Source organism: Salinicola sp. MIT1003, assembly GCF_001858555.1.
In the GTDB taxonomy this organism is placed as follows: Bacteria; Pseudomonadota; Gammaproteobacteria; order Pseudomonadales; family Halomonadaceae; genus Salinicola; species Salinicola salarius.
In genome coordinates, this window is the sequence record NZ_MCAP01000002.1 from 1 (window position 1) to 114,607 (window position 114,607).

Genomic DNA, 114,607 nt, shown 5'->3' on the forward strand with positions numbered 1-114,607 from the left:
TGCTTGAGCGACTGGGTCTTCATGATGTCGGTGTACTTGGCGCTGCCGTGGTCGAACGGGTTGATGCCGGCGGCGCGACCTTCCTCGTTGATGTGCTCGATCAGCTCCATCCCGACGTCCGCGGCCATCCGGTCGCGGAACTCGATCATTTCCTTGAACTTCCAGGTGGTGTTGACGTGCATCAGCGGGAACGGCGGCGGCCCGGGATAGAACGCCTTGCGTGCGAGGTGCAGCATCACCGAGGAGTCCTTGCCGATGGAGTAAAGCATCACCGGATTGCCGAACTCGGCGGCAACCTCGCGGATGATATGGATGGACTCGGCTTCGAGCTGCTTGAGATGGGTCTGGCGCTGAGCGCTGACGATAGGAGCTGTCATGGTCGATGTCTCACGGTCGCCCTCTGAAATCAGATGGCAAAACAGAATATGGGCTTCTCTGGGAGTCAACCCTAGCGAGACTTCGGTAATAACGTCAAAGAATCAAAGATGATCCAAAAAGCGTTTTTGGTTATAAACAGCTAGAGATCGACGCGTTCGATCCAGGTCGACAACGACTCGCCGCGCAGATCGACGACACGTAAACCGGGCCGCGCCGCCTCGTCGATCGCGAACTCGTGGCTCTTCGGCAGGAACTGATCCGAGGTCGACGGACACCCATAGACGGCCACGACGCCCTGCCAGGCGGCAAACGCCTGATGGATATGACCACAGATCAAGGCCTTGACCTGCGAATAGGGCGAGAGCGTTTGCCACAGCGCGTCCCGGTCCTTCAGACCGATGGCGTCCATCCACACCGAACCGATATCCAGCGGCGGATGATGCAGCGCGACCAGCGTCGGGCGATCGTCCGCCTCGAGCTGCCACGCCAGCCGCTGCAGCTGGTCCTGCCCCAATTCTCCGCCGGGTTGACCGCTGATCCGAGAGTTCAGCAACAACACCCGCCAACCGTCGAGATCGAGCTCTTCGTGAAAAGGCTGGCACTCTTCCATCAGCTCCGGCTGATCGTGGTTGCCGGGGATCCAGAACCACGGGCACCCCACGGCCGCGAAGGCCTGGCTGGCGTGGCGATAGGCAGCAGGTGTCTCATCCTCGGCAATATCGCCGGTGACCAGCAGAATATCGGGCCGCAGCGCCCTGGCGCGCTCGACGACCGCCTGCAACTGGCGCAGCGGAAACCCCTTGCGCGACGTGCCTCGAGGGTCGGCCAACAGGTGACAATCGGTGATCTGGATCAGGCGCATCAAGGCGTTTCCGGTACGTCGACGGCGTGACCGTGCGCCAGCCCATGCTGCAGCCACTCCCCCAGAAAGCGGTTGAGCTGCAATTTTTCATCGGGCTGATGCATCTGCGGGTTGGGATAGCGATAGCGACCCTGGAAATGGCGTTGACGCTGAAAGTCGGTCACTTCCGCCATGTCCGCATCGTGGTAGAGATGCACCGTCATCCGCGGCGAATCGACGAAGCTGTCCAGCACGCCGGTCTGGGAAACCCGCGCAACCGTGGTGTACGGCGCCTGCTCGAGCACCTCGAACCACAGAGTACCGAAGCGTGCGTGTTCGCCCGCCAGCGGCACTTCCTTGATGTCACCCGGCTCCATATCCATGACGAGACGGCACAGCCGCAGATAATTGCTGCTGCACTCCGCCTGAAGCGTCTTGAGATCGGTGACGTAAGCGGTCTTTCTCATGGTGTTCTCCTGGCGCATGACGGCCTCCAGTCAGCTCGAGTGTCCGGCGCAGCCGCAGGTGATCGTCGACGACTTGCCGCCACTGCTGTGCTACCGACTCTCGCTTCAGGCCTTGGCTCTCAGTGTGGCGCGCTCGCGTGCCAGCCAGTGAAAGCCAATCAACGCCATGGCATTGTCCAATTGTCCCGCCATCAGTCGATCCCATGCCTCGGGAAACGACATGACGTGAACCAGAATGTCTTCGTGTTCGTTTTCGACGCCGTGTATGCCGCCGAGCCCCGTGCTGTCGATCAGGCCACAGAACAGCGTGACCTGCTCGGTGCAGGCGCCAGGACTCGGATAATAGCGATGGAGCTCGATCAGTTCACCGATATCGCAACCCGCTTCTTCCTGCGCTTCGCGGCGCGCGACATCCGCCGGTGTCTCGCCGGGCTCCACCAGTCCGGCGACCGGCTCCAGCTTCCACGGCGAGATCGGATCGTCCAAAGCGCCGGCGCGGATCTGCTCGACCAGCACGACATGGTCATGAATCGGATCGTAGAGTAGTACGCCGACCGCATCCCGGCGAACGTGAACTTCTCGATCGATGGCCTCGCCCCACTCGCCATTGAACCGACGATGACGCAGGCGACGCTTCTCCAGGCCAAAGAAGCCCGAGTACAGCGATTGATCTTCGAGTCGCTCGATATCCTTGGCATCGAAACGATTGACCCGGTCGATCTCACGATCCATGTCGCGGCTCCTTGCCTGGGAACAGGAGCCTCATTATTGCGGCACCGCGAACCGATTCCAACCGCTGCCGTCCTGTTTCGCCGGCAGTTGGCATTTCCGGCAGCCATGATGGGGGCTTCAACACTTCCGTGCGATGCGGCAGGTTTCACGCGGAAGCCAGGCTAGCACCTGCTTCAATCAGAACTCACGGAAGTTCGCGCCAATCAGGCGGATCGGCGACGACACCATCGAACAGGAGACGCCACCAGACAGGATCGCTCGGATGACAGGATCGCTCGGATGAATAGATCAACGAAAGCGCGCGCTGGACTATCGGCCTGGGCCGCTTCTCAAGGCCGCTCTGCACTGGGTAGCGCTTACTGATGCTCGGCCAGCCAGCGCCCGGCCTCTTGCCGCAGCGCCTCGTCGGAGGGACGGCCGGCCCGAGGTTGGCCATCGACGGCGCGTTTGGCGTACGTCAACGCCTCGGCAGCCTCACCCTGCTCCTCGAGGAACTGGGCGTAATAGAAGTTGGTATCGATTCCATCGGGACGAATGCTGACCGCCTTGTGCAGGAGCTCCCGGGCCTTGTCCGAGTCTCCGAAAGCGATCGGCCAGCCCGGGGCATGCTGGTAGAGCGCGCCCAGCGTCACGTAAGCCGAGCCACTTTCCCCCTGTGGGTCGAGGGAGATCGCCTTTTCCAGCACCGTGCGAGCCCGCTTGGCCAGATCCAGCGCCCCCAGCCCGCCCTTCGCCTTGGCGAAAGAGGCCAGGACGACGCCCTGAGCCGTCAAGACATGGGGATTCTCAGGCTGGCTGCGGGCCAACGCATCGGCTTCGTCGGCAAGGTCCTCGAACGCCTTCAACTGCGCATCGCCCTGCATCTGATATTCGACGTTGCCCCACCGCTGCATCAGCGAAAACAGCGTTGAATCCGGCATTTGCGCGACCGCCACCGTTACCCAGATCAAACCGAGCAGCGGTGTCATGACCAGCCATCTCGAAAGCTTCGGGAAATGTCTCCATCGATAACGAGGAAATAAGGATTGAGGGCCCTGCCGCCACGGCTGTCGCATCGACATCGCTCCATAAAGATCCGTAGCCGCAATCTAACGAGCGTTTGAATTTATCTCTATAAGGTTTTAGTCGCAGAACGAAAGGTATGACTGGCACTTGGTTAGGGTTCCATTACAAACCGATGAAACCAAACCCGTGAAAAATCACCAGCGCTATGGATATCGAGACGATCGCCAGGAGAGCTGCCAATATGCTGCTGTGAAATGCGATATCCGAATCTCCATGCACCTGGCTGCTGACGCCATAGGTAATGAAGCCGACCGCCAAAGCAGGTAGGGTAATCGAACCAAGAATCATGGGGTACGAGAGTATCACCCTGTAATCTCCGTAGCCTGACTCTTGATAACCTACCACACCGCGTTATCGATTGGCGCTGCGCCATTCGTCATGGATCGGGTCTTATGAGGCATCAACAAAACATCGCCGAATTGCCGATGCTGGGATATTAGCCATCATGCCTCATAGCTAGTCGCGAGGAAGTTCCGAACCGTCGTAGTCCTGAGTATCGTCCGGCTGTGATCCAGGCTCGCTGGAAGTCTCGCGTTCGTAATTGCGAGCGGCTTCAATAGCTTGCGGCTCGGTCTCATGCCGAGAAATCTCGCGCTTCCCATTGGGATCCGTGACGTCTACCACGCGCCAGCCAGACACGATAATGCTCTCTTGTGTTTCTTCCTTGATGGGTTCGATACGTGCTGTACGAGTCATATGGCCTCCTGCCTGATAAGCAATCTGCCACTCTGTATAGCTCAATAGCTCACAAACTTCCTGGTTGCGATCTTACTTTCCGCGAGGATGGCTATTTCAATATAACCAGGGCAGCCAAGTAGCTCAGGAGGACTTTGGCAACTTCATGCGCGCGCTGAAGATGCTCAGCTCTTGCACAGAGATATGAAAAGAGCGGTTGAAGCCGGGTTCGGGAAAAGTCATCGGATGGGAAGAGAGAAATCTGAATGTGTCACAGTCGCGGCGAAGGAAGGCGAGCGTCACGATATGTGTCACTTCAGCCTACAGGTTCGAGTGCTCATATCGCTCTCATGAGGAAAGGATAAATAGAGAGCAATTGAAGGGTTGGAATGGTGCCGGCGGTCGGACTCGAACCGACACACTGTCTCCAGCGGCGGATTTTGAATCCGCTGCGTCTACCAATTCCGCCACGCCGGCAGCGGGGAGGCATTATACGGACGCTTGGCCCGGCGTCAATCACCACGCTGACTTAATCGGTCGGGTGCTTTATGATGGCGCCCTTTCGAACGCTACCCGACCATCCTGATTCGAGCCGATACGCGACCTACGCCATGCAGCGCGCCGATTTTCATTTTGATCTGCCCGACGAGCTGATCGCTCGTTACCCTTCCGAACAGCGAACCGACTGTCGCCTGCTGTGCGTCGACGGTGAATCCGGTGCGCTGGAACATGCTCGCTTCCCCGATCTGTTGTCGAGGCTCGAACCCGGCGATGTGGTGGTATTCAATGATACCCGCGTGATTCCAGCACGCCTGTTCGGCCAGAAGGCGAGCGGCGGCAAGGTCGAGATGCTGCTGGAACGCCCGCTGGACGCCCATCGCGGGCTGGCTCATCTGCGTTCGAGCAAATCGCCCAAGCCAGGCACGGAGCTGATCTTCGAGGGCGATATACATGCCGTCGTCGAGGGCCGCCGAGACGCCTTGTTCGAACTGCGTTTCCTGGGCGAGACACCATTGATCGCCCTACTCGAGCAGCACGGCCACATGCCGTTGCCGCCATACATCACCCGCGAGGACGAACTGACGGACCGCGAGCGCTACCAGACCGTCTATGCCCGCCGCGAAGGCGCCGTGGCCGCCCCCACCGCCGGGCTGCACTTCGACGAGACGATGATGGAAGCCCTGCGCGCCAAAGGTGTCGAGACGGCCTTCGTCACGCTTCATGTCGGCGCCGGCACCTTTCAGCCGGTGCGCGTCGACGACATTCGCGAACATCACATGCACAGCGAGTGGCTGGAAGTCGATGAATCGGTCTGCGAGCAGGTCAACCGCGCTCACGCGGCCGGCAACAAGGTGGTCGCCGTCGGCACGACAAGCGTGCGCTGCCTGGAAACCGCCAGCCAGAGCGAAAGCGGTGAACTGGTACCCTACCGCGGCGAGACCGATATCTTCATCTACCCCGGCTATCGCTGGCGCTGCGTGGATGCGCTCGTGACCAATTTTCATCTGCCGGAGTCGACCCTGTTGATGCTGGTCTCCTCGTTCGCCGGCTACGAGACCGTGATGCGTGCCTATCAGGAAGCCGTCGCCGAGCAGTACCGCTTCTTCAGCTATGGCGATGCGATGTTTTTGACTCGCCAGCCCAACTGATCCACAAACGCTTTGCACGCGGCTTCGGGCGCGTTGTCATAAGACGCAACTGAACCATACACGTTTTGCGCGCGATGTCAGGCGCGCCGATGTCACAGGCTTTGCGCGCGGCCTCGGGCGCGTCCATATCACAGGCTTTGCGCGCGGCTTCGGGCGCGTTAAATCGCGCGGATTCGGGCGCGTTAAATCAAGAGAGACACCATGCGAGACGAATGCTTCATGAAATTCGAGCGACTGGGCCAGGAAGGTCGCGCCCGTCGCGGCCGGCTGACCTTCCCGCGCGGCACGGTGGAAACGCCGGCCTTCATGCCGGTAGGTACCTACGGCACGGTCAAGGGCATGACGCCTAAGGATGTCGAGGCGATCGGCGCCGAGATCATCCTCGGCAACACTTTCCACCTGTGGCTACGGCCGGGCACCGAGGTGATCGAGGCCCACGGCGACCTGCATGACTTCTCCCAGTGGCAAAAGCCGATCCTGACCGACTCCGGCGGCTTCCAGGTGTTCTCGCTCGGGGCAATGCGCAAGATCACCGAGCAGGGCGTGCATTTTCGCTCGCCGGTGGACGGCGCCAAGGTCTTCATGGGGCCGGAAGAGTCGATGGCAGTGCAGCGCTCGCTGGGTTCCGACGTGGTGATGATCTTCGACGAGTGCACTCCCTACCCCGCCACCGAAGACGAGGCGCGGAAATCGATGGAACTGTCGCTGCGCTGGGCGGCCCGCTCTCGCGCCGCGCACGGAGATTCCCCGTCGGCGCTGTTCGGCATCGTTCAGGGCGGGATGTACCCCGACCTGCGCAAGCGCTCGCTCGAAGGGCTGCTGGAGATCGGCTTCGATGGCCTGGCGATCGGCGGCCTCTCGGTGGGCGAGCCGAAGGAAGAGATGATCGGCGTACTGGATTATCTGCCGACCTGGATGCCGGAAGACAAGCCGCGCTACCTGATGGGCGTCGGCAAGCCGGAGGATCTGGTCGAAGGCGTACGTCGCGGTATCGACATGTTCGACTGCGTCATGCCGACCCGCAACGCCCGCAACGGCCACCTGTTCACCGCCGACGGCACCGTCAAGATTCGTAACGCGACCCATCGCCACGACACCAACCCGCTGGAAGCCGACTGCGACTGTTACACCTGCCAGCACTTTTCTCGCGGCTATCTACACCACCTGGATCGGTGCGGCGAAATGCTCGGCTCGATGCTCAATACGGTTCACAATCTCCGCTACTATCAGCGCCTGATGGCGGGTTTGCGCGGGGCTATCGAAGCGGGTACATTGGCCGACTTCGTAGCACAATTCTACCGGCGACGCGGACTGCCCGTGCCGCCCGGGGTCGATTGACAGGATTCAAACCGGCCGTCGGCCGGCATGTCGTTTCGTCAGTCTCATCCAGGTAACGGTTTCATTACACGACCATTTCCCTACACAACCTTCGGAGATACATCCATGCTGGACTTTTTCATCCCTGCGGCTCACGCCCAGGAGGCGGGCGGCCCTGCCGGCGGTGGTATTGCCCAGATCATCATGCTGGTCGGCTTCGTGCTGATCTTCTACTTCCTGCTGTGGCGCCCGCAGTCCAAGCGCGCCAAGGAACACAAGAAGTTGATCACCAACCTGTCCAAGGGTGACGAAATCGTGATCGGTGGCGGGCTGCTCGGCCGCATCACCAACGTGACCGACGATTTCATCAGCATGGAGATTGCCGAGGGCACCATCGTCAGCGTTCAGAAGAGCGCCGTGGCCTCCGTTCTCCCTAAAGGCACGTTGAAGTCGCTGTAACGCTCCTGGCTGCCGATGCTTCCCATCGGCAGCCATCTCTTTTTGCGACACTCTTCGCACGACGATCGTCGCCAGATCGTCATTGATTGAAAGGACAGGGCTTCCATGCTCAATCGTTACCCCCTGTGGAAGTATCTGCTGATACTCATCGTCTGTGTTGTCGGCGTCATCTACGCGTTACCCAATCTTTACCCACAGGACCCCGCCGTCCAGATCAGCACGACCAACGGTTCTCTCGGCGATCAGCAGCTCGACCGTGTTACCCGGGCGCTGGCCGAGGAAGATATCCAGGTCAAATCGGCAGCGATGACCGGTAACAACACCGCCCTGATTCGGCTCGCCGACGCCGAACAGCAGCTTCCCGCCCGCGATGTGGTCGACGAAACGCTCGACGACGACTACACCGTGGCGCTCAACCTCGCCGATTCCACGCCGTCCTGGCTGACCAGCCTCTCCGCGGCACCGATGAAACTCGGTCTCGATCTTCGTGGCGGGGTGCACTTCCTGCTCGAAGTCGACATGGATGCCGCCGTCGAACAGCGACTCGAGGCAACGGCAAGCGCCATCCGTGCCGATCTTCGCGACGAGCGCATCCGCTATCGGTCTACCGACATCGACGACAACGCCCTGCATCTCGAATTCGCCAACAGCGAAGACCGTGATGCCGCCCGCGAGCAGATCAGCCAGACGTTCAACGAGTTCCAGCTGGAGAATCGTGAAGAGGGCCGCCGCGCGTTCCTCGACATGACGCTGACCGAGCAGTCGATCCAGGACATTCAGGATTACGCGGTCCAGCAGAACCTGACCACGATCCGCAACCGCGTCAACGAACTCGGGGTTTCCGAGCCGCTGGTCCAGCGCCAGGGCCCGAGCCGCATCGTAGTGGAACTGCCCGGCGTGCAGGACACCGCCGAGGCCAAGCGCATCGTCGGCGCCACCGCCAACCTGGAGTTCCGCCTCGAGGCACGCCCGGACACGCCGGATGCCGAAACCGAGACGTTCCCGTTCCGCAACAGCCCGCAGCGCACCGCGGTACTGTCGCGTGACGTGATCATCACCGGCGACCGCGTATCCAGCGCCAGCCAGGGCTTCGACCAGAACGGCCGCCCGCAGGTCAACATCAACCTCGACGGCACCGGCGGCTCGTTGATGAACCAGGCGACCCGCACCAACATCGGCCGCAACATGGCGGTGCTGTATATCGATCACAGCACCGAAATGCGCACCGTTACCAAGGATGGGCAGCAGGTCCAGGAGCGTATTCCGACGACGAGCCGCAGCATCATCAGCCTGGCGACGGTACAGAGTGCGCTCAGCAACCGGTTCCGCATCACCGGCCTGGACTCGCCGACCGAAGCCAGCGAACTGGCGCTGTTGCTGCGCTCCGGCTCGCTCGCCGCCCCGATCTACTTCGTTCAGGAACGCACCATCGGACCTAGCCTTGGCGCCCAGAACATCGAGCGCGGCATCTTCTCGGTGATCGTCGGCGGCCTGCTGGTCGTGGCGTTCATGTTGATCCGCTACAAGGCCTTCGGCGTCATCGCCAACGCCGCGCTGGCGGTCAACCTGGTGCTGCTGATCGCGGCCATGTCGCTGCTGGGCGCCACGCTGACGCTACCCGGCATTGCCGGCATCGTGCTGACGCTCGGCATGGCGGTGGATGCCAACGTGCTGATCTACGAGCGCATAAGAGAAGAACTCAGGCGCAAGACACCGGCGCAGCAGGCGATTCATGCCGGTTACGGCCGCGCCTTCACCTCGATCGTCGACGCCAACCTGACCACGCTGCTGGTCGCGGTGGTGCTGTTCTCGATCGGCACCGGCCCGGTGAAAGGCTTCGCCGTGACGCTGTCGCTCGGCATCCTGACCTCGATGTTCACCGGCATCCTGGTGTCGCGTGCCCTCGTCAACCTCTCCATCGGCGGCAAGCCGGTGAAGAAACTGTGGATCTAGGAGACGCGAGCAATGCGCCAATTCGATTTCATGGGCAAGCGCCGCATCGCTTTCATCGTCTCGATCGTGCTGACGATCGTATCGATAGCGGCCCTGGCCCTGCTGAACCTCAATCTCGGTCTCGACTTCACCGGCGGTACGGTCGTCGAGCTCCACTATGCCGCGGTACCGTCGCTCGACGACATCCGTACGCTGCTGGCCAACAGCGGCTTCGAAAACTTCTCGGTACAGACGTTTGGTGCCGCCGACGAGATTCTGGTACGCCTGCAACAGACCTTCAGCAATGACGTCGGCAATCAGGTCGTTTCGGCACTGAGCAGCAGCGGCGCCCAGATCGATCTGGTTCGCGCCGAGTTCGTCGGCGCCCAGGTCGGCGACCAGCTACGCGACCAGAGTGGCCTGGGCATGCTGGTGGCGCTGGCCGGCGTGGCGGTCTACGTCGCCTTCCGCTTCCAGTACAAGTTCGCCCTGTGCGCGATCATCTCGCTGGGCCACGACGTGCTGATCGTGCTGGGACTGTTCGCGCTGTTCCAGTGGGAGTTCGATCTCACGGTGCTCGCGGGGATCATGGCGGTCATCGGCTACTCGCTGAACGACACCATCATCGTCTACGACCGGATTCGCGAGAACATCCGCCTGTCCCGTAGCGACAATCTGGCCCAGATCTTCAACGAAGCCATCAACCAGACGCTGTCGCGCACCCTGGCGACCTCCGGCACCACCTTGCTGGTGCTGTTCGCGCTGTTCTTCCTCGGCGGCGACATGATCCACAACTTCGCGATCTCGCTGATCCTGGGGATCGTGGCCGGCACCTTCTCCTCGGTCTATGTCGCCGCGGCGCTGCTGATCGTGTTCAAGCTGGAACGCCAGGACCTGATCCCGGTGAAGAAGGAAGAGGTCGAAGAAGAGCTGCCCTGAGCCGGAAGGCCCGCAAAGCGCCTCATCGGCAACTCGGCAACAGCCTCGCAAACCCCTCTTCGGAGGGGTTTTTTACGCCCACCCTATTGAAACCCTTCCTGAAACCTTGCCGGTCGAGGCGTTTAGTCAACTGCACCCATGGCTTCCCGGCACGCCGATAAGTGCGAATCGAATCCCGTGAGGTATGATGATTCGCTGCCGACTGGCATGCTGTTCGATTTCGCCCGGATAACCGGTTTCCTTCGTCACGTTCACGAGTCTTTCATGGCCCCCATCTTTGCCGACAGCAGCGTCGCCCGCTGGCTTCTCGTGCTGGTGATGATCGCCGGCGTCTACTTCTTCATCGACTTCCTGATTCCCGTGCTGGCCGCGCTGATCATCTGCGTCGCCAGTTGGCCGCTCTATCAGCGGCTGTTGGCGAGTTGCGGCCAGCGCCGGGCCCTGGCCGCCAGCATCGCGCTGGGCCTGATCATTCTCTGCCTGGTGATCCCCCTGGTGCTCGCCTGCTCCTACGCCTTCCAGGAACTGAAGGGCTGGGTCGGCTGGCTGATGGTCGCCAACGAGCGCGGCATTCCGACGCCCTCCTGGGTTGCATCTCTTCCGGGCATCGGAACCTGGCTGGCCGAGCAGTGGCAAGCGTCCCTGGCCGAACCCCACGCGCCGGAGTCTCTGATTCAACTGGTAGGCGGCGAGCATATCGGCAACATTTCCCGCTGGGTGCTCGCTCTTGGCAGCAATGCGCTGCATCTGGCGCTGACCCTGCTGTTCATGCTGATCACGCTGTTCTTTCTCTACCGGGATGGCGCCGGCATGGCGCGCCAGCTGGACATCGTCGGCGAACGGGTACTGCCGGCGCGCTGGCAGCGCTTCTCGCGCGTGGTGCCGGCGACGATCAGTTCGACCGTGATGGGCATGGGCCTGATTGCCCTCGGCGAAGGCCTGGTGCTCGGTACCGCCTACTGGATCGCCGGCATTCAGTCCCCGGTCGTGCTCGGCGTCATCACCGCGTTCATGGCGCTGGTGCCCGGTGGCGCGCCGCTGACGTTCACGCTGGTCTCGCTCTATCTGCTGGCAACCGGACACATGGCCAACGGCATCGGACTGTTCATCTGGGGCGCTTTCGAACTCTTCGTCGTCGACAAGACATTGCGCCCGCGTTTGGTAGGCGGCCCGATCAAGCTCCCGTTTCTGCCGACCTTCTTCGGTCTCGTGGGGGGCGTGAAAACCATGGGGATCGTCGGCCTGTTCGTCGGCCCGGTGCTGATGGCGCTGCTGGTCGCCAGCTGGCGGGAATGGCTGCATGACGACAGCGCCCCGGATGCCCCGTCGGAAGCCGAGCGCTGGGGCTACGGCAAGCGCAGACCGGCCGCCACGAGCCGCTCCTCCGCCACACGCCGAGACGATTCGAGGGGCATGCGAGCGGCGGCGAGCACGAACGCCGACGCCAATGCGGATATCAGCCGCTAGCCTCGTCACGGGCTCATTGCGCCGGTTCATCGTTGCGAGAACGACCGGGGCGCTACCGTTCGAGCCGAAGACCGTGACGTCTCAACTTGCGCACCACGCTCGGCTGACTGATACCCAGCCGTTCGGCGAGCATGCGATCGGCTTCATGCTCAAGGATGGGTTGCTCGCCAACTCGCCGATCTATGCCGGGCTCGCCTTCGGCATGATCGCGTTCGTCGTGGGCAGTCTGCTTACCCGCCCCCATTCGATGGTGGCATTGACGCCCTGATTCGATCGGACCGGAACTCGCGACTCAACCCCAACGCAAAAGCGCCCTGCCGGGATAACCCGACAGGGCGCTTTCTGGTGATTCGCCTGGTGACGAAGCTTGCCGACCGAGACCGCTAGCCTAGACGCTGGCCTTGAGCTGCTGCGCCAGTGCCTTGTAGAGGCGCGGGCCGGCGGCCATCAGGCTGCCGCCGTCTTCGACGCTGGGCGAGCCGTCGATGGCGCCGGTCAACGCACCGGCTTCCTTCAGCAGCAGCGAGCCGACCAGGCGGTCCTGCTCTTCCAGCCCGAGAACGAAGATCGCGTCGGCACGGCCGGAGGCGAATTCGATCATGTCGAGCAGCGCGCAGCCCGTGCCCGTCAGGGTATCGATCTGGGGGCCGAGGCGTTCGACCACGGTGAGATATTGCGGCAGCCACTGGGAGCGTGCCTCGAGCGTCGGCCATGCCAGTGCCACTCGGGCACCATTGACGCTGACGGTCTTGGAGACACGCATACGCTTGCCGTTGCCCTGGGCGCCACGACCGCGGCTGATCAGGAACTCGTCGTCGCTGAACGGCGAGACGACCACCGCGTGTTCCGGACGCCCCTTGACCAGGCATACCATCGAGATCGCGAACTGGCGGCTCGCCACTCCGAGATTGGATTCACCGTGGATCGGCTCGATGTGCCAGACGGTGTCCTTGTCGGTACCCTTGCCTTCGCGGTAAGGCGTATAGCGACCGGAAATGCCGTGCTGCGGATAACCACGGGAGAGCTGATGCACGATCAGCGTTTCGGCGTTGCGTGCCGTATCCTCGAGCAGACCGGCAGTTACCTGCTCGTCATGGTTGACCTCGAGACGGTCACGGATACGTACGAATTGCTCAGCGGCACTGCGAGCGGCACGCAGCGCATATTGAACCATCGGATGCATGGATCTGGCCTTGGGGAAATCGAGAGCGGAGTCGAGAGCTGTTAAAGAACGCCGCGCAGTCTAACAGAAGCAGGCTTGCCGAGTCATGCTAGACTGCGCGCTTTCCCGATTGCCACAGCCCTGATAGCCGCCTTTATGCTCGACCGTATCCGTATCGTCCTCATCGGCACCAGCCATCCCGGAAACATCGGCGCCACTGCCCGCGCCATGCGCAACATGGGTCTCGAGGATCTCGCCCTGGTCACGCCCCGCTGCGATCCCAGGGACCAGGACGCCTATTCGCGCGCCTCCGGGGCCAACACGCTCGTCGACGCTGCGCGTCAATTCGACGCACTCGAAGAGGCCGTTGCCGACTGCACGCTGGTGGTCGGCGCCAGCGCGCGCTCGCGCCATCTGCCGTGGCCGATGGTCACTCCTCGAGCCCTGGCGGAGAGCCTGCCGGCGGCGCTGGCACCCGAAGGCACCCGGGTCGCACTGGTATTCGGCCGAGAGGATACCGGCCTGACCAATGCCGAACTGCAACGCTGCCATCAGCACGTGCATATTCCGACCAACCCGGACTTCAGCTCGCTGAATCTGGCCGCGGCCGTGCAAGTGCTCGCCTACGAATGTCGCCAGGCATTCCTCGCCCTGGACGACGCTTCGGCGACTCCTGCTGCCGAGCCGGACCGCGAGGCCGACCTGCCCTTCGGCGTGACGTGGGACAACCCGCCTGCCACCCATGCCGACCTGGAGCGCTTTTTCGCTCATCTCGAGAGTACGCTCACGGCGATCGAATTCCACGATCCGGACAACCCGCGCCAGTTGATGGCCCGCCTGCGCCGGCTCTTCATGCGCGCCCATCTCGATTCGATGGAGATGAATATCCTGCGCGGCATTCTCGGCACGATCGACAAGCGGCTGCGGGAGAAGCCCTGACTGTCGCGGGGCACCATCCACAACGTCAAGACGTCGACGTGGCGGCTCCGGCGTAACGCCGCTCGCCCCCCGCAGACGCCAGTGGCCGAAACAGCGAGCGTCGATCGCCGGCAGAATGGTTGACCGTGTTACTGGGTTTTTCCATAATGCCGCTACCGATGCAGCGACAGCCGATACCCGCCGATGCGTTTGACTACCAAAGGGCGCTACGCCGTCACCGCGATGCTCGATCTGGCTCTCAACGCCGATCAGGGACCGGTCTGTCTGGCGGATATTTCCAAGCGTCAGGATATTTCGCTGTCCTATCTGGAACAGCTGTTCGCACGACTGCGGCGCGCCAAGCTCGTCAGTAGCGTGCGCGGCCCGGGCGGGGGTTACCTGCTGGGGAGAGCACCCGCCGATATTTCGGTAGCGGGCGTGATCGATGCGGTCAACGAGTCGGTGGATGCCACCCGCTGCCATGGCCAGGCGGACTGTCATCAGGGCAGCAAGTGCATCACGCATCACCTGTGGTGCGACCTCTCCGACGAAATCCAGCGCTTCCTGAGCGATATCAGCCTGCAGGAGCTGGTACGCCGGGAACAGGCCCGCGCCGCCGCCCGGCCCGAACCCGACGTACGTTCGTTCGCTGACGACGCCGCCACGATCACGGTGTCGTCGCACTGATCACGATGTCGGTGCACGGATCACCGAATCGCTACACATTCATCGTGTCGTTGCACCAGTCATCGTGTCGTTGCTCCGGGCGAGCTCGTAAACGACTACGCTTCGAGCTGACGCCGCCGAATCCATTTCGATCGATTGCCAGAGATCCACCGTGCCATGAGCGCTCCGATTTATCTCGATTACGCCGCCACCACCCCGACCGATCCACGTGTGGCCGAGCAGATGATGCGACACCTGACTCTGGATGGGGTCTACGCCAACCCGGCATCGCGCAGCCACATGCCCGGCTGGCTGGCCGAACAGGCGGTGGAAAACGCCCGCCGTCAGGTCGCCGATCTGATCGCGGCCGATCCGCGCGAAATCGTGTGGACCTCCGGCGCCACCGAGGCGGACAATCTGGCGCTGACCGGCTTCATGCGCGCCAATCGTGCCCGCGGGCGCCATCTAGTGACGTCGATCATCGAGCACAAGGCCATCGTCGATACCGCGCTGGCGCTGGAGACGGAAGGTTTCGAAGTGACCTGGCTGACCCCAGGGTCGGACGGCCGCATCTCGCCCGAGCAACTGCGCGGAGCGATGCGCCAGGACACCGTGCTGGTCTCGCTGATGGCGGTCAACAACGAGCTGGGCAGTGTCAACGATCTCACCGCGCTCTCTGCCGTGGCCCATGAATTCGGCGCGCGCTTTCACGTCGACGCCGCCCAGGCCTCGGGCCGGCTGGCGCTGGATGTCGAGGCCATGGGAATCGATTTGATGTCCCTTTCCGCCCACAAGGCCTACGGCCCCAAGGGTATCGGCGCCTTGTACGTGCGCCGCGACCCGGACCTGCGTATCGAGGCCTTGATCCACGGCGGCGGTCACGAACGCGGCATGCGGTCAGGGACGCTCCCGACGCACCAGATCGTCGGCATGGGCGAAGCGTTCGCGCTGGCACGCGACGAGTGCGAAGCCGACGGCGAGCGTGTTCGTGCGCTGCGCCAGCGTTTTCTCGACGGCCTGGCCGACTGCGGCGGCATACACAACCATTCGCCGCTGGAACAGTCGGTGCCCAATATCGTCAACCTCGCCTTCGATGGCGTGGATGGCGAGTCGCTGTTGATGGCGCTGCGTGGCCTGGCCGTCTCCACCGGCTCCGCCTGCAATTCGGCCAGCGTGGAACCCTCCTACGTTCTCAAGGGTATCGGCGTGCCTCATTTGCAGGCGCTCGCCTCGATACGCTTTAGTTTTGGCCGCTTCACCACCATAGAAGAGATCGATGCGGCCGTGGCCGACATCCGCCGCGCCCTTGGCGGACTGCGTCAGCCATCGACAGCCGCCATGAATCATCGCTAGGTCGATGGCCCCGGCGCCATCGATTTTCGGCAAGGAGAAATGCCATGCAAAACATCACGATCAGTGAATCCGCCGCGACCCAGATTCGCCATGTCCTCGAGGAGCGCGGCGGCGGCCTGGGGCTGCGCGTGGCGGTCAAGCCGAGCGGCTGCTCCGGCTACAGCTATGTTCTGGACATCGCCGATGACCTGCGGGACGAAGACATCGCGTTCGAGGAGCGCGGCGTCAAGGTGCTGGTCGACCGGGAAGCCCTGGCCATTCTCGACGGCACCGAGGTCGACTACGTCAGCGAAGGACTCAATCGATTCTTCCGCTTCAACAACCCCAACGTGACCGACGAGTGCGGCTGCGGCGAAAGCTTCAACGTCTGAACGCCGCTTCGAAGCGCCCCGTCCGCGCCATGGCCGGGCGCCCCTTGCTGGTGCCGCCCAGGGTGCGCCGGCCGCGGGCTTGCGCTACAATGGCGCGATTTTGCGGCTGGCACGACGGTGATCGAAACCGCTCATCGTGCCAGCCAACGAGAATTCCGGGCGACGCGCCACCTGCCGATGCGATCGACCTCGAAGCCAGGCTTCGAGACGAGGCGTCGGGGGCGCGTCGTCTCGTATCTCAGTCATTCATTTTCCGCTCGCGACAACCGCGATCGATTCACTAAAGCCAGGAGACCGAAGTCATGGCCACCGAGCGCACGCTTTCCATCATCAAGCCCGATGCCGTTGCCAAGAACGCAATCGGCGATATCTACAGCCGCTTCGAAAAAGCCGGCCTGCAGATCGTTGGCGCCAAGATGCTCCACCTCTCCAAGGAGCAGGCAGAAGGCTTCTACGCCGAGCACAAGGAGCGCGGTTTCTTCGCCGATCTGGTCGGTTTCATGACCTCCGGTCCGGTCATGGTCCAGGTGCTCGAAGGGGAAGGCGCGATCGCCAAGAACCGCGAGCTGATGGGCGCGACCAACCCGAAGGAAGCCGCACCGGGCACCATTCGCGCCGACTTTGCGTCTTCCATCGACGCCAACGCCGTGCACGGTTCCGATGCACCGGAATCCGCCGCCCGCGAAATCAGCTACTTCTTCAACGACGACGAACTCTGCTCGCGCAGCTGATTCGTCGACCGGCCGGCCATTCGTGCCGGCCGGTCATCCTCGTCTTCGGACGCCCTGCCACCCTCGAGCCGATTCCGTTGCTATGAGCGCTGCTACCGCTACTCCGCGCACCAATCTACTGGGGCTCTCTCGCGAACAGATGGAGGCGTTCTTCGTCTCTCTGGGCGAGAAGAAATTCCGCGCCGCCCAGGTCATGAAGTGGATCCATCAGGAAGGTTGCGACGACTTCGAGTCGATGACCAACCTCTCCAAGCCGCTGCGTGCCCGCCTGGCGGAACATGCCGAGATCCGTGGCCCGAGCGTGGTCTACGAAGGCACCTCCAGCGACGGCACTCGCAAGTGGGTACTGGAAGTCGAGGACGGCAGCTATGTCGAGACGGTACTGATCCCGGCCGACAGCGGCAGCCGGCGTACCCTGTGCGTCTCGTCCCAGGTGGGCTGTTCGCTGGATTGCAGCTTCTGCTCCACCGGCAAGCAGGGCTTTCAGCGCAACCTGACCAGCGCCGAGATCATCGGCCAGGTCTGGGTGGCCCAGCAGCGCGCCGGCGGCCGCATGAGCGCACCGGATGGGCGCCGCGCGATCACCAACGTGGTAATGATGGGCATGGGCGAACCCCTGCTCAACTACGACAACGTGGTGCCGTCGATGAAGCTGATGCTCGACGACAACGCCTACGGCCTTTCCAAGCGCCGCGTGACGCTTTCCACGTCCGGCGTGGTGCCGATGATCGACAAGCTGGGCGACGATATCGACGTGAGCCTGGCGATCTCGCTGCATGCGGCGAACGATGAACTGCGCAACGAGCTGGTGCCGCTCAATCGCAAGTACAACATCGAGAAGCTGCTCGATGCCTGCAAGCGCTATCTTGCCAAGTGCGGCGACGCGCGCCATATCACCATCGAGTACACCCTGATCAAGGACGTCAACGACCAGCAGGCGCATGCGCAGGAGCTCATCGCGCTGCTCGACGACTTGCCCTGCAAGATCAACCTGATTCCCTTCAATCCGTTCCCCCATTCGGGATACGAGAAGCCGTCGCGCAACCAGGTCATGCGCTTCCAGAGCTGGCTCTACGAACTCGGCCACACGGCCATGGTGCGCACCACGCGTGGCGACGATATCGACGCCGCCTGCGGCCAGCTGGTCGGCCGGGTAAAGGATCGAACGCGCCGCCACGAGCGCTACATCCAGTCGATTCAACTGGATGCCGATTGAGACCTGGCTGCCGGGCCTCGCATCGGGCCGCCGAAATCGACGAGTCGAACCGCTATCGACGTCGAATCGGCCCGCTGTCGCCTTGACTTCGACTCGACGCGGCGCTTTGATGGGAACCCCAAAACCGCTTTGTTTTCAGCTGTTCGGGACGCGACCCGACTGTCGTCTTCTCGTAACGTGGGAGAGCCGCGCATGACCCACCAAACTCGCCCTGATTCGATACGGTCGTTCTGTATCGCCATGGGTGTGGTGTGTCTGTTGAGCGGCTGCGCCACGGCGGTCTCGACCAACGGGCCGAAGCAGGACAGCCCCGAAGATGCAGCGGCGGCCTACACGCGGCTGGGCAAGGCCTATCTCGCCGAGAACAACCTGCCCCGCGCGCAGCAGGCTCTGGAACATGCGCTCGACCTCGACGCCAACGATAGTGGCGCACTGGAAGGTCTGGCGCTGCTCTACCAACGTCAGCAGGAGTTCGAGCTGGCTGACCGTTTCTTCCAGCAGGCCTTGAAAGCCGATTCCGAGGCGACACGCATCCGCAACAACTATGCGGCGCTGCTATATCAGCGCGGTGAGTATGCCAAAGCATGCGAACAGCTGCGTATCGCCAGCCAGGACATTACCTATACCAACAGGGCCCAGCTTTTCGCGAACCTGGGCCAGTGCGAGATGACCCATGGCGATGCGACTGCCGCTCGCCAATATTACGAACGCGCACTCGACATCGATGCGCGCAATGGGCGTAGCCTGCTGGCATTGGCTCGCATCGATCACACGCAGGGTAACAACGAACGCGCCTGGGAACGCTTGCAGCGTTATTTCACCGTGGCCGGCACCAATGCCGAGAGCCTGAAGCTGGCAAGCGATATCGCCAGTGCCCAGGGCGACTCGACGCGTGCCGCCTTTTATCGTCAGCAGCTTGGCGGCTCCTGAGGCGAACAGACCCCGTACTCGAGTCCCGGCTCGAGAAGAGATCAGAAGGATTTTCGCCCATGAGCGAAATGAACGAATCATCGAACAAGCAACATGATGCTCTCAGCCCCTCCCGCGAGATGGCGGGAAACATGCTCCAGCGCGAGCGCGAGCGCCAGGGACTTAGCATCGAGGATGTCGCGCTGCAGTTGAACTTGCGTCCGATCGTCGTGACCGGCATCGAAGAGGATCAATTCGACCAGGTCCCGATCGCCGCCTATCGGCGAGGCTATGTGCGTGCCTACGCGCGCCTGCTGGGAATGGACGCGTCACGGGTCGTCGGCGCCTACGATGCCACCCACGGACGCGGCGACATGGAGCGCAAGCTATCGCCGGTCCATACCTCTCGCCCGCCCTCTCGCGTCGGGGCCTGGATATTCCGCCTGTTCACTCTGCTGGTGATCGTCGGCCTGATCGCGCTGACGCTGCTCTGGTGGCAGAGCCGGGAAGGCAACGAGATCTTCGGTGGCGGCAGCGACGACAGTCCGATTGCCGTCGATCGCCTGAACGGCAACGACGCCAATGCGGATGCCGCTGGTTCCGATAGCACCGTGATGACACCCAACACCGATACCCAGCTACCGCCGACGCCCACTCGGCAGGACACGCCTTCGTTCGACGCCGATGGTTCGATGTCATCGGACGCCAGCCTCGCGAGTGGCGACACCGAACCGACCGACTCCGGCGTCTCCGCATCCGCGGAGACGACGCCCCCGGATGCCGACGCTCGTCAGGCCGAGCAGGTCGGCTCGGTGGCGGACGACGTGACTTCGGCACCGTCCGAAGACGCCGCAGCGACAGATACAGCGACTCCGGTTGCGACTAACGACGACACGCTCTCCCTGACTTTCAACCAAGAGTCATGGACCGAGATCTATGATGCCAACGACGACCGGATCTTCAGCGGCCTGCAGTCCGCCGGCAGCCAGGCCAGCGCCGAGGGTGAACCGCCCTTCCGCCTGACCATCGGCAATGCCAGTGGCGTGACGCTGGAATACCGCGGAGAATCGGTCGACCTGAGTCAATACACGGGCGGCAACAACGTTGCCCGCTTCACCCTGGGAGACTGAGAAGCGCCATGCATACGCCATCTCCGATCACCCGCCGTCTTTCTCGACAAATCCATGTCGGCCATGTGCCTGTCGGCGGCGGCGCCCCTATCGCCGTACAGAGCATGACCAACACCGACACCAATGATGTCGCCGCCACCGTGGCGCAGATCCAGCGTCTGCAGCAGGCCGGTGCCGACATCGTGCGTGTCTCGGTGCCGGACATGGACGCCGCCGAAGCGTTCGGCAAGATCAAGCGTCAGGTCAGCGTTCCGCTGGTGGCCGACATTCACTTCGACTACAAGATCGCCCTGCGGGTGGCCGAGCTCGGTGTCGACTGTCTGCGCATCAACCCCGGCAACATCGGCCGCGAAGATCGCGTTCGAGCCGTGGTCGACGCCGCTCGCCATCACGGCATCCCGATCCGCATCGGCGTCAACGCCGGTTCGCTGGAAAAGGATCTGCAGAAGAAATACGGCGAACCGACCCCGGAAGCGCTGGTCGAGTCGGCCATGCGCCACATCGACCATCTCGACCGGCTCGATTTCCCCGACTTCAAGGTCAGCGTCAAGGCCAGCGACGTGTTCATGGCCGTGTCGGCCTACCGGCTGCTGGCCAAGCAGATCGAACAGCCGCTGCATCTGGGCATCACCGAAGCCGGCGGCCTGCGTTCCGGTACGGTGAAGTCCTCCATCGGTCTGGGAATGCTGCTGATGGATGGCATCGGCGATACGATTCGCGTCTCGCTGGCCGCCGATCCGGTCGAGGAGATCAAGGTCGGCTTCGATATGTTGAAGAGCCTGAAGCTGCGCGCCAAGGGCATCAACTTCATTGCCTGCCCCAGCTGCTCGCGCCAGAATTTCGACGTCATCGCGACCATGAACGCGCTCGAGGAGCGTCTCGAAGACATCATGACGCCGCTCGACGTCTCGGTCATCGGCTGCGTGGTCAACGGCCCCGGTGAAGCCAAGGAAACCGACATCGGCCTCACCGGCGGCAGCCCGGCCAATCTGGTCTACATCGATGGCAAGCCGGCCAGCAAGCTGCGCAACGATCATCTGGTCGACGATCTCGAAGCGTTGATCCGCGCCAAGGCCCAAGAGAAAGAGAACCGCGCCGGCGACCTGATTGCACGAGAAGCCTAGCAAGTGCGCGCGAAGCTTGAGTGTACGTGGAGCAAGAAAGCGCGCGCAGGCGAAGCGTGACGGAATTCCCGTGAGGCTTGGCACCTCGCGATCCACAAACAGAGAGTCACCGACGAGCGCCCAGGCAGGCTGCCTGCGGCGTTCTGTTATAGGCAGGAGTATCAGTTGAGCAACAAAATACAAGCCATTCGCGGCATGAACGATCTGCTGCCGGATCAATCCCCCGCATGGCAGTACGTCGAGCGGCAGCTACGCTCGCTGGTGGACCGTTACGATTATCGCGAGATCCGCACGCCGATCGTCGAGCAGACCGCGCTCTTCGCCCGCTCCATCGGCGAAGCGACCGACGTGGTCGAGAAGGAGATGTACACCTTCGACGACCGCAACGGCGAAAGCCTGACACTGCGCCCGGAAAACACTGCCGCCGTCGTGCGCGCCGCCATGGAGCACGGCCTGCTGCACAACCAGACGCAGCGGCTGTGGTACATGGGGCCGATGTTCCGCTACGAGCGCCCGCAGAAAGGCCGCTATCGCCAGTTCCACCAGATCGGTATCGAGGCTTACGGCATGACCGGGCCCGATATCGACGCCGAGATCATTCTGCTGTCCGCCCGCCTGTGGCGTCAGCTCGGCATGTCCGAGCACGTGACGCTCGAGCTCAATTCGCTGGGCTCGCCGGAAGCCCGGGCGGACTATCGAGACTCCCTGGTCGCCTACTTCGAGTCCCATCGCGAGATTCTCGACGAAGATTCGCAACGGCGGCTGAAGACCAACCCGCTGCGGATCCTGGACTCCAAGAATCCGGACATGGCGGACATGCTCGCCGGGGCACCGCAACTGCTGGATCACCTCGACGAGGAGTCCCGGGTGCATTTCGAGCAGCTGAAGTCGACGCTGGATGCCGCCGGTATCGGCTACCGCATCAACCCTCGACTGGTACGCGGTCTCGACTACTACTCGCGTACCGTATTCGAGTGGACCACCACTGCACTTGGCAGCCAGGGCACGGTCTGCGGTGGCGGGCGCTACGACGGCCTGGTCGAACAGCTCGGCGGCAAGCCGACACCGGGCGTCGGCTTCGCCATCGGTCTCGAGCGCCTCATGCTGCTGCTGGAAACCCTCGATCTGATCCCCGAAGATGCCAAGGGCGGTGCCGATGCCTACCTGCTGGCGATGGGCGATGCCGCCGAGCGCGAGGCGCTGCTGCTGGGCGAGCGCCTGCGTGACGCTCTGCCCGCGCTGCGGCTTCAGGTACACTGCGGCGGCGGTAGCTTCAAGAGCCAGATCCGGCGTGCCGATCGCAGCGGCGCCCGGGTAGCGCTGATTCTCGGCGAGGACGAAATCGCCAAGGGCCGGCTGACGCTGAAGCCACTGCGTGACGACAGCGAACAACAGACACTCGAGCTGGACGACGCCATCGCCTGGCTCGCACGGCTTTCATAGCGCCCCGACGCTGGCGCTAACCGTAGCTCGTAGCTCGTAGCTCGTAGCTCGTAGCTCGTAGCTCGTAGCTCGTAGCTCGTAGTCAATAGTGTAAGGAGACCGCCCGTGGCGGAGCTTAGGACCGAAGAAGAGCAGCTGGACGCGATCAAACAGTGGTGGAAGTCCAACGGAAGCGCCCTGCTGGTGGGCATCGTCATCGCCGCGGCCGGCGTGTTCGGCTGGCAGGCGTGGCAGCGTTACCAGGAAGGCCAATCCGCCGAGGCCTCCAATGCCTACCAGCAGCTGATCGCGATCGCCAGCAGCGACACCCTCGACGACAACGCCCGCACCCAGGCGTTCGACCTGGCCGACGGCCTGCAGAGCGACCACGGCGATACGCTCTATGCCGATCTGGCCGGCCTACTGGAAGCCAAGATCGCGATCAATGCCGAAGACAACGAACGCGCCCGCCAGGCGCTGAACGATGTCGTCGCCAACAGTGACCGCCCCTACATGCAGAGCCTGGCGCGCATCGATCTCGCACGCCTGCAGATTGCCGGCGACGATGCAAAAACCGCCCTGACGACCCTCGAGGAGAGCGTGCCGAGCGCACTGGAAGCGCAGCGCCAGAATGTGCTCGGTGATGCCTACGTCGCGCTCGAACGCCCCGAGGATGCGCGTAACGCCTACCAGCAGGCGCAGAGTCTGGCGCAGGATGCCGACCAGACCCTTTACGGCCTGCAGCTCAAGCTAGACGATCTCGGTGCGGAGGACGCCACCTGATGAAATTGACTCACCTACTTCTGCCGCTGGGGTTGACCGCGACACTGCTGGCCGGCTGCGCCGGCAGCGTCGAGCCGCAGTATCCGCCCAAGGAACTCCAGGACTTCACGCCCAAGGTCAGCCTCGACGAGCGCTGGGACCAGGGAATCGGCGAAGGCCTGGGCCGCGCCCGCTATCCGCTCACCCCCCTCGTCGATAGCGGCACCCTTTACGCCGTCGACCAAACCGGTGACCTGCACGCCATCGACACCGACAGTGGCGAAACCCAGTGGGAGGTCGAGCTGGGCACGCCTATCTCCAGCGGCATCGGCGCCGACAGCAGCCGTCTCTATATCGGCACCCGCAACGGCGAAGTGCTGGCCATCGATCGCGGGGACGGCAGCATCGACTGGAAATCACGGGTCTCCAGCGAAGTGCTGGCCGCTCCCCAGGTCAACAGCGAACTGGTCGTGGTGCAGAGCGTCGATGGCGCCGTCACCGCGCTCGACCGCCTGAATGGCAACGAGCAGTGGGTCTACTCCAGCTCCCAGCCGGCATTGACCCTGCGCGGCACCGGCGCGCCCCGTGTCATCGAGCCGGTCTCCTTTGCCGGGTTCGCCAACGGCCGCCTGGTGACGCTGGACAACCGTAGCGGTCAGCCGCTGTGGGACATGCGCGTCGCCGTTCCCAAGGGCCGTACCGAAGTCGACCAGCTCGTCGATCTCGACGGCCAGCCGGTGCTGACCCAGGACGGGCGCCTGTTCGTGACCAGCTACAACGGCCGCCTGCTGGCGCTGGAAGCCACTTCCGGCAAGGTGCTGTGGGAGCATGAAGAGTCCAGCTATCTGACCCCGCTGGTGGTCGGCAACTACCTGTTCACGGTCAACGAAGCGAGCCACGTCATCGCGATCGAGGCCGACACCGGCCGGGTAATGTGGGATTCCGACACCCTCGAAGGCCGCTCGCTGACCGCGCCCTCGTTCGTCGACGGCAACATCGTGGTGGGCGACTACGATGGCTATATCCATCTCATCGACGCCTCGACCGGCGAAATGAATGGACGGGTAGAGATCGGCGGTGATGGGCTGACGCTGCCGCTGTTGACCGGCAATCAGCGCATCTACGCGCTGAGCAACGACGGCACCCTCGTCGCCTACGACCTCGAGACGCTTTCCGACCGGAATTGATCGGCATCGGGTGATGGCTCATCGGCCCCGCCTCGGCGGGGCCGATGGCGTTATGGAAGGCGATATCGAGAGGTTCGGACTTCGCGCTTCTCGCATGCTAGAATGCCGGGCTATTAGCATCGATCGTACCGGGTCACCCGACCCCTCCCTCCGATCGTCCACCTTGTCACCGCCCTTTTGCGAATCGCCATGAATCCCGTTATCGCCCTGGTTGGCCGACCCAACGTCGGCAAGTCGACGCTTTTCAACCGCCTGACACGCACCCGCGATGCACTGGTGGCCGATTTCCCCGGTCTGACCCGCGACCGCAAGTACGGCAGCGGCCAGCTCGGCGACAAGACCTACACCGTCATCGATACCGGCGGCATCAGCGGTGACGAACAAGGCATCGACGCGGCCATGGCGGAGCAGTCCCTGACCGCTATCGACGAGGCGGATATCGTGCTGTTCATGGTCGACGGGCGTGCGGGCTTGATGCCGGCCGATCAGGCGATCGCCAACCACCTGCGCGTAAACCAGAAGAAAACCTGGCTGGTAGTCAACAAGACCGACGGGCTCGAAGAGCAGACCGCAATGGCCGACTTCTGGGCGCTGGGTCTGGGCGACCCGCACCCGATCGCCGCAGCGCATGGACGTAACGTCACCACGCTGATCGACGAAGTGCTGGCGCCCTTCCCGGAGCGTGACCCGGACGCCGGCCCCGCCGGCAATCATCCCGGCATTCATATCGGCGTCATCGGTCGCCCCAATGTCGGCAAGTCGACACTGGTCAACCGGATGCTGGGAGAGGACCGCGTGGTCGTGTTCGACGAAGCCGGCACCACCCGCGACGCCATCGAGATTCCCTTCGAACGCCGCGGCAAGCCCTACGTGCTGGTCGATACCGCCGGCGTAAGGCGTCGCAAGAACGTCAGCCTGATCGCCGAGAAGTTCTCGATCATCAAGACGCTGGAAGCGATCAAGGAGTGCCATGTCGCGATCATGGTGCTGGATGCGCGTACCGGCCTGGTGGAGCAGGATCTGCACCTGCTGGACTACGTCCTCAGCAGCGGCCGCGCGCTGGTGCTGGCGGTCAACAAGTGGGACGGCCTGGAAAGCGAAGCGCGAGACAAGATGCGCTCCGACATCAAGCGCCGCCTGGGATTCGCCGACTATGCCGAGCTGCACTTCATCTCGGCGCTGCACGGCACCGGCGTGGGCGATCTCTACAAGTCGGTCGACAAGGCGTTCGACAGTGCCAACAGCCACTGGTCGACCAACCGCCTGACCTCGATCCTGCAGGATGCGGTCAGCGAGCATCAGCCGCCGATGATCCATGGCCGTCGCCCCAAGCTGCGCATGGCGCACCAGGGCGGCAGCAACCCGCCGATCATCGTCGTTCATGGCAACCAGACATCGTCCCTGCCGGAAGCCTACAGGCGCTATCTGACCAATACCTTCCGCAAGGTATTGAAGGTGCGTGGCACGCCGATTCGCTTCGAATTCCGTTCCGGCAACAACCCCTACGACAATCAGGCCGGCGCCAGCGATCGCGAAAAGGCGCGTGGACGGCAGCTGAGCCGGACCCGCGAGGCGCGCAAGAACCGCCGCGGGCGCTGACGAGGGTGCCCGACGGGGGCACCGTATTCCGTCGCACGGCGGCCAGCCGCGCAGGGTGTCAAGGCGTGGCTATCCGGGTCTGATTGCGTCCGGCCTGCTTGGCTTCGTACATCGCCTTGTCGGCAGCCTCGAGCAGCGCCTCGGCGTTCGGCCACTCCCGGGTGCTGGCAACGCCAGCGCTGAACGTCGCGTGAAAGACCTCGTCCGCCGCCACGCATTCGAGCTGGGAAAAGCTGATTCGAATGCGTTCGATAGTTTCGCGCGCGTTCTCCAATTGACAGGATGGCAGCACGGCAACGAACTCCTCGCCGCCGTAGCGTCCGACATGGTCTACCCGGCGCAGGCGCTGGCGTAGCAGGTTGGCCAGCAGGCGAATGACATAGTCGCCGGTGCCATGGCCATAGGTATCATTGATCGACTTGAAGCGATCGATATCGATCATCACGACACAGGCGCTCGCCTGCGTCCTCTGGCTGCGTGCCACCTCGAGTTCGATCAACTCCTTGATTGCCAGATGCTTGATCAGGCCGGTGAGCCCGTCGCGAGCCAACGCCATGCTGAGCTGACGGGATCGCTGTGCTCGCGCTGTGACCGCGGAAACCAGCGCCATGTCCCCAATGGGCTTGACCAGGAAATCGTCTCCCGCCTGGGCCAGTGCCTGGGCCTGGCGATGGACGTTCGACTCGGCCGAAAGGTAGATGAGCGGGATCTTCAGCCAGTCGTCATCGAAGCGAATGATACGAGCCAGTTCCGGCCCGGAGCAGCCCGGCATGTTGATATCGATCAGCACCAGATCCGGCACGATGTCCCGCAGCCCGATCAAGACATCGCGGGGATCGCTGATCACCCGGGACTCGATGCCGGCCTGTTTCAGCGTCAGCCGGAAATGCTCGGCCAGCTCGATGTCGTCGTCGACGATCAGGACCCGATAGGGATCCTGCTGGGGCAGGTTGATCAAATACCGCAAGCGGTGCTCCAGCGAGGGCACGTCCACTGGATGCATGAAGAATCCCTGCGCGCCATTGCGAACGGCGTCCAGGCGTGTCTCGAAGTCGCCGGCGGCGCTCAGCACGATCAACGCCGCCTCGGGAATCGCTCCAACGGCCGGCTTCCAGACGTCGTCTTCCACCTTGGCGGTGTCGACGATAGCGATATCCGGCCGCCAATCGGCGCCGATCTCCCGAGCGTCGAGATCGCGACACTCGTAACCGAACCCGCTCAACGAGCGCATCAGCTCACCGGTATCGCCATCGGCCAGCACGGCAACCCGTATCGCTCGCTCGCCGCTGGCCAGCGGATGGCTGTCGTCGGGCTCGGTCACACCCGCTATCTGCATGCGCTCCAGGTTTCGGTAGCTGTTCGACACACGGTCGTGGAGCGCCGTCAACATCTGGAGCGTCGGCTGGCTACTGCCCTCGATCAACGTCTGCAGCCATACCTCCATCTCGCGAGCGTCCTGGCTCAAAGCCGCATAGCCGAAGGTACCGGCGGAACCCGCCATACGATGCAGCCCCTGGCGCAGCGTTTCGAGAGAGTCGGCCTTGACCGCAGTCTGGTGTTCGCTCAGCTCCCGGGTCTGCGCCATCATCGTCTGCAGATCGTCCCGTAGCCGGCGGCCGTATTGCTCGCGCAGTGCCGCCAGCCGTGCCTGGACGTCGACATCAGTCATGCGAATGCTCCCAGATCTTGCGCAACTGTTCCGCCAGCGTCATTGGATCGAAGGGCTTGATCAAGACATCCAGCGCACCGATGGAAAGATAGTGCTCGATCTCGCTGGGCTGGACCTTGGCAGTCATGAACACTACCGGGATCGACTGCGTGGAGGGCTGTTCGCGGAGTTTTGCCAGGGTCGTGGGTCCGTCGATCCCCGGCATCATGACATCGAGCAGAACCAGATCCGGCTGCCACTCGTGGGCGCGGGCGATTGCCGTCTGACCATCGTCGCAGCTCGTGACTTCGAGTCCGCCGACGACCTCTAGCGCCAGCTTGGTCACTTCCTGAATCGAGATATCGTCCTCGACGTGCAGGATACGTTGTAGGGGTTTCATTTCAGCGAGCTTCCTCCTGATTCTCGTCCGGCGACGCTCCAGCGCCATGAAGCTGGCGCTCGAACGCTTCCCTCAATGCCTCGGCCGAAAGCCCCGGCTTGGCAATCGCCGTCTTCACGCGCCCCAGCAAGGTCGGCGCCAACGCTTCTTCGGACAGAATGACGACGGCCGGCTGCTGGACCAATTGACTCAACAGCGGAATGACCTCCCAACCCGGGCCCCGCGAGGCCGTCAGATCCAGCGAAATCAATCCGTACTCATTGCTGTCGAGCAGATAGCGGGCTTCCTGCAGTGAACGGGCCACATCCAGGGTCATGCTCGACGCGACCTGCCCGGCGACACGATGGGACAGTTCGGGGTCGCTTTCGATGTGCAGGATGCGTTCGCGTGGCGGTCGCAGACTCAGCGAACTGCGAAGCACGCTCGACAGGCGCTGCTCATCGAAAGGCTTGACCAGCCAGTTCACCGCTTCCAGCCGACCGCCAATCTCCAGTTGCCCCTCCTCCGCGGTCGCCGATACCACCAGCACGGGAATGTCCCGGGTCTGCGGCTGCTCCCGCAACTGGCGCAGCAGCGTCAAGCCGTTACCGTCGGGCAGCATCAGGTCGAGGGTGATGGCGTCGAAGCTACGGCGCTCGAGCCATTTCATCGCATCGTTCATCGTATGCGCAACCTCGGCCCGATATCCCCAGTGCCGCACCAGCGTGGCCAGCAGCGCCGCCGTGTCCGGGTCGTCTTCCACGATCAGCAGCCTTGAACCGGAGAAACTGGCTTCGGCCACTTCGTCGACCTCGGGGGTCGATACCTGATCCATGGCCTCTTGGGGCAGATCGAAACACGGCAGCTCGACGAAGAAGCAGGCGCCGTGTCCGGGCTCCGAGAAGAAGTTGATCGATCCACGCATGCGCTCGACGAGTTCGCGGGTAATCGCGAGCCCGAGCCCGGTACCGCCCTGCTTTCGCGTGCTCGAGGCGTCCGCCTGGGAAAATTTCTGGAAAATGCGCTCGTGGAACTCTTCGGGTATTCCCGGCCCGCTGTCGATCACGCTGATGCGAACGCGATCGGCGATTGACTCGACACGGACCTCGACCTGCATATCCGGCGGAGAGAATTTGGCAGCGTTGGAAAGCAGGTTGCTCATCACCTGCTGGAGACGCATGGCGTCGACATTGACCCCGGCGTCATCCAGCCGCTCGGTGATCACGAGCTGCGCGCGGAACTGAGCGGCGTACGCCTGATTGGATTCGATGGCCTGATCGATCAGCGGCATCAGCGGCTGCTCCTGCATCTGGAACGCCATCTTGCCCGCTACCAGCTTCTCCATGTCGAGCAGATCGTTGATCAGCAGAATCAGACGCTGCGCATTGTTGTGGGCCGTGGCGAGCATGCCTCGCATGGTTTCCGGCGGCGTTCCGAGGGCTCCGCCCTGGATCAGACCCAGCGCGCCGGAAATCGAGGTCAAGGGCGTGCGCAGCTCGTGGCTGACGGTGGAGATAAACTCTGTCTTCAACCGCTCGTCACGCTTGCGCTCGGAAATATCGTGCAGGAAGCCATGCCATATGGTGCCGCCATCCGCCTCGCGCTCGGGGATCGACTGGCCGGCCAGCCAGGTGATACGACCATCCGAATGCTGGACGCGATATTCACAATGCCAGGGGGTGAGTTCCTCCTTGGACTTGGCGATCGATTCGAGAACTCTGGGTCGATCTTCCTCGAGGATCATATCGATTGCCGCCAACGAGTCCTCGGCCGCCTGCTCGGGCGTCATCTCGTAAAATGTCTTGATGGCATCGCTGGCATAGGGAAACGAGGCCCGCCCTTCAGCGTCGATCCGGTACTGATAAATCATTCCCGGCGTCTGCGACGCAATCTTGCGTAACCGCTGGCTGAGCTCTTCACGCGACTGCGCTTCACGCCAGCGCATCAGGGTGGCGCCGATCCAGCGGGCCAGCAAACGCACGAACTCCTCGTCGACCTCATCGAACGGCCGCGAACGTGCCTGGTCGCTGCTGAAGGCCAGCGCACCATAGCGCTTTCCATGCACCCAGATGGGCGTCCCAATATAGCTCTTCAGGGCGTAACAGCGGCGGCTTGGATGATCGTCAAACCCCTCGGCGTCGGCATCGGCGATAGCCAGGATGTCATCCTTGGCCATCGTCAACTCGCAAAACGTCTCGCCGGTTATCAATTGTTGTCCCGATACGAAACGCCGATCCGAGGCGTAGGCGGCCTCGAGCAGGCAGTCGTTGCCTTCGATACGGTTGGCAATGGCAAAAGGCATGGAAAGGTGTTTGGCGGCGACCTCCAGCGCCTTTTCCACCAGATCGAGAAAGGAGGATTCCTGCAACGCCGCGATGTCGTTGAGCGTTTCCAGCGTCTCCTTCTGAGCCTCGAGCCGCTGATTCAGCGACTCCAGGGTCTTCTTCTGGCTCTCCAGGCGCTGCTGATGTCGCAGCATCGTGTCCCGCGTGGCGCGCCGCGTTCCCCACAGCAACAACACCAGGCAGGACTCGGCAATCAGCCACGCCACGCCCCAGCGCATCCAGGTATTGGCGATCAGGTCACGGCGATGTTCAAGCTGAGTGGTGACATCTTTCCAGATCGCGACGGCTGCTACCGGAGCTTCGCTCTCGCGCCCCGTCTGACTCAAAGGTAGCAGCGTCAGCAGGTAATGCCGGCCGTTGCCGCCTTCCAGCAGCGTATGATCGCCTTCCATCACTGGCAACCGCCGCTGCTGCAGCCAGCCCTTGAGCAGCGCCTGGGAACTCTGGTTCACCCACCAGCCTGGGTCCTCATCCGCGCCGCGAAAGAGAATGGCAACGTCGCTGTTTAGTTGCTGCGCCAGCCCGTCGACATTGGGCACGACCCCGAACTCCAGCTCAAGCAGGCCGACCACGCGAGGCATCGCGCCGTCGGCGACCGGCGCCAGTACGGGAGAGACGCCCACGGTGGTCGCCCGCTCGCCATTGTATTCGATGCCCACAGTAGGCCGCTGAAGAGTCAGGCTCTGTTGCCGCAGGTAGCCGCTGTCATCCTGCCCCGCTCCCGGCACGTTCGACGGCGCCATGCTCAGCAGCAGCTGAAGCTCGTCACCGGTCATCGAGAAGACTTTCAGCTCCAGGGCGCTTCCCGCTTCGAGCGCCTGCCAGTAGGGCTTGATATCCTCACTTAGACGACGCCGCAGTGGCTCGAGCTCTTCTTCAGAATCGGCCTCGGCGACTCTTGCCAGCCTGGAACGAATCGCCGGGCTGGCGGCGAGCGTCGAAACCAGCGTTTCTACGCGCCGCTCCAGCCCGCCGCGCGCCGCACTGACTGTAATGCCCTGTTCCTGAGACTGAAATTCGAGATCCCGCTCGAACGCGACACGGTCGTTGTGCAGCGCCTGGAACAGCATCCAGCCAAAGAACAGCGTCAACAGGGCACTGCCCAACAGAATCAGCAATATCGGCAAGCGCGAGAGTTTCACTGCTTCCTCCCCTCATGAAAGTCGGCATGGGTCGAGGAACTCATGCTTTTTCATGAAGGTAACCCATTCGACTATTCCGTGGTTAGCCGAATAGACTGCGAACCGACCCACTGACAGGCGAATTGCCACGCCGCCCGGCCGCTGCGCACGCCGCGCAGGGTGGCGTAGCGAACGGCTTCGGCGCGGGCCTCCTCGCTCCACGCGCCCTCGCCGGCCAGATGAGCGACCCAGTGCTGGCAGGTCTCGAGATAGGCCTGCTGACTGAACGGATGAAAGGCGAGCCACAGGCCGAAGCGATCCGACAGCGAGATCTTCTCTTCCACGGCATCGCCATGGTGGAGTTCGCCATCGACCAGGTGGGTTTCCTGGTTGTCGGCCATGGATTCCGGCAGCAGATGCCGACGGTTGGAGGTCGCGTACAGCAGCACGTTTTCCGGCGGCCCGGTCAGCGTGCCATCGAGCACGCTCTTCAATGCCTTGTAGGCATCGTCGCTGCCTTCGAAAGAGAGATCGTCGCAATAGACGACAAAGCGCTCTGGCCGGTCGCGCAGGCGCTGCACCAGGATCGGCAACGCCACCAGGTCGTGGCGATCGACCTGAATCAAGCGCAGCCCTTCACCGGCCAGCGTGTTGAGCAAGGCACGAACCATCGAGGACTTGCCGCTGCCGCGCGCGCCCCACAGCAAGGCGTGGTTGGCAGGATAGCCCTTGAGAAAGGCGCGGGTGTTGTCGAGCAGGGCACGTTTCTGACGCTCGACGCCGATCAGATCATCGAGCCGAACCCCGTCGCGGGGCGATACCGCCACCAGTTGCCCACCGAGCGGGTGAGACTGCCATAGCGCTGCGATATCGCGACTCCAGTCGACCGCTGGCGACTGCTCCGGCAACCACCCCTCGACACGGTCCAGCAGGCGGCTCAAACGTAGCGCCAGATCACCATCCATCTTCCACTCTCCTCATTGACATTCACGATCGAGACCATACCGGCAACCTCATGAAACAGCGCTGAAGATCGTCATTCGTGACGATTGCGGATTGCCGGAAACAGCGTATCTTGTGCCGGTTGGTTCCGTGGGTCCAGTCGCGGGGGCTCTTGCAGCACCCCGGACTCGACGCAGGATGTTTCCATGCACCGCCGCTTCACCACCCTTTCCCGACCGCCGCTAATTTCAAGGAGAGAGGCGATGCCGTCTCGTTCCCGCCCGTTCATCGCGCTGATGTTGGTGTCCTTGCTGGGCGGTTGCCTGGCGCTGCCGCAGGTCGGCTTCATGCTGGGGCGGATCGCCCTTTCCTCGATGGGTGTTGAAAACGTCCGTATCGGGAACTACCACTTTTCGCCCGGCCTGGAAGATATCGACGAACTCACGCTCTTGAGCTCCGGACTCGCGCTGGCCGGCCTGCCGGTCAATATTGATCTTCCCCTCGCCATGACATTGCCCGCCAGCGCGCCGCCGATCGAGCTGCAGGGCTTCGATTGGCAGTTGCAGGTGCCGGGCGCCGAACCCGCCAGCGGCGAAGTCGACGAGCCGATCCAGTTGCAGGGCGGTGAACCGGCCACCGTCACGCTTCCCGTGGCACTCGAACCGGCCGGTATCGATGCCCTGGCTTCCCGCGCCGAGCGCGTCTCGTCGCTGCTTTCGCTCGCCCGCCAGCTCAGTCGTCGCGGCGAACTGCCGGCAGGCAGCCAGCTGTCGCTGACACCGACCTTGCCCGCAGCGCTCGACGGCATCGTCACCGCACCGACACTGATCCTCGACATCGGCGAGCAGACCACGTCCGCACCAGATACCGTGCCGGTGGACGGTTGACCGCCCCGACAGGCCGGGTATCTTGTGCCAATCGATGCCCCGTCTCGGCCAACCACCCCGACAACATACGATTCAGGCAGATCTTGGAGACCATCATGGAAGATTCGAAGCCTCTCATGTCAGGAAAACCTTCGCGCCGGGTGATCGGCGCCCTCGGCCTTGCCGCGCTGCTCAGCGCCTGCAGCACGTCGCCGCTGGGGCGCAACCAGCTGGCGTTCTACTCCGACGATGAGTTGGCCCAGATGGGCGAGCAGAGTTTCGCGCAGTACGAGCAGGAGCTGCCCACGGTCAGCGGTGCCCAGGCAACCTACGTGCAGTGCGTGGCCAAGGCGATCACCGCCGAAGTGCCCGCCAGCGCCGGCATCTCCGAGTGGGAAGTGAAGGTGTTCAAGGACGATACCGCCAACGCCTTCGCCTTGCCCGGCGGCTACATCGGTGTCAACACTGGCCTGCTCGATGTCGCCACCAACCAGGATCAACTCGCCGCGGTCATCGGCCATGAAGTCGGCCACGTGCTGGCACACCACGCCAACGAGCGGGTCTCCACCCAGGCTGCGACGCAGAGCGGGCTTTCGATACTGCAGACCGTTGCCGGCCTCGAAGGCGCCGGGGGCGAGCAGGTCATGGGGCTGTTGGGTGCCGGCGCACAGTACGGCGTCATCCTGCCCTTCTCGCGCCAGCAGGAGTCGGAAGCGGATCTGGTCGGGCTGGACCTGATGGCCGATGCCGGCTTCGACCCCAGCGCCAGCCTGCAGCTGTGGCAGAACATGTCTGCCAACAGCCAGGGCGAACCGCCGGCCTGGATGTCCACCCACCCCAGCAACAGCCAACGCATGGAAGGTCTGCGCAGTCGCCTCGATGAAGCCCAGCCACGCTATGAGCAGGCCAAGGCCGAAGGCAAGCGGCCCAGCTGCAAGGTTTAACGCCCCTCCTGTCAGCATCTGCGGGACAGGTTGCTGGCAGGTAGAACCGATAGGCTTGAATCCGCCACCCAATGACGCCTTCCAGACGGCGCTGGACGACGGTCGCTCGTGCCGGGTCTTGCGTCATGGATGACGCAAGAGGCGCGTTGGGCAGGATGCCCTTTCGCGCCGACCCGAGCACGGGCGATTGGCGTTCAGGGTTTCGCCGTCTGTGGCGTTAAAAAAGGGGAGCGCGAGGGGCTTGCCCCTCGCAATCACGAGCAAGAGGATCGTTGAGACTCGGACAGTGGTAAGCTGACTCTGCTGGAATTCGTTGCTTTACCGAAACCCAAGTTACAATTCCCGCCGCAGCATCTCCCGCAGCGGTGCGGTATCCGGGCGCACCTGACGCCACAGCCAGAAGGATTCAGCGGCCTGCTCGATCAGCATGCCGAGCCCGTCGACCGACCGCGCGCCCTGCTCTGCCGCCCAGCGCAGAAACACGGTCGGCTCGACGGCATACATCATGTCGTAGGCCAGCCCGTCGGCCGCGAAAATCCCCGTTGGCAGTGGCGGCAGATCGCCGGCCAGGCTGGCGCTGGTGGCGTTGATCACCAGGTCGAACGGCCCCGCCACGTCCTCGAAGCCGCATCCGGACACCTGGCCTTTATCGGCAAACAGGGCCGCCAGTGCCTCGGCCTTGGCCACGGTGCGGTTGGCGGCCGTCAGCGATGCGACACCCGCTTCCAGCAGCGGCTCGATCACGCCGCGTGAAGCGCCTCCGGCACCGAGCAGCAGCACGCGAGCGCCCGCCAGGGGCGCGGCATGAGCCTCGAGATCCCGAACCAATCCCACGCCGTCGGTGGTATCGCCGTAGACCTTGCCATCATGACCCAGCATCAACGTATTCACCGCCCCGGCCTGTCTGGCCCGTGGCGAGAGCACTTCCGCCAGCGCGAAGGCTTCCTGCTTGAACGGCACCGTCACGTTGGCGCCCCGGCCGTCGGCCTCGACGAAGGCACGCCAAGCCCCCGCGAAATCCGCGACCGGCGCTTCGATCGCGGTGTAGTCGATGGCTTCGCCGGTCTGCTCGGCGAACGCGGCATGGATCCGCGGTGATCTGGAGTGCCCGATGGGGTTGCCGAAAACGGCGTAGCGGTCGGTCATGTCGACAGTTGTTCCTCCGGCGTATTCAGCCAGTCATGGGGCTGGAGATAGGCGAGCAGCCGAGCCTCTTCGGAACCGGGCTGCGGCGCCCACTGGTACTGCCAGCGGGCCAGCGGCGGCATCGACATCAGAATCGACTCGGTGCGCCCGCCGCTCTGCAGGCCGAACAGGGTACCTCGGTCCCACACCAGATTGAACTCGACGTAGCGACCGCGTCGATAGGACTGGAATTCCCGCTCGCGCTCGCCGAACGGCGTATCGCGCCGGCGCTGGGCAATCGGCCCGAAGGCATCGACGAAACTGTCGCCGACCGAGCGCTGGAAAGCGAAGCACTCCTCGAACGACCATTCGTTGAGATCATCGAAGAACAGCCCGCCGACCCCACGGGTCTCGTCGCGATGCTTGAGGAAGAAATAGTCGTCGCACCAGGCCTTGAAGCGGGGATAGACCGCTTCGCCGAAAGGATCGCAGGCCGCCTTGGCAACCCGATGCCAATGCTGGACATCCTCAAGATAGGGATAGTAGGGCGTCAGGTCGTAGCCGCCGCCGAACCACCATACCGGCTCCTCGCCCGGCTTGTCGGCAATGAAGAAACGCACGTTGCCGTGGACGGTCGGCACGTGCGGATTGCGGGGATGCAGCACCCAGGAGACGCCGACCGCATGGAAGCTGCGGCCTGCCAGCTCGGGGCGCGCCGCGGTTGCCGAGGGCGGCAGTTTCTCGCCGTAGACGTGGGAGAAATTGACGCCCCCTTTCTCGAACAGCGCGCCCTCTTCGATCACCCGCGACCGCCCGCCACCGCCTTCGGGGCGGTCCCAGGTCTCCTCGCGGAAGCGTTCCCCGCCATCGAGCTCGGCCAGCGAGTCGCAGAGTGAGTCCTGCAGGGTAAGCAGATAGCCCTTGACGCGTTCGAGATGCGGATGTGCCACGGTCGTCGTTCCTTCAGGTCGGGAGAGTGAGCGTCCAGAGTCGTGAAAATCCGGAGCATGAAGCGAGAAAATGTCGCTGCGTAAAGGCGAGCGCTCAGGCGCGCAGCACCTCGTTGGTCATGAGGTCGCGAATGGTGCTGGGCCGATCGCGCCCGCCAAGCTGACCGTCCACCACCGCGTCCAGCGCCTCGCCGAACGTCTCGCGCACCTGTGACGCGCTCATTGCCGGCGGTTCGCCGGCCCGGTTGGCCGAGGTCGACACCAGCGGGCCGCCCCAGGCCGCGCACAGCGCCTGGACCAGCGGATGGTCGCTGACGCGAACCGCCAGCGTGGAATGGCTTCCTCGCAGCAGCGGCGCGGCCCGGCCATTGTCGGGAATCAACCAGGTATTGGGGCCGGGCCAGCTGGCGGCGAGACGCGCCATCGCGTCGTCGTCGACCCCTTCGAGCCACGCCGCGAGCTGCCGGATGTCTCCGGCGATCAGGATCAGCCCCTTCTCGCTGGCACGGCCCTTGAGCGCGATCAACGCGCTCAGCGCCCGTTCGTCATCCGGATCGCACCCCAGCCCCCACACCCCTTCGGTGGGATAGGCAATGATGCCGCCGCGCCGGAGCGCCGCAACGGCTGCTGTAAAGTCCTGCATGATCTTGATCCTTCTTTCCGCGAGCCGACCTGTCGCTGGATATGGGTTAAATTCTACCATGCCCGAACGACGACCCGCCGTGCCTCAACGTCGCACCCCGCCCCGTATCCGGCGTGGCAAGTGCGACTATCGCCCGCCCTGTCGGGCCGTCCGGAACACACGCCAACAAGACGAAGCCAACAAGACGAAGAGGAACCGACCATGCCCCGTTCATCACTCTCCTTATCGCTGCTCTCGCTGGCACTGGCCGGCGGTCTCACCGCCTGCGCCCAGCAGCCCGCCCAACCGCCAGCCCCGCAGGTGTCCCTCTCCGACGAACTGGTGATGGCAACGGTGTGGATGCAGTCCTCCGGCGAATACGCCGCGCTCAGCCATCAGGCCTTCAACCTGGCCCGCATGAATCTGGATCGCGCCCTTTCCGCCCCCGGAACGAGCGGGCAGCGCCCACCGGCGATCGTCGTCGATGTCGATGAAACCGTGCTCGACAACTCTCCCTACGAAGCGTGGCTGATTGCCAACGACGAGAACTACGCCAGCGACAGCTGGCACCAGTGGGTGGAGAAGGCCAGCGCAGTACCGATGCCGGGCGCCAAGCCGTTCCTGGACTACGCGGCATCGCGCGGGGTCGAGATTTTCTACGTCACCAACCGCCGCGACAGCGAAGCCGATGCGACGCTGCGCAACCTGCAGCGGGTCGGCTTCCCCGATGCCGACGGCGAGCATCTGCTGCCGCGCAGCGACTCCAGCGACAAGACACCGCGGCGTCAGCGCGTATCGCAGTCGCACTGGGTCGTGCTGCTGATGGGCGACAACCTCGGCGATTTCTCCGCCGGTTTCGACCGCGATACCGCCGCCGCCCGCCGGGCCGCGGTCAACGCCCAGGCCGACGCCTTCGGCAGCCGCTACATCATGCTGCCCAATCCGGCCTATGGTGCCTGGGAAGAAGCGATCTACGGCGGCGACTGGAGCCTGAGCGACGAAGAGAAATCGCGGGCTCGCCGCAACCATCTGGAAGTGTGGGGAGGGCCGGCCGGCGAGTAGGTGCATCCGCCGCGCTGCGTGGCGGCCCCGATCCCGGTAGCGATGACGCGGGGGCGTCAGCCCCCTCTCCTGACCCAACCGCCGGTGATCTGGGCCGCCCAGCCGTCAAGCTCGAGTTCGAGCAGCCCCAGCTGTATGTCGGCCACCGACTGCCCGGTCAGTTCGACCAGCAGATCCACCGGCGTCGGCGCGTCGCTGAGCGCCGCCAGCAAGGGCGAGTCGGAGGCGGCAGACGCGACGACAGGCGATGGCGGGTTCGCCGCGATCCGTGGCGATGACGGCGAGAATTGGCTCGACTCGGTATGCGCTGTCGGGAGAACGCCGGACGCCGGCACCTGCCAGGCGGCAAGATCGTCGAGAATGTCGTCGACATGGCGAACCAGCGCCGCCTCGCCCTGGCGGATCAAGCGCAGACAGCCCGTCGACTGCGGGTTGTGAATCGATCCCGGTATCGCGAAGACCTCCCGGTCCTGCTCCAGCGCCAGCCGCGCGCTGACCAGGGAACCGCTCTTCTCCGCGGCTTCCACCACCAGCACGCCCTGAGATAGCCCCGTGATCAGACGATTGCGCCGCGGGAAGAAGCGGGGATGGGCTCGGGTCGTGGGCGGATGTTCGGACAGCAGCAAGCCCTGCCCCGCCAGCAGCTCCCGATACAGCGAAGCATGGCGCGGCGGGTAGATCACGTCCACGCCACAGCCAAGCACGCCGATGGTGGCGCCGCCGGCCTGCAACGCCGCTCGCTGGGCGGCGCCATCGATGCCCAGGGCCATGCCGCTGGCGATGCAGAATCCTTTCGCGACGAGATCCCGGGCGAAACGCACGGCGTTGTCCTGGCCTTCCCGCGTGGGTCGCCGGGTGCCGACGACCGCCATGGCAGGGCGATTCAGCACCTCGAGATCGCCCTTGGCCCACAGCACGGTCGGCGGGTCCGGCAGCTGGGTCAGCAGGTCGGGCCATGCCGGATGTCCGGGGTGGAGAAGATGATGGCGGGCATCGGCTCGTTCCCACTCGAGCGCAGCGTCGATCGCAGGCGCAAGCGGGCTGCGCGCGGGATGATCCAGCCACAGGCGCAGCGGCTGGGCCAGATTCGCCGGTAGCGCCGCCAGCCATCCCTGGGGCCAGGGCAGATCGTCGCCCTCGCGCCAGCGGCGCAGCAGCGGTGCCAGTCTGGCCGGCCCCAGCCCCGGCAGGGCATCTAGTGCCAGCCAGTCGCGCAGCTCCGGGCTCATGACCGCCCCTCATCCACGGCGTGACCGACCGTTCGCCAGACGGCTTCCATCCACGACGCCCCGATCCACGACGCCCCGATCGGCGCGGTGCCGATCACGGCGCACCTCCGCTGGCTACGACTTCTCGGAGATCGCTCGGCACCACGAGTCGATCGCCCACCGCCAGCGCCTGCGAGGCGCGCATCACCAGGGCGTAGCTGAGATGCTCGAAGACCCGGAACACCATCACGGCGCCGGCCTCGGTATCCGGCAATGTCACCCACTCGTCGCGAACATCGTCGCGCACGCGCTCGCCCTGACGCATCACCTGCAGCACATGGCCCGTCTCGAGCCCGTCGGCACGGCCGCGATCGATCGCCACGACATCATGGCGGCCGATGAAGCGCACACCGTCCGGCACGGAAAGAATGGTTGCCATGATCGGTGTTTCAGGCGCCCTCGGCTGGAACTGCGTCGCGATGCCGCCTTCGTCCAGCGCCAGCAGATAGTCGCCATTGCGAATCTCCTGTACTGCATCCAGCACCTTCAGCTCGCCGACACCATCGACGTTCCGCCGCACCCGCGCATGGCCGAGGCGATGCAGCTCCAGCCCCAGCGACCTCGTCTCCGAGACCTGCCCTTCCGACTCGGACGACATGGGCGCACGGTAATCGCTGCCCGGCCGATAGATGCCCAGCGTGGTGCCCGCCGCCGGCAGCCGGCCATGGGCATAGAGCGTATCGCCAGCGCCGCTCAACAATCGCTGGGCCTGGCCGGCGACCACCGTTGGCGCATCGGCCAGCACGCCGGGGTCGACGATCTGATAGGACTCGAGGAAGACCCGGATGCGATCCAGCGGCAGGCTGGGCACCGCCTCCCGGGCCGGGGCGCGGCGTACGCTGGGAGAGAGCCGAACCGTCTCGCCACGCCCGCGCTCCAGGGCAAGATGCGGCGCGCCATCGGTCGCCACCAGCCGGATCACGTCCCCCGGATAAAGCTGCCGTGGCGAGGCCACCTGCGGGTTGCGCTGCCATAGCGCCTGCCACTGCCACGGCGAATCGAGAAAGCGCGCCGCGATGCTCCACAGCGTATCCCCCTCGCGAACCGTGTAGCTGGCCGGCGCATCCGCTTTCAGCGACAACGGCTCCTGAGCCGACAGCGCCCACACCGGGGTCGGCGAAGCGGCCAGCAGACCCAGGCCACCAACCAACAGCAGCCGTCCCGCCACAGCGCGACAACGGGAGCGGCACGCTCGCCAACCATCCAGACTGATCATTGCAGTTATCATCCCCAAGGGTGGGTCATCGACATCTTCCACTATAGATCGGCGCCGGCAGGACGGACTTGAGGGCCAGCCCCGACCATGGATCACGGCATGGCCTCGGCACAGCGGTTTCCCCGTCGGCGCTGGCGCTCTACAATAGGCAGATCACGTCACTCATGCCGATAGGCACGCAAACGAATATGGCCATCAGAACCATTCTCCAATATCCCGATCCGCGCCTTCGCACCAAGGCAGCGCCGGTCGCCCAGGTCGACGACGAGATCCGCACGCTGGTCGACGACATGCTGGAAACCATGTACGACGCTTCCGGTATCGGCCTGGCCGCCACGCAGATCGATGTCCACCAGCGCGTGATCGTCATGGATGTCAGCGACGATCGCAACAACCCGCTGGTGCTGATCAACCCGACCTACGAGCCGCTGGACGACGAACGCGAGCCGCTGCAGGAAGGCTGCCTGTCGATCCCCGACTACTACGCCGAGGTACCGCGGGCACTGCGCGTCCATCTCAAGGCGACCGATCGCGACGGCAACGCCTACGAACTGGATGCGGACGGCCTGCTGGCGCACTGCATCCAGCACGAGTGCGATCATCTCGAGGGCGTACTGTTCGTCGACTACCTGTCGCCGCTGAAGCGCGACCGGGTTCTCAAGAAGATGCAGAAGCGCCAGAAACAGGACGCCTGATCGCCCGTCGCGTCATCCTCAGGCTTTCGAAGGCCGGCCGTCCTCGCGACGCCGGCCTTTCGTCATTGCTCTTCAGGGTTTATCCACTGCAGGCATCACTCATCCTCAGGCATTCACTCGTCAGGAACGTATCGAATGAGTCACCGTGTTGAAGGGCAGCCGCTGCGTATCGTCTTTGCCGGCACGCCGGATTTCGCGGCCGAGAGCCTCAAGGCCCTGCTCGCCTCCCGCCATCAGGTCGTCGGGGTCTACACGCAGCCGGACCGCCCCGCCGGCCGTGGCCGCAAGCTCACGCCCGGCCCGGTCAAGCGCCTTGCGCTCGAGCACGAACTGCCGGTGGAACAGCCGCTCAGCCTCAAGGACGAAGCGGCCCAGCGACGGCTGGCCGAATTCGAGGCCGACATCATGATCGTCGTCGCCTACGGCCTGCTGCTGCCGCAGGCGGTGCTCGACACTCCCCGGCTGGGCTGCCTCAACGTGCACGCCTCGCTGCTGCCGCGCTGGCGCGGCGCGGCGCCGATCCAGCGCGCCATCGAGGCGGGCGACAGCGAAAGCGGCATCACCCTGATGCAGATGGATGCCGGTCTCGATACCGGCGACATGCTGCTGATCAAGCGCACCCCGATCGACGACACCACCACCGGCGGCGACCTGCATGACCGCCTCGCCGCGCTGGGCGGTGAAACCCTGGTCGAGGGCCTCGACGCGCTGGCCGCACAAGGCCTGACCGCCACGCCGCAACCGCAGGACGGCGTGACCTACGCCAGCAAGCTCTCCAAGCCCGAAGCGGAGCTGGACTTCCGCCAGCCGGCGGCGACGCTGTCACGTCGCATTCGCGCCTTCAACCCCTGGCCGGTGGCCTGGACGCGCCTCGACGGCGAGCCGCTGCGACTGTGGTTCGCGATGGCGGAAGCCGAAGCCAGCGACAGAGACATCGAGCCAGGCACGCTGCTCGAACCCGCCGCGGACGCCCTGCGGATCGCCTGTGGCGAGAATGGCCGCGAGGTCCTGCGGGTGACGAAGCTGCAACTGCCCGGCGGCAAGCCGCTCGCGGCGCGCGACCTGCTCAACGCCAACCATCCCCGTCTCGGCCCTGGCCAATGTTTCGGCCGAAGTTCCGACCAGCGCCTCGGCCGCGCCGCCGACCAGCCCTCCAAGGAAACCGACCAATGAATCCTGGCGATACCCGCGCCTTTGCCGCGCAACGGCTGGTGCCGGTCCTGAACGGCAAGGGCTCGCTGTCGAGCCTGGACGCCGAGCTGGCCTCCAGCGCGATCAAGGAGCGCGACCGTGGCTTCGTCAAGGCGCTCTGCTTCGGTGTCTGCCGCGCGCATCCGCGCCTGGACGCGCTCGCCAGCCAACTGCTGCGCCAACCGATGAAACAGCGCGATACCGACATCCAGGCGCTGCTGCTCATCGGCCTGTACCAGATTCTGCACATGCGCGTGCCGCCTCATGCCGCCGTCAGCGAGACGGCGGGCGCCGCCCGCGCCCTCGGCAAGCCGTGGGCGACTCGCGTGCTCAACGGCTGCCTGCGCCGGTTCCAGCGCGAATCGGTGGCACTGCAGGCCAAGGTCGATCGGGATGCGCCGGTGGCGCTGTGGCACCCAGACTGGCTGCTGCTCGAATTCCGCGATGCCTGGCCGGACGCCTGGCGGGCGATCTGCGAGGCCAACAACGAAGCCGGACCGATGACCCTGCGCGTCAATCGCCGCCACGCTTCCCGCGAGGCGTATCTGCAGCGTCTCGAAACGGCGGGGCTCGACGCCGCGCCCTGCCGCTTCGCCGAGGACGGCATTCAACTGGAAACGCCCTGCGACGTGACCCAACTGCCCGGCTTCGCCGAGGGTGACGTCAGCGTTCAGGACGAGTCCGCCCAGCTCTGCGCCGACCTGCTGACGCCGGCGCTGGCGGGCAAGGATCGCCAGCGGGTCCTCGACGCCTGCGCTGCCCCCGGCGGCAAGACGGCGCATCTGCTCGAACGTTTCGACGTGAACCTCACCGCGCTGGACGTCGATCCGACGCGCCTGCAGCGTGTCTCGTCGACTCTCCAGCGCCTCGGACTGGAAGCCACGCTCCAGGCGGCCGACGCCAGCGATCCGGCCGCCGACGAAAGCTGGTGGGACGGCCAGCCGTTCGATGCCATTCTGCTCGACGCGCCCTGCTCCGGTACCGGGGTCATCCGGCGTCACCCGGACATCAAGCTCGCCCGCCGCCATAGCGACGTCGCCGAACTGGCCGCACTCCAGGCACGCCTGCTCGATGCCTTGTGGTCCAAGCTCGCGCCGGGCGGCACCCTGCTCTACGCTACCTGCTCGGTACTGCCGGTGGAGAACGCCGCCCAGATCGAGGCGTTTCTCTCGCGCACGCCGGATGCCGTCGCCGACATGCCCGACGATCTCGACTGGGGCCAGGCGGCGGGCCACGGCCGGCAGTTGCTGCCCACCCCGGCCGGCCACGACGGCTTCTTTTACGCCCGCCTCCGCAAGCGCGCCTGAGCCGTTCTCTCGCATCGGCACCGTTCCGTTCCACCCGCCCTCCGGCCGTTCCGATGGCCGGGCCAGGCGGATGACCAGCCATACCGGGGCTACGCAACGCCCCGGTGTGCGGTCCGGACAGCCCGATGCCGGGCCGGCTTGCGACATTCCCGCCAGCCTTCGATACTGAGAGAGAATTCGCCATGCAGGAAGCGCCAGCCGTGCCTGACAACGACGTTCTCGATAACCCTGCCAGCCCCGAGACCCAGCCCGCCGGACTCGCCGTCGGCGGCGTCGCCCCGCATAGCGCCCTGATCGTCGTCGATGTCCAGCCGGACTTCATGCCGGGCGGTGCGCTGGCCTGTGCCAAGGGTGACGAGATCCTGCTGGGGCTCGAATGGCTGCTGGCGCAACATGCCTTCGCTCATGTCGTGGCGACGCAGGACTGGCATCCGCCGGGGCACGTCTCGTTCGCCTCCCGGCATCCGCCCCATCAGCCATTCGAGTCGATCGAGCTCTATGGCCACGCCCAGACGCTATGGCCCGATCACTGCATCCAGCGCACCGAGGGCGCGGCGCTGCATCCGGCGATCGACTGGTCCGCCTGCGACGCGATCATTCGCAAGGGCACCGATCCCGGCATCGATTCCTACAGCGCCTTTCGCAACAACATCGGCCCCGACGGCCATCGCCCTGCCACCGGGCTCGCGGGCTGGCTGCGCGATCGCCGCGTCACCGATGTCTACGTCTGCGGGCTGGCGCGGGATGTCTGCGTACTGTGGACTGCCGAAGACGCCGTCGCCGCCGGCTTCAACACCTATTTCCTCTGGCCGCTGACGCGGCCGGTCACGTTCGAGACGGACGACGATACCCGCCAGCGCCTTTCGTCGCTGGGCATCGCCATCGTCGATGCCTGAGCCGACGGCGCGCCTGAATCGTCTTTCTTTTCCAGGCCCCAGGGAGCCCAGGGGCTTTCAGTCGTCGGCAACCGCCGGCGCTTTCAACCAAGGAGCTTTACCATGAGCGACCACGTCTACAAGCAGATCGAACTCACCGGCTCCTCGACCACCAGCATCGAGGATGCCGTCCAGAATGCGCTGACCAAGGCCAGCAAGACCCTGCACGGCATGCGCTGGTTCGAGGTCACCGAAACCCGCGGCCATCTGGAAGACAACAAGCTTTCCCACTGGCAGGTGACCATCAAGGTCGGCGTCACGCTGGATTGAATGACGCTGCCCTGGATACGACTCGGGGCCGCCGGCGAGATGTCGCCCGCGGCCCTGTCATTCGGTCGTCCACCTCGTTATGCTACGCGCTGATTTCGGCGCCCGGCGGGCTTCGCCCCGGTTTTCCGGCGCCGGGTAAACTGGCAGGCGGTACGCCGTATTTCCGTGATGGTTTGGCATGAAAATTATTATTCTGGGTGCCGGTCAGGTCGGCGGCACGTTGGCCGAACATCTGGCCAATGAAGAGAACGACATCACGGTCGTGGATATCAACGAGGAGCGGCTGCGCGAATTGCAGAACCGTCTCGACATCCGGACGGTGATCGGTACCGCGTCCTACCCCAATATTCTGCGTCAGGCCGGCGGCGAAGACGCCGACATGCTGATCGCGGTGACCAGTTCCGACGAGATCAACATGGTCGCCTGCCAGGTCGCGCATACGCTGTTCCGCACGCCGACCAAGATCGGCCGCGTGCGCTCGACGGCTTACCTGACGCGCAAGAGCCTGTTCTCCAACGACGCCATTCCGGTGGACGTGCTGATCAGCCCGGAGCAGGTGGTGACAGACCATATCCGCCGTCTGATCGAATACCCCGGCGCGCTGCAGGTGCTCGACTTCGCCGGCGGCCTGGCCCAGCTGGTGGCGGTCAAGGCCTACTACGGCGGCCCGCTGGTGGGGCAGGAGCTCGGCTTTCTGCGGCGCCACATGCCCGACATCGATACCCGCGTGGCGGCAATCTACCGCCGCGACCGGCCGATCATTCCCACCGGCGACACCGTCATCGAAGCGGACGACGAGGTCTTCTTCATCGCCGCGCGGCGCGATATCCGCACCGTGATGGGCGAGCTGCGCAAGGTCGACCGCGACTTCCGTCGCGTGCTGATCGCCGGGGGCGGCAACATCGGCGAGCGCCTGGCGGAAACGCTGGAACACAAGCACCAGGTCAAGATCATCGAGCACGATCTCGGCCGCTGCGGCACCCTCTCCGAAAAGCTCGACCGCACCGTGGTCCTGCACGGCAGCGCCACCAGCAAGCGGCTGATGCTCGAGGAGAACATCGAGGATTGCGACATCTACTGCGCGCTGACCAACGACGACGAGGTCAACATCATGTCGTCGATGCTGGCCAAACGCCTCGGTGCGAAGAAGGTGCTGACGCTGATCAACAATGCCGCCTACGTGGATCTGGTCCAGGGCGGCGAGATCGATATCGCCATCTCGCCGCAGCAGACCACCATCGGCAGCCTGCTCACCCACGTGCGCCGAGGCGATATCGTCAACGTGCATTCGCTGCGTCGCGGCGCGGCGGAGGCGATCGAAGCCATCGCCCACGGTGACAAGCGCTCCTCTCGCGTGGTCGGCCGCACCATCGGCGAAGTCGACCTGCCCAGCGGGACCAGTATCGGCGCCATCGTACGGGGCAAGGAGGTCCTGATCGCTCATGACGACGTCATGATCGAGACCGGCGACCACCTGATCCTGTTCGTGATCGACAAGCGCCGCATTCGCGATGTCGAGCGGCTATTCCAAGTCGGCCTGACCTTTTTCTGATGTTCGACACCTTCGGCACAGCCCGCCCGCGTTGGCCGGTAGGGAGCGAGTTTCCGTGAGCCTGCTGGTCATTCTTCGCATCGTCGGCCTGCTGCTGATGCTGTTCAGCCTGACCATGGTACCGCCCATGGTCATTGCCCGGATCTACCACGATGGCAACTGGTATGCCTTCGGCGCCGGCATGGCAATCTCGATCGTCACTGGCGCGCTGCTCTACTGGCCCAACCGGAAGGCCAAGCGCGAGCTGCGCACCCGCGACGGTTTCCTCATCACGGTGCTGTTCTGGAGCGTTCTCGGACTGTTCGGGACGATTCCCTTCATGGTCTCCGAAGCGCCGTCGATGTCGTTCACCGATGCGGTATTCGAGTCGTTTTCCGGGCTCACCACGACCGGGGCGACCGTTCTCAGCGGCATCGATCACCTGCCGGCGTCGATTCGCTTCTACCGCCAGCAGCTCCAGTGGCTGGGCGGGATGGGGATCGTCGTGCTCGCGGTGGCGATTCTGCCGACGCTGGGCATCGGCGGCATGCAGCTCTACCGGACCGAGATCCCCGGCCCGCTGAAGGACTCCAAGCTGACGCCGCGAATCACCGAGACGGCCAAGGCGCTATGGTACATCTACGTGATCCTGACCGTGGGGTGCGCGCTGGCCTACTGGGCGGCCGGCATGAACTGGTTCGATGCCATCGGCCACAGCTTCGCCACCGTGGCCGTCGGCGGGTTCTCCACCTACGACGCCAGCATCGGCCACTTCGACAGCACCACCATCGAGATGATCTGCGTATTCTTCATGATCGTCTCCTCGGTCAGCTTCGGCCTGCACTTCGCGGTGTGGCGCGAGCGGCGCCTGCTGCAGTACATCCGCGATCCGGAATTTCGCTTCTTCGTCACCTTCCTGGGCCTACTGATCGCCATCACCGTCATCACGTTGTTCGCCACCGGCACCTATCACGACGCCACCGGCATCCGCCACGGGCTGTTCGAGGCGGTCTCGGTGGCGACCACCTCGGGCTTCAGCGTGGCCGACTTCACGCTGTGGCCCGGCGTGTTGCCGATCTTGCTGTTCATGGCGGCTTTCGTCGGCGCCTGTTCGGGGTCCGCGGGCGGTGGCATGAAGGTGATTCGTATCCTGCTGATCCTGAAACAGGGTATCCGCGAGATTCACCGCCTGATCCACCCCAACGCCGTGTTCGCCGTCAAGGTCGGCAAGATGCGCATTTCCGAGGGGGTCGCCGAAGCCGTGTGGGGATTCTTCTCCGTCTACATGATGCTGTTCGTGGTGATGCTGCTGGCCCTGCTCGCCACCGGGCTCGATCAGGTGACGGCGTGGTCGGCGATCGGCTCGGCACTCAACAACCTGGGCCCGGGGCTCGGTGATGTCTCGACCGATTACGGCGACATCCCCAGTGCCGCCAAATGGATCCTGGTGCTGGCGATGATGCTGGGGCGCCTCGAGATCTTCACCATTCTGGTACTGTTCACGCCGGCCTTCTGGCGTCGCTGAGCGGCCGGCGCTCACTCCCCTCTTCTCGAATCCATTCCCCGCTTCTCGAATCCATCGTTTCCCCGAACTCCATCGTTTTTCACCACCAATCCGCTGCCGCGCTGGTCGATGCCACCAGGGATCGCGCGCCGGGCAGGGTTTCCGGCGAGTTTCGCGCCGGCAGCGATGATAGAATGCCGCCCTTCGTGGCTACGCTGCCATCCATCTCGGTATCCTCAAGCAAGAGTCATAAGAGAGAGTCATGTCCGCCAGTTCCGACACCCGAACCGCTTCCTCGCGCCTGCCTCGCATCGGGCTCATTCCCCAGATCCTGATCGGCATCGTGGCGGGCCTGATCCTGGCCTCGCTGGCGCCGTCGACCGCCGCGTCGTTCGCCATTCTGGGCGATCTCTTCATCGGCGCGCTCAAGGCGGTCGCGCCGATTCTGGTGTTCGTGCTGGTAATGGCGGCCATCGCCAGCCATCAGCGCGGCCAGCCGACCCAGGTGCGCGGGGTGTTGATGCTCTATCTGATCGGCACGCTGGTTGCCGCACTGGTCGCCGTGACGGCGAGTTTTCTCTTTCCGACCTCGCTGATCATCGACGCCCCCAGAGCCGATGGCACGCCGCCGACCGGCATTGCCGAGATCCTGCGCAACCTGGCCATGAGCGCGGTGGACAATCCGGTCCACGCGTTGATCGAGGCCAATTTCATCGGCATCCTGGCCTGGGCGGTAGGGCTCGGGCTGCTGCTGCGTAACGCCAGCGACACCACGCGCCGGGCGCTGGCCGACGTGTCGGATGCGGTCTCCGGGCTGGTGCGCTGGGTGATTCGCCTCGCCCCGCTGGGCATCTTCGGGCTGGTCGCCAACACCTTCGCCTCGACCGGCATGAGCGCCCTGGCGGATTACGCCCAACTGCTGGCAGTGCTGCTCGGCTGCATGGTCTTCGTGGCGCTGGTGACCAACCCCCTGATCGTGTTCCTCTACACGCGCCGCAACCCCTATCCGCTGGTCTTCGCCTGCCTGCGCGGCAGTGCCATCACCGCGTTTTTCACCCGCAGCAGCGCGGCGAACATTCCGGTCAACATGGCGCTGTGCGAACGGCTCGACCTGCATCCGGACACCTACTCCGTCTCGATCCCGCTGGGCGCCACGATCAACATGTCCGGCGCGGCGATCACCATCACGGTGATGACGCTGGCTGCCGCCAACACCCTGGGCATCGGCGTGGACTTCGCCACGGCGTTCCTGCTGTGCATCGTCTCGGCACTGGCGGCGTGCGGCGTTTCCGGCGTGGCCGGCGGTTCCCTGCTGCTGATCCCGATGGCCGCCAGCCTGTTCGGCATCTCGGCGGACGTCGCCATGCAGGTCGTCGCGATCGGCTTCGTCATCAGCGTGATTCAGGACTCCACCGAGACCGCGCTCAACTCCTCCACCGACGTGCTGTTTACCGCCGCGGCCTGCCGTTCGCCCCGCGCCCGGGCACGCCTCGCCGGGAGCGATTGACCGGCAACCGGGCCAGCGCCGCCATCACCGAGCCGTTTTCGGTGTCCGCGATGGGTTTTCCGTGCCCACGGCTTGGAATTGGCGGCGTGACGTGCAATATGGGACGACTATCCTTCAGTCCTTTCAGTCTTGGAACGCCCCTAGATGTCTGACACCGCCGCCGGACCTCGCGAGACCGCCGAGCTCGCCGATCACCACCTGACGCTTCTGGGCACCGCCCACGTTTCCCAGGCCAGCGCCGACGAGGTTCGCGAACTGATTCGCTCCGGCGAATTCGACGCCGTCGCGATCGAACTCTGCACCTCCCGCTACCAGAGCCTGGTCCAGCCCAACGCCATGGCCAAGCTCGATCTGTTCCAGGTGCTCAAGCAGGGCAAGGCGGGCATGGTCGCCGCCAGCCTCGCGCTGGGCGCCTTCCAGCAGCGCGTGGCCGAACAGTCCGGGATCGAACCCGGCGCGGAAATGCGCACGGCGGTCAAGGAGACCCAGCGGGCGGGGCTGCCGCTCTACCTGATCGACCGCGAGATCGGCGTCACCCTCAAGCGCATCTACCAGAACGTACCCTGGTACAAGCGCTTCAGCCTGATCTCCGGACTGCTGGGCAGCGTGCTGTCGCGGCAGAAGGTCTCCAGCGAGGAGATCGAGAAACTCAAGCAGGGCGACGTGCTCGAATCCACCTTCGCCGAGTTCGCCGAACAGTCCCAGACGCTTTACGAACCCTTGATTACCGAGCGCGACCGCTACATGGCGCTCAAGCTGATCGAGGAACTGCCCGACGGCGAATCGAAGCGCGTGCTGGTGGTGATCGGCGCCGGCCATCTCAAGGGCATGAAGGATCACCTCGAGACCCTGAATCGCCATCCGCCGGCGCTGGATGCCGTGATCCAGGAACGCGCCAATCTGGAGTCGACCGCGCCCCGTTCGCGCTGGTGGAAAGCGATTCCCTGGGTGATCGTCGCGCTGGTGCTGACCGGCTTCGCCATCGGCTTCAGCCGCGATACCTCCCTCGGCTGGTCGCTGGTGGGCGAATGGGTGCTGATCAACGGCAGCTTCTCCGCCCTGGGCGCGCTGATCGCGCTGGGCCACCCGCTGACGATCGCCGCAGCCTTCGTCGGCGCGCCGCTGACCTCGCTCAACCCGACGATCGGCGTCGGCTTCGTGACCGCCGGGGTCGAGCTCTACCTGCGCCGCCCCACCGTCGGCGACTTCTCGCGGCTACGCAGCGACGTCAGCCACTGGCGCGGCTGGTGGCGCAACCGGGTCGCCCGTACGCTGCTGGTCTTCCTGCTCTCGAGCCTCGGCTCCGCCATCGCGACCTGGGTCGCCGGGCTGCGCATCGCCGGGCAGCTGTTCGGCTAGATCGAGTCGATCTCCCACCGACAGCGGACACTTGAAACCCGCTCCGGCATCTCCATATAGCGCTCGAGACCGGCAACCACGCCGGTTTCGGGCCTTATCGGTTTTTTGGCGGATTCGCTTTCACGAATTTTTGCATCGACCGCTTGAAAACGGATTCGACGGCCCTATTTAACATAATGTCGAGCGGGAAACTCAGGACGGCATCGTCGATGCGCCACTCCCCTCGACGGCAGATGCCGCCAAGCGGGTCTGCGTAGACCACGGAAATATCGCCATACATCGCCGAGCGGGATACCGCGCAAGGCGCACGCATCGATGACGTATTTCCGGACTTCGCTGTCAATCAGGAGGTTAGTACCATGAACACACTGTCACTCTCTCCGCTGTTCCGTCGCTCCGTGGGCTTCGACCGTCTCAATGATCTGTTCGAGTCCGCGATGCAGAACGACGTGCCCAGCTACCCGCCGTACAACGTCGAGAAACATGGCGAGAACGACTACCGTATCGCCGTGGCCACGGCGGGCTTCGCCGAGCAGGAGCTCGATGTCAACGTCGAGAAGCGCGTGCTGACGATCACCGCCGGCAAGGGCGAGCGCCAGGAGGACGACAAGGTGCAGTATCTGCATCAGGGCATCGCCCAGCGCGCCTTCAAGCTGTCGTTCCGGCTCGACGAGAATATCGAGGTCCAGGGCGCCCGGCTCGAGAACGGCCTGCTGATCGTCGATCTGCTCCGCGTCGTGCCCGAAGAGCAGCGCCCGCGGCAGATCCCGATCAACGGCAGCCAGCGCCGCCTGACCGAGACGTCATCGACCGCCGAGACGGTCACGGCCTGAACCGTGTGATCGTATAAGGCCGGCCGCCGAGCCAATGGCGGCCGAGTAGACCGCAACGCCCCCGACGGAGGCTCTCCGTCGGGGGCGTCGTCTTTTCCGGCAGCGGAGACAGCGTCAGTGCGGCGCCGGCGCGCTGCGTGAGTCGTCCAGCACGCCCTGCGCTCTCGCCATCGCGTAGGCCGCCTTTGGCCCGTGCCACAGAGTCGGTATCAGCACCAACGCCACCGGCACGGCGGGGATCACCACGAACTGCTGCAGCACGCTGACCTGCCCTTCGCCCATCCCCAGCAGAATCGCCGCCATCAGCGCGAAGACGATGCCCCAGAACGCCCGCAGCGCGGAGCCCGGATTGTCGTTACCGGCACACACCACGGAGACGGCGTAGCTCATCGAATCCCCGGTCGTGGCGACGAAGATCGTCGTCAGCACCAGGATCGCCAGCGCCATCCACGCGCCGCCCGGCAGCGCCTGGGCCACCGTCAGGGTCGCCACGTCGAACTCGAAGTTCTGCAGCGGCTGGCTGAGATCGATCGCGCCCTGGAGCTCGTAGAAGATGCCCGAGCCGCCCAGCAGGGTGAACCAGACCGTGGTGACGATCGGCGCCAGCACGGCGGTGGCGATGATCATCTCGCGGATCGTGCGGCCTCGCGAGATCCGCGTGACGAAGATCGCCATGGGCGGCGCGAAGCCGATGAACCAGGCGAAGAAGAACACCGTCCACCACTTCATCCAGTCCGGCGACGCCGTCACCGTGGTCATCGCCGACATCTCGAAGAAACTGCCGAGATAGGTGCCGAATCCCTGGAACCAGCTGTCGACCAGGAACTGCGTCGGGCCGAACAGCAGGATGGCCGCACCGATCACCATGGCCAGAATCACGTTCAGGCGGCTCAGGAACTGAATGCCGCGATCGATCCCGGTCACCGCAGAGGTCACGTAGATCGCCCCCAGCCCGGCCAGGATGGCCAGTTGAACCTCGTAGCCGCCCGGAAAGCCGAACAGATCGTGCAGGCCGAAGCTGACCTGGGTCGCCAGAAAGCCTAGCGGCCCCACCGTGCCGGCGGTCACGGCGATGGCGCAGATCGCATCGACCACGCCCCCCAGAACACCGCGCGCCAGCCGGTCGCCCAGCATCGGCGCCAGCAGGGTTCTCGGCTGCAGCGGCATGCCGCGCTGGTAGTGCTGATGCGACAGGATCGCCACCGGCAGCGTGCCGAGAATCGCCCAGCCGGTGAAGCCCCAGTGAAAGAACGCCTGCGCCAGCGCATCCGGCACGGCATCGGCGGTGCCGGGCTGGGAATCGAACGCCGGCGGCGTGACCACGAAATGATAGATCGGCTCGCCCGCGGCAAAGAACACCCCGCCACCGGCCAGCAGCGTACACAGGATGATCGACACCCACCGGAAGGTGCTCATGTCGGGCCGGTCCAGAGAGCCGATCCGCGCCCGCCCGGCCGGAGAGATCGCCACGCCGATGGCGATGAAAAACGTCAGCAACATCAGAAGCTGGATAAGACTGCCGAAGGTTCTCGCGGACCAGGTAAAGGCGACATCGATCACCTGAGCAACGGACTCGGGGGCGATCGCCGATGCCGACAGAAAGATCAGAATGAAACCGATGGTCAGAACAAGTACGACAGGATCGCCAAAACGGCCACCCTGCGTCGATGGCACGTTGGTGTCAGAGGTCATATCAAAGGGAGGGTTCTTTAGGCATGAAGCGCGCCACACTACAGATACACGAGTGCGGCGGCAAATCGAATCGATCGATCGTCAGCGGCGAAAACACTTTCACGCAAACGAGAAACGCCCCCGGCAAACGGACTGCCGGGGGCGATGCATCGATCGAACCGGGGTCGCGGTCAGCCCCGAACGGCGCTCACCGTATCGCCCAGCAGGCCCTGCTCCCGCGCCATCGCGTAGGCGGATTTCGGCCCGTGCCACAGGGTCGGCAGCAGCACCAGGGAAACGGGAATCGCCGAGATGACGATGAACTGCTGGAGCACGCTGATCTGGCCGGCGCCCATCTTCAGCAGGATCGCCGCCATCAACGCCATCGCCACGCCCCAGAAGGCGCGCAATGCCGGCTTGGGCTCATCGTGCCCCGCGCACACCACGGAAATGGCATAGCTCATCGAATCGCCCGTGGTCGCCACGAAGATCGTGGTCAACAGCAGGATTGCCAGCGCCATGAACACCCCACCCGGCAGCGCCTGGGCCACCGTCAGCGTGGCGACATCGAAACGGAAATTCTGCAGCGGCTCGCTGAGATCGATGAGCCCCTGAAGCTGATAGAAGATGCCCGAACCCCCGAGCAGCGTGAACCACACCGTGGTCGCCAGCGGCGCGAGGATCGCCACCGCGACGATCATCTCGCGAATGGTGCGGCCCTTGGAGATCCGCGCCACGAAGATCGCCATCAGCGGCGCATAACCGATGAACCAGGCAAAGAAGAACACCGTCCACCACTTCATCCACCAGCCCGGCGCGGTCTGGGCGGTCATCGACGCCATCTCGAAGAACGAGCCCAGATAGGAGCCGAATCCCTGGAACCAGGCATCGACCAGAAACTGGGTCGGCCCGAACAGCAGGATGACCGCGGCGATAGCCATCGCCAGAATCACGTTGAAGCGGCTGAGGATCTGGATGCCGCGATCGATGCCCGTGACCGCCGAGGTCACGTAGACGGCGCCCAGCACGGCCATGATGATCAGTTGGGTGCCGTAGCCGTCCGCCAGGCCGAAGAGCTCGTGAAAGCCGAAGCTCACCTGAGTGGCGAGAAAGCCGATCGGCCCGACCGTGCCCGCCACCAGCGCGATGACGCAGACCGCATCGACCACGCTGCCCAGCACGCCGCGAACACGACGCTCGCCAAGAACCGGCGCCAGCAGCGTGCGCGGCTGCAGCGGCAGGCCGCGATGATAATGCTGGTGCGCCAGCACGATGGCCGGCAGCGTGCCGAGCACGGCCCAGGCCAAAAAGCCCCAGTGCATGAACGACTGCGCCAGGGCATGGGGTACGGCAGCCGCGGAGTTGGGCTCGCTATCGAAGGCGGGCGGCGTGACCACGAAGTGGTAGACCGGCTCGCCCGCGGCGAAGAACACGCCGCCACCGGCCAGCAGCGTACACAGAATGATCGAGATCCACTTGAACGTGCTCATCTCGGGGCGATCCGTACCGCCGACTCGCGCCCGGCCGGCTGGCGAGAGCGCCACGCCGATGGCAATGAAGAACGTCAACAGCAGCAGCAACTGGAAAAAGCTGCCGAAGGTACTCGCTGTCCAGGTGAAGCCCGCTCCGATGGCATCGGTCACGGCACCCGGCGAAATGGCTGAAAGCAGCACGAAGGCGACGATGAAACCGATGGTCAGCACCAGCACGACGGGATCGCCAAACCGGCCACGCGGCGTCGGCATGTTGTTATCGGGGGTCATATTCAGATCGGTTCGTTAGGCATGAAGGGCGAAACCCTACCGACCTTGGTCGAAGACCGCAAATTCGTTAACGCTAAAATCGACCCGCCAGCCCTTCTCTTTCACCGCCGGGAAAAGCCATGGCGCTGCCGTTGCCGCCCGCAAGACGGCATCGCATCTACACCAAAATGGCAATGGTGACGCTCTTCGAATCGGTTCTACTCTCAGGAGGAATTTCGCCGCCGAGGGGGTACGGTTCATGAAAAGCACACCATTCATCACCGAGAGTCTGCTGCAGCGCTGTCGTCGAGAACAGGCCAACCAGTTCCAGCGTGCGCGCCAGGGCTACGATCCGGCCTCGCTGCATGATCGCAAGGAACTTTCGCTACTGGTCGAAGAAGCCATTCGCGAAGGGGAAAACTACACCTCGATTGCTCGAGGCCACCAGGACATCGGGCTGACCGAAGCCGATCTTCAGAATCTCATCGGCCCCGAGAACGCGATTCGCGAACGCATCGACCGATTCCAGCAGATTTGAAAATCCTTCCTCAGTCACCGCAGTGACGCCGATACCGCTCGGATTCGGCGTCCAGCGTCACGCGCTCGTTGACCTTGCTATAGTAGAAAGGCGCGAAGGATTGGTCCTGATCGGCGATCTGGTAAAGGCCGCACACGCCATAGCCCTTCTGAACCTCTTTCATTGCCTGCAACTCGATCTCGCTGTCGACGCCAAGTTGCTTTGAAATCAATGATTTGATGTCATCGTCGACGTGGCTATCCGAGATGGCCTGGCCCCCGAAGATAATGGCAAAAGCCGCCAGAATCGCAATGACGGGAATGTAGAGGTTATGCATGAACGATGGCTGTCTGGCTGCTGGGAGGAGACGCGATGATAGCGGATCACGCCCCGTTTCGCACAAATGCGCCCGACCGTGCCTACTGGTGAAACCGCCAATTTGCTCTAACGAATGCTATGTAATAACATTACATAATCGATCGAAAGGAGAATTCCATGAAAGCCGGTATCCATCCTGATTATCGCCAGGTCATCTTCCACGACACCAGCGTCAATCAATACTTCAAGATTGGCTCGACCATGACATCGACGGAAACCATCGAGTGGGAAGATGGCAACACTTACCCTCTCGTTCACCTCGATATCTCCTCTGCCTCTCACCCGTTCTATACCGGCAAGCAGCGCGAAGTCGGCACCGAAGGCCGCGCCGCGCAGTTCAAGCGCCGGTTCGGCAGCATCGCATCGCGCCGCCAGAGCTGAGCCGAGCCTTCCCCAACGACAACGAGCCAGCCGAGTGATCGGCTGGCTCGCTTCATGTGAATGCCACATTCACGCACGCGAAAACACCAAGGCCCGCGTTAGCGGGCCTTGGTGCTGGAAGCTCTATCGCCCTAGGGCGAAGGATCTACCGGAAGTCTTAGAGCGGCTTGATGTTAGCAGCCTGAAGACCTTTCTTGCCCTGAGTGACGTCGAAAGAAACTTCCTGACCGTCCTGCAGAGACTTGAAGCCGTCAGCCTGGATCTCGGAGAAGTGTGCGAACAGATCGTCGCCACCGTCTGCCGGAGAAATGAAGCCAAAGCCTTTAGTGTCGTTGAACCACTTAACTGTGCCAGTTGCCATGTTCCGAATTCCTTATGCGCTTAGCGCGTAATTACGATTGCCGGGTGCTACCCGAGATAGTGGGTAAAACAAGGGGATATAACCAGGCTACCGAATGATTCGAGTGCAACTGACAATATGCGACTTGCTAACCAACTGATCGCCAGTCTGCGCTCTCGTCCGGTGTTAGTCAACAGCTATGTTCATCGAAAACCAAAAAGATGCTATCGCAGCCTTTCGCCTAAGCCCGAATAAGCCCGGAGCCGGGGCGCGACGCTGAACCACAAGCGCCATACGGGCGCCGTTCGCCGCCATGGCCGGGCATCGAGAAGGCCGCAGGAGGCGATTTCAGCCAGCTGGCCGCTTCATCGCCAGCAAGCCGATGCTGAAGACGACCATCAGCGCACCACTGACACGGTTGAACCACTGCATCGCCTTGCCATTGCGCAGATAGCGGCCGATCTTGCTGCCCAGCACGGCATAGATCGCGATCGCCACGACTTCCATGACCAGAAACAGCGCACCTGTAATGATGAAGCTCAAGGCATAGTGTTCGGGCACCACGAACTGCGGCAGGAACGCAGTAAAGATCAGGATCGCCTTGGGATTGCCGGCCGCCACCAGAAATTCCTGACGCATCAACGAACGCATCGACTGGGGCTGCCCGCCTTCGATGATCGCCGACTGCGGCTTGCTCATCAGCAGCTTGAGCCCGAGCCATGCCAGGTACAGCGCCCCCGCCCACTTCACGACGATGAAAAACCACATGGAAGTCGTCAGCAACGTGCCCAGCCCGACGCCCGCGATGGCAATCATGGGAGTGAACGCAGCGATCCGCCCGGACGACGCGATGATCGCCTTCAGCGGCCCGACACGTGCCGCGTTCGTCGTCGCCAGCAGATTGTTGGGGCCGAACGCCATGTTCAGCGCGAAGCAGGCTGGCAGGAACACCAGCAGGAAATCCCACTCCATGTCGTTTCCTCGTAGGCGGTTATCGGAGGTAGATGGTCATTTGTTCGGCGTCATGTGATTGCCGGGCCGAAGCAGGATTATAATAAGCGCATAACAATATGAAAAAATTATCTTTTTTCCAAAAAGCCAAGAGAAAATATACCTATCGATATACCATAAGCGCCGCATGATTGTAGCGCTTGCCCCTCTCCTCAATGCTGCGAGACGTCCTTCTGGCAAAGTAGCACTGTTTCCGCGTTGTATTGCAACACTCACCAGTAAGCGCTCCTCTGCCCTTAGCACATTGATCATTTCAATCAATAAAACGAACTTCCGGGAGGGGGTCATTTTCAAGTTCTAATTTCAGCTTCTCCAGCTCTGGACAATAGTCAAGGAGAAATTTGGAAAGTCGGTGGATCTCTTTGCGAACAGTAGGTAATTCAGCCTTCGAAGGAACCTCCAAATTTGTTTGATCATATCGATACTCTTTGAGCACATGGGGCAAAGCGCTTGAGAGCCGGTCTAACTCTTCCCCAGTGAGCAGGTTTTTCTTGACCATCTTCTCAAGCAATTCAAGAGTAGAACTCAAGCCAGGCTGAGTTCGCTGTTCGCAAGCATGTAGTAAAAGCTCTTTAACTTCTCGCGGAAGTTCAGATTCCGTCGAAGCGTTTTCGATAAATTGATTAACAGCTACATAGGCGAAGTAAACACTATTCGGATCTCGACTGGCTATCGCCGAACGAATTTGTGCGAAGACTCTAGGACGATGGTCCGGCCATAGACGCAACACTTGAAATGCGGTTGCAGCTAGAGAAGGGATGTGTGTCATTTCTTCGAAATACCGCAGTTGCTCAGCGACTGCTTCTGGTAAATCTTCAGTAGATAGACGTGGCAAAAGACTTCGCGCCAAGACCTCACCAATTTCGTGCCCAGTCGCTTTGTCGCGCTCTGCTATTCCTGACAGGACGTAAGAGATCGAGTTTTTGTCCTCTGCAACCGGCATCCATGCTAGACATTTTGTCACACAGGAAACGAGAAGTTTTTGTGAAACATTGAGGGTAATTTTATTCAAACCAATGCGGAGGTTTGCTAATAATTCAGGCTCGACTAGACCACCCGCTACTCCACCGACAATTTTTTCAAGAAATAGTGCCTCTGCACGACTACTCCCAGGCAGTTCCAGAAAAACCCATGGTTGTAGTAGAGTATCTATTGGCCAACCATCCTTACCACAACGCGTCCATACTGCCGTATCAAGTGCATTGACCTGATCTACAGTCAATTGGTCAGCGTTATAGAGCACATGAAGCCGCCTTAGAGCGCGGCTTCGGTCAATTCCACCTCCATCTTTCACTAGAGAAATCAATAAATTTATTTGAATCACATCATTTGCAGAGAGGTTCACTCTGCGCATATCTGCATCGGAGAAATCGTCAAATATTTCAGGCCAGTAACGCTCAGCTACATCTGAATCGGGGCCCACTGAAGTTTTGAAATGCAAAGCCAGCATCATAGCTTTCTGACGATCATCGGTCCTTAAAGCTTCAACTGCACTCTCCATAACCATGCCACAGGCTGAGTAACTTGCCCACCAAAGCGCCTGAGAATCCAACAGACTCATAACCCATTCAAAGATATCCATAGCCTGTTTTGATGTTGTGCGAACTACAACTCTAGCCAAGAGCTCCAGCAGGAAAACGAGGTAGTTTTTGCTCCCAAGATTCTCCCTATATTTAGCAAGCCTATCTATACGCTTTGGAATTACAGAGACAAGATGCTGGACGAAAAAATCACTCAGACGCGCAACTTCCATGCGCGACATCATCCATTCGAGTATTTTTTTATCCGCCCCTCTATATCGAGAAAAAAAAGTTAAAATATCATTTTCATCATGTTTTTCAATTGCGCGATATGCCGCCTCCATACGAGTCGAAAATAAATTACTAGTTCCAATGGAATCAGGAGACCCAGTCGTTTCCATTAGATCAAGAAGGCCATAAAATGGGCACTCCCCATCATTTGAAATTCGTGTCGTTCTGCCCGAAAGATACCTACCGGATTTGAAAGAAAGCCGCCACTTTTCAGCATCCTTTTTGTTTCTATCAATTCTTTCAGACACCAGCCTTTCAATATATGAAATCGTATCCCAAGGATCAGCCTTGGCCAGAAAGTAGCGCATCCGAGTTTCGTCACTTTCATTTTCTGGAAATGATGCAAACTCACCTTTCAAGATCGAGTAAGAAGCTTGATAAAAAAGGTCTGCCCACCCTTCCAAAGAAATAAGCCAAGCAGATTTTGGAGAAAGCAGCAGTTTCTGGCGAATACTTAGAAGCGCCGCTTGGTAAAGCTCCGCGGCTTCTCGGTACCGACATAATATCGCTAACAACCCGGCGCGCCGCATGATCCAAATTGGTTCATTGCTCGTAAGTGCTTTCGCAGCGTCTGAAACAGCCTCATCATCCCAATCCAATAAAGCGCGCAATGCCTTTTCGTACGTATAGGAAAGAGTAGCTTCATTGCTTACAACTTTTCCCAGCCTAGCCATCCAACGCGACCATTCATCCCATTTTTGATACCGCCGCCATTCAGCTGCGATTGAGACACACAGCTCACTCTTTTCTTTTTTTGTCAAACATTGCTCCGCGGATTCATAATGGGCATCTGCCTCTTGCATGTCTTGATAGTTGAGCCAGATTCTAGCCGTTCTATGACGCCAAACACTCTCTAACGCAAATCGCAGGCGAGCCTCCGCAGACCCACTGTTTTCCTTCACGGTCACGAAGCGGCCGCGAAGTCGATGCCTTTCTGCAGATGGGCAAATAATCCAACCAGGATATCTGCTTTTCTCTTTTGCCCACTCTTCCGCCACTTCCATAAGTGACGGTCGATCTTCTTCCTTTGCTACAGATGATTGAGCAAGCCTACCTGAATTCAAGTTCCATGCATAAGGTGAAGGTGGTTTTGAAGCCAACAGTGCATCAAAGAAAAGCTTAAGCGCTTTCTCATGCTGTTCTTCGCGATGTAGATTTTTAACGAGGGGCGCGAGATCAATGGGAGTTATATTTCGCTTTTGAAGAAGCGCCCTTGAAACCGGAGACAGATTTAATACTCCAACAAGCCGAATTCGCCGAGCGGAGACGTTTAGTGTGTCGCGAACCCAGCCACTCCAAGCCAAGAAGTTCGGATCACTACCAGAAAAGCCAATCAAGCAAAGGTCATGCTCAAGCATGATTTGTTGAGCAAGATTTACAAACGGTGCAAATTGAACCGGGTAAGCACGATAATCATCTTCAGTGAATACGAAGGGCTTATGGGATGGTAACGAACCATGTAGCTTTACTATTCTAGGCTGGGCTCGGTGGGCAATGTCCTGAATGGTTCTCACACAGCTGTAAATTCTATCTGGCGTTTGAGGCTTAGTACGCTCCAGTAAAGTGTCCCAGTTGGTCGTGAGCACGTCCCGCCATGGAAGCTCCATAAACTGCTTGTGAAGTGGTCCCGGCTCCCACTGATCATCTGCAACCAGCCGGCCAATCAATTGATCTAGGCCACTGTCACCATGGAGCGTTTGGTATTCTTGAGCCAGTCTTAAATTATCCGGCTCTTCCCCTTTTCCGTAGCCTAGGGCAGCGGCCATCTCTATTCTGAAATCTCTCCAAAGCGGTGGAATCGGACTGCTCCTATCGCGGGTGCAAACACGACTGAATCCCGCCCCGACCATAACAGCGGCTTCATTCCGCCATAGAGAACTAGCAAATGCCTCAAACGACGGGAAATCAGGAAGGCCGCGAAAGCGATCCAAAATCGCAAGAGCAGAATGATTGCTCATTTTAATCCACACGTTTTAAAGAGTTACGTTTCTAGCGGTGTCATCAGCGCTGGAGCCAGCCGGATACCCTGAGACTTGCTGGGAATACCTTTCGTATCAATCTGCCACATTCCGTTTCATTTCTCTATCCAACGTTCCCCACCTTTCGTCGGGTAGGTTGCAAAATACGACATTCCGCATGATTTTTTGGGGCTACGAAACCGCCCGCGGCCCCAGCAACGGCGCGGGTTGGAGCTATATGCAACGCTGCATCAAAACCGACGCATTTAGCGCGCAGGCGGGGCGGGGAGTCGACAGCGCGCCGGTGGTGAAGGGCGCAGCCGGGGGCATCCAGCGCCCTGGAGTGGCCACAACCGCCTAACCTGTGATGTTCTTGGAACATTCCGGCTTCCTCGGGTCGACTCGGGAACCTTTCTTTCTCTATCGGCTTACGGATGGCCATGCTTGAGCGCTTCCCGCCCTCCCCCGGCTTGGCCGATAGCGTCGAGCGTAGCGGGAATGAGATAGGCGTTTGCCTGTGCGCAGATGGGGAGCCTATGGCCGTCGGGGGCTATCGAGTCGATGTCGGCCCTTCTAGAGCCAAGCGCTAGGCCAGGGCGGTCTTGCTGACCAGCACCACGCCGAAGACGATCAGCATCATCAGGACCACTTGGCGGAACGTGGCGGCGTCCATTCGCTGGCGCACGATGCCGCCGATCCTGGTGCCGGCATAGACGGGTATCAGCCCCAGCAGCGAGATCCAGATCGACTCGACCGTCATGAGCCCGAGTTTCGCCAGGCCCACCGCCATGATGACGCTCGACAGGCTGAAGGAGATGTTGATCGCCTGGATGAACCGCTTGGGATCGAGCCGGAGCGCGAGCAGGAACGGCAACACCGGCATCACTTGGGATCCGGTCATGCCATTGACCAGCCCAGTGAGAAAGCCCGAGACCGGCGCGAGCTTTCGACCCAGGGCATCCGACATCGGCCGCCCTGGGCGAAACAGCGTGAAAGCCCCGTAGCCGATCAGGACCACGCCCAGTACCGCCCCGGCAATCAGGCTGTCGATAAGATCCAGCACGGCGAGGCCCAGCAGCAAGCCGGGAATAGTAGCGAGGAACATCGGCCAGAAGCGCCGGATCGTCTCGCCGAAGAGCCCCGCCTGCCTCATGACGAGGGCATTGCTGACCAGCGAGGGAATGATGACCAGCGGCATGGCGGATTTGAGGCCCAGGCCAAGCGCGAGGATGGGCAATGCGGATGTCGAGAACCCGAGGCCCGTCGCCCCTTTGACGAAGGCGGCCACGAAATAGGCGCAGGCGATGATGACAATCGTCTCGACACTCACACGGCCACCAGACTCGAAAAGGGATCGGTGAGAGTGTGCGTCGCCCCCATCGGGCTGGCAAGGTGACGAACGGCCACCCGAAGCGCTGCTTTACCGCATCGGACGTGCAGGCTTGCTATCCTCTTCAGCAATGCCAGCCCGAAGGAAGCCCCCGTGGAATTGAAAGAGATCGTCCGAGATCAGATGAAAGAAGCCGCCGACGTGCTTTCCCGCTTCAGTCAGGATGAAGCCCAGTTGGAAGCGGTCGCTCAGGCGGCGGAGCTGTTGGCGGCACGCTTCAAAGCCGGTGGCAAGGTTCTCGCCTGCGGCAATGGCGGTTCTCACTGCGACGCCATGCATTTCGCCGAAGAGCTCACCGGGCGCTTCCGTGATAACCGCCGGGGCCTGCCCGCCATCGCCATTTCCGATCCCAGCCACCTCTCCTGCGTCGCCAATGACTTCGGCTACGAATATGTGTTCTCACGCTATGTCGAAGCCGTGGGCAGGCAAGGAGACGTGCTGTTCGGCCTTTCCACCTCGGGCAACTCCGAGACCATCGTCAAGGCTGTCGAAGCCGCCCGAGTCCAGAACATGAACGTCATACTGCTGACCGGCAAGGATGGCGGCAAATTGGCGGGTCTCGCCGACGTGGAAATTCGGGTTCCTCACTTCGGCTACGCCGACCGTATCCAGGAGATACATATCAAGGTGATTCACTCGATCATCTTGATGGTCGAGAAACTGGTAGCGTGAGTCGGGGAACCGATGACGTGCGGAATTGGCTCTATAGGCCGAGCCGCAAGGATCAGTAGCGATGCGCGGTTGAGTAAGGCGGGATATTCGAAATCAATCGAAATGGCGCCCGAAGCAGGACTCGAACCTGCAACCCACGGCTTCGAAGGCCGGTACTCTATCCAATTGAGCTATTCGGGCGCACGGCGCAGACGATAACATTACCGGGGCCGTTTATGCGAGGCCGTCGGCGCTGGGAATGCACCGGCGCTGGAAATGCGCCGGTGCCGGAAATGCGGGGCGCCAGACGGAAGAGATCGGCCCTTCATCGCCCCTACCCTGCCAGAAGCGGCCTCGCCGATGGGCGAGGCGTATCGGAAAGCGGCGATGGCAGCCGGCTTCAGGAGAAAGCGGTACCGAAGGCGCGACGTTCGAGCAGGCGCTGCATGGCGGCGTTGGGCTTCTCGATCTTGTGATAGAAGCGGCTCGCGGCGTAGCTCTCGTTGAAGGCGTCGAAGTAGTCGTCGAGCACGTTGGCGGCGGAGACGTCGCCGGTATTGCGCAGCAGCTCGGCCGCGACCTCGGCGGTACAGAGATGCGAGGCGGAGGCCGGCTTGCGCAGCCGGTAGCGCGTCAGCCGGTCCGTGTGGAGCGGCAGCACCGGCAGGTTTTCCAGGTACGGGCTCTTGCGGAAGATCCGCCGCGCCTGACGCCAGGTGCCGTCGATCAGAATGAAGACAGGAATAAAGCCATCCTGCTTGGCGACGACCACGGCACGCTCGTCGACCACGCGATGCTGATAGTCCGGCTGGTCGTCGGGGAAGACCACGAACGGCACGTAGCGTCGATCCGCCAGCAGTTCGAGCAGGCGGGCCTCCGGCGCGGTGCGATACCAGGTGAAGGTCTGGGTCTGCGGCAGCACATCGGCGATCAGGCGCCCGGTATTGGTGGGCTTGTTGTGCTCGTAGGGGTGCGTCAGCAGCCAGACTCGGGCGTCGCTCGTCGCCGTCACACGGTACGGGCAGAGGCAGTTGAGCACCGGCAGGCGGCACCCGTCGCAGCGTTCGACGAAGCTGCCCCGCGCCTTGAATTCACGGCGCGGCGGGGTCGCGTCTCCGCCGGCCATGTCGCGCCGGGCGTCAGCATTCGGAAATTCGGTCTCGCTCGGCGACCAGGCTCTGGTCGTCAGTTCGGCATCATCACGCATGGATCGGCCCTCTCCGGCCTACGAAAAAGCGGGGCGCGCGCATTCTAGCACTCCGCCCCGCTTTCCTAGCCCCGGAATTAAGACAATATCTGTAGCAATCTCAGCGGCTGATGCTTTCGCTCGTTTCCGATGTGGCGCCACGCTCAGCGATGCCGCGCTGTTTCCAGTAACCCGCCAGCACGGAGCCGGAGACGTTGTGCCAGACCGAGAACAGCGCACCCGGCAGCGCGGCGCCGGCAGTGAAGAACTGGTTGGCGAGCGTGACCGCCAGGCCGGAATTCTGCAGGCCAACTTCGAAGGCGATGGTGCGCGCGGTGCGAATATCGAAGCCCAGCGCTCGGCTCAGCCAGTAGCCGGCGGCAAGGCCGATACCGTTGTGGGCGATGACGGCGATCGCCACGATCGGCCCCAGCGTTGCCAGGTTGCCGGCGTTGAGCGCGACCACGATGGCGATGATCAGCACGATGGCAGCCATGGCGAGCGTCGCCAGTGCCGGTTCGATCTTGCGGATGCGCGCGCCCAGCAGATGATGGACGATGACACCCAGCGCGATCGGCGCGATGACCAGCTGCGCGATGCTCATCAGCATGCCGAGAACCGGCACGTCGATGCTCTGGCCGACCAGCAGCCAAGTGATGAACGGCGTGGCGACGACCGAGATCACGGTGGAAACCATGGTCATCGAGACCGACAGCGCGACGTGGCCGCCGGCAAGCCAGGTCATGACGTTGGAAGAGGTGCCGCCCGCCGTGGCGCCGACCAGGATCATCCCGGTGGTCAGCTCCGGGCTCAGCCCCAGCACGCGCGAAACCAGCAGCGCGGCGACCGGCATGATCAGAAATTGCAGGATGACACCGACGGCGATCGGCTTGGGCGCCTTGATCACGCGGGCGAAGTCTTCGCGGGTCAATGTCAGGCCCATGGCGAACATGATCACCACGAGCAGTGTCTTGATATCCCCCTTCAGCCCGACGAACAGCTGCGGCTCGAAGGCGGCGATAACGGCCAGCAAGACGGCCCAGACCGGGAACAACCGGTTGATGCGTTCAAACATGATGATGTGTCCTAGCGAGATAGTCTGGCTCGCCCAATGGCGAACCGGGGCCGCTCGAGCGGCTCTGTTGGGGTCGATCCGGAAACGGCAGCGGATCCGGCATCGACCGGGCGCGCTATTTTGCCGCAGTGCGTGCCGCGACTAAATAGGCAAAAGGAGGCAAAACGCAGAAAGCGACGCGGCGTCACAGAACATGGACGCCACGGAACATGAGCGTCACGGAACATGGACGTCACGGGAAGATCAATCGGCAAAGCCGCCCTGCTCTCGCCAGCGCGCCACCAGATCCGGCACGCCACGGCTGGCCGGTTCGGCAATCGGGCTGACGCCCGGCGGCGCCAGATCGCGGGCGTGCGGGTCGACCAGCCAGCACGGCGCCTCGAACGGCGCCTGATCCAGCAGCAAGGCAGCAGGCATCACCGCCAGCGAGGTGCCGACGACCAGCAGCGCGTCGGCCCCGGCGACGATATCGCACGCCTCGGCATAGCGCGGCACGGCTTCGCCGAACCAGACCACGTCCGGGCGCAGCTGGCTGCCCTTGTCGCACAGATCGCCCAGGGCAATCCGGCCCCCGGTCGCGGGATCGCTCAACGGGTAGCGCAGGTTGGCATCGACCGAGGAGCGCGCCAGCAGGATCTCGCCATGCAGATGCAGCACGTGACGCGAGCCGGCGCGTTCGTGCAGGTCGTCGATGTTCTGGGTGACCACGCTGACCCGAAACCCGGCAGCCTCGAGTTCGGCCAGCGCCAGATGCGCGGCGTTAGGCCGTGCCCGGCGGGTCTGCTCGCGGCGCTCGTCGTAGAAGCGCAGCACGGTTTCGGGGTCGCGCGCCCAGGCTTCCGGGGTGGCGACATCCTCGAGGCGGTGGTTTTCCCACAGGCCATCGCCATCGCGAAAGGTCTTGAGGCCGCTTTCGGCGCTGATGCCAGCGCCGGTCAGCACGACCAGATGCGGGGAACGGGTATCACTCATGGCGACAGGCTTCCTGATGTTCGCTGCTTCACTGTTTCCGAGGCTAGCATGCGTCGGACATCCGGGCACTCGGTCAGCCCCTTGAGATCGCCTTCGCCAGCCCCGACAATAGCGCCCTGTTCGTTTACCCAGGCCAGTGCCATGACCGTGCCGCTCACCCCAACCGAGCGCCTTGGGCCGCTGCCGGTGATCTACCGCGATGCGCGCCTGATCGCCGTCGCCAAGCCGCCCGGCATGCTGGTGCATCGCACGGCACTGGCCCGCGGGGAAACCCGGTTCGTGATGCAGACGTTGCGCGATCAGATCGGCCAGCATGTCTTTCCGGTACATCGCCTGGATCGCCCCACCGGCGGCGTGCTGCTGTTCGCGCTGGACAGCGACGCCGCCGCCGCGCTGACGCGGGCGTTCACCGAGCATCAAGTGAGCAAGCGCTATCTGGCCGTGGTTCGCGGCTGGGGGCCGGAGACGATCAGCGTCGATGCGCCCCTGCGCGAGGAAGATGGCATCCGGCCCAAGGCGGAGATGCCCGCACACCCGGCGCTGACTCACTTCCGGCGGCTGGCGACGGTGGAGATTCCGGTGGCGATCGATCGCTATCCGCAGTCGCGCTATTCGCTGATGGAAGCACGGCCGGAGACGGGCCGGCGCCATCAGATCCGGCGTCATCTGGCGCGCTGCGGCCATCCGATCATCGGTGATGCCAAGCACGGCAAGGGCGTTCACAATCGCTACTTCCGCGATCATCTGGACTGCCCGCACCTGCTGCTGTCGGCGGTGGCGCTGGAATTTCGCCACCCGTTCGAGGGCCGCCAGCTAAGACTGGAAGCGGCGTCCGACGATCACTTTTCCGCCCTGCTGGCCCGGTTCGGCTGGCAGGCGCATCTGACGCAGAATGGCGCCCACTGGATGACGCCCGCCACGAGCGCGGCCCGGGCCGAATCCGAATCGGTCGACGCTATTCCTTGACCGAAAACCGGTGATCGAAAATCGGTGATCGAAACTCCATGAGCGAGGATTCCATGATCCACGACAGCTCTCCCGGCGCTGGCAGCGTTGACGCCGGCAGCGACGACTACGATTTCCGCTTTGGCGGTATCCGGCGTCTCTACGGCGCCCGGGCGGCCAATGCGTTCCGCCGCGCGCACGTCGTGGTGATCGGCGTGGGCGGCGTCGGCAGCTGGAGCGCCGAGGCGCTGGCGCGCTCCGGGATCGGCAAGCTGACCCTGATCGACCTGGACGATGTCTGCGTTTCCAACGTCAACCGTCAGCTTCACGCGCTGGACGGCCAGATCGGCAAGCCCAAGGTCGAGGTGCTGGCCGAACGCTGCCGCGCGATCTGGCCGGGGATCGAGATTCATGCCGACGCCGCTTTCATCACCCCGACCAATCTGGCCGAGCGGATTCCGGCCGATGCCGATCACGTAATCGATGCCATCGACCACGTCGGCGCCAAGGCGGCGCTGATTCACTACGGCAACCGGCGCAAGCTGCCGATCACGGTGACCGGCGGTGCCGGCGGCCAGAGCGACCCGACCCGCGTGCGCGTGGCCGATCTCAGCCGCACCGAGCACGATCCGCTGCTGGCCAAGGTGCGCTCGAAGCTGCGCCGGGATCACGGCTTCTCGCGCAATCCCAAACGCCGCTTCGGCGTCGAGTGCGTCTACTCCGACGAGCAACTGGTCTACCCCGGCGACGATGGCGAGGTCTGCCTGCAGAAGCCGGCACCGGGCCAGGCCACGCGGCTCGACTGCGCTGCCGGTTTCGGTGCGGTGAGCGTGGTCACCGGCACCTTCGGTTTCGTCGCGGCCGGCCGTGTGCTGACCCGGCTCGCCGATAAAGCCAGACGCGCGGCAGACGAGGCACGGACATCGGCTGCCGTCTCGGCAACGACGTCAAAGGCATCGAACACAGCGACGACGACCTCAACGACGTCAACGCCAACGCCAACGCCAACAACATCAACGACAGCGCCGGCCGCTACCCGGGAGACCTCCTCATGAGTGAACAGCACAAGCCCGTGCCGGGCATCTATCGCCACTACAAGGGCCAGCTCTACGAGGTGCTGGACGTGGCCCAGCACAGCGAAACCGAGGAGTGGCTGGTGGTCTACCGGGCGCTCTACGGCGACTATGGCCTGTGGGTGCGCCCGCTCGCCATGTTCTGCGAGCAGGTCAGCGTCAGCGATGAGCCGGTGGCCCGGTTTGCCCTGGAAAAGGCGTTCCGCTGAACGTCGTCTGCAAGATTACCGTTTCCTGCAAGAAAGATTTTACGGCTGATCGATTAACCGTATTCCCGTACAATTCGCTGCTTTCCAAACGACGGTCCGATAACCCCCTACCAAGGACCGGCGAACCATTTCCCACGGGAGGAAGCATGAGCGTACGCGTCGGCGTGATCATGGGCTCGAAGTCGGACTGGTCGACTCTCTGCCATACCGTCGAGACCCTGGAAAAGCTGGGTATCGAGCATGAAACCAGGGTGGTCTCCGCCCACCGCACGCCGGATCTGCTGTTCGAGTACGCCGAAACCTCCGCCGACCGGGGCCTGGAAGTGATCATCGCCGGTGCCGGCGGCGCCGCCCATCTGCCGGGCATGTGCGCCGCCAAGACGCGGCTGCCGGTGCTCGGCGTGCCGGTGAAGTCGAGCACCCTTTCCGGGGTCGATTCGCTGCTTTCCATCGTGCAGATGCCGGCCGGCATTCCCACCGCGACGCTGGCGATCGGCCGTGCCGGCGCGATCAACGCCGCCCTGCTCGCCGCCGCCATGCTGGCCAACCACGACGAGCGCATCCGCGAGGCGTTGGAAGCCTTCCGCGCCGAGCAGACGCAGCAGGTGCTCGACAATCCCGACCCTCGACCCGAAGACCAGGAGTGACTATGCGTATCGGAATCGTCGGTGGCGGCCAACTGGGGCGCATGCTTGCCCAGGCGGGCGCGCCGCTGGATCTGCGTTTCACCTTTCTCGATCCCGGCGCCGAGCCGTGTGCTGCTGCGCATGGAGAGCACCTGCAGGCCGACTGGCAGGATGCCCAGGCGCTGAGCACGCTGACCGCGACCTGCGACGCGATCACTTTCGAATTCGAGAACGTCCCGGCCGAAGCCGTCGAGCGTCTGGCCGAACAACGCCCGGCCTATCCGCCCGCCTCGGCGCTGGCGACGGCGCGGGATCGCTGGCTCGAGAAGTCGCTGTTCCGCTCGCTGGATATCGACGTGCCGCCGATCGCCCGGATCGACAGCCAGGCCGATATCGACACCGCGGTGGACGAGATCGGCCTGCCGGTGGTGATCAAGACCCGCACGATGGGCTACGACGGCAAGGGCCAGAAGGTGCTGCGCGCGCCGGAAGATGTCGCCGGGACGTTCGACGAGCTGGGCGGCGTGCCGCTGATTCTCGAGGGCTTCATCGATTTCGATCACGAGATCTCGGTGATCGCCGTGCGCGGCCGTGACGGCGAGATCCGCCACTGGCCGGTGGTGCGCAACGAGCATCGCCAGGGCATCCTGCACTGCTCGGTGCCGCAGGTTTCCCATCCGCTGCAGGCACAGGCGGAAGACTACGCCAGCCGGGTGATGAACGAGCTCGACTATGTCGGCGTGATGGCGTTCGAGTTCTTCGTCACCGCGGCGGGGCTGCTCGCCAACGAGATCGCCCCGCGAGTGCATAACTCCGGCCACTGGAGCATCGAAGGCGCGGTGACCAGCCAGTTCGAGAACCACGTCCGCGCGATCGCCGGGCTGCCACTGGGCGAGACCGCACGCCTGGCGCCGTGTGCGATGCTCAACGTGATCGGCGCCTTCCCCGAGCGCGACGCCGTGCTCGCTCTGCCCGGCACCCGCTGGCACGATTACGGCAAGGCGCCCCGCCCCGGCCGCAAGATCGGTCACATCACGGTGCTCGCGGCCGACGACGAGACGCTGACCCAGCGCATCGAGGCCGTCGAGGCACTGCTGGTCAACGAGCTGGGCTGAGCCGGAAAAATCGGCGGTCCACAGCAAAAAAGCCCCGATGTCGATGACATCGGGGCTTTTGCGTATGCGTAAAGTGCGTGCCTGATCAGGCGTCGCGCCTCACTCCTTGTCCGTCGTGAACATGTGCTTCTGCAGATAGTTCTGGATGCCGACCTTGTCGATCAGGCCCAGTTCCGCTTCGAGCTTGTCGATGTGCTCTTCTTCGTCGTCGAGGATCTTGATGAACAGATCGCGGCTGACGTAGTCGCGGACGGATTCGCAGTAGGGAATCGCTTCCTGCAGGTCGGCGCGAGCCTTGTGCTCGATCTTGAGATCGCTCTCGAGCATCTCCTGGCAGTTCTCGCCGATGTTCAGCTTGCCCAGATCCTGCAGGTTGGGAATGCCTTCCAAGAACAGGATGCGCTCGATCAGCCTGTCGGCGTGCTGCATCTCTTCGATGGATTCTTCGTACTCCCACTTGGCCAGCACGCTCAAGCCCCAGTCCTTGTACATCTTGCTGTGCAGAAAGTACTGGTTGATCGCGACCAGCTCGTTGCCGAGCACGGTGTTGAGATAGGAAATGACCTTGGCGTCGCCTTTCATTGTCGTATTCTCCTCATTGCCTCGAGCGATTCGCATCGAGTGATTGGTCTCTGGCGATGGGGAGGCACGTTCCGGCCACGCTCTCCCGTCTGGACCACGCTACCACAATCGGCAGCGTCGATCCGATAGAGGCAGTATCGCTCAGCGAGAGAATAAATGACAACTATTACAGTAGGTTACGACAAGATCTCATCTGCAAGCCGTTGGCAGATGAAAACGCGGCTGATAATGACTTGCGTCCTGAAGTTACGAGTTACGAGCTGCGAAGACAAATATCGACCAACGCTCGACGTTCACAGCTATTTAGTTCGATGCCCGAAGCCAGGCTTAGGAAAGCATTCCGTAATCCAGCTCATACCGCGTAGGCGAGATCCGGATCCATCGTCAGTTCCTGGCTGATCGCCTCGCGCATGATGCTCTTGCCCGTACAGGCGCACTTGCCGCACTGGCCGGCACAGCCGGTCGTCTCGCGGACTTCGCGCCAGCTGCGGGCACCGTCCGAAACGGCATTTTCGATATCGCGGTCGGTGACCCCTACACAGAGACAGACGTACATAAACACCTCGCTTGGCATTACGAAGTGAAATGTAAATTATTCTCATAATGAATCGCAAGACCGAACCGCGAAAAAAACATGGTCAACTTCGCCATCGTTCAGGAGATCCGTGACGCATCCCCCGGCACCCGCACGGCAACTGGCACCAGCACGGCAACTGGCACCAGCACGGCAACTGGCACCAGCACGGCAACTGGCACCAGCACGGCAACTGGCACCAGCACACCGCAGATCATGGCAGCCATCATGATATAGCCAAAGGAATCTCAAAGCCCGGCGGGCCAGATCTCGCCAAGAGCGATCAATTCGTCAAGACGGTCGATAAAGCGCAGTCCGGCCGATACCCTCCCAGGTACCGTCAAGCATGGCATAGGCTAGCGCTGCGACCAGCGCTGCTGGTTCCTGCGCGCGCGCTGCACGTAGGGCGACAAGCGAATCAGATTGAAGACCAAGCGGTTGACCAGTGCGCCCGGGAAGCGCATAGGCCGCATGACATCCAGAAACAGCACCACCCTGACGCCGTCGGTGTCGTTCCACACCTCGTGCTCGTAGGTATCGTCGAACAGCAGACTGCCGCCTTCCCGCCAGTAGCCGGTGTCGTCGCCGACGCGGATGCGGCAACGCTCGCGCGGTTCCGGTACCCGCAGCCCCAGATGGTAACGCATCACGCCCTTGTAGGGGCCGCGATGCGGCGGGATGTGCTTGCCGGGTGCGAGGATCGAGAAGAACGCGGTCGTCATTCCCGGCACGCTTTCGATCAGGCGGGTCGTTTGGGGACAACGCGCGCAGTTGTCATCCATGCGATAACCGTAGCCGTAGAAGAAGAAGGTCTTCCAGCGATCATCCTGGCTGATGCGTGCCTGGTCCTGCGAAATGTCCTGGAAATTTGGCAGCGCATCACGCTCGCGCAGGATGTCATCGAGTTCCGTACGAATGGCCTGCCATTCGGCTTCCAGCGGACTGACCCAGGCAAACTCGGCAGGATCGAAGAAGGTGGGATCGCCTACCCGGGAATGACGGGCGATAAAGCGATCTACCGAGACCAGCAACCTGCGCCCGGTCTTGATGTACCAGGGCTTCCTGCGCTTGGCAGGAGGCCCTGCTTCAGTTGGAGGGGGTGAGGACTCTTTCATGATGCTCGTCTCCTCGTATATCAGCGCAGCACACGCTCGCGCAGCAACCGCCACAGTAGCGGCCAGCCGAACAGCAACGGATAGCGGCGCAAGCGGTCATTGACGGAAATTTGCCGGCCACTGTGGCGTTCCAGCTTCCAGGCTATGTAATCGACACCGTTTTCAAAGGTCAGAACCGCCTTCATCAGTCTGGCGATGTGCAGGATATGTCCCTGTCGGCGTCGCCAGCGCCAGACGCGTCGTCCCCGGCGGCGCTGTGCCGCTTCCAGTACATTGCGATAGTGGTCGTTGCCGGTCGCCGACAGCCCGGGCAGCGCCTCGGCTGCCGCTGCCAGCCGCCCGCGGTATTCCGCCTCCTGTCCAGCCAGCAGCGAGGCCGGGCGCGATGCGCCTTCGGGTCGCAGCTCGACACCGTAACTCAGCGCGAGGGCCTGCTGCCAGCCCTCGGCGGCCTCGAAGGTGTCCGGCAGACAGGGCAGCGCGGCACGCCACAACGCGAGCACCGCCCCGGCCAAGGCGTCGTTCACCCGCATCCGGGTGACTTCATCGCGGCAATAGGCCAGGCGACAGGGCTGGGCGAAGCGCCCCCACAGATAGCTTTCGAACCAGCGTGTCGCTCCCTGTGCGAAGTCATCGAGGGTGATGACCGCGCACTTGGCGCGCAGGCGCCGCCCCTGGGCATCCTGTGCCTCGAGATAGAACACGTTGGGTGGCAGCCAGGCGTTGACCAGCCGCAGCAGACGGCGATCGTAGACGGCGGCGTAGCGGTCGACCAGCGCATAGAGATCGACCACGCCATCACCCGGATCGTGGCTACGCAGGCAGGAGCCGTAGAAGAGCACCGCGCAGGTAGCCTGACCAAAACGCTCCTGCACGCGGGCCACCAGCGGTGCCACCCCCTCAGGCTGCGGACGGGCGGCCTGTTCGGCCACCTGAGCGACCAGCGCCGCGGGCGGAGATAAATGGAGGGTTCGCATGGGGCCTCGGAGGATGGACGAGAAAATCATGGGAAGACGAGAAAATCGATCGCCAGCGTCGCCGATAGCTCGATGGCCTCGCCAGGTTCGGCGCGGAAGCGTTCACCGTCGAGGATGCCGCCTGCATCGAGCTCCAGACGCAGCGACGTCAGGTTGCGGCTGGCATAGCCTTCCCCGTCGCGTACGGCGCGGCCGCCACGCCCGCGCAGAATGGCCGGCAGGCGCCGCCACAGAGCGCGCGGTGGGTAGCGTACGGCGGTAAAATGCAGCGGCGCGGACTGTTCTCCCCAGAACGGTCGCGAGCCCAGCAGCAGCCGCTCGAGGGTCGATACCAGTACCAGCAGGTAACGGCCTTCCAGCACCTCGTCGCGATCCAGCACCAGCCGGCACGACGCAGCAGGCAGCAGCGGATGGGGCCGGCCACGCAGCATCGACACCATTACCCGCAGGAAGGCCAGGCGTGGCCCCCATGCGCCCGCTACCGGACCGCAACGTACCCGGCTGTTGAAGTAGTCGACGCCGGTCTGGATCGCGCCGCTACCGAAGAACAGACCATACTGCGCCGCCTCCGGGCGCCCCAGCGCCAGGCGCACGAGGGGGCGGGAACAGGAGTGCGGCTCCGGGCCCCTGCGTTCGAGCCAAGCCGCCAGCCTGGTCAGCGCGACAGGCGGCTGGCAGCGCGTGCCGAGATCGGCGGCGCTCATGTTGGTCGTGCCACCGCCAATTACCAGCAGCTTCGGCAAGGTCTCGGCCGGTAGTGCCAGGTCGCGCAGCAGGCCGGTCAGGGCCGCCTGCAGCGTGCCGTCACCCCCCACCACCGCTATCAGTTCGACACGTTCGGCATGAAACGCACGCAACGTCTCGACAATCGCCTCCGGCGTCGTGGCCTCGTGATAGACGAACAACGCCGCCTGCTGCTCGGCAATGCGGCGGATCGCCTCCAGATGGCGGCGGTTGCGCCCGCTGTGCGGATTGCACAATACGCCAACCCGGCGCGGGAGATCAGCGGGATGAAGCATCGGAGGTACCCTACCCGCCCGAGCGGATGGCGGGAAAGGTGAACCAGCGTACCATCAGCGGATGGCGTCCGGCGCGCGGGTCGTCGCTGTATAGCCAGGCCCGAGGCGGCTCGCCCTTGGCGCGGGCCAGCAGCCCTTGCGCGAGGCGCACCGCCAGGACCAGTGTCGAGAGCAGTGTCCAGAGCGTGACCAGGACCAGGCCGATATAGGGCAAGCCTGCCCACCAGGCCAGCGTCAACAGGATCAGATTGGGGTTGCGGCGCGCGGTGACCAGGCGGTTGACCGAGTCGAAGGGGCGCCAGGTGAACATCGAGAATGGCGCCGCGAACTTGAACCCTCCCTCGCACAAGCGTCCGCCGACATAGCCGATCACGGTCAGCCACAACAGCATCGTCACATCCGCAGTGCCGGCGGCCAGACCAACGCCCCAGGCGATGTACCACAACGGCGGGTGGACCAGGTCCAAGGCGTGATCGAAAACGTTGCCGAAGCGGCTCGACGTCAACGTCACGCGGGCCAGCTTGCCGTCCACCGTATCGAGGAAGGTCATGATCCAGCCGGCGAGCAGGCCGGCGCCGAACTCGCCGTACCCGAACAGCACCCCGGCCAAGATCGCCAGCACGTAGCTCAGCGACGTCACGTGATTGGGCCGCAGCCCCCAGCGCACGCATAGCCGGGTGACGGCGCGTGCCGGCAGCGGCCAGGCCCATTTGGTGACGAGATCGGTCACGCCCTTGTAGGCGGCACTGAACAGGGCGTTTTCGAGACGTCGGCGTGCCGACGCCGACACCCGGGCCACCCAGGGCGTATCGAACTTGCGCAGTTTCGACTGCTCGCTGCTGGCCACGGCGGGAGGCGCCAAGCGTTTCAACGCCGACAATGGCCCATTGGCCAGGGAGGGGCGCGTATTCGGCGGCCACTGATCGGCGCATGCCCGTACGGCGACTACGCTGTCATCGCTGGGGTCAGTGAGCGCGAGTTGCCCGGTTTGGCTATCCAGCAGGCCATTCAGCACGCGTTGATCGTAAATGTAGTCGGCGCGCAGAACGAGGATATCGGTGCCGGGCTGATCGCTGCCGGACCCGGGGGACGTGGCGTCATCCGCGAGGATCACGTTGGACAGCGGTGCCAGCGATTTCACCAGCCGCTGACGAGGCGTCAGACCCCATAACTGGACAGGCGAATCCTCTTCGAAATACACGCGTATCGTCATCATGCCACCAATGATCCTTTTCCTTTCAAAATCCTGCGATTATATTATGCCGATGACGACGAAGGCACCCCCGATTTTCGCTGGGCAAGATATGTCGCTGTGCCTGGCGCATCTCTCCGACCCCCATCTGACCTCTTTCGACATGCCGCCATGGAAAGAGTTGTTCAACAAGCGTGCCTTAGGATACTGGGCTTGGCGACGCAAGCGCCGGCACGTGCATCGGGCGGAGGTACTGGCGGCGCTTGTCGACGACCTGCGCGGTGCGGCACCCGACCACATTGCCGTGACCGGCGACCTGACGCATCTTGGCACGCCTGCCGAATGTCGCCAGGCGCTGACGTGGCTGCAAGCGCTGGGCGCACCGCATGCCGTCTCCGTCGTCCCCGGCAATCATGACGCCTATGCGCCGGCGCCATGGGCCGGCACCGTCGGGCTGTGGCGTGACTACATGCATGATGAAATGCGTGAAACGATGGGCGACGCAACGGCGCCGAGTGATGCACCGCTTGTGCCGCGCTTCCCCTTCGTTCGCTATCGTGGACCGGTCGCGTTGATCGGCGTCTCTACGGCAATACCCACGCACTGGCCCTTGGCTACCGGCGCGCTTGGTGATGCACAGCTCGTCCGTCTGGAGCGCTGTCTGCACCGGGCGGGGCGCGAGGGTCGCTTTCGTATCCTGTTGATCCATCATCCGTTACAGCACAACGCCGTGAACTGGCGCAAACGCCTCACCGATGCGCCGGCGCTGCGTCGCGTACTGGCACGCGCGGGCGTCGAGCTAGTCCTGCACGGTCACGCCCATTGCCGCATGGACGCCTGCCTGCCCACGCCGCACGGGCAGGCAGCGGTGTTCGGCGCGCCCTCGGCCTCGCTGCTGCCGAACGACGACGTGACGAAGGCGGCCGGGTACACGCTGTTCCGCATCGCGCGCCAGGTGGATCGCTGGACCCTGACGGCCACGCACCGCTCCCTGAGTGAAGCCGGGCGCTTGCACGTCTGTTCGAGCGCGACTTGGCACTGGGCTTCAGTCCCGTAATGCGCCAAGAATTCGGATAGCGGCAGGCCGGGTTGAAACGGGATTCGACTCAATAACCGCGTTGCATTCAGAAACTGCATCCACCGGGTAAGCCTTTGTTCAGGTCAAGATGATACATTCAAAAGTGAATGAGCAGGGTAAAATTGCTAAAGTCGAGTGCCGTAACGAAAGGCAGGTAATGCTCGGCTCTCAGACACTCGGCTCTCAGTACCATGGAGCCTGCGCCCGCCTCCCTGGTCTTCATGTACACCATCACATCATGCACACCACCATACAGACGAGACATCGACCCACCATGCAGCAATCGAATCCTTCGCGGCCACGCCAAGCCATCCTTCTCAGCGCCGGCCAGGGCAAACGTCTATTGCCTTATACCGAACATTGTCCCAAGTGCCTCATTCGCCTTGGCGACAAGACCGTCATCGAACATCAGATCGATCATCTGCTCGCCGCCGGTTTCGAGCGGATCACCGTCGTACTCGGCTATGGCATCGAACAAGTGACGCAATGCCTGCATGATCGCTATGCAGATGATCTGGTCGATATCGTCTTCAACCCCTTCTATGAGGTCGCCGATAACTTGGCCAGCTGCTGGATGGCGCGCGAGGCGATGCGGGAAGACTTCCTGCTGCTCAATGGCGATACCCTGTTCGACCAGCCGGTGGTGGAACGCTTGCTGGAGGCGCCGCAGCATCCGGTCACCCTGGCCATCGACCGCAAGGCGCGCTATGACGCCGACGACATGAAGGTCAGCCTGCACGGCGATCGCCTGGTGCGGGTCGGCAAGACGCTCGATCTGGATACGGTAAACGGCGAGTCGATCGGCATGATGACCTTCCGCGGCGCAGGCGCGGCGCTGTTCCGCGACACGCTGGAACGTATCATGCACGACCCTGAGGCGCTCAAGCGCTGGTATCTGAGCGTGATTGACGAACTCGCGGCAAGCGGCAACATCTTCGTCCAGTCCATCGAGGGGTTGCGCTGGGCGGAACTCGACTTTCCCAAGGATCTCGAACAGGCGCGCGATCTGGTGACTCGCTGGCAGACCCGCGACGCGGCGGTGGAGGCCGCGCGCGGCTGAACGTCTTCTCTCCTTCTCGGACCCGTCGGCTTCTGCGAGCGCCGCCAGACTCCTAGCCGATCAGCGTTCGCCGGCGAGAATCGCTTCGACCAGTTGCCGGTCGGCAGGCGTGTCCACGTCGACGGCCGCCTCGGCGTGATCCAGCACTACGGCCCGGATGCGTATACCGAGCCGGCGGGATAGCCTGTCCAGGGCCTGCTCGAGCGTCAGACGTCCGAGCAGGTAACGCAGCACCGCCCCCCAGCCCAGCGCTCCGCCGATGACCCGCCAGGGCCGCTTGCGTTGCTGCTCGACCTGGCGCCAGAAGTCGGCGAGCGCGCGGCCTTGCGGTGTGGTGAAGACAAACAGGTTGCAGCCGCAGTAGGGACCGTCGGACAGCCGTATCGCCGTGCGTCGCGTATCGGGGAAGCGCCTCGTCACTGTCTCCAGGCGTGCCACGCCCACCACGAAATCGCCATCGCTGGCCAGGGCGCGACCGACAAACGCGGTGACGATGGTCGGCGTCAACAGGGCATGATCGGCGGTGGTCACCATGACCGGCACGTCATCGGGCAGCGACCGCAGGGCGGCGCCGACGCTGGCGCTGGGCGTCGCGGCATTCTCCACCCAGCTCACATCGTCGCGGCCAAGCAGCTCGCCAAGCACCGGATCGTGTTCGATGATCGCCGCCGACGGTCCGGCCAGACAGATACGCGCGATACGCGCACTGCCGTCGAGCGCGCCGAACACGCGACGCAGCATCGGTACACCGGCGACCGGTGTCAACGCCTTGCAGGCGACACCGGCCTCCCGCGTGACCGGATCGTCGGCGCCGCGATCCGCCGCCAGCACCACGGCCGCAATCTGCCCTTCAGAGATGCTTTTCATAGAGACGGTAACGTTTGTAGAGGTCGGTTCCGATATGCTCGAGGATATTTCGCATGCCAGCGTTGTCCTCGAGTATCCAGGACATTTCCACGGCTTCGATGCCATGGCGGATGAGCGACGCCTGGATCGACTCGATCAACACCAGGGCAAGCGTCGGCCCGAGGCGACTGAACTGGTATTCACTGCGTACCCCCATCAGCGGCACGCGTCCGGTCTTTGGCCTGCGCACCTTGAGTCGCCATAGCAGACGCAGCCAACCCACCGGCCACAAGCGTCCGTGCAGTGGCGCGATCGCCTCGTTGAGGTTGGGCAAGCCGACAATGAACGCGACGGGCTTGGCGTCGATCTCGGCGATCTGGATCAACTCCGGCGGCACCAGCATCTTCAGGCTGGTGCCCAACTCGTTAAATTCGGCTTCGGTGAACGGTACGAATCCCCAGTTCTTTGCCCAGGCGTCGTTGAAAATGTCGCGTAGAATATCGAGTTCTTCGTCGAAGCGGTCGCGACGCAGGGGGCGTAGGTGAATTCGTTCGCGCCGACGATCGATCATGCGCCTCATCGTTGGCGTAAAATTCACGCCACGTGTCGACATCCAATAGGCGAGCAGATCCTTGGCGGGCGTATAGCCTTGCGCCTCGACGTGGGAGGCATAGTAGCGCCCGGCATGTCCCATCATCATCGAAGGCGGCCACTCGAAACCGTCAACCAGCAATCCGCACTCCTCGTTGATGGTCAAGTTGTAGGGACCGGTTATGTGCCGCGCGCCACGCTCGCGCAGCCAGGTCTCCGCAGCGGTGAACAGCGCCGCGAATACGGCGGGGTCGTCGATGGCGTCGAGCATGCCGAAATGGCCGCTATCAGCGCCGTGATACTGGCGGTGGAGGCTGTCAGTCTGGGCACTGATCCGCCCTACCGGTCTATCGCCAGACCAGGCGATGAACCCCTGCCAGGTGACATGGTCGAAGGCCGGGTTCTTGGTCAGATGCAGGCGTCGCTCCAGGTGCAGCGGTTCAACCCATTGCGGATCATCCCGCAGCAGGTCGCCCGGCAAACGCACGAAGGTAGCCAGATCCCGGCGCCCTTTGACCGGCCTGACGTCAATCTCGGCAGGCGAGTGACGGGGGGCGGCGTGATGATGAGTGTCGGAAGAGACACGCACTTCGGAAGGAGCGTTACTATTCACGTGAAGCCTTAAGCATGCCATCGCCTCACACCGAGCAGCATGATGCAGCGCGACAACGGAATTCGGCGGGATGGGAGGCGATCGAAAGCCGTAGCCAGACAAGCGGATCGCTTCAGGAATTTTGCATCGGATGCCGCATCATAGGTATCTTCACGCATCACTGCAACGCGAAGGCGTCTGCGGTTACCATGAAAGGCGTCTGCGACTACCATGAAAAAGGAAGAAAGGTTGCCTGGTGATTCTCGATAGATGGCTAGATATATTAAGCCGTCATTAAGGTTTTATTCGTTATACTCGGTATACGGCAAGCAAAGGTGAGACAAGGATCGTGCATACGCAACCACAAGCCGAGCCGAACTCGACGATGGTGAAGTTCGGTGCTCCCGACAATATCGTGCATGACTATCGCCACTGGAGCGTGCTGTTTCGCGAGGCCCAAGTGACCGTGGGCGCGCTGGTGCTGATTGCCAAGGGACCGGAAACTGCCTTTCCCGACCTGCCCCGCGAGGCATTCACCGAGCTGGCCGAGGTGACTGCCGACATCGAAGCCGCTCTGGGCCAGGCTTTTGCCTACGACAAGATCAATTACCTGATGCTGATGATGGTTGATCCTCACGTCCATTTTCATGTGGTCCCTCGCTACGCGACGCCACGCACGTTCGATGGCCATGATTTCGCCGATGCCGGCTGGCCCGGCCCCCCCAGGCTGGATGTCGTCAATGCCAGCGACGCTGCGCTCAATGCACGGATACAGTCAACGATCATGCAGTATTGGGCATGACCATTGTATGACATGCCGCAGCCTCCAGGATCGCCGCCGGCAGATCGAAGGTCTGTGTCACACCGCGCGCAGAAACAAAGGTATATCGAGCCGGTCAAGGCCATCCGGGACACTACCACTGACTATGGTGTGTCCAACGGCTACGCATTGTCTTTATAACAACCCCCTCTGCTTCGATGATCGAGACTCTCCTCAATAATGACCGAACTCTATATCACCAAAACGTCAACACGGAACCCGCTTCCCCAGCGGCTGGCCGATTTCACCACTCTGGCCGAAGCGCTCGACTATGCCGCGCAGGGTGTGACGGGCTACAACTTCCACGATGGCCGCGGACGCCTCACCGCTCCCTTGCGCTACGCCGAGCTGCGTCAGCGCGCCCTGGCGGCGGCTTACCGTCTATGTCGCCTGGGGTTGAAACGGGGCGACAAGGTGGCCATTATCGCCGACACCAGCCCACTGTTCATGGAGATCTTCTACGGTTGCCAGTATGCGGGCTTCGTTCCCGTACCGCTGCCGATCAACATGAGCCTTGGCAACCATGCCAGTTATGTCGAACGCCTCGCGCGCCTGCTGCGCAGCTGCGAGGCTCGCGTTGCGGTTGCGCCCGCCGAGATGCAGTCTTTCCTGGCGGAGGCCGGCAGCGAACTCGATCTGCTGTTCAGCGGGGGCGACGAGGCATTTCTTAGGCTCGATGCCAATGTGCACGCTCTAGAGCCTTCGCGTCCGGATGAGCTGGCCTATTTGCAGTACACCTCGGGCAGTACCGGCTTTCCGCGCGGCGTGATGATCGACCAGGCCACCGTAATGGCCAACCTGCGCGGGATCGTCACCCACGGCCTGGGGGTGCGCCCGGGCGATCGTTGCGTCTCGTGGTTGCCGTTCTACCATGACATGGGGCTGGTCGGTTTCGTTCTCGGACCGATGGCATCACAGCTGTCGGTGGATTACCTCGGTGCCCGTGAATTCGCCATGCGACCGATGCAGTGGCTGACCCTGCTCAGCCGCAATCGCGGCACTATCGCCTTTGCGCCGCCTTTTGGTTACGACATCTGCGCTCGCCGCCTGCGCAGCGGCGATCTCGAACGCCTCGATCTGTCGAGCTGGCGTGTCGCCGGCATCGGCGCAGAGCCGGTACGTACCGATGTTCTAGAACGTTTCGCCGAATGCTTTGCGCCTGCCGGCTTCGATTCGCGGGCCTTTCTGCCCTGCTACGGTCTGGCGGAATGTTCCTTGGCAGTCAGCTTCGCGCCGCTCAGGCAGGGCATCGCCATCGAGCGCATCGACCGTGCCCATCTCGAGCATCATGCTCACGCCCGCCTGGCATCGGCATGTGGGGATATGGCTGTCACTAGCTTCGTCAACTGCGGTCACGCGCTGCCTGGCCATGAAATCGTGATTCGTGATCAGCAAGGCAACCCCCTGCCCGAGCGTGCGGTGGGTCGCGTCACCGTGCGCGGCCCTAGCGTCATGTCGGGGTATTTCCAGAATCCCGAAAAGACTCACCGGGTGCTCCGTAACGGCTGGCTCGATACCGGCGATCTGGGCTACCTGACCCCGGATGGGCTGTTCATCACCGGGCGTCATCGCGACCTGATCTTCGTCAACGGCCGCAACATCTGGCCCGAGGATCTTGAGCATCTCGCCGGGCATTACCATGGCGTCCGGCACGGCGATGTGGTCGCATTCACGGCGGCAGCGGACGACGAGGAGGCGGTTGTGATGTTGGTCCAGTGCCGTCTCAGCGACGCGCAACGCCGACACGAACTGATCAATGAGCTGACCAGCCGGATACGCAGCGATTTTGGTGTCGCCTGCCGGGTCGTCCTGCTGCCCCCGCGCTCGCTGCCGCGCACGTCTTCCGGCAAGCTTTCGCGCAGCGAAGCGTCCAAACGTTACCTGCAGGGGGGCCGCGAGTCGCTGGGCCTGGCATCGCCAGCCGAGTCGCCGGTCGGGACCGGTGCTGCATCCTGATCCTATGGCCATGAGTGTCGCGCTTACCGGAGCCACCGGCTTCATCGGCCGCCGGCTGCTCGCCCGGTTGGTCAAGAATGGCGTGCAAGTGCGTGCCTTGACGCGGCGCATGCCAGCCGAACCGGAAGGTCCGCATATCCGCTGGATCAGTGGGTCGCTCGATGACACGGCGGCACTCGAGCGGTTGGTCGAGGGGACGGACACGGTCATCCATTGCGCCGGCGCGGTGCGCGGTGCCAATCACGCCACGTTCCATCGCATCAATGTCGAGGGCAGCGGTCGGCTATTCGAGGTGGCGCAGCGTCAGCAATGCGCCCGCCTGCTATTGATGTCGTCGCTGGCCGCGCGCCATCCCGAACTCTCCTGGTATGCCGCCTCCAAACGCCAGGCCGAGCAACGAGTCGCGTCGTCAGCGCGGCCGGCAGTGACGGTATTTCGCCCGACGGCGGTCTATGGACCGGGGGATCGCGAGTTACACCCCCTGTTCGAGATGCTGATGCGCGGCTGGCTGCCGACGGCCGGCCCGCAAGAGGCGCGTCTGTCGTTTCTGCATGTCGACGACCTGGTGGCCGCAGTGATGGCCTGGCTGTGTCACTCCCCGGCTGGTGCTCCCGTCGACGGCGGTCCCTTCGAGCTTCACGATGGCTACCCGGACGGCTACACTTGGCCGCGCATCGCCGCGATCGGCGCTACCGCGCGCGGTGCTCCGGTACGCCGCCTGCCGATTCCTGCCGGCGTATTGCACGGCATGGCGCTTGTCAACCTGGTGTTGGCGCGTGGGTTGCGTCGTTCGCCGATGCTCACGCCTGGAAAGTTCCGCGAGCTGAGACATCACGACTGGACATGCCATAATGGCCCGCTCACCCGCGCGACCGGATGGGTACCGCAGATTACGCTGGAGCAGGCACTTGGCGATCGCCGGCAGTGGGCGGCGGACTGACTTACTGCCTGCGGACATACTCTTTCATCACAATGATCTGGCGCACGTCGCCAGCAACGGGCATAGCACGCATGACCCAACACAAACAGATTCTCGAGCGGTTGATGGTACATCTCGAACGCCTGGCGCCGCCGGACAGCAATCTTCGTCCCGACATCGACCTGGTCAGCGAGCTGGGACTCGACTCGGTCAAGGTGATGGACCTCATGCTGGATGCCGAAGACGAATTCGATATCTCCGTACCCCTGAACGTCCTCGCCGATATCCGCACGCCCGACCAGTTGGCCCAGGCGATCAATAAGCTGCTCGAGAGCCAATGATGTCTCTGTTTGATAAATTCCAGTCCCTGAGCGATGCGCGCCACGCCTTGATCCAGACGAAACCCAGCCCGATCGGCACGCACATCGACGAAGTCCTGTCGTCCACCGAAGGCCGCGTAGACGGCAGGTCGGTGATCCTCGCCGGCACCAATAACTACTTGGGACTGACTTTCGATCCCGACTGCATCGCGGCGGCACACGACGCACTCGATCGCGAAGGCACCGGCACCACCGGGTCGCGCATGGCCAATGGTAGCTACGCCAGCCATGTTCACCTCGAGGAAGAGCTGGCGCGTTTCTTCGCCCGCCCTTCCGCAGTCGTGTTCTCCACTGGTTACGTGGCCAATCTCGGCCTGATAGGCACTCTGGCCGGCCCCGACGACGTCATCATGCTCGATGCCGACTGCCACGCTAGCATCTACGATGCCTGTCGCCTCACCGGCGCTGACATCATTCGCTTTCGTCACAATGACGCCAGTGATCTCGAGAAACGCCTGCGCCGTCTGGGCGAGCGCACCGCCAATACCTTGATCGTGGTTGAAGGCATCTACAGCATGCTAGGGGACCGGGCGCCGCTGCGCGAGATCGTCGCCGTCAAGCGCCGGCATGGGGGCTACCTACTGGTCGACGAGGCCCACTCGCTGGGGGTGCTGGGCGCCCATGGGCGTGGCCTGGCCGAAGCCGAAGGCGTCGAGGCCGACGTCGATTTCGTGGTCGGCACTTTCAGCAAGAGCTTGGGAGCCATTGGTGGCTTCGCCACCAGTCATCACCCGCAACTCGACATGATCCGCTACGCCAGCCGGCCGTATATCTTCACCGCCTCGTCGTCGCCGGCGACGATCGCGTCGGTACGCACCGCCCTGCAGATCGTCCATTCGCGAGGTGAACTCCGCCAGCGGCTATGGGCCAATGCCGAGCGTCTGTATCACGGACTGGCGCGGCTCGGCTTCGAACTGGGGCCAGAGCCAGGCCCGGTGGTCGCCATCCTGTTGGGGTCGCCCCAGCAGGGTGTCGCCTTCTGGCACGGGCTGCTCGACCATGGCGTCTATGTCAATCTGGTACTGCCACCAGCCACGCCAGGCGGCCGGGCGCTGATGCGCATCAGCGTCAGCGCAGCCCATGATACGACCCAGATCGACCAGATCATCGCCGCCTTCGCCGCCTTGAAACCCATGCTCGACCATCACGAGCCCGAGTGAGCACCGGCGGTCGTCACGACCGCCCACGGATCGCACATGCGTCTGCTTTTTGCATTTTTTCGCCTCTATCCCCAACGCACGATCATGATGTTGATCTGCTTGCTATTTGCGGGCATTGCCGAGGGAATCGGCTTGACCACGGTGTTACCGCTGCTATCGGTGGCGCTGGGTCAGAACGAGCACCCTAACGCCTTCTCACAGAAAGTGCTTGATGTCATGGACGCTATCGGGTTACCAACCACTGTCGGCGTAATCCTGTCGATCATTGTCATCGGCATGACGGTCAAGAGTGCCCTGGTCCTGCTGGCCAACCGCCAGGTCGGCTATACCGTCGCCCGGGTCGCCACCGATCTGCGCCTGGATCTTATCCATTCGCTGCTGGCAAGCCGCTGGGAGCACTACCTGCGTCAGCCCGCCGGCGGCATGGCCAATTCGGTGGCTACCGAAGCCACCCGCGCCGCGACCGGCTACGAGCACTGCGCCAACGCCATCTCGCTATTCATTCAGATCATCGTTTATGCCATCGTCGCACTGATGATCGGCTGGCAGGCAACGATGGTTTCGCTCGGACTTGGCGTACTGATGTCTGTCATGCTGTATCGGCTGGTCCGCGCCTCCAAGCGCGCTGGCAAGAAACAGACCCGGCTGATGCGCGAACTGCTTTCGCGCCTCACCGATACGCTGGGCTCGGTCAAGCCGCTCAAGGCGATGGCACGCTACGATGTCGCCGACGCCCTGCTCAAACGCCAGACCCACAAGCTCAACCGCGCGATGGAGCGTCAGGTACTGGCTCGCGAGGGGATGAAGGCCATTCAAGAGCCGATCCTGACGCTGTTCATCGCAGTGGGTCTCTATCTGGCTCTCGTCGTGTGGGGACTTTCGCTGCCGTCGGTAATGGTGATGGTATTTCTGCTGGCGCGCGTGGTCATGCAGCTCAACCAACTGCAGCGGCGCTATCAGCAGATGCAGACTCAGGAGAGCGCCTACTGGGCGTTGAAGGACGCGGTCCAGGCAGCACGCGACAATGCCGAGCCGGTCAGCGGTGATCTGCGCCCGACCCTCGAGCGTGAGATTACCTTCGAGAAGGTCCGTTTCCACTACGGCGACCAGGCAATCCTGAACGTGACCGACCTGACCCTCCCGGCGCGCTCGTTCACTACCCTGATCGGCCCCTCCGGCGCTGGCAAGACCACCCTGCTCGATATCCTGTGCATGCTGCTCGAGCCCAGCGCCGGCCAGGTGCGGATCGACGGTGTACCGATCGACCGGCTCGACCGGCTCGCCTGGCGCCGCCTGATCGGCTATGTGCCGCAGGAGACGCTGCTGCTGCACGACAGCGTGCTCGCCAACGTGACGCTCGGCGATCCCACGCTGACCGAGGCGGACGCCGAACGCGCCCTGCGCCAGGCCGACGCCTGGGCATTCGTCAGCCAGATGCCCGAGGGGATTCATGCTTCGGTGGGCGAGCGCGGTTCACGACTGTCGGGCGGTCAGCGTCAGCGCATCGTCATTGCCCGCGCCCTGGCCCACCGTCCCAAACTGCTGATTCTCGATGAAGCGACCAGCGCGCTCGACATGGAAGCGGAGGCAGCGATCAGCAAGACCCTGCAAGGCCTGAAGAGCGAACTGACCATCGTCGCCGTGTCCCACCAGCCGGCGCTGATGCGCGCCGCCGACCGGGTCTATCGGCTCGAACGGGGGCAATTGGTGGCGGTCGAGATCGGCGACAACAATCTTGCATATCAACCCGCCTGAACCGATTCGACGACGGCGTAGGCATGGATAGGATGCCTTGCGCCGTCGTTTCGCTGCTGGCCGTCACATTGAACTCGCCTTTCCGTCAGGGTTCAGTTTCTCTGTCCGGGCAAACTCGGTCGGCAACAGCAGTTGCAGATAGCGCTTGGCGCTGCGTTCCAGGCTGAACTCGCCACCGCGCCGGCGCAGCGTCTCCGCCGGCAGCGGCGCATCGAGCGTGCGCGTCATGGCCGCGGTCAGCGCCTCGATGTCATCTACCGGCACCAGTTCGCCAAAGCGCCCGCCCTGCAAGATTTCCGTCGGACCGCTGGGGCAGTCCGTGCTCACCACAGGGCAGCCGCAGGCCAGCGCCTCGATCAAGACATTGCCTAGCCCTTCGTAATCGGAAGAGAGCACGAACAGCGCCGCCCGGGAAAAGGCCGCATAGGGGTTGTCCACGAAGCCGGGCAGTGCCACATCGCCACTTACTCCCAGCGTATGGGTCAGCGTTTCAAGCCGGGGCCGCTCGGGCCCCTCGCCCAGGATTATCAACCGCACCGCACGCTGTTCACGCAGCCGGGCGAAGGCGTTCAGCAGCAACGTAAAGTTCTTCTGTGGCACCAGTCGCCCCGCCGCCACAATGACCGGTGATCCATCATCCTCCAGCCACGGATGCGGTGCCGGCGCGGCGGCACGGACCGCCAACCCCGGCGTGACCACTGGATTGTAGACGGTATCGATGGCGCCGCGCGGCAGCCCGGCGGTAATCGCCAGATCATCGGCGACACCATCGGAAACCGCAGTGATCGCATCGGCCCGTGGGTAGGTGCGTGCGATCAGCGGCGCAATATGACGCCAGCGCCACTTGCGGCTGAGCATGATGGACCGAGAAAGCTGAGTACGCTCGCTGATGACGACACGGGTGGGCGCGCCGCTCAAGCGCCGAGCCCACAGCGCCAGCAGATTGGTGGGCGTCTTGGCGGCGAGCAGCGCCGCCGGGCGCACGCTGGCCAGATAACGAGCCAGATCGGCCAGATAGGGCTGGACGGGCGCCGGATGCCGCGTCAGCAGCACCGGGCGCGCCAATGCAGTGAGGCCGGCGGGGTCCATGCGAACGAGCTCCAGCCGTGTGACTAGATCGCTCCGTGGCTGGAGCGTCACGATGTTGACGCCTGCCGGTATCGCCGATAGATAAGGGCCTTCGGCACGACACAGCACCAGATCCACCGGATGGCCGGCAGCGCAAAACGCTTCAGCCAGATGAAGTATCGAACGGCCTACGCCACCGGCAGCAAGCGAAGGCAATAGCAGGGCAATCCTGGGGAGTTGTTGTGTCACGCAAAAACCGGGCTCATGGTCGAATCGGCGCCAACGCTGCTTTTTGATTTATCGTAGTGTAGCATGCCAACAAACCGCTTTAGGCGCGCTTAATGAAGGGGATTTTCCGTTGACAAGCAATGCTTCATGTCTCAACGAGGAGACCTTGACCATCGCCGCCCGACCGATTCGAGTCGAGCGCGCCGATACCTCGCATCAGCCCCACTGCGTGATACTGCCGGCGTTGACCTCAGCACCCTCGCCGCGTCCTCCGGTGCGCATTTTCCTGGGCACCGAGAAAGCCCAGGTAAGAGCCCAGCGCATATTCTTCTATTCGGTCGAACGCGTACGCGATCCTGCACGGGAATACCGCATCTACCTGATGAAGGATATCGCCGGTTTCGATCAGTCGACATGGCGCACCGGCTTCACCAATTACCGCTTCGCGATTCCCGATTTCGCCGGCCGCGAAGGGCGCGCCATCTATAACGACGTCGACCAGATCTACTTCACCGATCCCGCCGTGCTGTTCGACCTGCCGATGGCCGAACATGGCTATCTTGCCATCTCGGCCAAGGACACGTCGGTCATGGTGATGGATTGCGCCCGCATGGCGCAGTGGTGGAACCTCGATCAGGCCAGGCAGGCCGCCAAGAAGACGCTGACCGACACGCCGGCCGAACAGCCCGGCCTGTGGGGCGAACTCGACGGCCACTGGAACGCCCGCGACGAGGAGTACGAACACAACCGGACCCATGTGCTGCACTATACCGCGCTGCACCAGCAGCCCTGGCAGCCGACGCCGAGGATCTACTCTTATCATCCCAACGCGCTGGGCGATTTATGGCACCGCCTGGAGCAGGAAGCGGATGCTCAGTATTACGGACCCTTTTCCCGCCAGGCGCCAAGCCCCTGGTTCGAGCAGGCGCTGCAAGCGCTCGACACGCCTGATGATAGCGATGAAGCATTGCGCAGCAGCCCCCGCGCCGCACAGCTGGCAAGCGAGTGCGACGCCGCCTCGCTGTTATGGTGCCGGCCCGCTCGGCAGACCGCGCCGCCCTCGCCGCTCAATCTGGAAGCGAGCCAGCTCTGGCATCCTGAGCGCGACGCTGCGGTGGATGCCGCCTTCGATGGTGTCGCCGTCACAGGGGTGCTCGAACATCTTCCCGCCGAAGACATCCATTGGTTCATGGGAGAATTGGCTCAGCGCGCCCGCCGTTTACTCTATGTCGGCATTCAGCTCCCCGATCCCCGGCGCGTCGACGATCAGCCGTTCTACCGTACCCACTGGTGGCGCGAACAGCTGCGCCGCATCAGCGGGGCCTATCCCGATCTCGTCTGGCATCTTGATATCCAGCGCACGGGAACCGGCATGAGAGAGTGCGTCCAGTCCGGACTGAGCGGCGCACGCCAGGGGCATGGTCGCGTTCCACGGGTATGGCTGTTGCTGGGCCGGCATCACGGTGACAATGCGCAGCTGTCACTACTTGCACAGCGACTGGGCTGGCCCAGCGAGGAAAAACGGCTGAACTTCAAACCGTCTGCGCCAAGACCCGCGCTGTTCAGCCGCCCATCTCTTGCCAACATCGATCTGACCCAGTCCGATCGTCTCGAGCCCCCCTGGCCGGATCTGATCCTGAGCACGGGCCGGCGCAGTGTCGGCGCAGCACGCTGGGTCAAGCAGCAGTCAGGAGGATGCACGCAGCTGATTTTCCTCGGCCGCCCGCGCGCGCCATTGGACTGGTTCGATCTGATCATCACCACGCCTCAGTATGGCCTGCCGGCACGGGACAATGTCATCCATAACCTCCTGCCTCTCAACGCGCCCGACCCTGCGGCGCTCGATCAGGCCGCCGCGGATTGGCAAGCGCGCTTCGACGATCTTCCCCGGCCCCGTATCGGCGTGCTGGTCGGCGGCGCAACGAAGACGCAGCACTTCGATGCCACCGTTGCCCGTGCGATGGCTCAGGCCGCCTGTCGCCTGGCCAAGGCTCGCGGAGGGTCACTGCTGATCACCACCAGCCCGCGCACGCCACCCGACGCGGCGGACGCCTTTTTCGCTGGCATCGATGTTCCCAGTTATCGCTACGCCTGGCACCACGAAGACGGTGCAGACAACCCCTACCGGGCCTATCTGGCCTTGTGCGACGCATTCGTCGTGTCAGGCGACAGCGTATCGATGCAGGCCGAAGCCATTCGGACCAAAAAACCGGTGCATGTCTTTCCGCTCGCATTGCCGCCGACATCATGGAGTCGTCTCGGGCATCGGTTTGAGGCGTTCATGCACGGGCGCACACAGGCGACCGGAACCCGCGGCACCCATCGCCAGCAGGACTGGAAAGGCCGACTGTACGACCGTGCATTCGGCTTAGGTCTGATAACCGCACCGCGCAATACCGAGCGCCTGCACAAGGTACTTGCCATGCGCAACCTGCTTGACGATATCAGTATAGTGGACGATGCGACGCCAGGCCGGCAGCGCCTCGAAATTGCCGACGAGGTGCAGGCCACGGTAGAAAGCATTCGCTTGCGCGCCGGCGAGCACTACTGGCGGGAGCGCCGATGAGCACGCCGCGCGTCACGGTCTTTATTCCGGTACATAACCGCCAGCGTTACATCACGACGGCCGTCGACAGCATCCTGGCGCAGACATTCGAGAACTTCGAACTGCTGATCGTCGATGACGGCTCGACCGATGCCACTCTCGAGGTCCTATCCCGCTACCGGGATCCACGCCTGCGCGTGGAGGGCAATGCGCGCAATCTGGGCATTCCGGCAACCCGCAACCGCGGCCTCGAGCTGGCGCGTGGAGAATATATTGCCCTGCTCGATAGCGATGACAAGTCATGGCCGAATCGGCTCGCCCGCCAGGTCGAGACCCTGGACCGCCATCCGGAGCTGGCGCAGGTCGGCAGCGCCTGCGATTTCATGGACGATCAGGGACAGCGTCTCAAGCGCGTGCGGCGCCAGCCCTTGGCGGCCGATGACGTCGCCGCCAGCCTGGCGTTCTACTGCGCACTGACCAACCGTACGATCATGGCGCGCACGGCTATTTTGCGCGAGCATGGCTACAGGGAGGATTTTCCGCGCTGTCAGGACTACGAGTTGCACCAGCGACTGTCGCGCACGCAGCGGATGGCCAACCTCGCTGACATCCTGGTCTGCGGACGCGAACACAGCGGACGCTTCACCAAGCAGACCGATGCGCTGGGCCGTGAGCGCAAGCGTGAAATCTGTCGCCGGGCGCTCATCGAGACGGGACTCGTCCCGAGCGAGGCAGATCTCGATCGTCACTATGCGCTGGCGCGACCCAAGAAACTCGGCGCGGCGCTGAACGAAGAATATCTCGGCTGGGCCGATCAGTGGCTGGCTCGGCTCGACGCCGCCAACCGGCGTAGCCGACGCCATGTGCCCGAGGCGCTGACACGGGTCATGACCGAACGCTGGATAGACCTGTGCTGGCATGCACGCCGCCAGCTCGGGTCCGCCGCCTATCTGCGCCTGATACGCTCACCGCTGGCCAGGCGCTTACCCGCGACGCTGTTGCGCCGCCTGGCATCCTGAGGCCGCACGTTCAAGTTCATGGCTGATTCGCCAGCAGACAGAAACTGATCATCAGTGATTATTGAAGGAACATGTCATGCGTTATCTGGATGTCGACGCACTGGAGCACATGGATGCCAAGGCGTTCCAGCAGCGTTCCCCTTATCCATGGGCCAACCCGGCGGGTCTGCTGACCGAGGAAGGCTACGCGGCATTGCGCGACAGCCTGCCCGCCGCCGAGCACTTCGAGGAAATATTCGGCAAGACGCGTCGTTACGGTCAGCAACCCCACGACCGGCTGGCGCTGGAATACTCGCCGGACATAGAACTGTCGCCGCACTGGCAAGCCTTCATGCAGGAACTGCACGGACCGCACTATCGGCAGTTCATGGCACGCATGTTAGGCACCCAGGCCTTCAGCTTGCGCTTTCACTGGCACTACACGCCGGCTAGCTGTTCGGTCTCGCCACACTGTGACGCCCGCGAAAAGCTGGGCTCGCACATCTTCTACTTCAATGGCGAAGACGACTGGCAGCCCGACTGGGGCGGGCAAACCGTGGTGCTCGATGACAATGGCCGCTTCGACAGCAAAAGTGCGCCAGCCTTCGAGGATTTCGACAGCGCTACCGAATCCCATGCGATGGGCAACTACAGCTTGCTGTTCACCCGACGTGGTAATTCCTGGCATGGTGTACGCGAGATCAGTTGTCCGCCAGGGCACTACCGCAAGGTCTTTATCGCGGTCATCAACGAACGCCGCCCACTCAAGCAGTTTACCAAGAGGCTCAAGGGGCTGTTCGGACGCGCGGCCTGATCGGTTCAAGGCGCCATGGTCACCACGTCCTCGATAGACGCAATAAGCCGTAACTCCTGCCGACTGCCGATAGACGATGCGTGGGCAACCTGGGCAGGAAGACTGCGACTATGGGAGAGGGCCTGCAGACGCGTCTCGATGATGCTGGTATCGAGCCGTTCTCGTCTGCGCTGCAGCAGCCGACGTCTCGAGAACGGCTTCTTGCTCGAATAGCGCACGAGCAGCGACACCAGCCGCTCGGCGCCAGCAAACTCGGCTTCGCCACCTACGAGACGGTACAGCAGCGTTCGGGCACCCTCTTCTAGCTGCGGTGACGGCAAGAGACGCTTGCCATTGAGTTCATGCAGGAACACGCCAAGATGTATAGCCGCCGAGATGGCGGGATCGTCCGCCATGCTCATCTGCCCGCAGTCGATTGCGCGCAGCGGTGCCAGCGGGTCGGGCGATACCATGACATTGCCGGGATGAAGATCGAGATGAGTGATGCCGGTATCGCGCAACGACGCCAACATGGCGATCAACTTCGACAGTAGCGCGTGGCGTCGGGTTGCCTCGTGCTCATGCGCCTGCCAGACGACGTTGAACGGCTGCCAACCGAGCAGATACTCCTGCAGCAATACCTGCTGTACGGGCAGGCCGTGGCGGAAGCGCTCGCCAAAGGCCAAGGTCCGGACACCATGCACCGTTCGCTCGTGCAATGCCAGGTTATGAGCGAGCTCCGCCGTGCCGTGGCTGAACCCGAGCAGTGCATTGCTGCACCCCAGCAGCGCTCCCAGCCGCTTGCGCGGCGATACCGCCATCTGCTTGACGAAGTGACGCGGTGTTGCCGGCAAGCTCGGCGGCGCAAGAGAATAAAGTCGGCGCGACCTCGCGACTTTCTCACGTAACAGGGTAACGCCGGACCCGGCGCCGGCATGAAAATGATGATCGATCGTCTGCGCTGGCCGATGTGCCTGCCCCTCGCCAAGCCACCACTGCCATCCCGAGTTGGAGAAGGCTACCGGCCCGTCGAAGCGGGCAGTCAGGAACTGCGGTCGGCACCGTTGCATACCTCCCCGCTGGATGCCTAATGCCATTGCCCTGCCCCTTCGCCATCTTTAATAAAATTTTAATATTTTCTTAATATATCGGAATAAGCGCAGACGGGCACACCGAAATATGAAAATTCCAGGCACAAGGGAAGTTCAGCATGCCGCTAAGGAAAGCGTCCAGCGAGCCCACCACCCAAGGTGGCACTCGCTGGCCAAGGCTAAATGAGATGGGAAATTACAGGGAATGACACGCTACCACCCTCATTCCGCTCTCCTGAGCAGGAAAAACCCGACCAGGAAACAGGCCAGGGTGGGCGTCAGTACCGCCCAGATCGGCGAGAAACCGAAGATCGTCGAGGCTGGGCCAAGCAGGTCCTGCAGGTATTTGAACGACAAGCCGACGAGGGTGCCGTAGAAGACCCGCGTGCCGGCGGCAGCGCTTCTGAGCGGTCCAAACACGAACGAAGCAGCGACCAGCATCAGCCCTGCCAGCACCAGCGGCTGCAGCAGCTTCTGCCAGAAATACAGCCAAGTATCGGTGGCGTCGGTGCCCTGAGCATTGAGATAGCGGCCATAGCGCCACAGATCGGCGATCGACTGACTGTCCTGGTCGGTGATGATCTGCTTGAGTAGTTTCGGATCGAGCGATGTCCGCCAGGGCTCGCTGGCATAGGTGTCGGTTACGGTACGGTCTGGCTCGAAATGGGTCTCCTGTACGTTCTGCAACTGCCATCCGCCTTTCATCGGCACGGCGCGCTCGGCATGCAGGGCACTCTCCAGGCGTTGGCCGTCAAAATGGTAGCGTAGGACGCCGATCACGGTATTATCGGAGCGCATCGAGGCGAATCGGTAGAAATCGTTGCCTTCACGCTGCCACCCGCCATCCTGTTCAGCCAAGCCGTTATCCCCTTGGCGCTGCTCCGCCCGCCATGACTTGGCATACTGCTCGGTACTCGGTGCAACGTATTCGCCGACCACCATGGTCAGCAGGATCACCACTCCGAGCGGCTTCATCACCGCCCAGATGATGCGTGCCAGCGACCATCCCGCCGCGCGCATCGTGGTCAGCTCGTTATTCGATGCCATCGCACCCAGCCCGATCAACCCGCCGAGCAGGACACCCACCGGTGCGTATTGATAAAAGCGCCACGGCAGCCGCATGAGGGTGTACAACAGCACCTCGAAAGCACCGTAATGGTTTTCCACGTCATCGAGCCCGGAAATGTAGTTGATCACCAGATCCAGCCCCATCAGAAGGACCTGAACGACCAACATCGCGGCAAGCACATTTCGCGCAGTGTAGCGGTCGATAAGGTTCATAGGACACGTCTCCTGCGTGGACGTCGGCCTCGGTTCAGCCATAAACCGAACGCGAGAAAAGCGATATGGATCGGCCATACCCCCAGCGTCGCCGACAACTGCTCCCTGGCGATGGCGCTCTGTGCCGCCAGCAGCAGGCTCATGTAGCAGATGTACAGAAAGATCGACGGCAGCAGCTTGGCAAAACGCCCGTGGCGTGGATTGGCGCGTGACAGCGGAAGCGCGATCAGGGTCAGGATCAGCACCATCAAGGGCAGGCTGGCGCGCCACTGAAGCGCCCCGCGGGCCTCCGGATCGTCACTGGCAAGCAGGGAAGGCGTGGATAATAGTTCGACGTCGTCGTATTGCGGCGTCGTAGCGGCGCCGGCGAGGCGAATGGCATAGGTCTCGAACTGCAGGCGGTCACTCGCCGCACTGCCCGGCACGACGCTGTAACGGTAACCGTCCTTGAGAACCAGGTAACGGCTGCCCGTCTCCGGGTCGGTCGCCTGGTAACCGCTACGGGCACGCGTGATGACCTGTCTCGGCGGGCCGTTGGCCTGCTCCTCCTGTTCGGCGATGAACAGGTCCTGCATGCGGCTGGCGTCGTCGCCGAGCGACTCGGTGTATGCCGTACGATCGCCAAGCTCCTGGAAACGTCCGGGCGTCAGTGTACTGAAATCGGCGTTCTGCTTTTGATCATCCAGCATGCTCTCGTTATGCACCAGGCCGGCCGGTGTCAACCATAGACTGCAGACACCTACCAGCAGGGCCACGACCGCGGCGGGCCATAATGCCACATGCAACAGCTTGCGCGGGCTGACGCCACAGGCCGCCAGCACGGTGATTTCGCTGTTGAGATAGAGCTGCCCGTATGCCAGCAGGATAGCCAGAAAGAATGCCAGCGGCAGCAGTAACTGCATGAAGTTCGGCAACTGATACAGCATCAAGGTGCCGAGCAGCCTGGCGGGAAAGTCCCCTTGCGCCACATCGGTAAAGTAGCTGATGAAGCGGTTGCCCATGATCACCAATAGCAGCACGCCGGCAACGGCGGCCATGGTGGTGAGTATCTCGCGAGTCAGATAACGAAAAATAATCAAAAGTGTCTCCCGAAATGGCTTCCTTGCTGGCCTGTCTTCCTATCGACGCCGGTTGCCGGTCCATGCAATACGGCACCGCTTTGCGTACACTGAGAAACGTTCGAGGCTGGCGACGTGCCAGCATTATCCAGAAACCGCTCGCCCTTGTCTCTTCGTGAGATGTCGGTGGTGTGGATGAAGCCTCTGTCGTGTGGAGATGTCATGGAATTTTCCGTACTGACCGTCAATCCAGCCAAGGTCGAAACAGCCTGTCTGGTCGTACCGCTGTTTGAGGATGGCGACCTGCTGCCCGCCGTCGCCAAGCTGGATGACGCCAGCGAACGCTTGATCGCGCAACTCGTCGAGCGCGGCGATTTCACCCCGGAGCTCGCCAATGTTCAGCTCATTCCGTTTGCGCCGGGTCTCGCCACCGAACGGCTGCTGCTGGTCGGCCTGGGCAAACGCGACGCCTTCAACGAAGGCGCACTGCGCAAGGCACTCGATGCCGCCTTCACCGCGCTGGCCAAGCTGCCGGTCGACAGCGCTGCGGTAGCGTTTGCCGATGCCGAAGTCGAAGATCGCGACACCGCCTGGAATGCACAGATGACCTTGGAATCCGCGACTCGCGCGGTCTATCGCTTTACTCAGTGCAAGTCGACCTCGGCACCGTCACCGCAGCTTAGCAGGATCGAACTGCTAGTGAGCGAACCGGGGCAGGCCGACAATGCCAAGGCAGGCGCGAGCATCGGCGCCGCGCTGGGCGACGGTATCAATCTGGCCCGTACCCTGGGCAATCTGCCCGGCAATATCTGTACCCCGACGTACCTCGCCAATCAGGCCGAGACGCTGGCCGCGGAATCCGCCGGCTCGCTGGCAGTCGAAATTCTCGACGAAGCCGCGTTGGAAGCACTTGGTGCCCATTCATTGCTGGCCGTGGGTCGCGGCAGTGCGGAACCCTCCAAGCTGATCGTGATGAAGTACCAGGGTGCCGACGACGCCGAGGAGTCGCCACACGTTCTGGTCGGCAAGGGCATCACCTTCGATACCGGCGGCATTTCGCTCAAGCCGGGTGCCGGCATGGACGAGATGAAGTTCGACATGTGCGGTGCCGCCAGCGTCTTCGGCACCATGAAAAGCGTGATCGCACTGAAGCCGAAGCTCAACGTGATCGCGATCGTCGCCAGCGCCGAGAACATGCCGGATGGTCGCGCGATCAAGCCCGGCGATATCGTCACCACGCTCAAGGGGCTGACCGTCGAGATCCTCAACACCGACGCCGAAGGCCGCTTGGTGCTGTGCGACGCGCTGACCTACGCCGAGCGCTTCGAACCGGCCAGCGTCGTCGATATCGCCACCCTCACCGGCGCCTGCGTCATCGCACTGGGCGATCATGCCAGCGGCCTGTTCTCCAATGACGACGACCTCGCGCTGGACCTGCTCGAAGCGGGTGAGTCCTCCTGGGATCGCGCCTGGCACATGCCGCTGTGGGACGACTACCAGCAGCAGCTGGACTCCAACTTCGCCGATCTCGCCAACATCGGCGGGCGTCCGGCCGGCAGCATTACCGCCGCCTGCTTCCTGTCACGCTTCGCCGACAAGTATCCGTGGGCGCATCTCGATATCGCCGGCACCGGCTGGGACAGCGGCAAGCAGAAAGGCGCCAGCGGCCGCCCGGTAGGATTGCTGACGCGCTATCTGCTGGACCGCGAGAGCGAGCTGGTGGTCACACCGGAGGCCTGATCATTGTGGAGTTTGGCCGTGGAGAGCGGCGGCGCCACGCGGGAAAATATCAGCTCGCCGCAGGCAGGCGCTGAAACTCGCAGGCGCCGGGACAGGCGCGGAATCGGGCGCCAGAGATAACCGCCGCCGCCCTCTTCGCAGCCAACGATTTGCATGCTAATTTAAATGTTCCGCTGCCCGTCCACCGGGCAGCCCCCAACCGAAGTCATCGACCGCCTGCCGCCCTGCTCGCGTCGTCAGGCATCATGGACTGTCAGGAGAAGTCGCAGTGTCCACCTCAGGTTTCGAAGCCCATCTTTCCTCCAACCCGCTCGATGCCGCTCTGCGCAACGAGATTCTTGCCAACCCGGGCTTCGGCCGCTACTTCACCGACCACATGGTACACGTACGCTGGACCAAGTCGGGCGGCTGGCAGCGCGGCGAGATCCGCCCCTACGGGCCGCTGCTGATCGACCCGGCCTCTCCGGTGCTGCACTACGGTCAGGAGATCTTCGAAGGCATCAAGGCGTATCGCCATGCCGACGGGTCGGTCTGGACCTTCCGTCCCGAGAAGAACGCGGCGCGCTTTCGCGCCTCCGCTCGTCGCCTGGCCCTGCCGGAGCTCGATGACGAAACCTTCCTCGGCTCGCTCAAGACACTGGTGGCGCAGGACGCCGCCTGGGTACCGACGCCGAAGAACGATGCCGAAGAGTGTAGCCTGTACCTGCGTCCGTTCATGATCGGCAATGGCAAGTCGCTGGGCGTCAAGCCGGCGGCCGAGGTCGACTACTACCTGATCGCCTCGCCGGCCGCCTCCTACTTCAAGGGCGGCGGCAAGCCGGTCTCGATCTGGCTCTCCCAGCATTACAATCGCGCCGCACCGGGCGGCACCGGCGCCGCCAAGTGTGGTGGCAACTATGCGGCATCGTTGCTGGCCCAGGCCGAGGCCGAAAGCCACGGCTGCGATCAGGTCGCGTTCCTCGACGCGGCGGAGAACAAGTGGATCGAAGAGCTGGGCGGCATGAACCTGTTCTTCGTCTACCGCGATGGCCGCCTGGTGACGCCGGCGCTGACCGGCACCATCCTGGAAGGCGTCACTCGCGACTCGATCCTGGAACTCGCCCGCGATGCCGGCCTGACGCCGGAAGAGCGGCCGATCAGCATCGACGAATGGCGCGACGGCGTGGCCAGTGGCGAGATCGTCGAAGTGTTCGCCTGCGGCACCGCCGCCGTCATCACCCAGATCGGCCAGCTGGTGACCGAAAACGACCGTATCGTCACACCGGAGATCGAAGGCGAAGCGATCAGCGCCAAGCTGCGCAAGCGCCTGCTCGACATCCAGTACGGTCGCAGCGAAGACACTCGCGGCTGGCTGATGCGGCTGGCCTGATGCCCCACAGGGTCTGAATGATACGACAGGGCCTGATGCACGGTCTCTGATACGACAGGCCCTGGTGCGCAGGCCCTGGTTCCGTCCTACGCTGAAACCGTGCAAGACGCTGAGCTCGGGATCGCATCCCGAGCCCGGAACGACCGCCCACCGGCGGTCGCTTCGTCTCGCGATTCTCGCGACCCACTCACGAAAGGATGATGTGATGAAACCCGTGATGATCATTACCGGTGCCGGACGCGGCATTGGCGCCGCCACCGCCCTCATGGCCGCCCAGAAAGGCTACGCCGTCGCCGTGAACTACCGCAGCGACAAGGCGTCCGCGGACAAGGTCGTGGCCGAGATCGAAGCCGACGGCGGCCGCGCGATCGCGGTCCAGGCCGATGTCGTCGATGAAGCCGCCATCGTCGCCATGTTCGAGACTGTCGACCGCGAGCTGGGCCGGGTCGAAGTGCTGGTCAACAACGCCGGCGTGGTCGACCAGATCAGCCGCGTCGACGAGATGAGCTTCGAGCGCGTCGACCGGATGATGAAGATCAACGTCGTCGGCCCGTTCATCTGCGCCCGGGAAGCGATCAAGCGCATGTCGACCAAGCACGGCGGCAAGGGCGGCGTCATCGTCAATGTCGGTTCGGCCGCTTCGCATCTCGGTGGCGCGGGGGAATACATCGACTATGCCGCCTCCAAGGGCGCCATCGACGTAATGACCGAAGGGCTCTCGAAGGAAGTTGCCGGCGAAGGCATTCGCGTCAACACCGTCCGCCCCGGCGTCATCCGCACCACCATCCACGCCAGCGGCGGCAACCCGGACAAGCCAGAGGTGGCCGGCTCGGTGATCCCCATGGGCCGCATCGGCGAGCCGGAAGAGATCGCCAACGGCATCCTGTGGCTGGCCGAGGCAGGATTCACAACAGGAGCACTCGTCGACATCGACGGCGGCGTCTAGGAGAGGTCGGGCCTGCGCGAGCGATTGGCGTTGTTGCACGACGCGCGCGGGCCTCGCCTAACCCCGTGTTATGTCTCGTTCCTTGCGCGCCGTGCGCCTAGCCACTCATCTCGCTCGGCGCCGACTCGAGCCCGTAGACGAGCCGCCAAGGACAGAATTCGATATCCTGCGACTTTTTTCACAACGTCGTAGCCCATAGCCTATAGCCCGTAGCCCGTAGCCCGTAGCCCGTAGCCCGTAGCCCGTAGCCCGTAGCTCGTAGCTCGTAGCTCGTAGCCCGTAGCCCGTAGCCGGGATTGGCTTTTCTTACCGCGTCCAGGCGCGAAGCGCCGCTCTTACTGCTTACCGCTCCCCGAAGGGATTTATGACCAAGGTCGATTTCTACATTTTGCCCGATACCACGCTGGAAGCCCGGCTCGACTTCGCCTGCCGGCTGGCGGAGACGATCTATCGCAAGGGGTATCAGTTGCACATCCATACGCAGGACGAGGCCATGGCCCGCGAGCTGGACGAGCTGCTGTGGACCTTCCGCGAAGAGAGCTACGTCCCGCACCGGGTGGCGGGCGATGCGATGGAGCCGCCACCGCCGGTGACGATCGGCTGGGAAACCGTGCCGGAACCGGGCGTCCAGGCCATGTTGAACCTGCACGACGAGATCCCCGAGTGGTTCTCGCGGGTGGAGCGGGTCGCCGAGATCATCAACCAGCATCAGGACGTGCTGCGTACCAAGCGCGCCTGCTGGAAGACCTACAAGGATCGGGGTTATCGCGTCGAGGCGCACAAGCTCTAGGGAAACACTGCATAAATGTCTGCGCGAACTCGGCGTCCCCGGCAAATCGCTTCGTTGTGCGATGCCGGGGCGCCGGTCCGATCGGAATCCTCACCTATACCCCATAGGCTCCGGTTCCTGTGCTCCGTACGCCTTGCGCTTTACGCCGCTCGTCGATTTATTCAGCGTTTCCTGGCAAAAGTGGCTGCGCTCGCCAACTTTTCGCAACGGTGCCGTTAAATAGAGTCCGGCGGCCTCCCGCCATGACGCCGCCTGCCGCCAAAGGGTATAATCCCCGCCATTTTCGCTACGCCGTATCCCGCTTTCCCGCAAGTGCGAGCCGGGTGCGCCGCGTGTCGTCGCCACTCATTGCCGAGCCCGATAGCTGCCATGGACAAGACCTACCAACCCGATCAGATCGAAACCCGCTGGTATGAAAGCTGGGAAGCCGACAACCGCTTCGCGCCGAGCGGAGAAGGCGAGCCCTTCTCGATCATGATTCCGCCGCCCAACGTGACCGGCAGCCTGCACATGGGTCACGCGTTCCAGGACACGATCATGGACACGCTGGTGCGCTGGAAGCGCATGCGCGGCAACAACACGCTGTGGCAGGTCGGCACCGATCATGCCGGCATCGCCACGCAGATGCTGGTGGAGCGCAAGCTGGCTGCGGAAACCGGCCAGACGCGCCACGATCTGGGTCGCGAGGCGTTCATCGACAAGATCTGGGAGTGGAAGGAGGAGTCCGGCGGGCACATTACCCGCCAGCTGCGCCGCATGGGGGCCAGCGTCGACTGGAGCCGCGAGCGCTTCACCATGGACGACGGCTTCTACAAGGCGGTGCAGGAAGTCTTCGTTCGCCTGCATGACGAAGGGCTGATCTATCGCGGCAAGCGCCTGGTCAACTGGGACCCGACACTGCACACCGCGATCTCCGATCTCGAGGTGGAAAACCGCGAGCAGCAGGGCCAGTTCTGGCACTTCCGCTATCCTCTGGCCGATGGCGCCAGGACCGCCGACGGCAAGGATTACCTGGTCGTCGCCACCACCCGCCCGGAGACACTGCTGGGCGACACTGGCGTGGCGGTCAATCCGGAAGACCCGCGCTACGCCTCTCTGATCGGCAAATTCATCGAGCTGCCGCTGGTCGGCCGGCGGATTCCGATCATCGCCGACGAACACGCCGACATGGAAAAGGGCTCGGGCTGCGTCAAGATCACCCCGGCCCACGACTTCAACGACTACGAGGTCGGCAAGCGCCACGATCATGCGCTGATCAACGTCTTCTCGAAAGACGCGACCATTCTCGAACGCGCCGAAGCGTTCGATCTGCAGGGGCGGCTGCTGCCCGATGTCGACGATACCCTGCCCGCCGCCTATGCCGGCCTGGATCGCTACGTCGCGCGGGAGCGCATCGTCGCCGACATGGAGGCCGCCGGCCTGCTCGAGCAGATCGAGACGGTCACCAACACCCTGCCCTACGGCGATCGCTCCGGTGACGTCATCGAACCGCTGTTGACCGACCAGTGGTTCGTCGCCATCGAGAAGCTGGCCAAACCGGCCATCGAAGCCGTCGAGAATGGCGATATCGAGTTCGTCCCCAAGAACTACGAGAACATGTACTTCGCCTGGATGCGCGACCTGCAGGACTGGTGCATCTCGCGCCAGCTGTGGTGGGGTCATCGCATTCCGGCCTGGTACGACGCCGACGGCAACGTGTTCGTGGCCCGCACCGAGCAGGAAGCGCGCGAGAAATACGACATTGCCGCCGATGTGACGCTGACCCAGGACGACGACGTGCTCGATACCTGGTTCAGCTCCGGACTGTGGACCTTCGGCACTCTGGGCTGGCCCGAGAAGACACCGGAACTCGAGACCTTCCACCCCACCAGCGTGCTGGTCACCGGTTTCGACATCATCTTCTTCTGGGTCGCGCGCATGATCATGCTGACCGGCCACTTCACCGGCGAAGTGCCATTCAAGACCGTCTACGTCCACGGCCTGGTTCGAGACGCCCAGGGCCAGAAGATGTCGAAATCCAAGGGCAACGTGCTCGACCCGATCGACCTGATCGACGGCATCGACCTGGAAACGCTGGTGGCCAAGCGTACCGGCAACATGATGCAGCCGCAGAAGGCGCGCGCGATCGAGAAAGCGACCCGCAGCGAGTTCCCGGAAGGGATCGAGGCCCACGGCACCGACGCGCTGCGCTACACCTTCCTGTCGCTGGCGACCACCGGGCGCGACATCAAGTTCGACATGGGCCGTCTCGACGGTTACCGCAACTTCTGCAACAAGCTGTGGAACGCTTCGCGCTATGTGCTGATGAATGCCGAGGGTCAGGATGTCGGACTCGGTGGCGAGCCCGTCGAGCTGTCGCTGGCGGATCGCTGGATCATCTCGCGCCTGCAGCAGACCGAAGCCCAGGTCACCAGGGCGCTGGAAGAGTACCGTTTCGACCACGCTTCCCAGGCGCTCTACGACTTCGTCTGGAACGAGTATTGCGACTGGTATCTTGAGCTTTCCAAGCCGGTGCTGTGGGAGGATGACGTACAGGGAGGTACTAATGCCGCGGGAGACAGGATATCGGGAGCGGCCGAGCTGGATAAAAGAAAGCGCGGCACCCGGCGCACGCTGGTCCGCGTGCTAGAGGTGATCCTGCGCCTGGCGCATCCGATGATGCCGTTCATCTCCGAGGAGATCTGGCAACGCGTCGCGCCGCTGGCCGGCACGCTTGCGCAAACGGCGGATGCCGGTAGCGCAAGCCTGATGAACCAGCCCTGGCCGGAAGCCGATGCATCGCGCATCGACGAGCAGTCGATCCGCGACATCGAATGGCTCAAGGGCGTGATCGTCGCGGTGCGCAACATCCGCGCCGAGATGAATATCGCGCCCGGCAAGCCGCTGGATGTGCTGCTGACCAAGGGTGACGCCGGCGATCGCGACCGCCTCGAGGCCAACCGCCTGTTCCTCTCCAAGCTGGCCAAGCTGCAAAGTGTCAGTTGGCTCGACGATCCGGCACAGGCACCGCTGTCGGCGACGCAACTGGTCGGCGACATGGAAGTGCTGGTGCCGATGGCCGATCTGATCGACAAGGAGGCGGAACTGCAGCGTCTGGCCAAGGAGATCGACAAGCAGGACAAGCTGATCGTCGGCATCGAGAAGAAGCTGGGCAACGAGAGCTTCACCGCCAAGGCACCGGAAGCGGTCGTCGAGAAGGAACGCGGCAAGCTCAAGGAGTATCTGGCGGCGCGTCAGGTGCTGGTCGAGCAGCGGACCAAGATCGCCGAACTCAACGGCTGACCTGTCGCTACCACCGCGCCTCGAGCCCTCGACAGTTCATCGAGGGCTTTTTTCATTCTAGCGAGACCAGAGTCGGCGCGGCGAAACGTCATAGCGGGATATTCACGGGCAAGTTTTAGAACACTGTTCCTTATGTGATTCTTAAATTATGCTCCTCGCAAACGAATTATCTGCGAGCGATCGATGAACATACAGTGGAAGCGCCTGTTAGGGCTCAATGTGACCGGCCTGCTCTTGCTGCTCAGTTGGGCGCTGCCCCACGGGCTACCCTGGACCGACCTGGACGACAGGATCTTCTGGGCCTTCAACCAGTGGATCACGCCGGAAAACGGGCTTTGGGACGATCTGCTGGCGCTGCTCAACACGCGCTTCTTCGACGCCGCCTCGTTCGGCGTCATGGGGGTATTGTTCACCATCGCCATGCGTCGGGATCCGCATCCTGACCGCCTGCGTCGCTGGTTCAGTATCGGCGTGACGATGCTGCTGACCGCCGGCGTCATCGCGATCGTGACCAACAAGGCCATTACCTATGGGCACCCCAGCCCGACACGATTCTTCGCGCATGCCGCTCGCCTGACGGATATCGTCTCGATACCCACCAAGGATTCGGCGTCGAACAGTTTTCCCGGCGACCATGGGCTGATGTTGATGATCTTCGCCGGATTCATGCTGCGCTTTGCCGATCGCCGCACCGCCGCCTGGAGCGGTGCCTTCGTGCTACTGCTGAGCGCACCCCGGATCATGGTCGGCGCGCACTGGTTCAGCGACGTCTATATGGGCGCGCTGAGCATCGCCCAGCTCGCGCTGCCCTGGGTGCTGTGCACGCCCGTCGCGAGCAAGGTCACCGCGCTGATCCAGCGCGGGCTATCGCGTCTGCCACTCGCCCGTTGAATCCGTTCATTGAACGGACCCACCGACTCGGCGCCTGACTTACCCGCTCAGACGTCGTCGGCTTCGAACGCACGCTCAGCGCCCAGGGTCAGGCGCTCCGCATTGCTCGATGCGGCACTCTCGGCGTGACCATCGGCGACGACCTGATTGCGTCCGGCGGATTTGGCCGCGTAGAGACGGCGATCAGCCAGATCGATCACGTCACGCAGCTGCTCGCCCTCGCGGGACCGTGCGATCCCCATCGACAGCGTTACCGGCAGCACCAGGTCATCGAGCTGACAGGGGTGGCGAGACAGCCGATCGCGAATTCGCGTGGCAGCGGCGACGCCCTCGGTCTTTCCGGCGCCTGGCAGCAAGATCAAGAACTCTTCACCGCCGACACGACCAACGCTGTCATCGCCCCTGAGTGAGTCTCGCAACAGTCCGGCCAGATGACGCAGCACGGCATCACCGGCGGTGTGCCCGTAGTTGTCGTTGATCTCCTTGAACCGGTCGGCATCCACCAGCACGATGGCGAATCCCCGCCCGCGTTTCCAGTAAGCCGAGGCCCGTTCAAAGATCGCTCGCCGATTGAGGACTCGCGTGAGCGAATCGTGCATGGCATCGCTGCGGTAACGATGCTCGTGGCGATCGGTGATCGTCAACATGCGCAGGATCACCACGCACAGCATGACGAAGACCAGCCCCAGCCCCAAATCGGAGAGCAGCATATCGACCGTCGATAATCTCGCGTCCGTGCCGTACAGCGGAGGCAGACGGAGTACGCCAAAAGATAGCGCAATCAAACAGCCGGTAACCAAGATCTTGGTGCGTCTTCTGAGATCAGCAAGCATCAGCTCGACTTCGGCGAACAGCAGATAGTAGATCAAGCTGGATGAGTCAGCGGTGATGGCGATCCCGATGATGACGAAGATCAGGAAGGTAGATAGCTTGATCGTCAACGCCGTGGCCACGAAGAGCCGACGATGCAACACCAGGGCTACCACATAACCTGCCAGACAGAGTAGATTGAGCCCACCTAGCAGCGGACGATCGACCAGATACAACACAGGCGCTACTGCCAGTTGCAGACAGAAAGCGAGCAGATAGATTTCAGCCATGATCTCGAAGCTACGCCGACGCTCTGCCGGGAGAGAATCAGGCGCCTCGGTACATTTCCGCCAGAACTCGGTACCTTTCTGCCGGATAGAGAGAAACAAGCTGCGCATTGCGACTCATTATTGTGCTTGGGTATGACCCGTTTTATGCAGGGGCTCTTCGTAGGCCTGGCTTGGTCGAAACGCCAATCACCCAAGCTGCGGGCTGACACAGTACCGGGAAGAGAGTGGCCGAGTATCACTGCTTTTGACAAAAATTAACATTGTCAAAATTACGTACAACATTGTAGTCCAGGTCTTACAATTCGCTAACCATTTCCTATAGCCGTGAATCAGGACGAGTTCTGGTAGCCTAGACGCGCCGACACGGCACTGGACTTGGCTAATACGGAAATTTCCTATGCGTTTTCTGCACAACGACGATCTGGGCAAACTGCTGCTACGACTGTGTGTCGGTGCTCTGATCCTGCTTCACGGCATCAGCAAGCTAATGGACCCCACGAGTCTCAACGGCATTGCCCAGCAACTGGCGGGGATGGGCCTGCCGTCGTTCGTCGCCTATGGCGTGCTGATTGGCGAGATCGTCGCGCCGCTGATGGCCATTGTCGGTTGGCAGGCAAGAATTGGCGGGCTATTGATGGCAGTCAACATGGTCGTGGCGCTGATTCTCGTCCATACCTCCCAACTGTGGACTCTCAACAGCCAGGGCGGCTGGACGCTGGAACTGCAGGGCATGTTCCTGTTCGGAGCACTGGCGATCATGTTCCTGGGAAGCGGGCGCATGGCAGCCAGACCCGACTGACGAGTCGCGCCGGCAACCTCATTCGATCTTCAAGTCCGCCAGCCGCTGAGCCAGCAGCTCGGGGAAGCGCTTGAACCAGCGCTGGTTGAGCGGCGAAGGATGAGGCAACGGCGCGAGAACGAAGCGCTTGGTCTCCCCATCGTCCAGCGTCAGCTGGGTGACATGCGTCGCCGAGAAGCGGTCCTCTCGCGACCAGAAGGCCTCCAGCGCATCCCGGACCTCCCGGGGCTGCCCGATACCGAACCAGAGAAACGCCTCTCGCCCCAGCGTGATCACCCGGTCACCGTCCCATTGTCGAGTCAGCAGGGCCGCCACCAACGGCTGGAAGCGGCGCTTTACGGCCATGGACCAGGCCTTGTTGCCCACCGGCTTGTAGGGAACGGTATTGATCCAGAACAGGTCGTCCCCCACCGTCAATGACGCCTCGAAGTCCGGGAGCGGTTGTCCGTGGCGGTGACGATAGAGTGCCTCCCGCACCTTTTGCCCGCCAGCACCGACGAACGGCAACCCCACTTCGACTTCCTTCTTGCCGGGGTCCCGCCCGAACACGGCGAGCTTGGCGTTTTTAGGCCCGAGGCCGACGATCGGTGCCAATGGATCGCGATCGAACTGGCGATAGACATCGCCATCCAGCCGATCGAGTTCGGCGGCTTCCCGGCGCATGGCCTTGTCGATCTCGGCCGGCAGGGATTGAGCTTGATGATTCATGCGCTGTCCTTAGCCATCAATAGTCCTTAGCCAAGAGTCCTTAACCAAGAGTTCTGGCCAAGAGTTCTGGCCAAGAGTTCTTAACCAATAGCTCTTGGCCGATAGTTCTGATCATCGACAGATCTTGGCCATCAACAGGGCCTGGCCATCGATAAATACTGGCCCTGAATAGACCGACCATCGAGCTGCCGGCCTTCAGTTCCATGGCGCGTTGAGTACCAGCACTCCGGCGTTCAGATAGGCCGCGAAACCGGCCCACACCAGATAAGGCAACAGCAAGCCGGCAGCGAGGCGTGAATAGCGCGAGAAGGTCACGATCGTCCAGACGATCAACCCCCACAGCAGGAGCAGGTCGAGCAGGCCGATCAGCATCCAGTGGGCCGCGAAGAACAGCCACGACCAGAGGCCATTGGCGATCAGTTGCAGCACGAAAGGCAACAGCGCCTTTCCGCGTTCGCCGCGCGGCGCGACCAGCGTCACCTTCCAGGCCGCCACGGCCATCATCAGATACAGCAGCGTCCAGGCGACAGGGAACAGCCAGTCAGGCGGCGTCAGTGGCGGTTTGGCAAGCGCGGCGTACCACTCGCCGGGCGGCGCCAGAATGCCGCTGCTGGCAGCGATTGCCACCAGCAGCAGCCAGCCGCAGAAAAGACGACTCGAGCGACTCACGGCAATTACCAGCTACCCGTGTTTTCCATCGAGGCCCACGGCTCCTGCGGCGCCAGGGCGTCGCCTTTCTGCAGCAGTTCGATGGAGATGCCGTCCGGCGAACGCACGAAGGCCATGTGGCCGTCTCGCGGCGGACGATTGATGGTGACGCCACCCGCCTGCAACTTCTCGCACAGCGCGTAGATATCGTCGACCCGATAGGCCAGATGGCCGAAGTTGCGACCACCGGTGTACGCTTCCGGGTCCCAGTTGTAGGTCAGCTCGACCATCGGCGTCTGCTCGGCCTTGGCGCGCGGCGTATCGTTGGGCGTTGCCAGAAACACCAGCGTGAAGCGCCCTTTCTCGCTCTCCTTGCGCGAGACTTCCTGCAGTCCCAGCAAATCGCAGTAGAAGTGCAGCGAGGCGTCGAGATCGGCGACGCGAACCATCGTGTGCAAATATTCCATGACATCTTCCTGATTCGTCAAAACGTTGAACCATTCTATGGTAGACCACGACCGACGTTCGGTGAATCGTGGACCGGCCTACCGCCTATCTCGCCATCGGCGAACGCTCCGGAAGGCAGACGAAACGGCCCGACATCATCGATATCGGGCCTTCGACGTCATGGCGACCGGACCATCAGGTGTTCAGAAACGCGTTGCCACGTACTGACCGATCGCCTGCTGAGCCTCTTTGAGCGACTGCTGCTTGCGATCCTCGCCCATATTCAAGCCTTCCGCGTAGATCGTGTGCACGTCCTCAATACCCATCAGGCGAAGCATGTGCTTGAGATGCGGAGTCTGGGAGTCCATCTCGGTGCCGGCGTACATGCCGCCGCGCGCCGCCAGGATCAGACCGGACTTGCCCTCGAGCAGCCCCACCGGCCCGTTGGCGGTGTACTGGAAGGTCTTGCCGGCGCGCAGAATGCGATCGAACCAGGACTTGAGCTGGCTGGGGATCCCCAGGTTGTAGAGCGGCACGGCCAGCGCCAGCACGTCGCTGGCTTCCACTTCCGCCAGCAGGTCGTCGGAGATCCGCGCCAGCGCCTGCTGTTCGTCGCTGCGTTCGCCGGGCTCGGTCATCCAGCTCGTCATTTCGGCGCCGGTCAGGTGCGGCAGTGCCTGCTCGACCACGTTGCGCTCGACGAGCTCGACGTCACGGCCTTCCAAAGCCGACTTGAAGGATGCTGCCAGCGCGCTGGACTGGCCGCCTTCGCCGAACAGGGAACTGGTGATGAGAAGAATGCGCTGCGCCATGAAACTGCCTCCAATGTGGGTTGCACTACAGCGAGATGCCGCTACCTGACGGCTACATGGGAGGCATTATTCATTGTGGTTTTTGGAATGAAAACCGCGAAATATGGCATGAAACGTTCGATCGCATCGATTCTTTCCGATCTCCGCCATGACGGCCCCGCCGCCATCTGCCATCAACGGCTGGCTTCGACGCCCTGCCCGCAACCGTGAAACTCCCGGTCGCCGTAGCGCAGCGTCACCTTGACCGGCCACGGTTTGCCGCTCATGTCGTCGAAGCAGGCACCGGCCCGCAGATCCAGCTCCATGGGGTATCGGCCGCTGTCGCTGACCAGCACCATGCGCGCCTCGCTTCCGTTCTGCACCGAGGCGACCCGATAGTCGAAGGTATCCTCGGCCTGACCGTAGTCGGACACCAGCGTCAGCGAGTGGCTGTTGCGATCGAGGGAGAGATTCCAGCCGGGTTCGTTGCCGCTGGCGTAGAAAATGCTTTCGGGGTGTTCCTGCCGCGTGGTCGTCTTGCGTTCACTGGCCAGAGTGCAGACCAGCCGCCCGTTGTCGCTCTCGACACGGGCATCGCGCCCCTGGCGCCAGAACGATAGCCCGCCGAGCTGGTAGCGCGAACCGGTGCCGACCACGGCACTGGGCAGCTCGGTTTCCCCCAGCGCCGTCCACAGTCGCAGCCGCCGATCGTCGGGCGTGGTGGTCACCAGATCCTGAGACGGCGTGCAGCGCCAGGCGGTGAAGGTCTCGCCCCCATCGGCAAAGAAGGCGCTTGGCATCAGCGGCGACTTGAGCGCATCCAGCCCTGACGGCGGCGCGGCGGAAGACACTTCCTGCTGCCCGCCGCTGGCGCAGCCCGCGAGCATGAGCGCGCCGACCGACAGCGTCAGCCAGCGAACCGATGAACGATGACGATAGAGGACGCGGCGGTCTTTGCCAGCCTGAAGCGCTTTGGACATGAGCACGATTCCCGAGAGATGTCTGAACACGGATAGCCGTCACAAAAAATCGCCGGGCGCGATTTTTGACGTCGCGCAGCGACGGCCCGGAGGGTGACCGCCAGGGATGGCAGGTCACAAAAAAGCGCCGCGAGATCGTCTCGCGGCGCAACGCTCAGCCTAACATGTCAGCGCCATCGGCGGACCCAACTCACCGGCGGATCAACCTCTCCGGCGGACCGAACCCGACGGCGGACCGAACCCGACGGCGGACCCGAACACAGTCCGTTCATCGTTGGAAAATCGCTTCACGCATAGCGCTTGCGCAACTCGCGAGCCGCCTCGACCATGTTGGCCAGTGCCGGCTCCACTTCGGCCCAGCCCCGCGTCTTGAGACCGCAGTCCGGGTTGACCCAGAGCCGCTCGGCCGGGATCTTTTCCGCGGCCTTGACCATCAGGTCGACCATCCAGGCGCACTCGGGAATGTTCGGCGAGTGGATATCGTAGACGCCTGGCCCGATCTCGTTGGGGTAATCGAAGTGCTGGAAGGCGTCCAGCAGCTCCATGTCGGAACGCGAGGTCTCGATGGTGATGACATCGGCATCCATGGCGGCGATGGCGCCGATGATGTCGTTGAACTCCGCATAGCACATGTGGGTGTGGATCTGCGTCTCGTCGGCAACCACGGCAGCGCTCAGTTGGAAGCACTCCACCGCCCAGTCGAGATACGCCTGCCATTCGGCCTGCAGCAGCGGCAGCCCTTCCCGCAGCGCCGGTTCGTCGATCTGGATGATCGCGATACCGGCACGTTCCAGGTCGGCGACCTCGTCACGCAGCGCCAGGGCGATCTGGCGGCAGGTGGTGGCGCGGGGCTGATCGTCACGAACGAAGGACCACTGCAGGATCGTCACCGGCCCGGTGAGCATGCCTTTCATGGGCTTGTCGGTCAGCGACTGGGCGTACTCGCTCCAGCGCACCGTCATCGCTTCAGGCCGCGTCACGTCACCGAAGATCACCGGCGGCTTGACGCAGCGGGAGCCGTAGCTCTGCACCCACCCGTTCTGGGTGAAGGCGAAACCGTCGAGCTGCTCGCCGAAATATTCGACCATGTCGTTACGCTCGGCCTCGCCATGCACCGGCACATCGAGCCCCAGCTGTTGCTGGCGTTCGACCACCAGCGCGATCTCTTCGCGCATGCGGGCTTCGTAATCCGCCGCGTCAAGCTCGCCTCGCTTGAAGTCGCGGCGGGCCGCACGGATTTCCTGCGTCTGCGGAAAGGAGCCGATCGTGGTGGTCGGGAACAGCGGCAGATTCAGTCGCTCACGCTGTGCCGCGGCCCGAACCGTGTAGACGCTGGCGCGACGCGTGTCGGCATTGCCGACCTTCGACAGACGCTCGGCAACCTGCGGCTTGTGAATGCGCTGTGACTCGCGCCGCGCCGCCAGGGCTCGGCTGGCATCCTCGACGCGCTGGCGATCCGCCGCCGTTTCCGCGCCGTCGAGCACGTGCGACAGTGCCACGACTTCATCCAGCTTCTGACGCGCGAACGCCAGCCAGCTTTTCAGCTCCGGATCGAGCCTGGTTTCGTTGTCCAGATCCACCGGCACGTGGAGCAGCGAGCAGCTCGGGGCCAGCCAGAGCCGGTCGCCCAGGCGAGATTTGGCATCCTTGAGTTCACCGGCGAGACGTTCGAGATCGGCGCGCCAGATGTTGCGGCCGTCGATGGCTCCGACGGAAAGCACCTTGTAGGGCGGCAGGCGATCGAGCACGGCCGTGAGCTGCTGCGGTGCCCGGGCCAGATCCACGTGCAGCCCCTCGACCGGCAGCGATAGCGCCAGCCCCAGGTTGTCGCCGAGGCCGCCGAAGTAGCTCGCCACCAGCAGCTTTACCGGGGCCGATTGCAGCTGGTTGTAGGCGAATTCGAACGCGCGCTGCCACTCGCTCGGCAGGTCCTGGACCAGCGCCGGCTCATCCAGCTGTACCCATTCGATGCCGGCGTCGGCGAGCCGAGCCAGAATCTGCCCATAAGTCGAGACCAGATCGTCGAGCAACGAAAGGCGTTCGAGCCCCTCGCTCTTGGACTTGGCCAGCCACAGCCAGGTGACGGGGCCGGTCAGCGCCACCTTGATCGGATGCCCTTGCGCCCTGGCTTCGGCGACCTCCTCGAACAGGCGCTCGCTGGCGATCCGGAACGTCTGCCCTTCGTACAACTCCGGCACCAGATAGTGATAGTTGGTGTCGAAATACTTGGTCATCTCGCAGGCCGGCGCCGGCTCGCCGGACGGCGCGCGACCCCGCGCCATGCGGAAACTGGTGTCGAGATCGACCTCTCCTGCGACGCTGCCGAAGCGTGGCGGCACTGCCCCCACCAGCACCGAAACATTGAGCACCTGATCGTAGAAAGCGAAGTCACCGACGGTGACGACATCCAGGCCGGCATCGATCTGGTCCTGCCAGTGCGCCTTGCGCAGCCGCGCGCCTTCCTGCTCGAGTCCATCTCGATCCAGCTCGCCCTTCCAGTAGGCTTCGACGGCTTTCTTCAATTCGCGATGCGCGCCGATACGCGGATAGCCCAGAGTGTGCACCAGGGTGGTCATTTGTGGGGTCTCTCGGAGTTAGCGGTTAGAATGGAGAAGATCATGGCTTGGCGGCAGTCTCTCCGGCAACGCACCTTGAATCAAACGCGTTTATCTAATCCTCAAAGTGAGCAAAATTCATCACATGCTCGAACTTCGCCATCTCCGCACGTTGATCGCTCTGCGTGACACCGGCTCGCTGGTCGAAGCGGCGGAGCGCGTCCACCTGACCCAGTCGGCGCTATCGCACCAGATCAAGGATCTCGAGTCGCGGCTCGGCATGCCGTTGTTTGCCCGCAAGACGCGCCCGGTGTCGTTCACCCGCGCCGGGGAACGCCTGCTGACCCTGGCCGAACAGGTGCTGCCCCAGCTGCGTCTGGCGGAACGCGACCTGGCACGGCTGGCCGGCCACGAACAGGGTCGCCTGCACATGGCGATCGAGTGCCATAGCTGCTTCCAGTGGCTGATGCCGACCATCGACCATTTCCGCGATCACTGGCCGGAGGTGGAAGTCGATATTCCCAGCGGCCAGAATTTCGATCTGCTGCCGGGGCTGACGCGCGAAGCGCTCGATCTGGTCATCACGGACAACCCGGAGCCGCTGCCGGGCGTGCACTACGCCCCCCTGTTCCGCTACGAAGGCCTGCTCGCCGTTTCCAAGCAGCACGCGCTGGCGACCCGAAGCTGGGTCGAGCCCTCGGATCTCGCCACGGAAACGCTCATCGTCTATCCGGTGGATCA

General features: G+C 63.1%; 108 protein-coding genes and 2 tRNA genes (1 of these 110 cut by a window edge). 60 read left to right on the forward strand and 50 right to left on the reverse strand.

Features of this window, described 5'->3' with window-relative positions; genetic code table 11:
• The 8 genes from BC443_RS00585 to BC443_RS00620 form a co-directional block, all read right to left on the reverse strand.
• A partial coding sequence (locus BC443_RS00585; RefSeq protein WP_170835830.1) for a phosphoadenosine phosphosulfate reductase family protein occupies window positions 1-377 on the reverse strand: 377 nt, incomplete at its 3' end.
• Between the two features lie 140 nt (window positions 378-517).
• Entirely contained in the window at window positions 518-1,240 is a 723-nt protein-coding gene (locus tag BC443_RS00590) for a phosphodiesterase (protein ID WP_071229899.1), read from the reverse strand.
• A complete protein-coding gene (locus tag BC443_RS00595; protein WP_071230002.1) occupies window positions 1,240-1,686 on the reverse strand; it encodes a DUF1249 domain-containing protein in 447 nt (148 codons plus the stop codon). Before BC443_RS00595 ends, BC443_RS00590 begins: the two co-directional genes overlap by 1 nt.
• Window positions 1,687-1,791: 105 nt before the next feature.
• Entirely contained in the window at window positions 1,792-2,418 is a 627-nt protein-coding gene (locus BC443_RS00600; protein ID WP_071229900.1) for an NUDIX domain-containing protein, read from the reverse strand.
• A gap of 356 nt (window positions 2,419-2,774) precedes the next feature.
• A complete protein-coding gene (locus tag BC443_RS00605; protein ID WP_071229901.1) occupies window positions 2,775-3,386 on the reverse strand; it encodes a tetratricopeptide repeat protein in 612 nt (203 codons plus the stop codon).
• A gap of 199 nt (window positions 3,387-3,585) precedes the next feature.
• The gene (locus BC443_RS00610; protein WP_139284217.1) at window positions 3,586-3,771 is read right to left on the reverse strand and encodes a hypothetical protein; all 186 of its coding nucleotides are present in this window, start codon (window positions 3,769-3,771) and stop codon (window positions 3,586-3,588) included.
• 168 nt (window positions 3,772-3,939) lie between these two features.
• A complete protein-coding gene (locus tag BC443_RS00615; protein WP_071229903.1) occupies window positions 3,940-4,179 on the reverse strand; it encodes a hypothetical protein in 240 nt (79 codons plus the stop codon).
• Window positions 4,180-4,548: 369 nt separating this feature from the next.
• Window positions 4,549-4,635, reverse strand: a tRNA-Leu gene (locus tag BC443_RS00620).
• A gap of 134 nt (window positions 4,636-4,769) precedes the next feature.
• Between BC443_RS00620 and queA the strand changes: the two genes are divergently transcribed.
• The 7 genes from queA (at window position 4,770) to BC443_RS18975 (ending at window position 12,189) form a co-directional block, all read left to right on the forward strand.
• The gene (gene queA / locus BC443_RS00625) at window positions 4,770-5,807 is read left to right on the forward strand and encodes a tRNA preQ1(34) S-adenosylmethionine ribosyltransferase-isomerase QueA (RefSeq protein WP_071229904.1); all 1,038 of its coding nucleotides are present in this window, start codon (window positions 4,770-4,772) and stop codon (window positions 5,805-5,807) included.
• A 219-nt stretch (window positions 5,808-6,026) separates the two neighbouring features.
• Window positions 6,027-7,145, forward strand: coding sequence for a tRNA guanosine(34) transglycosylase Tgt (gene tgt, locus BC443_RS00630; RefSeq protein ID WP_071230003.1), 1,119 nt, complete (start codon window positions 6,027-6,029; stop codon window positions 7,143-7,145).
• Window positions 7,146-7,250: 105 nt separating this feature from the next.
• Complete coding sequence (gene yajC, locus BC443_RS00635; protein ID WP_071229905.1) at window positions 7,251-7,583, forward strand: preprotein translocase subunit YajC; 333 nt, start codon at window positions 7,251-7,253, stop codon at window positions 7,581-7,583.
• Window positions 7,584-7,688: 105 nt separating this feature from the next.
• Window positions 7,689-9,536 carry a protein translocase subunit SecD gene (gene secD / locus BC443_RS00640; protein ID WP_071229906.1) on the forward strand — a complete coding sequence of 616 codons (1,848 nt, stop codon included), beginning with the start codon at window positions 7,689-7,691 and terminating at the stop codon, window positions 9,534-9,536.
• A gap of 12 nt (window positions 9,537-9,548) precedes the next feature.
• Window positions 9,549-10,454: a protein translocase subunit SecF gene (gene secF / locus BC443_RS00645; protein ID WP_071229907.1), complete on the forward strand. Its 906-nt coding sequence runs from the start codon at window positions 9,549-9,551 to the stop codon at window positions 10,452-10,454.
• 264 nt (window positions 10,455-10,718) lie between these two features.
• Window positions 10,719-11,921: an AI-2E family transporter gene (locus BC443_RS00650; protein WP_083387141.1), complete on the forward strand. Its 1,203-nt coding sequence runs from the start codon at window positions 10,719-10,721 to the stop codon at window positions 11,919-11,921.
• Window positions 11,922-11,994: 73 nt separating this feature from the next.
• Window positions 11,995-12,189 (forward strand): hypothetical protein, encoded by a 195-nt coding sequence (locus BC443_RS18975; protein ID WP_247643183.1) that lies wholly within the window; start codon window positions 11,995-11,997, stop codon window positions 12,187-12,189.
• Window positions 12,190-12,309: 120 nt separating this feature from the next.
• On the opposite strand, the gene BC443_RS00660 is transcribed toward BC443_RS18975, so the two are convergent.
• Entirely contained in the window at window positions 12,310-13,104 is a 795-nt protein-coding gene (locus BC443_RS00660; protein WP_071229910.1) for an inositol monophosphatase family protein, read from the reverse strand.
• 135 nt (window positions 13,105-13,239) lie between these two features.
• Here BC443_RS00660 and BC443_RS00665 point away from each other — a divergent pair, with 135 nt between their 5' ends.
• The 13 genes from BC443_RS00665 (at window position 13,240) to der (ending at window position 26,471) form a co-directional block, all read left to right on the forward strand.
• Window positions 13,240-14,022, forward strand: coding sequence for an RNA methyltransferase (locus tag BC443_RS00665; protein ID WP_071229911.1), 783 nt, complete (start codon window positions 13,240-13,242; stop codon window positions 14,020-14,022).
• A 183-nt stretch (window positions 14,023-14,205) separates the two neighbouring features.
• Entirely contained in the window at window positions 14,206-14,688 is a 483-nt protein-coding gene (gene iscR, locus BC443_RS00670; RefSeq protein ID WP_071229912.1) for a Fe-S cluster assembly transcriptional regulator IscR, read from the forward strand.
• Window positions 14,689-14,844: 156 nt separating this feature from the next.
• Entirely contained in the window at window positions 14,845-16,020 is a 1,176-nt protein-coding gene (locus BC443_RS00675) for an aminotransferase class V-fold PLP-dependent enzyme (RefSeq protein ID WP_071229913.1), read from the forward strand.
• Between the two features lie 44 nt (window positions 16,021-16,064).
• Window positions 16,065-16,391: an iron-sulfur cluster assembly accessory protein gene (locus BC443_RS00680; protein WP_071229914.1), complete on the forward strand. Its 327-nt coding sequence runs from the start codon at window positions 16,065-16,067 to the stop codon at window positions 16,389-16,391.
• Window positions 16,392-16,693: 302 nt separating this feature from the next.
• Window positions 16,694-17,122, forward strand: a complete 429-nt coding sequence (gene ndk, locus BC443_RS00685) for a nucleoside-diphosphate kinase (RefSeq protein ID WP_071229915.1) — start codon at window positions 16,694-16,696, stop codon at window positions 17,120-17,122.
• A gap of 82 nt (window positions 17,123-17,204) precedes the next feature.
• A complete protein-coding gene (gene rlmN / locus BC443_RS00690; protein WP_071229916.1) occupies window positions 17,205-18,338 on the forward strand; it encodes a 23S rRNA (adenine(2503)-C(2))-methyltransferase RlmN in 1,134 nt (377 codons plus the stop codon).
• A gap of 192 nt (window positions 18,339-18,530) precedes the next feature.
• A complete protein-coding gene (gene pilW, locus BC443_RS00695) occupies window positions 18,531-19,268 on the forward strand; it encodes a type IV pilus biogenesis/stability protein PilW (RefSeq protein ID WP_071229917.1) in 738 nt (245 codons plus the stop codon).
• 59 nt (window positions 19,269-19,327) lie between these two features.
• Window positions 19,328-20,377: a RodZ domain-containing protein gene (locus BC443_RS00700; protein ID WP_244179762.1), complete on the forward strand. Its 1,050-nt coding sequence runs from the start codon at window positions 19,328-19,330 to the stop codon at window positions 20,375-20,377.
• Between the two features lie 8 nt (window positions 20,378-20,385).
• Entirely contained in the window at window positions 20,386-21,501 is a 1,116-nt protein-coding gene (ispG, locus tag BC443_RS00705) for a flavodoxin-dependent (E)-4-hydroxy-3-methylbut-2-enyl-diphosphate synthase (protein ID WP_071229918.1), read from the forward strand.
• A gap of 165 nt (window positions 21,502-21,666) precedes the next feature.
• The gene (hisS, locus tag BC443_RS00710; RefSeq protein ID WP_083387129.1) at window positions 21,667-22,944 is read left to right on the forward strand and encodes a histidine--tRNA ligase; all 1,278 of its coding nucleotides are present in this window, start codon (window positions 21,667-21,669) and stop codon (window positions 22,942-22,944) included.
• A gap of 105 nt (window positions 22,945-23,049) precedes the next feature.
• Complete coding sequence (locus BC443_RS00715; RefSeq protein WP_071229919.1) at window positions 23,050-23,706, forward strand: tetratricopeptide repeat protein; 657 nt, start codon at window positions 23,050-23,052, stop codon at window positions 23,704-23,706.
• Entirely contained in the window at window positions 23,706-24,872 is a 1,167-nt protein-coding gene (bamB, locus tag BC443_RS00720; RefSeq protein ID WP_071229920.1) for an outer membrane protein assembly factor BamB, read from the forward strand. Before BC443_RS00715 ends, bamB begins: the two co-directional genes overlap by 1 nt.
• Before the next feature lie 189 nt (window positions 24,873-25,061).
• The gene (gene der, locus BC443_RS00725; protein ID WP_071229921.1) at window positions 25,062-26,471 is read left to right on the forward strand and encodes a ribosome biogenesis GTPase Der; all 1,410 of its coding nucleotides are present in this window, start codon (window positions 25,062-25,064) and stop codon (window positions 26,469-26,471) included.
• 58 nt (window positions 26,472-26,529) lie between these two features.
• On the opposite strand, the gene BC443_RS00730 is transcribed toward der, so the two are convergent.
• The 4 genes from BC443_RS00730 to BC443_RS00745 all read right to left on the reverse strand — a co-directional run bounded on the left by BC443_RS00730 (window position 26,530) and on the right by BC443_RS00745 (window position 32,929).
• Window positions 26,530-28,140: a diguanylate cyclase gene (locus BC443_RS00730; protein ID WP_071229922.1), complete on the reverse strand. Its 1,611-nt coding sequence runs from the start codon at window positions 28,138-28,140 to the stop codon at window positions 26,530-26,532.
• On the reverse strand, window positions 28,133-28,519 hold the full coding sequence (locus tag BC443_RS00735; protein ID WP_071229923.1) for a response regulator: 387 nt from the start codon (window positions 28,517-28,519) through the stop codon (window positions 28,133-28,135). Before BC443_RS00735 ends, BC443_RS00730 begins: the two co-directional genes overlap by 8 nt.
• A gap of 1 nt (window position 28,520) precedes the next feature.
• Complete coding sequence (locus BC443_RS00740; RefSeq protein ID WP_071229924.1) at window positions 28,521-31,985, reverse strand: ATP-binding protein; 3,465 nt, start codon at window positions 31,983-31,985, stop codon at window positions 28,521-28,523.
• Between the two features lie 71 nt (window positions 31,986-32,056).
• Complete coding sequence (locus BC443_RS00745; protein WP_071229925.1) at window positions 32,057-32,929, reverse strand: ATP-binding protein; 873 nt, start codon at window positions 32,927-32,929, stop codon at window positions 32,057-32,059.
• Window positions 32,930-33,169: 240 nt separating this feature from the next.
• Here BC443_RS00745 and BC443_RS00750 point away from each other — a divergent pair, with 240 nt between their 5' ends.
• Window positions 33,170-33,793 carry a hypothetical protein gene (locus BC443_RS00750; protein WP_071229926.1) on the forward strand — a complete coding sequence of 208 codons (624 nt, stop codon included), beginning with the start codon at window positions 33,170-33,172 and terminating at the stop codon, window positions 33,791-33,793.
• A 116-nt stretch (window positions 33,794-33,909) separates the two neighbouring features.
• Entirely contained in the window at window positions 33,910-34,716 is an 807-nt protein-coding gene (locus tag BC443_RS00755; RefSeq protein ID WP_071230006.1) for a M48 family metallopeptidase, read from the forward strand.
• 333 nt (window positions 34,717-35,049) lie between these two features.
• Here the strand turns inward: BC443_RS00755 and aroE are convergent, their stop codons facing one another.
• The 3 genes from aroE to BC443_RS00770 form a co-directional block, all read right to left on the reverse strand.
• Window positions 35,050-35,862, reverse strand: coding sequence for a shikimate dehydrogenase (gene aroE / locus BC443_RS00760; protein ID WP_071229927.1), 813 nt, complete (start codon window positions 35,860-35,862; stop codon window positions 35,050-35,052).
• Window positions 35,859-36,791, reverse strand: coding sequence for an oxygen-dependent coproporphyrinogen oxidase (gene hemF, locus BC443_RS00765; protein ID WP_071229928.1), 933 nt, complete (start codon window positions 36,789-36,791; stop codon window positions 35,859-35,861). The genes aroE and hemF overlap by 4 nt, the downstream gene beginning before the upstream one ends.
• A 94-nt stretch (window positions 36,792-36,885) precedes the next feature.
• Window positions 36,886-37,434 (reverse strand): L-threonylcarbamoyladenylate synthase, encoded by a 549-nt coding sequence (locus BC443_RS00770; RefSeq protein WP_071229929.1) that lies wholly within the window; start codon window positions 37,432-37,434, stop codon window positions 36,886-36,888.
• 201 nt (window positions 37,435-37,635) lie between these two features.
• On the opposite strand from BC443_RS00770, the gene BC443_RS00775 reads away from it, so the two are divergent.
• Window positions 37,636-38,475 carry a 5'-nucleotidase, lipoprotein e(P4) family gene (locus BC443_RS00775; protein WP_071229930.1) on the forward strand — a complete coding sequence of 280 codons (840 nt, stop codon included), beginning with the start codon at window positions 37,636-37,638 and terminating at the stop codon, window positions 38,473-38,475.
• A 56-nt stretch (window positions 38,476-38,531) separates the two neighbouring features.
• Here the strand turns inward: BC443_RS00775 and dprA are convergent, their stop codons facing one another.
• Window positions 38,532-39,704: a DNA-processing protein DprA gene (gene dprA / locus BC443_RS00780; RefSeq protein ID WP_071229931.1), complete on the reverse strand. Its 1,173-nt coding sequence runs from the start codon at window positions 39,702-39,704 to the stop codon at window positions 38,532-38,534.
• Window positions 39,705-39,798: 94 nt separating this feature from the next.
• The gene (locus tag BC443_RS00785) at window positions 39,799-40,959 is read right to left on the reverse strand and encodes a LysM domain-containing protein (protein ID WP_083387131.1); all 1,161 of its coding nucleotides are present in this window, start codon (window positions 40,957-40,959) and stop codon (window positions 39,799-39,801) included.
• Between the two features lie 188 nt (window positions 40,960-41,147).
• Here BC443_RS00785 and def point away from each other — a divergent pair, with 188 nt between their 5' ends.
• The 7 genes from def (at window position 41,148) to BC443_RS00820 (ending at window position 48,413) form a co-directional block, all read left to right on the forward strand.
• On the forward strand, window positions 41,148-41,654 hold the full coding sequence (gene def / locus BC443_RS00790) for a peptide deformylase (protein ID WP_071229932.1): 507 nt from the start codon (window positions 41,148-41,150) through the stop codon (window positions 41,652-41,654).
• A 135-nt stretch (window positions 41,655-41,789) separates the two neighbouring features.
• Window positions 41,790-42,827 carry a methionyl-tRNA formyltransferase gene (gene fmt, locus BC443_RS00795; protein ID WP_071229933.1) on the forward strand — a complete coding sequence of 346 codons (1,038 nt, stop codon included), beginning with the start codon at window positions 41,790-41,792 and terminating at the stop codon, window positions 42,825-42,827.
• Window positions 42,824-44,152 (forward strand): 16S rRNA (cytosine(967)-C(5))-methyltransferase RsmB, encoded by a 1,329-nt coding sequence (gene rsmB, locus BC443_RS00800; RefSeq protein ID WP_071229934.1) that lies wholly within the window; start codon window positions 42,824-42,826, stop codon window positions 44,150-44,152. Before fmt ends, rsmB begins: the two co-directional genes overlap by 4 nt.
• Before the next feature lie 200 nt (window positions 44,153-44,352).
• Window positions 44,353-45,048: a bifunctional nicotinamidase/pyrazinamidase gene (pncA, locus tag BC443_RS00805; protein WP_247643184.1), complete on the forward strand. Its 696-nt coding sequence runs from the start codon at window positions 44,353-44,355 to the stop codon at window positions 45,046-45,048.
• Window positions 45,049-45,150: 102 nt separating this feature from the next.
• The gene (locus tag BC443_RS00810; RefSeq protein WP_071229935.1) at window positions 45,151-45,357 is read left to right on the forward strand and encodes a dodecin; all 207 of its coding nucleotides are present in this window, start codon (window positions 45,151-45,153) and stop codon (window positions 45,355-45,357) included.
• 178 nt (window positions 45,358-45,535) lie between these two features.
• A complete protein-coding gene (trkA, locus tag BC443_RS00815; RefSeq protein ID WP_071229936.1) occupies window positions 45,536-46,909 on the forward strand; it encodes a Trk system potassium transporter TrkA in 1,374 nt (457 codons plus the stop codon).
• 55 nt (window positions 46,910-46,964) lie between these two features.
• A complete protein-coding gene (locus BC443_RS00820) occupies window positions 46,965-48,413 on the forward strand; it encodes a TrkH family potassium uptake protein (RefSeq protein ID WP_071229937.1) in 1,449 nt (482 codons plus the stop codon).
• 79 nt (window positions 48,414-48,492) lie between these two features.
• Here BC443_RS00820 and BC443_RS19175 read toward each other — a convergent pair whose 3' ends face one another.
• Window positions 48,493-48,618: a hypothetical protein gene (locus BC443_RS19175; RefSeq protein ID WP_282097184.1), complete on the reverse strand. Its 126-nt coding sequence runs from the start codon at window positions 48,616-48,618 to the stop codon at window positions 48,493-48,495.
• Window positions 48,619-48,654: 36 nt separating this feature from the next.
• Between BC443_RS19175 and sstT the strand changes: the two genes are divergently transcribed.
• From sstT to BC443_RS00840, 3 genes are all read left to right on the forward strand, one after another.
• Window positions 48,655-49,899, forward strand: coding sequence for a serine/threonine transporter SstT (gene sstT / locus BC443_RS00825; protein WP_071229938.1), 1,245 nt, complete (start codon window positions 48,655-48,657; stop codon window positions 49,897-49,899).
• Window positions 49,900-50,043: 144 nt separating this feature from the next.
• Entirely contained in the window at window positions 50,044-51,258 is a 1,215-nt protein-coding gene (locus BC443_RS00830; protein ID WP_071229939.1) for a TraB/GumN family protein, read from the forward strand.
• Window positions 51,259-51,617: 359 nt separating this feature from the next.
• Window positions 51,618-52,091 carry an Hsp20 family protein gene (locus tag BC443_RS00840; RefSeq protein WP_071229941.1) on the forward strand — a complete coding sequence of 158 codons (474 nt, stop codon included), beginning with the start codon at window positions 51,618-51,620 and terminating at the stop codon, window positions 52,089-52,091.
• Between the two features lie 114 nt (window positions 52,092-52,205).
• Here BC443_RS00840 and BC443_RS00845 read toward each other — a convergent pair whose 3' ends face one another.
• Together BC443_RS00845 and BC443_RS00850 are read right to left on the reverse strand one after the other, a co-directional pair.
• On the reverse strand, window positions 52,206-53,783 hold the full coding sequence (locus BC443_RS00845; RefSeq protein ID WP_071229942.1) for a BCCT family transporter: 1,578 nt from the start codon (window positions 53,781-53,783) through the stop codon (window positions 52,206-52,208).
• Window positions 53,784-53,953: 170 nt separating this feature from the next.
• Entirely contained in the window at window positions 53,954-55,525 is a 1,572-nt protein-coding gene (locus BC443_RS00850; RefSeq protein ID WP_071229943.1) for a BCCT family transporter, read from the reverse strand.
• A 238-nt stretch (window positions 55,526-55,763) separates the two neighbouring features.
• Between BC443_RS00850 and BC443_RS00855 the strand changes: the two genes are divergently transcribed.
• Complete coding sequence (locus BC443_RS00855) at window positions 55,764-56,042, forward strand: hypothetical protein (protein ID WP_071229944.1); 279 nt, start codon at window positions 55,764-55,766, stop codon at window positions 56,040-56,042.
• Between the two features lie 10 nt (window positions 56,043-56,052).
• Here the strand turns inward: BC443_RS00855 and BC443_RS00860 are convergent, their stop codons facing one another.
• Entirely contained in the window at window positions 56,053-56,358 is a 306-nt protein-coding gene (locus BC443_RS00860; RefSeq protein WP_071229945.1) for a hypothetical protein, read from the reverse strand.
• 158 nt (window positions 56,359-56,516) lie between these two features.
• On the opposite strand from BC443_RS00860, the gene BC443_RS00865 reads away from it, so the two are divergent.
• Window positions 56,517-56,780, forward strand: a complete 264-nt coding sequence (locus BC443_RS00865; RefSeq protein WP_071229946.1) for a type B 50S ribosomal protein L31 — start codon at window positions 56,517-56,519, stop codon at window positions 56,778-56,780.
• Window positions 56,781-56,937: 157 nt separating this feature from the next.
• On the opposite strand, the gene BC443_RS00870 is transcribed toward BC443_RS00865, so the two are convergent.
• From BC443_RS00870 to BC443_RS00885, 4 genes are all read right to left on the reverse strand, one after another.
• The gene (locus tag BC443_RS00870) at window positions 56,938-57,141 is read right to left on the reverse strand and encodes a cold-shock protein (protein ID WP_071229947.1); all 204 of its coding nucleotides are present in this window, start codon (window positions 57,139-57,141) and stop codon (window positions 56,938-56,940) included.
• 327 nt (window positions 57,142-57,468) lie between these two features.
• On the reverse strand, window positions 57,469-58,092 hold the full coding sequence (locus BC443_RS00875) for a LysE family translocator (RefSeq protein ID WP_071229948.1): 624 nt from the start codon (window positions 58,090-58,092) through the stop codon (window positions 57,469-57,471).
• 292 nt (window positions 58,093-58,384) lie between these two features.
• Window positions 58,385-61,900: an SIR2 family protein gene (locus BC443_RS18065; protein WP_083387133.1), complete on the reverse strand. Its 3,516-nt coding sequence runs from the start codon at window positions 61,898-61,900 to the stop codon at window positions 58,385-58,387.
• Window positions 61,901-62,486: 586 nt separating this feature from the next.
• Complete coding sequence (locus BC443_RS00885) at window positions 62,487-63,230, reverse strand: sulfite exporter TauE/SafE family protein (protein WP_071229950.1); 744 nt, start codon at window positions 63,228-63,230, stop codon at window positions 62,487-62,489.
• 153 nt (window positions 63,231-63,383) lie between these two features.
• Between BC443_RS00885 and lpcA the strand changes: the two genes are divergently transcribed.
• The gene (gene lpcA / locus BC443_RS00890; protein WP_083387134.1) at window positions 63,384-63,962 is read left to right on the forward strand and encodes a D-sedoheptulose 7-phosphate isomerase; all 579 of its coding nucleotides are present in this window, start codon (window positions 63,384-63,386) and stop codon (window positions 63,960-63,962) included.
• A gap of 103 nt (window positions 63,963-64,065) precedes the next feature.
• Here lpcA and BC443_RS00895 read toward each other — a convergent pair.
• From BC443_RS00895 to BC443_RS00910, 4 genes are all read right to left on the reverse strand, one after another.
• Window positions 64,066-64,142: transfer RNA gene (locus tag BC443_RS00895), tRNA-Arg, on the reverse strand.
• 199 nt (window positions 64,143-64,341) lie between these two features.
• The gene (locus tag BC443_RS00900) at window positions 64,342-65,067 is read right to left on the reverse strand and encodes a DTW domain-containing protein (protein ID WP_071230010.1); all 726 of its coding nucleotides are present in this window, start codon (window positions 65,065-65,067) and stop codon (window positions 64,342-64,344) included.
• A gap of 181 nt (window positions 65,068-65,248) precedes the next feature.
• Window positions 65,249-66,208, reverse strand: coding sequence for a bile acid:sodium symporter family protein (locus BC443_RS00905; RefSeq protein ID WP_139284219.1), 960 nt, complete (start codon window positions 66,206-66,208; stop codon window positions 65,249-65,251).
• Between the two features lie 237 nt (window positions 66,209-66,445).
• The gene (locus BC443_RS00910) at window positions 66,446-67,174 is read right to left on the reverse strand and encodes an NAD-dependent deacylase (protein ID WP_071229952.1); all 729 of its coding nucleotides are present in this window, start codon (window positions 67,172-67,174) and stop codon (window positions 66,446-66,448) included.
• A 141-nt stretch (window positions 67,175-67,315) separates the two neighbouring features.
• Here BC443_RS00910 and BC443_RS00915 point away from each other — a divergent pair, with 141 nt between their 5' ends.
• From BC443_RS00915 to BC443_RS00935, 5 genes are all read left to right on the forward strand, one after another.
• Window positions 67,316-68,140, forward strand: a complete 825-nt coding sequence (locus BC443_RS00915) for a pseudouridine synthase (protein WP_071229953.1) — start codon at window positions 67,316-67,318, stop codon at window positions 68,138-68,140.
• Between the two features lie 53 nt (window positions 68,141-68,193).
• On the forward strand, window positions 68,194-69,174 hold the full coding sequence (gene tcdA / locus BC443_RS00920; RefSeq protein ID WP_083387142.1) for a tRNA cyclic N6-threonylcarbamoyladenosine(37) synthase TcdA: 981 nt from the start codon (window positions 68,194-68,196) through the stop codon (window positions 69,172-69,174).
• Window positions 69,171-69,401 carry a DUF1653 domain-containing protein gene (locus BC443_RS00925; protein WP_071229954.1) on the forward strand — a complete coding sequence of 77 codons (231 nt, stop codon included), beginning with the start codon at window positions 69,171-69,173 and terminating at the stop codon, window positions 69,399-69,401. The genes tcdA and BC443_RS00925 overlap by 4 nt, the downstream gene beginning before the upstream one ends.
• A gap of 146 nt (window positions 69,402-69,547) precedes the next feature.
• Window positions 69,548-70,048 carry a 5-(carboxyamino)imidazole ribonucleotide mutase gene (gene purE / locus BC443_RS00930; RefSeq protein WP_071229955.1) on the forward strand — a complete coding sequence of 167 codons (501 nt, stop codon included), beginning with the start codon at window positions 69,548-69,550 and terminating at the stop codon, window positions 70,046-70,048.
• Between the two features lie 2 nt (window positions 70,049-70,050).
• Window positions 70,051-71,142 carry a 5-(carboxyamino)imidazole ribonucleotide synthase gene (locus BC443_RS00935; RefSeq protein WP_071229956.1) on the forward strand — a complete coding sequence of 364 codons (1,092 nt, stop codon included), beginning with the start codon at window positions 70,051-70,053 and terminating at the stop codon, window positions 71,140-71,142.
• A 99-nt stretch (window positions 71,143-71,241) separates the two neighbouring features.
• Here BC443_RS00935 and bfr read toward each other — a convergent pair whose 3' ends face one another.
• The 7 genes from bfr to BC443_RS00965 form a co-directional block, all read right to left on the reverse strand.
• Window positions 71,242-71,724, reverse strand: a complete 483-nt coding sequence (gene bfr, locus BC443_RS00940) for a bacterioferritin (protein ID WP_071229957.1) — start codon at window positions 71,722-71,724, stop codon at window positions 71,242-71,244.
• A 352-nt stretch (window positions 71,725-72,076) separates the two neighbouring features.
• Complete coding sequence (locus BC443_RS00945) at window positions 72,077-72,280, reverse strand: bacterioferritin-associated ferredoxin (RefSeq protein WP_071229958.1); 204 nt, start codon at window positions 72,278-72,280, stop codon at window positions 72,077-72,079.
• 98 nt (window positions 72,281-72,378) lie between these two features.
• Entirely contained in the window at window positions 72,379-72,528 is a 150-nt protein-coding gene (locus BC443_RS18070) for a hypothetical protein (protein ID WP_170835831.1), read from the reverse strand.
• 126 nt (window positions 72,529-72,654) lie between these two features.
• Complete coding sequence (locus BC443_RS00950) at window positions 72,655-73,413, reverse strand: aspartyl/asparaginyl beta-hydroxylase domain-containing protein (protein WP_083387136.1); 759 nt, start codon at window positions 73,411-73,413, stop codon at window positions 72,655-72,657.
• A gap of 20 nt (window positions 73,414-73,433) precedes the next feature.
• On the reverse strand, window positions 73,434-74,390 hold the full coding sequence (locus BC443_RS00955; RefSeq protein ID WP_071230012.1) for a hypothetical protein: 957 nt from the start codon (window positions 74,388-74,390) through the stop codon (window positions 73,434-73,436).
• A gap of 26 nt (window positions 74,391-74,416) precedes the next feature.
• Window positions 74,417-75,409: a diacylglycerol kinase family protein gene (locus tag BC443_RS00960; RefSeq protein WP_071229959.1), complete on the reverse strand. Its 993-nt coding sequence runs from the start codon at window positions 75,407-75,409 to the stop codon at window positions 74,417-74,419.
• A gap of 10 nt (window positions 75,410-75,419) precedes the next feature.
• Window positions 75,420-76,625, reverse strand: coding sequence for a CDP-alcohol phosphatidyltransferase family protein (locus tag BC443_RS00965; RefSeq protein WP_210766220.1), 1,206 nt, complete (start codon window positions 76,623-76,625; stop codon window positions 75,420-75,422).
• 88 nt (window positions 76,626-76,713) lie between these two features.
• Here BC443_RS00965 and BC443_RS00970 point away from each other — a divergent pair, with 88 nt between their 5' ends.
• Together BC443_RS00970 and BC443_RS00975 are read left to right on the forward strand one after the other, a co-directional pair.
• Window positions 76,714-77,658: a metallophosphoesterase gene (locus BC443_RS00970; protein WP_282097185.1), complete on the forward strand. Its 945-nt coding sequence runs from the start codon at window positions 76,714-76,716 to the stop codon at window positions 77,656-77,658.
• Window positions 77,659-77,953: 295 nt separating this feature from the next.
• A complete protein-coding gene (locus BC443_RS00975; protein ID WP_071229961.1) occupies window positions 77,954-78,739 on the forward strand; it encodes a phosphocholine cytidylyltransferase family protein in 786 nt (261 codons plus the stop codon).
• Between the two features lie 60 nt (window positions 78,740-78,799).
• On the opposite strand, the gene BC443_RS00980 is transcribed toward BC443_RS00975, so the two are convergent.
• Window positions 78,800-79,606 carry a nucleotidyltransferase family protein gene (locus tag BC443_RS00980; RefSeq protein ID WP_071229962.1) on the reverse strand — a complete coding sequence of 269 codons (807 nt, stop codon included), beginning with the start codon at window positions 79,604-79,606 and terminating at the stop codon, window positions 78,800-78,802.
• On the reverse strand, window positions 79,590-80,789 hold the full coding sequence (locus BC443_RS00985) for a hypothetical protein (RefSeq protein ID WP_204352986.1): 1,200 nt from the start codon (window positions 80,787-80,789) through the stop codon (window positions 79,590-79,592). Before BC443_RS00985 ends, BC443_RS00980 begins: the two co-directional genes overlap by 17 nt.
• A 328-nt stretch (window positions 80,790-81,117) precedes the next feature.
• Here BC443_RS00985 and BC443_RS00990 point away from each other — a divergent pair, with 328 nt between their 5' ends.
• From BC443_RS00990 to BC443_RS01015, 6 genes are all read left to right on the forward strand, one after another.
• Window positions 81,118-81,570 (forward strand): HIT family protein, encoded by a 453-nt coding sequence (locus BC443_RS00990; RefSeq protein WP_210766221.1) that lies wholly within the window; start codon window positions 81,118-81,120, stop codon window positions 81,568-81,570.
• Between the two features lie 198 nt (window positions 81,571-81,768).
• Entirely contained in the window at window positions 81,769-83,544 is a 1,776-nt protein-coding gene (locus BC443_RS00995) for a fatty acyl-AMP ligase (protein WP_071229964.1), read from the forward strand.
• Between the two features lie 10 nt (window positions 83,545-83,554).
• The gene (locus BC443_RS01000) at window positions 83,555-84,484 is read left to right on the forward strand and encodes an NAD-dependent epimerase/dehydratase family protein (RefSeq protein WP_210766222.1); all 930 of its coding nucleotides are present in this window, start codon (window positions 83,555-83,557) and stop codon (window positions 84,482-84,484) included.
• Between the two features lie 71 nt (window positions 84,485-84,555).
• Window positions 84,556-84,804 (forward strand): acyl carrier protein, encoded by a 249-nt coding sequence (locus BC443_RS01005; RefSeq protein WP_071229966.1) that lies wholly within the window; start codon window positions 84,556-84,558, stop codon window positions 84,802-84,804.
• Complete coding sequence (locus tag BC443_RS01010; protein ID WP_210766223.1) at window positions 84,801-86,003, forward strand: aminotransferase class I/II-fold pyridoxal phosphate-dependent enzyme; 1,203 nt, start codon at window positions 84,801-84,803, stop codon at window positions 86,001-86,003. Before BC443_RS01005 ends, BC443_RS01010 begins: the two co-directional genes overlap by 4 nt.
• 36 nt (window positions 86,004-86,039) lie before the next feature.
• The gene (locus BC443_RS01015) at window positions 86,040-87,758 is read left to right on the forward strand and encodes an ABC transporter ATP-binding protein (RefSeq protein WP_071229967.1); all 1,719 of its coding nucleotides are present in this window, start codon (window positions 86,040-86,042) and stop codon (window positions 87,756-87,758) included.
• Window positions 87,759-87,821: 63 nt separating this feature from the next.
• Here the strand turns inward: BC443_RS01015 and BC443_RS01020 are convergent, their stop codons facing one another.
• On the reverse strand, window positions 87,822-89,075 hold the full coding sequence (locus BC443_RS01020; RefSeq protein WP_071229968.1) for a glycosyltransferase: 1,254 nt from the start codon (window positions 89,073-89,075) through the stop codon (window positions 87,822-87,824).
• A gap of 109 nt (window positions 89,076-89,184) precedes the next feature.
• Between BC443_RS01020 and BC443_RS01025 the strand changes: the two genes are divergently transcribed.
• The 3 genes from BC443_RS01025 (at window position 89,185) to BC443_RS01035 (ending at window position 93,411) form a co-directional block, all read left to right on the forward strand.
• Window positions 89,185-91,620, forward strand: a complete 2,436-nt coding sequence (locus tag BC443_RS01025; protein ID WP_139284220.1) for a mitochondrial fission ELM1 family protein — start codon at window positions 89,185-89,187, stop codon at window positions 91,618-91,620.
• Window positions 91,617-92,618: a glycosyltransferase gene (locus BC443_RS01030; protein WP_071229970.1), complete on the forward strand. Its 1,002-nt coding sequence runs from the start codon at window positions 91,617-91,619 to the stop codon at window positions 92,616-92,618. The genes BC443_RS01025 and BC443_RS01030 overlap by 4 nt, the downstream gene beginning before the upstream one ends.
• A gap of 76 nt (window positions 92,619-92,694) precedes the next feature.
• Window positions 92,695-93,411, forward strand: coding sequence for a hypothetical protein (locus tag BC443_RS01035; RefSeq protein ID WP_071229971.1), 717 nt, complete (start codon window positions 92,695-92,697; stop codon window positions 93,409-93,411).
• Between the two features lie 5 nt (window positions 93,412-93,416).
• Here the strand turns inward: BC443_RS01035 and BC443_RS01040 are convergent, their stop codons facing one another.
• The 3 genes from BC443_RS01040 to lptF all read right to left on the reverse strand — a co-directional run bounded on the left by BC443_RS01040 (window position 93,417) and on the right by lptF (window position 96,841).
• Window positions 93,417-94,487 (reverse strand): AarF/UbiB family protein, encoded by a 1,071-nt coding sequence (locus BC443_RS01040; RefSeq protein WP_071229972.1) that lies wholly within the window; start codon window positions 94,485-94,487, stop codon window positions 93,417-93,419.
• A 216-nt stretch (window positions 94,488-94,703) separates the two neighbouring features.
• Entirely contained in the window at window positions 94,704-95,762 is a 1,059-nt protein-coding gene (lptG, locus tag BC443_RS01045; protein ID WP_071229973.1) for an LPS export ABC transporter permease LptG, read from the reverse strand.
• A complete protein-coding gene (lptF, locus tag BC443_RS01050; RefSeq protein ID WP_071229974.1) occupies window positions 95,759-96,841 on the reverse strand; it encodes an LPS export ABC transporter permease LptF in 1,083 nt (360 codons plus the stop codon). Before lptF ends, lptG begins: the two co-directional genes overlap by 4 nt.
• Window positions 96,842-97,042: 201 nt before the next feature.
• Between lptF and BC443_RS01055 the strand changes: the two genes are divergently transcribed.
• The 6 genes from BC443_RS01055 to BC443_RS01080 all read left to right on the forward strand — a co-directional run bounded on the left by BC443_RS01055 (window position 97,043) and on the right by BC443_RS01080 (window position 105,838).
• Complete coding sequence (locus BC443_RS01055; RefSeq protein ID WP_071229975.1) at window positions 97,043-98,560, forward strand: leucyl aminopeptidase; 1,518 nt, start codon at window positions 97,043-97,045, stop codon at window positions 98,558-98,560.
• Between the two features lie 268 nt (window positions 98,561-98,828).
• The gene (locus BC443_RS01060; RefSeq protein WP_083387138.1) at window positions 98,829-99,929 is read left to right on the forward strand and encodes a branched-chain amino acid aminotransferase; all 1,101 of its coding nucleotides are present in this window, start codon (window positions 98,829-98,831) and stop codon (window positions 99,927-99,929) included.
• A gap of 205 nt (window positions 99,930-100,134) precedes the next feature.
• A complete protein-coding gene (locus BC443_RS01065) occupies window positions 100,135-100,875 on the forward strand; it encodes an SDR family oxidoreductase (RefSeq protein ID WP_071229977.1) in 741 nt (246 codons plus the stop codon).
• Window positions 100,876-101,239: 364 nt separating this feature from the next.
• Window positions 101,240-101,665 carry a DNA polymerase III subunit chi gene (locus BC443_RS01070; RefSeq protein WP_071229978.1) on the forward strand — a complete coding sequence of 142 codons (426 nt, stop codon included), beginning with the start codon at window positions 101,240-101,242 and terminating at the stop codon, window positions 101,663-101,665.
• Window positions 101,666-102,034: 369 nt separating this feature from the next.
• On the forward strand, window positions 102,035-104,947 hold the full coding sequence (locus BC443_RS01075) for a valine--tRNA ligase (protein WP_071229979.1): 2,913 nt from the start codon (window positions 102,035-102,037) through the stop codon (window positions 104,945-104,947).
• Between the two features lie 183 nt (window positions 104,948-105,130).
• Complete coding sequence (locus BC443_RS01080) at window positions 105,131-105,838, forward strand: phosphatase PAP2 family protein (protein ID WP_071229980.1); 708 nt, start codon at window positions 105,131-105,133, stop codon at window positions 105,836-105,838.
• Between the two features lie 47 nt (window positions 105,839-105,885).
• Here BC443_RS01080 and BC443_RS01085 read toward each other — a convergent pair whose 3' ends face one another.
• Window positions 105,886-106,938: a diguanylate cyclase gene (locus tag BC443_RS01085; RefSeq protein ID WP_170835832.1), complete on the reverse strand. Its 1,053-nt coding sequence runs from the start codon at window positions 106,936-106,938 to the stop codon at window positions 105,886-105,888.
• A 397-nt stretch (window positions 106,939-107,335) separates the two neighbouring features.
• Between BC443_RS01085 and BC443_RS01090 the strand changes: the two genes are divergently transcribed.
• A complete protein-coding gene (locus tag BC443_RS01090) occupies window positions 107,336-107,737 on the forward strand; it encodes a DoxX family protein (RefSeq protein WP_071229982.1) in 402 nt (133 codons plus the stop codon).
• An 18-nt stretch (window positions 107,738-107,755) separates the two neighbouring features.
• Here the strand turns inward: BC443_RS01090 and BC443_RS01095 are convergent, their stop codons facing one another.
• From BC443_RS01095 to metE, 6 genes are all read right to left on the reverse strand, one after another.
• Complete coding sequence (locus tag BC443_RS01095) at window positions 107,756-108,445, reverse strand: uracil-DNA glycosylase family protein (protein ID WP_071229983.1); 690 nt, start codon at window positions 108,443-108,445, stop codon at window positions 107,756-107,758.
• A gap of 195 nt (window positions 108,446-108,640) precedes the next feature.
• On the reverse strand, window positions 108,641-109,114 hold the full coding sequence (locus BC443_RS01100) for a TspO/MBR family protein (protein WP_071229984.1): 474 nt from the start codon (window positions 109,112-109,114) through the stop codon (window positions 108,641-108,643).
• Window positions 109,115-109,119: 5 nt separating this feature from the next.
• Complete coding sequence (locus BC443_RS01105; RefSeq protein ID WP_071229985.1) at window positions 109,120-109,560, reverse strand: VOC family protein; 441 nt, start codon at window positions 109,558-109,560, stop codon at window positions 109,120-109,122.
• 183 nt (window positions 109,561-109,743) lie between these two features.
• Complete coding sequence (locus BC443_RS01110) at window positions 109,744-110,352, reverse strand: NAD(P)H-dependent oxidoreductase (protein ID WP_071229986.1); 609 nt, start codon at window positions 110,350-110,352, stop codon at window positions 109,744-109,746.
• Between the two features lie 173 nt (window positions 110,353-110,525).
• Window positions 110,526-111,311, reverse strand: coding sequence for a C-type lysozyme, inhibitor (locus BC443_RS01115; RefSeq protein ID WP_244179758.1), 786 nt, complete (start codon window positions 111,309-111,311; stop codon window positions 110,526-110,528).
• A 287-nt stretch (window positions 111,312-111,598) separates the two neighbouring features.
• Window positions 111,599-113,887, reverse strand: a complete 2,289-nt coding sequence (gene metE / locus BC443_RS01120) for a 5-methyltetrahydropteroyltriglutamate--homocysteine S-methyltransferase (protein ID WP_071229987.1) — start codon at window positions 113,885-113,887, stop codon at window positions 111,599-111,601.
• Between the two features lie 124 nt (window positions 113,888-114,011).
• Between metE and BC443_RS01125 the strand changes: the two genes are divergently transcribed.
• Window positions 114,012-114,607 carry the 5' portion of a LysR family transcriptional regulator gene (locus tag BC443_RS01125; protein WP_071229988.1) on the forward strand. It continues 337 nt past the right edge of the window, so only the first 596 of its 933 coding nucleotides appear in the window; it begins with the start codon at window positions 114,012-114,014; its stop codon lies off the right edge, out of view.

What these genes read in the sequence shown, in the direction of transcription:
- BC443_RS00590 (WP_071229899.1), bottom strand. Translation starts at nt 1,240, where the DNA reads ATGCGCCTGATCCAGATCACCGATTGTCACCTGTTGGCCGACCCTCGA.
- BC443_RS00595 (WP_071230002.1), bottom strand. Translation starts at nt 1,686, where the DNA reads ATGAGAAAGACCGCTTACGTCACCGATCTCAAGACGCTTCAGGCGGAG.
- BC443_RS00600 (WP_071229900.1), bottom strand. Translation starts at nt 2,418, where the DNA reads ATGGATCGTGAGATCGACCGGGTCAATCGTTTCGATGCCAAGGATATC.
- BC443_RS00605 (WP_071229901.1), bottom strand. Translation starts at nt 3,386, where the DNA reads ATGACACCGCTGCTCGGTTTGATCTGGGTAACGGTGGCGGTCGCGCAA.
- BC443_RS00610 (WP_139284217.1), bottom strand. Translation starts at nt 3,771, where the DNA reads ATGATTCTTGGTTCGATTACCCTACCTGCTTTGGCGGTCGGCTTCATT.
- BC443_RS00615 (WP_071229903.1), bottom strand. Translation starts at nt 4,179, where the DNA reads ATGACTCGTACAGCACGTATCGAACCCATCAAGGAAGAAACACAAGAG.
- queA (WP_071229904.1), top strand. Translation starts at nt 4,770, where the DNA reads ATGCAGCGCGCCGATTTTCATTTTGATCTGCCCGACGAGCTGATCGCT.
- tgt (WP_071230003.1), top strand. Translation starts at nt 6,027, where the DNA reads ATGAAATTCGAGCGACTGGGCCAGGAAGGTCGCGCCCGTCGCGGCCGG.
- yajC (WP_071229905.1), top strand. Translation starts at nt 7,251, where the DNA reads ATGCTGGACTTTTTCATCCCTGCGGCTCACGCCCAGGAGGCGGGCGGC.
- secD (WP_071229906.1), top strand. Translation starts at nt 7,689, where the DNA reads ATGCTCAATCGTTACCCCCTGTGGAAGTATCTGCTGATACTCATCGTC.
- secF (WP_071229907.1), top strand. Translation starts at nt 9,549, where the DNA reads ATGCGCCAATTCGATTTCATGGGCAAGCGCCGCATCGCTTTCATCGTC.
- BC443_RS00650 (WP_083387141.1), top strand. Translation starts at nt 10,719, where the DNA reads ATGGCCCCCATCTTTGCCGACAGCAGCGTCGCCCGCTGGCTTCTCGTG.
- BC443_RS00660 (WP_071229910.1), bottom strand. Translation starts at nt 13,104, where the DNA reads ATGCATCCGATGGTTCAATATGCGCTGCGTGCCGCTCGCAGTGCCGCT.
- BC443_RS00665 (WP_071229911.1), top strand. Translation starts at nt 13,240, where the DNA reads ATGCTCGACCGTATCCGTATCGTCCTCATCGGCACCAGCCATCCCGGA.
- iscR (WP_071229912.1), top strand. Translation starts at nt 14,206, where the DNA reads ATGCGTTTGACTACCAAAGGGCGCTACGCCGTCACCGCGATGCTCGAT.
- BC443_RS00675 (WP_071229913.1), top strand. Translation starts at nt 14,845, where the DNA reads ATGAGCGCTCCGATTTATCTCGATTACGCCGCCACCACCCCGACCGAT.
- BC443_RS00680 (WP_071229914.1), top strand. Translation starts at nt 16,065, where the DNA reads ATGCAAAACATCACGATCAGTGAATCCGCCGCGACCCAGATTCGCCAT.
- ndk (WP_071229915.1), top strand. Translation starts at nt 16,694, where the DNA reads ATGGCCACCGAGCGCACGCTTTCCATCATCAAGCCCGATGCCGTTGCC.
- rlmN (WP_071229916.1), top strand. Translation starts at nt 17,205, where the DNA reads ATGAGCGCTGCTACCGCTACTCCGCGCACCAATCTACTGGGGCTCTCT.
- pilW (WP_071229917.1), top strand. Translation starts at nt 18,531, where the DNA reads ATGACCCACCAAACTCGCCCTGATTCGATACGGTCGTTCTGTATCGCC.
- BC443_RS00700 (WP_244179762.1), top strand. Translation starts at nt 19,328, where the DNA reads ATGAGCGAAATGAACGAATCATCGAACAAGCAACATGATGCTCTCAGC.
- ispG (WP_071229918.1), top strand. Translation starts at nt 20,386, where the DNA reads ATGCATACGCCATCTCCGATCACCCGCCGTCTTTCTCGACAAATCCAT.
- bamB (WP_071229920.1), top strand. Translation starts at nt 23,706, where the DNA reads ATGAAATTGACTCACCTACTTCTGCCGCTGGGGTTGACCGCGACACTG.
- der (WP_071229921.1), top strand. Translation starts at nt 25,062, where the DNA reads ATGAATCCCGTTATCGCCCTGGTTGGCCGACCCAACGTCGGCAAGTCG.
- BC443_RS00730 (WP_071229922.1), bottom strand. Translation starts at nt 28,140, where the DNA reads ATGACTGATGTCGACGTCCAGGCACGGCTGGCGGCACTGCGCGAGCAA.
- BC443_RS00735 (WP_071229923.1), bottom strand. Translation starts at nt 28,519, where the DNA reads ATGAAACCCCTACAACGTATCCTGCACGTCGAGGACGATATCTCGATT.
- BC443_RS00745 (WP_071229925.1), bottom strand. Translation starts at nt 32,929, where the DNA reads ATGGATGGTGATCTGGCGCTACGTTTGAGCCGCCTGCTGGACCGTGTC.
- BC443_RS00750 (WP_071229926.1), top strand. Translation starts at nt 33,170, where the DNA reads ATGCCGTCTCGTTCCCGCCCGTTCATCGCGCTGATGTTGGTGTCCTTG.
- BC443_RS00755 (WP_071230006.1), top strand. Translation starts at nt 33,910, where the DNA reads ATGTCAGGAAAACCTTCGCGCCGGGTGATCGGCGCCCTCGGCCTTGCC.
- aroE (WP_071229927.1), bottom strand. Translation starts at nt 35,862, where the DNA reads ATGACCGACCGCTACGCCGTTTTCGGCAACCCCATCGGGCACTCCAGA.
- BC443_RS00770 (WP_071229929.1), bottom strand. Translation starts at nt 37,434, where the DNA reads ATGCAGGACTTTACAGCAGCCGTTGCGGCGCTCCGGCGCGGCGGCATC.
- BC443_RS00775 (WP_071229930.1), top strand. Translation starts at nt 37,636, where the DNA reads ATGCCCCGTTCATCACTCTCCTTATCGCTGCTCTCGCTGGCACTGGCC.
- dprA (WP_071229931.1), bottom strand. Translation starts at nt 39,704, where the DNA reads ATGAGCCCGGAGCTGCGCGACTGGCTGGCACTAGATGCCCTGCCGGGG.
- BC443_RS00785 (WP_083387131.1), bottom strand. Translation starts at nt 40,959, where the DNA reads ATGATCAGTCTGGATGGTTGGCGAGCGTGCCGCTCCCGTTGTCGCGCT.
- def (WP_071229932.1), top strand. Translation starts at nt 41,148, where the DNA reads ATGGCCATCAGAACCATTCTCCAATATCCCGATCCGCGCCTTCGCACC.
- fmt (WP_071229933.1), top strand. Translation starts at nt 41,790, where the DNA reads ATGAGTCACCGTGTTGAAGGGCAGCCGCTGCGTATCGTCTTTGCCGGC.
- rsmB (WP_071229934.1), top strand. Translation starts at nt 42,824, where the DNA reads ATGAATCCTGGCGATACCCGCGCCTTTGCCGCGCAACGGCTGGTGCCG.
- BC443_RS00810 (WP_071229935.1), top strand. Translation starts at nt 45,151, where the DNA reads ATGAGCGACCACGTCTACAAGCAGATCGAACTCACCGGCTCCTCGACC.
- trkA (WP_071229936.1), top strand. Translation starts at nt 45,536, where the DNA reads ATGAAAATTATTATTCTGGGTGCCGGTCAGGTCGGCGGCACGTTGGCC.
- BC443_RS19175 (WP_282097184.1), bottom strand. Translation starts at nt 48,618, where the DNA reads ATGGATGGCAGCGTAGCCACGAAGGGCGGCATTCTATCATCGCTGCCG.
- sstT (WP_071229938.1), top strand. Translation starts at nt 48,655, where the DNA reads ATGTCCGCCAGTTCCGACACCCGAACCGCTTCCTCGCGCCTGCCTCGC.
- BC443_RS00830 (WP_071229939.1), top strand. Translation starts at nt 50,044, where the DNA reads ATGTCTGACACCGCCGCCGGACCTCGCGAGACCGCCGAGCTCGCCGAT.
- BC443_RS00840 (WP_071229941.1), top strand. Translation starts at nt 51,618, where the DNA reads ATGAACACACTGTCACTCTCTCCGCTGTTCCGTCGCTCCGTGGGCTTC.
- BC443_RS00845 (WP_071229942.1), bottom strand. Translation starts at nt 53,783, where the DNA reads ATGACCTCTGACACCAACGTGCCATCGACGCAGGGTGGCCGTTTTGGC.
- BC443_RS00850 (WP_071229943.1), bottom strand. Translation starts at nt 55,525, where the DNA reads ATGACCCCCGATAACAACATGCCGACGCCGCGTGGCCGGTTTGGCGAT.
- BC443_RS00855 (WP_071229944.1), top strand. Translation starts at nt 55,764, where the DNA reads ATGAAAAGCACACCATTCATCACCGAGAGTCTGCTGCAGCGCTGTCGT.
- BC443_RS00860 (WP_071229945.1), bottom strand. Translation starts at nt 56,358, where the DNA reads ATGCATAACCTCTACATTCCCGTCATTGCGATTCTGGCGGCTTTTGCC.
- BC443_RS00865 (WP_071229946.1), top strand. Translation starts at nt 56,517, where the DNA reads ATGAAAGCCGGTATCCATCCTGATTATCGCCAGGTCATCTTCCACGAC.
- BC443_RS00870 (WP_071229947.1), bottom strand. Translation starts at nt 57,141, where the DNA reads ATGGCAACTGGCACAGTTAAGTGGTTCAACGACACTAAAGGCTTTGGC.
- BC443_RS00875 (WP_071229948.1), bottom strand. Translation starts at nt 58,092, where the DNA reads ATGGAGTGGGATTTCCTGCTGGTGTTCCTGCCAGCCTGCTTCGCGCTG.
- BC443_RS18065 (WP_083387133.1), bottom strand. Translation starts at nt 61,900, where the DNA reads ATGAGCAATCATTCTGCTCTTGCGATTTTGGATCGCTTTCGCGGCCTT.
- BC443_RS00900 (WP_071230010.1), bottom strand. Translation starts at nt 65,067, where the DNA reads ATGGCCGGCGGAGACGCGACCCCGCCGCGCCGTGAATTCAAGGCGCGG.
- BC443_RS00910 (WP_071229952.1), bottom strand. Translation starts at nt 67,174, where the DNA reads ATGAGTGATACCCGTTCCCCGCATCTGGTCGTGCTGACCGGCGCTGGC.
- BC443_RS00915 (WP_071229953.1), top strand. Translation starts at nt 67,316, where the DNA reads ATGACCGTGCCGCTCACCCCAACCGAGCGCCTTGGGCCGCTGCCGGTG.
- tcdA (WP_083387142.1), top strand. Translation starts at nt 68,194, where the DNA reads ATGATCCACGACAGCTCTCCCGGCGCTGGCAGCGTTGACGCCGGCAGC.
- BC443_RS00925 (WP_071229954.1), top strand. Translation starts at nt 69,171, where the DNA reads ATGAGTGAACAGCACAAGCCCGTGCCGGGCATCTATCGCCACTACAAG.
- purE (WP_071229955.1), top strand. Translation starts at nt 69,548, where the DNA reads ATGAGCGTACGCGTCGGCGTGATCATGGGCTCGAAGTCGGACTGGTCG.
- BC443_RS00935 (WP_071229956.1), top strand. Translation starts at nt 70,051, where the DNA reads ATGCGTATCGGAATCGTCGGTGGCGGCCAACTGGGGCGCATGCTTGCC.
- bfr (WP_071229957.1), bottom strand. Translation starts at nt 71,724, where the DNA reads ATGAAAGGCGACGCCAAGGTCATTTCCTATCTCAACACCGTGCTCGGC.
- BC443_RS00945 (WP_071229958.1), bottom strand. Translation starts at nt 72,280, where the DNA reads ATGTACGTCTGTCTCTGTGTAGGGGTCACCGACCGCGATATCGAAAAT.
- BC443_RS18070 (WP_170835831.1), bottom strand. Translation starts at nt 72,528, where the DNA reads ATGATGGCTGCCATGATCTGCGGTGTGCTGGTGCCAGTTGCCGTGCTG.
- BC443_RS00950 (WP_083387136.1), bottom strand. Translation starts at nt 73,413, where the DNA reads ATGAAAGAGTCCTCACCCCCTCCAACTGAAGCAGGGCCTCCTGCCAAG.
- BC443_RS00955 (WP_071230012.1), bottom strand. Translation starts at nt 74,390, where the DNA reads ATGCGAACCCTCCATTTATCTCCGCCCGCGGCGCTGGTCGCTCAGGTG.
- BC443_RS00960 (WP_071229959.1), bottom strand. Translation starts at nt 75,409, where the DNA reads ATGCTTCATCCCGCTGATCTCCCGCGCCGGGTTGGCGTATTGTGCAAT.
- BC443_RS00965 (WP_210766220.1), bottom strand. Translation starts at nt 76,625, where the DNA reads ATGATGACGATACGCGTGTATTTCGAAGAGGATTCGCCTGTCCAGTTA.
- BC443_RS00970 (WP_282097185.1), top strand. Translation starts at nt 76,714, where the DNA reads ATGTCGCTGTGCCTGGCGCATCTCTCCGACCCCCATCTGACCTCTTTC.
- BC443_RS00975 (WP_071229961.1), top strand. Translation starts at nt 77,954, where the DNA reads ATGCAGCAATCGAATCCTTCGCGGCCACGCCAAGCCATCCTTCTCAGC.
- BC443_RS00980 (WP_071229962.1), bottom strand. Translation starts at nt 79,606, where the DNA reads ATGAAAAGCATCTCTGAAGGGCAGATTGCGGCCGTGGTGCTGGCGGCG.
- BC443_RS00995 (WP_071229964.1), top strand. Translation starts at nt 81,769, where the DNA reads ATGACCGAACTCTATATCACCAAAACGTCAACACGGAACCCGCTTCCC.
- BC443_RS01000 (WP_210766222.1), top strand. Translation starts at nt 83,555, where the DNA reads ATGAGTGTCGCGCTTACCGGAGCCACCGGCTTCATCGGCCGCCGGCTG.
- BC443_RS01005 (WP_071229966.1), top strand. Translation starts at nt 84,556, where the DNA reads ATGACCCAACACAAACAGATTCTCGAGCGGTTGATGGTACATCTCGAA.
- BC443_RS01010 (WP_210766223.1), top strand. Translation starts at nt 84,801, where the DNA reads ATGATGTCTCTGTTTGATAAATTCCAGTCCCTGAGCGATGCGCGCCAC.
- BC443_RS01015 (WP_071229967.1), top strand. Translation starts at nt 86,040, where the DNA reads ATGCGTCTGCTTTTTGCATTTTTTCGCCTCTATCCCCAACGCACGATC.
- BC443_RS01030 (WP_071229970.1), top strand. Translation starts at nt 91,617, where the DNA reads ATGAGCACGCCGCGCGTCACGGTCTTTATTCCGGTACATAACCGCCAG.
- BC443_RS01035 (WP_071229971.1), top strand. Translation starts at nt 92,695, where the DNA reads ATGCGTTATCTGGATGTCGACGCACTGGAGCACATGGATGCCAAGGCG.
- BC443_RS01040 (WP_071229972.1), bottom strand. Translation starts at nt 94,487, where the DNA reads ATGGCATTAGGCATCCAGCGGGGAGGTATGCAACGGTGCCGACCGCAG.
- lptG (WP_071229973.1), bottom strand. Translation starts at nt 95,762, where the DNA reads ATGAACCTTATCGACCGCTACACTGCGCGAAATGTGCTTGCCGCGATG.
- BC443_RS01055 (WP_071229975.1), top strand. Translation starts at nt 97,043, where the DNA reads ATGGAATTTTCCGTACTGACCGTCAATCCAGCCAAGGTCGAAACAGCC.
- BC443_RS01065 (WP_071229977.1), top strand. Translation starts at nt 100,135, where the DNA reads ATGAAACCCGTGATGATCATTACCGGTGCCGGACGCGGCATTGGCGCC.
- BC443_RS01070 (WP_071229978.1), top strand. Translation starts at nt 101,240, where the DNA reads ATGACCAAGGTCGATTTCTACATTTTGCCCGATACCACGCTGGAAGCC.
- BC443_RS01075 (WP_071229979.1), top strand. Translation starts at nt 102,035, where the DNA reads ATGGACAAGACCTACCAACCCGATCAGATCGAAACCCGCTGGTATGAA.
- BC443_RS01080 (WP_071229980.1), top strand. Translation starts at nt 105,131, where the DNA reads ATGAACATACAGTGGAAGCGCCTGTTAGGGCTCAATGTGACCGGCCTG.
- BC443_RS01085 (WP_170835832.1), bottom strand. Translation starts at nt 106,938, where the DNA reads ATGGCTGAAATCTATCTGCTCGCTTTCTGTCTGCAACTGGCAGTAGCG.
- BC443_RS01090 (WP_071229982.1), top strand. Translation starts at nt 107,336, where the DNA reads ATGCGTTTTCTGCACAACGACGATCTGGGCAAACTGCTGCTACGACTG.
- BC443_RS01095 (WP_071229983.1), bottom strand. Translation starts at nt 108,445, where the DNA reads ATGAATCATCAAGCTCAATCCCTGCCGGCCGAGATCGACAAGGCCATG.
- BC443_RS01105 (WP_071229985.1), bottom strand. Translation starts at nt 109,560, where the DNA reads ATGGAATATTTGCACACGATGGTTCGCGTCGCCGATCTCGACGCCTCG.
- BC443_RS01110 (WP_071229986.1), bottom strand. Translation starts at nt 110,352, where the DNA reads ATGGCGCAGCGCATTCTTCTCATCACCAGTTCCCTGTTCGGCGAAGGC.
- BC443_RS01115 (WP_244179758.1), bottom strand. Translation starts at nt 111,311, where the DNA reads ATGTCCAAAGCGCTTCAGGCTGGCAAAGACCGCCGCGTCCTCTATCGT.
- metE (WP_071229987.1), bottom strand. Translation starts at nt 113,887, where the DNA reads ATGACCACCCTGGTGCACACTCTGGGCTATCCGCGTATCGGCGCGCAT.